Source organism: Candidatus Mycalebacterium sp., assembly GCF_977828045.1.
Genome location: NZ_CDWCUL010000011.1, coordinates 1 through 115,343, shown reverse-complemented (window position 1 = coordinate 115,343; position 115,343 = coordinate 1). Strand labels below are relative to the sequence as shown.

Genomic DNA, 115,343 nt, shown 5'->3' with positions numbered 1-115,343 from the left:
TCCCGCCGTGAAAGGCGAGGGCGCTTCGGTTGCTTGCGGCGAGGGCGAAGATTCAGATTTTGAGACAGTTGAGAAGATTTTCGGTTCCGTAGGCATGGTTGAGTTTGTGCCCGAAGAGATGATTGATGCTTTCACGGCGCTGTCGGGGAGCGGTCCGGGTTTTGTTGCCGCATTTGCGGAATCTCTCATATCGGGCGCGGAAAAACTCGGCATACCGCCGGACACTGCTGAAAAATTCGCAATTCAAACGCTTTTCGGCGCGGCGAAAATTATGCGCGAAGGAGTGTCTCCGAAGGATTTGCGGGAGGCAGTTTCGTCTCCGGCGGGGACGACCGTTGCGGGCCTTGAAGAGTTTGAAAAATCGGGCTTTTCGTCCGTTGTTGAAAACGCTCTTGCCGCGGCGCAAAAACGCTCAAAGGAACTTGCCCGCAACGGCGGCGCGAAAGGGGGAAAGAAATAATGCTTGCTCAAAGCACAGTTATTGCAATCGCTGAGGTGGTCAATTTGATTTTGACCGTCTATACATGGCTCATCGTGGCACGGGCGGTGATTTCGTGGGTTGATCCCAACCCCTACAACCCCATAGTCGGTTTTCTGTATTCAGCAACCGAGCCCGTGTTGGAGCGCGTCCGGCGCGTGATTCCGTTCATCGGCGGAATGGATTTCTCACCCATCGCAGTACTGCTTCTGCTGATATTCCTTCGGCGCATTATCGTGGGAACCCTTTCCGGATTTGCCCAGGGGTTGTAGCGGATATGGCGGATTTTGTTGTTGACGTTCACGTTGTTCCCGGCGCGGCGCGCGATGAGTTTGTCGGGCTTCACGGAGGCAAACTCAAAATCAAGGTCGCCGCGCGCCCGATAAAAGGGCAGTCAAACGCGCGTCTTATTAAAATCCTTTCCGCCCGTCTGGGTGTTCCGAAAAGCGCAATGGAGATACTCAAAGGCAGCGCCTCACGCGGCAAGCGGATAAAAATACAGGGGATAACCGAAAGCGATTTCAAAAACTGTTTCGCGGAGTTTTACGGCGGGGCGGACTGAAATGGCTCAAATACAATTTCGCGGAAACGTTGTGAACTATGAAACGGCGGGTGCGGAGCCGCTTGAGCGCACCGTTGTTATGCTTCACGGGGCGGGGCAGAGCGCGGCTTGCTGGGAAAACCAGATTGCGGCGCTTGCCGGCTACACGCGTTTTCCCGCTATTGCGCTTGATTTGCCCGGGCACGGCGGCTCAAGCGGCGAAGCGATGGCTTCAATGGACGAGTGCGCCGGTTTTGTCTCCGATTTCTGTCTCCAAACCGGCATTACGCGCCCGATTCTTATCGGTCATTCAATGGGCGGAAGAATCGCGCAGATTCTCGCGCTCAGCGGCGAAGTGAAGCCGCTCGCGTGCATACTTGTCGCCACGGGGGTGCGCATAAGGGTTTCGCGCTGGTCTTTGAAAACTGTTCAAAATGACTATGAAAGTTTCTGCGCGACCGCGGCGCAAAACGCTTTTGCTTCGGGCGCGAACGGGCAAACAAGGGAGATTTTTCTCAGGCGGCTTCTCTCCCAGCCGAAACAGTCTGTCTATAACGACCTTCTTGCGTGCGACAATTTTGATGTTTCCGATTCGGTCGGACGGATAGAAATTCCAACCGTGATTGTGGCGGGAAGCGATGACGTTCTCACTCCCGCCAGGCACACAGACCTTCTGCACTCAAAAATCAAGGGCTCAAAACTTTTTGTTGTTGAGGGCGCGGGGCATTTTATGATGATGGAAAAACCGGACAAGTTTAACAAAACCATTGTTGATTTTCTGAACTTGCTTTGACCGCGCTTTTTATTTGGTAAAATAGGGGCTTTATATTCATTTGAGAGTATGAGGAGGACTAAACGATGAAAATTTCTCTTTTGGGAGGCACGGGGGACATAGCCGAAGGGCTTGTTCTGCGGTGGTCAAAGGCCGGCCACGAAATTTTTGTGGGCTCAAGAAGTCAGGAAAAAGCCGACACCATTACGGCGGAATACATTGAAAAAATCAAAGCGCTTGGCGTTGAGCCGAATGTTGTCGGCATGGAAAACGCGCAAGCCGCGGCGAGTTCCGAGGTAATTGTCATAAGTATTCCGCCCGAATATGCGGCGGACACAATCGCCGGTTTGGCGGACAGCATAACAGACCAGATTGTCATCACGCCCGTTGTGCCGATGGTCAAAGAGGGCAAATCGTTTCTTTTCGCTCCGCCGTCTCACGGCTCAAGCGCGCTTGAAATCAAAGAAAAACTTCCGCCGTCCGCGCGTCTTGTGAGCGCGTATCACAACCTTCCGGCGAAGGGGCTCAGCGATGTGAATAAAGACCTTAACGCGGATGTTGTTATCTGTGGTGATGACGAAGAGGCAAAGGCGGTTGTGACGAAACTCACCGAAGACCTTTCGGGGCTTAGAACGCTTGATGCGGGGCCTCTTGAAGTTTCACCGATGATAGAGGCGATTACTCCGCTGATTGTCAATCTCAATGTGCGCCACAAAAAACACTTTTCAGTGAAGTTTGTGGACTGATCAGCCGGTTGTCCGGACGATTATTTCGCGCTCTCTGGGGCGGTTGTCAAAATCCACGAGAACGATTTGCTGCCATGTTCCAAGCAGAGGGCGCGAGTCCGCGAACGGTGCGGAAAATGACGCTCCGAGCAGCGCCGCTCTCACATGAGAGTGTCCGTTGCCGTCTCCCCATCGTGCGTTGTGCGCGTATTCAATATCTTCGGGCGCAATGCGCTCAAATGCGGCTTTGAAGTCCGCTACGGCGCCGCTTTCAAACTCTATTGTGGTGATTCCCGCCGTTGAGCCGGGCGCGAACACGGTTGCTGTTCCTTCGGAAAACGGGCACGCCGCCACAATTTCCACCACTTGCGCGGTGATGTCTATGATGTCCGTGTTGCCGCGCGTGTTGACCGCAAACAATTTTGTTTCAGATGCCATTTTGGTCTTTGTTCCTCCGGTGATTGGGTAATATCTACAATTCTACTCTGAAACGGGGGAACAGTTATGGCGTCAGCAAAAGAGATTAAAGACACCGAAGCCCTGCTTGCCGAACTTACCGAAACTGACGGCGTTGCGGGTTATGAGCGCGAGATTTCCGCCGTTATCAAACGTCGTTTTGACAAACTGGGGCGTGTTTCAAAAGACAGAATGGGGAGTCTGATTTGCGAGGCGCCCGGAAAATCCGCCGGCCCTAAAATCATGCTCGCCGGGCATATGGATGAAATCGGGTTTATGATTCGCGCCGTTACGCCGGACGGGTTTTTGAAGTTCACGCCGCTCGGCGGCTGGTGGGATCAGGTGCTTCTCGCCCAGCGCGTAAAAATCAAAACTTCAAAAGGCGAGGTTATGGGTGTGATTGGCGCAAAACCGCCGCATCTGATTCCGCAGGACGAGCGCAACAAAACGGTTCAGAGGAAGAATATGTATATAGACATCGGCGCGTCATCGGAAAAGGATGTTGAGAAAATCGGAGTCAGAGCCGGCGACCCCGTTGTTCCGGTGAGCGAGTTCACGAAACTCGCCAAAGAAGGCGTTTATATGGCGAAGGCGTTTGATGACAGAATAGGGTGCGCGGTTGTGATTTCGGCGCTTTCAGCGCTTGGCAAGTCGCAGCCGGGCACGGTTTACGGCGTGGCGACTGTTCAGGAGGAGGTTGGTGTTCGCGGAGCCACAACAAGTGTGGAAGCGGTTGACCCGGATGCGGCGATTATTCTTGAATCCGACATTTCCGGCGATGTGCCGGGCATAAGCAACGATGAATCTTCCACAAAACTTGGCGGCGGGCCGTCGCTTCTGCTTTACGACGCGAGAATGATACCGAACCTGAAACTGCGCGACCTTGTAATAGAGACGGCGAAAAAGGCGAAAATTCCGCTCCAATTCGCCACAATGGAAGGCGGCGCAACAGACGGCGCGGCGATACATCTGCACAAGCACGGCGTTCCAACCGTGGTTCTGGGCGTCCCCACGCGGCACATACACAGCCACAACTCAATCATTCAGAGAAAGGATTTTGAAAACGCGGTGAAATTGCTCGTGGCGGTTGTAAGGAAATTGGATAAAAAGACGGTTGAAGGGTTGGCGTGAGTGATGGGTGTTATATTCTACAAGTAAATGCAATATACTTTTCCCGAGGAAGCCAGATGACTTTTGATTATTGGTTGCTTTTGCAGATAGCGGTTCCTGTTGTAACTTTGTTTATAGGAGGTTGGATTAACAGAAAATTTGAAAAAAAGTCCAATCTAGTTACTTACTTAGGGCATGTCGCCGCTCATATTGATACAAAGCCCGGGTCGACGCCTCTCGAAATACATACTCACGAAATCGTCGTAGCGAATACGGGACGCAAAAGTGCAAAGAATGTACGCATTTTTCATCATTATCTTCCCAGTTTCAATTTGTATCCAGAAATAGAATACTCCGTTAAAAAACTACAAACAGGACAGGAGATAGTTATTCCAACACTTGTTCCAGGCGAACAAGTTAGAATTTCTTATCTTTATTTTCCTCCGATAATTTACAAGGAAATTAATTCAGGAGTTAAGTGTGATGATGGAATAGCCAATTTTATTGAGATGGTACCAATGAAAAGATATCCCACTTGGTTTAATGTTCTGGTCTCAATTTTTGTTGTTTTAGGGGTTATTTCTCTTCTCTATATCATTATTCGTCTTTTGCTCTAATTAATAAAATGAAAATATACAAAGAAAAAATAATGCTTGGAGATTGTGAGCAACAACTCAAAAAAATCCAGAGTAATTCCATTGATTTGATTGTCACTTCCCCTCCTTATGCCGACCAAAGAAAAAACAGTTGTGGCGGTGTTTCTCCAAGCAAATATGTTGAGTGGTTTGTTCCAATCTCCGAAGAACTTTTAAGGGTTTTGAAACCTACGGGAACCTTCATTCTCAACATAAAAGAAAGGGTTGCGAACGGGGAGCGACATACTTACGTAATTGAACTTATAATGGCGATGCGTGAGCAGGGGTGGCTTTGGACGGAAGAGTTTATGTGGCACAAAAAAAATTGTTATCCGGGCAAATGGCCCAATCGGTTCAGGGATTCGTGGGAACGGCTTCTGCAGTTTAACAAAAGCAAGCAGTTCACCATGTATCAGGAATCTGTAATGGTTCCAACGGGTGAGTGGGCGAAAAAACGCCTCAACAAATTGAGTGAGACTGACAAAAAGAGAGATGAGTCAAAAGTTGGCAGTGGTTTCGGAAAAAACATTTCCAATTGGATAGGCAGAGAAAAGGCATATCCTACCAATGTTTTGCATATGGCAACAGAGTGTGGGAACAAAGGTCATAGCGCGACTTTTCCGCAAGATCTTCCCAAATGGTTTATCAATCTGTTTACAAAAGAAGGTGATACGGTTCTTGACCCGTTTGCCGGTTCAGGAACGACGCTGGAAGTAGCGAGGCAAATGAACAGAAACTCAATCGGCATTGAAATCAAAAGAGATTTTTATGAAATGATGAAAAGAGATTCAAAAGAATTTTCCAAACAAAAACGCCTTCTTGATAAAAAAGGAAAGAAGTATGCCTCAAAAGATTACGGTTGAAGATTTACAAACTTATGTGAGGGGAAACATAGGAAGTTTTCACAATGCCAAACTAAACGGGTTGCAAGATTTAAAGCTTGATAATGTTTTAAAGAGAAAAAATCTTTATCTGTTTAAAGCCAAAAGTCTAAATACTGCCCCCGATATTGTTAAAAGTATTCTTGATGCACATATTTCATCACAGGAAGAAACTTTGTTTGGTAAGTTTCTTGAAGGTCTTGCCATATTTGTAAATAACAAGGTGTATGGTGGTTGGAAGTCATCTTCGGAAGGGATAGATCTTGAATTTACAAAAGATGATGTGAGATACATAGTTTCGATAAAATCAGGACCAAATTGGGGAAATAGTTCTCAGATTGCGAGGATGAAAGATAACTTCACGAAAGCTCAGAAAATTTTGAGACAAGAAGATACAAGTATGAATATACGGTCTATAAACGGTTGTTGTTATGGAAGAAACAGAAAACCAGATAAAGGAACATACTTCAAATATTGCGGACAGGAATTTTGGACATTTATTTCAGGCAACGAAAATTTATACAAAGAAATCATTGAGCCGTTAGGTTATGAAGCAAAGCAAAAAAATGAAGAATTTATGAAAAACTATTCCGTATCTATTAATCAATTCACCTCTTCTTTTCTTCAACGTTTTTGTAAAAAGGGTGAAATTCAATGGGAAGATTTGATTCAGTTGAATTCTGGCGAGTACGAACCCAAACAGAAGAAATCTTGACTTCCAATTCGGGCCCGCTATGGTCCCGCCTCTAACTACAAGGAGGCGTTAAAATGAAAACTTACAAGGTTAGTTTGACCCGTATTTATGTGGTTGATGTTGAGGCGGAAACTGAGGAAAAAGCTTGCCATTATGCGGAGTATTTCACCGGAAATCCTTCCGATGATTCTAATGAAAAAGATAGAAAGGAAGGCAATTTTTCAATAGGCAACGAGATGAAAATGGTCTGGAATGAAGCAACGCTTGCGTAGATTGCCTGCTCTTCAGGTTTTATTTCAAATTGGAATAATCGACTTCTTCAAGTCCTCCATAAACAAGCCTTTGTTCTTTTATAACCGCCACGCAGTCACCGCGCTGTGCGTGTTTGGTTAGTTCTTCGTCATTCTCGCAGATATAAACATTTCTTTTGCACTCACCGCAAAAGCGGATTTTCTCATCCTCCGTTTCAGAGAGACTTTCCCACAACAAGGGGCATTTGAACGCAAATTCACAATTTTCAATCAGTGTTTTGCTCATTTTTTCTTTCCTCCAAACGGGTCTTTTTTGTCGTTGTGCCACAGTTTGAAATGGTTTTTGTGCAAATCCGTGTATGCGCCCGGCGGGTAGAACTTGTCATAAAAACCCAAATCAAGATGGTGCGCCTGAACCATAAAACGCAGGAACATCGGGTCTGAAAACGCGGGGAAGCGTCCGTATGTTTCGTAAATGTAGTTGCAGATGTCTTTTACAACCGCGATTTCCTTTTTGCCCGGACGCGGGGTTTGCTCATAAACACCCTGCGGGTTTGTGTAGGGCATATTTTTCTTTTCCCAGTTGCTCCATTTCATATCGTTGAACGCCTCAACCGCTTCGCCCATGTCTTTGTAATACGGCGGGCAGAAGCCGTGAAAAAGACCGTCTTTGCCGACCGCCACCGGATTGGGGTTTGCCGTTTCGCCCTTTGGTTCGGGGGTTGCGAAGGTGAAGCCCAGCCCCTCAAAATCGTCCGACATTCCGAGAACAAACGGGCTCGCGAACCCGCTGAAAAGCCATCCGCCGAGTCCGAGCGTTTGCAGAGTCAAAACCATGTTCTGCCCCATAAACGCCTGCTCGGCGATAAAGCCGTTGGCGAAACGCAGTTCGGCTTCTATGAGCGGCATCATTTTGTCTTTGTCTATGAAGCCGTTTTTTATCCATTTTTCGGTTCCGGGCGGCTTCATTCCGCGCAGTTCATCGGCGAAATTGAACCTGTGCCCCTCGCGCATATAGAAGAAATACAGGTTGATTATGCATGAAGTCAGGTCGGTTACGGGCATAAAGACCGTTGTTCCGGGTTTGTTCACATTCCACAGATTGTGAACGGCAAGCCCCGGAGGTCTGTCGGGAATATCGGCTCTGCCGTCTCCGATTTTGACTTTTGATTCCCTGAACAGACGGACAATTTCATCAACCCTCTTTTCAAGCGGCATGGCTTCCAGCCCCCTGAAATCTTCGGGTTTTTTGTCGTGCATCTTTATCATGTATGAGCCGTCATCGTTTGTGTAAAACAGCTCCGTCCTGTGCACGTCTCCGAGCGCGGGAATGGTTTTGCTTGTGAACTGGACTTCAAGATCAAGCCCCATATGCGGCGGAAAATCGGACAGGTTGATGTTTTTTATTCCAAGCCCCGTCCAGACGATTATGGCTTCCTCAAGCTCCGAAAGCGGCTCCGGTTTATGCCCGGATTTATACTCAAGCGGCCCCTCGGGGATTTCCATTCCAAGCCCGAACCGCCGCGAGCGTCTTTCAAACACGGTGTCAAAAAAGCCGTGCTTTATCGCTTTTTTCAAACCGTCGGGATACTTGCCCATCGTGCCTCAAAGTGTATAGGAAAAACCCGCAATCAAAAAACACCCGGGCGCCCGTGATAGATTATTTTCCGTGCCGCAGATACCGATATTGAAAAATATGGAGCGCCACGGCGAAAAAACCGCGCTCACGGATTCAGAGGGCGGCCATTCCCACTCCGAACTCCTTGGTATGTCCGCGTGCGCGGCGGGAGCGCTCTTGCGGCTTTGCAACGCAGGCGAACTGAATGAGCGCCGCGTGGCGTTTATGCTTCCAAAAACCGCCGGGTACGCCGCCCTCAAACTTGGAATATGGCGTGTGGGCGGGGTTTGCGTTCCTCTCTGCGTCTCTCATTCGCCATCGGAGATTGCGTATGTGATTGATGACGCCGCTCCGTCCGTGGTCGTTTGCCATCCCGATTTCAGGGAGAAAATTGAGCCAATCTGCTCTGAAAAAGGCGTTGTTTTAGCCCTGAGCGATGAGGTTTTTCAATCCTCTCCCGCGCGTGCATTCCCCGATTTTCCTCTGTCGCGCCGCGCCATGATGATATACACAAGCGGAACAACGAGCCGCCCAAAGGGCGTTGTAACGACCCACTCAAACATTGACGCTCAAATAAACGCGATGCTCCGGGCGTGGGAATGGACAGACGCTGACAGAGTTTTGAATGTTCTGCCGCTTCACCACCTTCACGGCATACTGAATTTGTTGCTGTGTCCGCTCAGCGCCGGAGCGGTGTGTGAAATGGCGGATTTTGACCCGCGCGCGGTCTGGGAGCGGTTTAGGCGCGGGGGGATAACGGTTTTTTATGGCGGTACCGACTGTTTACGCTAAATTGGCGCAGTTCTGGGAAAACGCGCCTGCGGAAGACCAAAAAGAGATGACCCGTGCGTGCGCGGCGATGAGGCTTATGATTTGCGGCTCCGCGGCGCTCACGGTCAAACTTTCCCTCAATTGGCGCGACATCAGTGGGCACACGCTTCTTGAGCGCTACGGCATGACCGAAACGGGAATGATTCTCTCAAACCCTCTCAAAGGGAAAAGAAAACCGGGCTTTGTTGGCAAACCCATGCCCGGCGTGCGTGCGGAGATTTTTACCGCAAACGGGGTCCCCGCGCGCGCCGGAGAAGAGGGCGAGATACGGGTAAAGGGCGCGGGGCGTTTTTCTTGAGTATTGGAACAATCCCCAAGTGACCCGGCGGGCGTTTTCAGACGGTTGGTTCAAAACGGGCGACATCGCCACGCTTGATTCCGAAGGCGATTTTCAAATACTTGGCAGAGAGTCCGTGGACATAATCAAATCGGGCGGCTACAAGATTTCCGCATTGGAGGTGGAGAGGGAAATTCTTGAAAAAGACGGGGTTGCCGCCTGCGCGGTTGTCGGGGTCGAAGACAAGGTCTGGGGGCAGAGAGTCGCCGCCGTGGTTGTGCTTGAGAGGGGCAAGTCCCTGCGTTTAAGCGAGTTGAAGCGGTGGCTTGAGCCGCGCCTTGCGTCTTATAAGATTCCCTCTCTGCTTGAAAAGGTTGACGAACTTCCCGTGAACGCACTGGGCAAGGTTCAAAAGACCGAATTTGTGAAAATCTGGGAGGCGGGCACTTGAGCACGATAGACCCCGCGAGCCATTTTGACCGTGAGCGCGCGGAGGGCTATGACCACAGGGTGCGCTACCTGATTCCCGGCTACTCCGTTATTCACGAATTGTCCAAATCGCTTCTTGAGAGTTGTCTGTCCGCGCGCGCGAAAATTCTTGTCGCCGGCGCGGGCACGGGAAACGAGGCGATTTTCCTCGCCGGGGACAATCCCGATTGGAAAATCACCGGATTTGACCCCGCTCCGGAAATGATAAAAATCGCCAGGTCAAAGGTTGATGAAAAAGGGCTCGGCGGACGGATTTCTCTGGTTGAGGGATTTGTGCCGAGTGTGAAAAAGAAACCGCTTTTTGACGCGGCGACCGCGATACTGGTTATGCATTTTTTGCCTGATGACGGTTCAAAAGACCGGTTCGCGCACGAGATATCAAAGCGGCTCAAACCCGGAGCGAAGTTTATTCTCGCCGACCTTGAAGGTGATACGAAGAGCGAAAACTTCCGGATGCTTGTGTCCGCGTGGAAACGGCATCTGCTTTCCGTTGTTGAGGATTCCAAAAAGGTTGAGGAAACCTTTGAAAACATCATGAAAAACGTGAAGTTCCGTCCCGAAAGCAGAATCAGGAAAATACTTAAAAACGCGGGATTTGAGAAGACGGACAAGTTTTTTCAGGGCTATCTCACGAGCGGTTATATTGCGGTTAAATCCGCGGATTGAGTATGATTTTTACATGAGTACTCCCGAACAAAAACTCAAAACAATGGGCATTGCATTGCCGCCCGCGCCCAAACCGGCGGGCTCGTATGTTCCGGGCGTGCGTTCGGGCAATCTCATCTTTGTTTCCGGGCAGTTGCCGCTCAAAGATGGAAAACTGCTGTTTGAGGGGAAGGTCGGCGGCGGCGTTTCGCTTGAGCAGGCAAAGGAGTGCGCGCGCGTTTCCGCACTAAACGCTCTGGCGGTTTTGAGCGTGAGCGGTGGACTCGGCGCGGTGGAACGGATAGTCAAAGTTACCGGATATGTCGCTTCGGCGGACGGATTTACGGGGCAGGCGGATGTTGTAAACGGCGCTTCTGATTTTTTCAGCGAGGTTTTTGGCGACAGGGGCGCACATTCAAGGTCGGCGGTCGGGGTCTGCGAACTTCCTCTCGGTGCGCCCGTTGAGATTGAAGTCATAGCCGAGGTCTCCGCCCCCGCGTCTTCGGAATGAAAAGAAAAATTTCCCTCTGGACTGACTGCCTCGCCGCTTCGGTTGACCCCGCGCAGATTGAGGATTTCCTGAGCGGATTCGGTTTTGAGACACGGATGCGCGGCGAATTGTTAGAGCAGCTTTCCGAAGACCGCCGGAGGGAGTTCGCCTCCTTTCTCACGTCCATACGGATAAAAGATTTTGAAACACCGCTTGAGAGTCCGGCCATTTACCCGGGTGATGAGAGCGAACGCAAGTTTTCAAAACCGCGACCGCGCGAGACCGATTCCGATTGCGCCTATGACGGTTTGTGGTTTCAGAGAAAACTTCACTCTGAAATTGCCCGTTTGCATTCTCCGGACGCCGTGGCGAACCTTGTTTTTACGGGGCGGCTTTTGTGCACATGGGGAGAAAGGCGTTACCACGCGCGGGTGGTTTTAATGGGCGCGGACGCGGGCTCCGCTCAAATTGTTTCGTCCGCGGGCGTTGTTGAGGGTCCCGCAAAACCGCCTGATTACCACTGGGCGAAAGGGCGTCTTTTTCAGCAGGGGCTCGCTCAAGAAAGGGAAAATGAGATGCTTGCAGTTCTTGATGAAACATTTGAGGGCAGGTTCATCAAGCCCTCCGACCCGCAGATGGGAAAATTGGTCGCCGCTTACGGGTTACAGCCGCTTATGTATGTTGTTGCGGGGAAACGGTTTTGTGAAAATCCCGATTGCTGCCTTTTTAATTCACACAGGCAGTCCGAAGTTCTGAACGCTCAAAAAAAAGGCGGGGTTTGCCCGGAGTGCGCCGCAGCGCTCGCGCCTTAGCGGTTGTCAGGATTCCATTTCTTTTAGTTTTTCAATCGCCACCCGTGCGGCTTTCTTTCCGGAAAGGAGCATGCCGCCGAAAGTGGGTCCCATTCTCGGCAGTCCGTATGTAGTGTTAACCGACATTCCGCACGCTATCAGCCCCGGGTGGACTTCGCCCGTGTATTCAACGAGCGCGTCTTCGGCTTTTTCAACCCACATTGACCCGTGTCCGGGAAGTTTTTTGTAAAGACCCTGTTGGGAGAGGCGCGAAACGGCATATGCGTCATGCCCGGTCGCATCTATGACGAGTTTTGACTCTATCGCTATGGGGTCAAGACAGGTGATTTCCTTTGGCACATTGACTATCGGAGTCCAGTTGATGACGATTCCCGCGACCCGGCCGTTCTCTCTGAGAACGAGGTCGTCAAACATCGTCATGTTTCTAATCGTGGCTCCGGCTTCGCATGTCATTGAAATGAGTTTTGAGCAGGCATAAGGGGCGTCCACGATGTAATGCCCTTCGGAAATCTCTTCGTAGGGAACCTCAATTTCGTCCAGAACAGTCTGCCCCGGCGCGCGCACACTCGCTTTGTTCATCAGGTATCCGCCTATCCAGAATCCGCCGCCGAGCGAGTTCAGACGCTCAACGAGCAGAACCTTGTATTTGGCAAGCGCGATGTCTTTCGCCGCCACGAGACCGCTGGGCCCCGCGCCGATGACAATCACATCGCTCTGGATGTGCTCAAGAAACTCGCGGGCGAACCCTTCAACAATTCCTCGTGTAACCTCTTTCTCTCCAACCGGAGCGAATTTCACTTTTTCATTTTCGCCGTTCTCACCCATTTTACGCCTCCTCTTTGCTTTCTTCTTCATCGGCGGAAGGTATTTCCTCCGTCTCCGCCTCAGTTTGTTCCTCAACCGTTTCCGCTTCTTTGCCCTGCGGCTCTTCACTTTGCTCTTCTTCACTTTGTGCTTCCGAGGCCTGCCCGGTTTCGGTCTGCTCGGTTTCGGTCTGCTCAGTTTCAGTCTGCTCAGTTTCGGTCTGCCCGGTTTCAGTCTGCTCGGTTTCGGTCTGCATGGCGTTTTGCTCTTCGGTATTTTGCATCTCCGCGAGAGATTCTTCGTCTTCCTCAGCCGTAATTTGCACAATTACGGACGCTTTTATGTGTGCCTTGATTCTGACAGGCACTTCAAATCTGCCGATGGATTTTATGTTTTTTTCAAGCAGTATGTTTCGTTTCTCAATATCAAGACCGTGCCGTTCTTTCAGGACTTCGGCGATGGTATGAACGCTTACCGAGCCGAACATTTTTTCGCCGTCACTGAGTTTTGTCTCTATTTCTATGATGGTTCCGTCAATTTTGTCCGCAACCGTTTGCGCATCCGCAATGGTTTTTTCGCGCTTCTCTTTCAGCACTTCAAGTTTCTTGCGCCAGTCGCGCAGGTTTGTTTCAGTTGCCTCTATGGCGAGTTTGCTGGGAATGAGGTAGTTCCTTGCAAGACCATTTTTGACGGTTTTAACCTCTCCCGCGAGGCCGATGTCGTCAATGTCCGATGTAAGTATGATTTTCATTTCCCGCGCTCCTACTTGTGAAGTGTGGTGTATGGAATAAGAGCCATAAATCGCGCCCGTTTAATCGCAGTTGCCACTCTTCTCTGCTCCTTGGCGTTCAAACCGGTTCCCCGTCTGGAGATAATTTTTTTCCTTTCCGTGATGAACTGCAAAAGAAGTTCCGTGTCTTTGTAGTCAATCCTTTTGCCCTCTTTGGCGAGATTGCGGACTTTCTTTCCTCTTTTTCTGTTATGCCTTCTCTGCTGGTTCCTCATTGTTTTTTCTCTCCTTCATCGCTTGCGGGCTCCGCTTTGGTTTCCGGCAATTGGGTTTGTTCGGTTTTTTCATCACGCGCGGCCGAATCCGGCGCCTTGAACTTTTGCGATCCTGATTCGGAACCCGCGCCGCTCGCGTGCCGTTGCCGTCCTTCGTGCTGTTCGCTGCGGGGAGTTTCTTTTTTCGGCTCTTCTGCGGGCGGTTTTTCCGGCTGTTTGCCGTGCGCCTGGTCCTCATCCACCGAGACCGTAATAAATCTCATCACTTCGCTTTTGTGAAAACCCAGATGCTTCTCAATCGCCGAGACAACGCCGGGAAGCGCTTTGTATGTGAGGATATGGTATGTGCCGCGCCTGTAGCCATGTATTTCATAGGCAAGATCGCGCTCGTCCCATTTTTCGTCTCTGATGGTTTCCCCTTTGTTGTCGTTCAACGCGCCGGAGAGTTTTTCCTGAATCGTTGATAACTCCGCGCCGTCCAAATCCGGACGCACCACATAAAAGGTTTCGTAAAAATTAAATCTGTCGGTCAACTTCTTCCTCCTGCTTCGGTCTTGCGCCCGCGCCGCTCACCATTCCGCACGGGAACAGGCAAGAAAGTGTCTTGGCTCGTATTATAACACACAAACTGTTTGTTCAAAATTTCCGGCGCCCCCATCAAAGCATCAGGGGAGCAACGACAAGGGAAACTATGGACATAAGCTTGATGAGAATGTTCATCGCCGGTCCGGAAGTGTCTTTGAACGGGTCTCCGATTGTGTCTCCCACAACGGCGGCTTTATGCGCTTCAGAGCCCTTGCCCCCGAGGTTTCCTTCCTCTATGTATTTTTTTGCGTTGTCCCACGCGCCACCCGAATTAGCCATAAGCAGGGCGAGCATAACGCCCGTTACAACCGCGCCCGCGAGAAATCCGCCGAGCGCCTCCTTGCCGAGCAACAGCCCTATCGCGATTGGCGCGACAACGGCGACTATACTTGGTGCAATCATTTCGCGCAGGGAAGCGTCCGTGCTGATACTCACGCAGGTTGAGTAATCCGGCTTCGTTTCGCCCTCAAGGATTCCCTTTATTTCCCTGAACTGTCTTCTCACTTCCTCAACCATCTTCTGCGCCGACCTTCCGACCGCGCCCATCGTGAGAGCGCCAATTAGAAATGGTATCGTTCCGCCAATCAGCATTCCCATCACGACTTTGGGCTGTGAGATGTCTATGGATGACAGCCCGACCGCGTTCACGTAAGCCGCAAAAAGCGCGAGAGCGGAAAGTGCCGCCGACCCGATTGCGAAACCTTTGCCAATCGCGGCGGTTGTATTTCCGAGAGAATCAAGTTTGTCCGTGATTTTTCTCACATTCTCACCGAGACTGCTCATTTCCGCGATTCCGCCCGCGTTGTCCGCGACCGGTCCGTAGGCGTCAACGGACATCGTCATTCCGATTGTGGCAAGCATGCTGACCGCCGCTATGCCGATTCCGTAAAGCCCCGCGCAGTAATAAGAGGCTCCTATGGCAATCGCTATTGTAGCGACCGGAGCCGCCACGCTGTACATTCCGACCGCGAGCCCCTCAATGATGTTTGTTGCCACCCCTGTTTCGGACGCTTCGGCGATTCTTCTCACCGGGTCCGCAGAGGTGTAGTACTCCGTTTATGCGCCCTATTAAAACGCCTGAAAACAGACCCATAACGGCAGCGAGGAAAATCCCAATCGCGCTGATTGACACAACCGCGCCCGCGTCGCCGAGACCGTAAAAACCGCTCATGTCCAAAGAGGTGCCGTTCGCAAGAAACAGCAGAGCCGCGAAAGACAGCCCTATATACACAACGCCCGCTATGATGGTTGACCACCGTAGCACAAGTTGCGGCTCATAGTTTTTCAGCCACCCGACCGATTGCGCCCCGACGAGCGATGACAGACTTCCGAGAAGTATCAAACCGAGCGGAATAGCCATAAAAATCGAAGTGCCAACCGCCGCGCCGTTTAGAGATACAAAATTCGTGGATGCCGCGATGACCACGGTCGCTATTACCGCGCCGACATAGGATTCAAACAGGTCGGCTCCCATTCCCGCAACATCTCCCACATTGTCTCCAACATTGTCCGCGATTGTCGCCGGATTTCTGGGGTCGTCTTCGGGAATGCCCGCTTCAACTTTTCCAACGAGGTCGGCTCCCACGTCCGCCGCTTTTGTATAGATTCCGCCGCCGATTCTGGCAAAAAGCGCGACCGTGCTGGCGCCCATGGCGAAACCGCCGATGACTTCAGCAAAAACGCGGTTTTCCTTCGCCGGAAAGAACGATGAAAGTGACTGCGAGCCCCAGAAGACCGAGCCCCGCGACCGAAAGCCCCATAACATTTCCGCCTTTGAAAGCGGCTTCAAGAGCTTTACCCTGACCGCTGCTTGCCGCCGCCTGCGCGGTTCTCACATTGGCTTTTGTGGCGGACTTCATTCCGAAAAATCCGGCAAGCACCGAGCATGCCGCTCCGCCGACATACGCCACACCCGTCTGCCAGCCTATCGCGTAGGTTACAAAAGCGAAAACTGCGACCACGAATATGAAAATAATTCTGTATTCCCTTTTAAGGAAAACCATCGCCCCGTCGTGAATGGCTTCGGATATTTCCTTCATTTTGTCGCTTCCGACGGGCATCGCTTTCAGATCCCTGTAAACAACATATGCGTAGAGCAGAACAAGCACTCCGACAACTGCTCCGGCAATTCCCGCCGTGTTGACATCAAACATTTCCCTTCCTCCGTTGATTTGGTGTTTTTTTCAAAGTTTTTTTCAGGTCCGGTTGTATTTGTTCATCGCGCTTTCCGCGCCTTCAGATGCTATTTCGCAAGCCGCGTCCGCCGCTTTTTCTATTGAATCCTTAATTGCGCCGGACTCCTCTTCGCTGAAATTTTCAAGAACGTGGTCTGCGGTTTCCCTGCCGATTGCTGATTTCCCAACTCCTATTCTGAGCCTTGCAAACTCGCTTCCAACGCTTTCAATCACCGATTTTATTCCGTTATGCCCCGCGCTGCCGCCACCCCATTTTACTTGAATGTGTCCGACGGGCAAGTCAACCTCGTCATGCACGACCACCAGGTTTGTTTTCTCAATGCCGTGAAAATTCATTATCCGTCTGACCGGGTCTCCGCTGTTGTTCATGTAGGTTTCGGGCTTGAACATAATCAGTTTTAGATCTCCGTGAAAACCACTTCCGTAACTTCCTCCGAAATCCTTTTTTGAAATCTCAATTCCGATTTTTTCCGCGACCTTGTCAACCGCCATAAAACCGACATTGTGTCTGTTGCGGTTGTAGCGCAATCCGGGATTGCCAAGACCAACGATGATAAAAGCCACCGTGCGCGTCTCCGCTTATTCCTTTTCACCACCTTCTTCGGGTGTCTCCTCGGTTCCCTCCGCGCCCTCTTCGGTCGCCTCCTCTTCTCCCTCGGCTCCTTCCTCATCCTCGGCGGTTGTCGCCGCCGCTTCGGAGATTGCGGCTCTGGGGGCGATTACCATAACAACGGGGTCATCAGGATTGTTCAGAACCTCAAGGCCTTCGGCGAAGTCCAGATCTCCCACGCGCAGAGAGCCTCCTATTTCCAGCTCTGTGATGTCCACTTCAATCCTGCTCGGTATGTTTTCAGGCAGGCATTTGATTTTGAAAAACCTTTGAAGCGGCTCAAGAATTCCGCCGTCCTTCATTCCCTGCGATTTGCCGACAAAATCCATTGAAACATCAACCCTGATGGTTCTGTTCGGGTCTATGGACTGAAAATCAAGATGTTTGGGTTTGCCCGTCATCGGGTCTTTCTGCACGTCTTTGAGGATTGACAGAGCGGGGCGGACGTCCGAGTTTTCAATGTTGATTTCAAGAAGTGTGTTTCTCTCAAAGTCGGTTGCGAGCGCTTTTTTCAAATCCTCGGGCGCGACCTCAATGTTGACCGAGTCAATTCCGCTTCCGTAAATAACCGCCGGAATCATTTTGTCTTTTCTGACTTTTGAGACCCCGATTTTTCCGGTTCGCTCTCTTTTTTTGACTGTTAAACTGCTTTTTTCCATTCTCTTTTTCCTCTGAAGTGAAGTTTTGCGCGGAATGTAATCAATTGAAAAGGGGGCTTATGGACTCTCCTTTTGCCACTCTCCGAATTGATTCCCCTATCAACTCAGCCATGCACAAGACGGTCAGTCTATCACACTTTTTCACTTTTTCCTCCTGCGCGATTGTATTTGTTATCACAACTTCTTCAAAGCGCGAGGAGTTGATTCTTTCAATTGCCGGACCCGAAAGAATGCCGTGCGTGCAGCACAACGAAACACTGCTTGCGCCCTCTTTCATAAGAATTTCGGCGGCTTGAGTGGCCGTTCCGGCGGTGTCAACCATGTCGTCAATGATTATCGCGTGCCTGTCTTTGACGTCTCCTATTATGTAATCAACGTCCGCCACGTTCGGGGCGGTTCTTTTTTTTTGTGGTCATCGCGATTTCAAGGCCCATTTTGTCGGCGTAGAACCGCGCACGCTCCATTCCTCCGGCGTCCGGTGAAACTACAATGGCGTTCTGCCCGTCGTATTTTTTGTTCAGGTAGTTAATTATCAAAGGAGCCGCGTAGAGGTGATCAACCGGAACATCAAAAAAGCCCTGTATCTGCCCCGCGTGCAGGTCAATCGTCATCACGCGCTTCACACCGGCGTTGACAACCGTGTCGGCAATCAGTTTTGCTGAAATAGGCCCGCGCGGTTTGACTTTTCTGTCCTGCCGCGAGTAGCCGTAATAGGGCATCACGGCAGTGATTGAAGCGGCGGACGCGCGTTTGAGGGCGTCTATAATTATCAGGAGTTCCATCAGGTTTTCATTGACGGGCGGGCAGGTGGACTGAATCACAAACACATTCGCCCCGCGCACGCTTTCCACAATCTCGGCGTAGATTTCACCGTCGCTGAATCTGTGCAGATTTATCTGCCCCGGTTTGACGCCGATTTTTTCGCACACCGACTCAAAAAGCGGAACATTGGAACTCCCGCTGAACACCTTGACAGTTTCGTCTAAATCGGACACTTGAACCCTCTTAAAGCCACAAAAAACCCGCCGAAAAGGCAGGGTGCGTAATTATAGACGGAAGAGGGGATTATGCAAGAGGGTTGGAGGTTGATTAGGCAAGTTTCTACTGCTAAAATGAATATCGATTTCCGTTTTTCCATACAACCCGCAAAGTCGGGTCTCTGTTCAATACAAGACCCTCGCGGGAAATAAAACAGACCTCTAATTGTATGGTTAGACGGAAATCAAGGCCCGGCGCCTTGATTATGACCCCCAACTTCAAAAACCGCACGATGTGGACGGCGGACAATATTGATATTCTGCGCGGATTCAATGACGAGTGCATTGACCTGATTTATCTTGATCCGCCGTTCAATAAAAACAGGATTTTCGGCGCGGCTATTGGCAGCAAAGCGGCGGGCGCAAAATTCAAAGACACCTGGACGATGGATGATATTAAAAACGAACAAATCGGAGAGATTTCAGAGAAATGTTCCGCGCTTGCCCTTTTAATCAACACCGCAGGAGATATTAGCGGAAAGGCATACAAGTCATATCTGATTGTTATGGCTGTCCGTTTGCTTGAAATGAAAAGAGTTTTGAAGCGGACGGGAAGTGTTTATCTGCATTGCGACTCTACGATGAGCCATTGGCTGAAACTGTCAATGGACGCAGTTTTTGGAAAAGATAACTTCAAAAATGAGATTGTTTGGAGGCGCACCCACGCCCATAATGACCCGAAAAGGTTTGGCAGAAACACCGATGTGGTTTTGTTTTATTCAAAAAGCGAAGAGTTTTATTTCAATCCGGTTTACGTTCCATACATGGAAGAATATGTGAGAGAATTTTTCAAAAAAGAAGACGAAAAAGGAAAGTATCAGTCGGTAGTTTTGACAGGGCAGTCCGTATCAGGTGGCGAATCTGATGCTGAATGGAAAGGATATAGACCTTCGCAAAGTGGGCGGCATTGGTCAGTTCCGAAACGGATTGTTAATGCTCTGGTTGGCGAGGAAAAAGCCAAAACAATGTCAATTACTGAAAGGCTGGATTTGCTCTATGAAAACAACTACATCGAGATAAGCAGAAAAGGCATTCCTCGTTTCAAGCAATATCTTAACGAAATGCCTGGAATGTCCGTTCAAACATTGTGGACGGATATTAATTTGTCAGCTCAGGCAAAACAGCGGGTCGGTTATCCCACACAAAAACCGCTTGCTCTGCTTGAACGCATAATTAAAGCGTCAAGCAAAGAAGGCGACTTTGTTCTTGACCCGTTTTGCGGTTGTGCTACGGCTTGTGTGGCAGCGGAGATTTTGGGTCGCAAATGGGTTGGCATTGATATTTCGCCGAAAGCGTTTGATCTTGTAAATCAAAGAATGACGGACGAGGTTCTCGGCACTTTGAAATTTGGCAATGAATCTCTAATCGGCAAACTGATAAACCGCACCGAACCGCCGACACGAACGGACAAGGGAAAACTCCACGATTACAAAACAATGAAGCACATTCTTTACGGTCAGCAGGAAGGCAAATGTGGTATATGCAAGCGCTGGTTTGAATACCGCAACTTTGAAGTTGATCACGTCTATCCGAAGTCAAAAGGTGGTGGCGATGAAATAGAAAACCGCCAACTTCTTTGCGGAGGTTGCAACAAACTGAAAAGCGATTTGCCGCAAGCGCAAGCAATGGCAAAAGCGCGTGAAGCGGGGCTTATTTACGAGGGGGTTGAGTAGGTCTCATTTCCTGAACTTACCAAAACTGACTCAGTTTTTCCAATAATATTCGAAACATTTCTGCATATTTCACTTTTTGCCCTGCAGAAATCTGTAAGATTTTGCTCTGGGTAGCAAGTTGAATTTCTCTTTGAACTCTCTAATACTCATTATCTCGGCCCAAGAGAGATTTATCTTGATTTCCGTAAAGTTCTCCTCAATTTCCACGGATTGTAAATCATCCAACTTAGTTAAGTCTCTTATGAATGCCTCGATAGGTTTTTTCAAACCTCTATAGTATTGTCGCATTTCCACCCACAGGTTTTCTGGATTTACTTTGTTTTTTTCAAGAAGATAATTCAGGATGGACATTTGCCGTTCGGCAATCACACGCTTTCTTGGACTTTCAAGTTTACCGAACAACTCATTCATACGTTCTCGGAAAAGCGATTTGCGAATGTGTAAAAGAACTTCTTCCTCAGCCCGTTTGCAGAGAGTGTTTATTCCTTTCAATCCAAACTTCAGAAAACTAGTTATATCTGCATCTTTCTTTGCCGTTTCACTCAAAACCCTCAAATACTCGGCATTATTTTCGTAATAGAAATTGGAAATAGGTATGAAAATTTCTTCTTGTAATCCCGCTTTGCGTAGCATAAATGCTTCTGTTGCCCTTGCCGTTCTGCCGTTTCCATCTACGAAAGGGTGGATTGCGGCAAGATGGTAGTGGACAGCGAGAGATTGAACCAACGGGTCGTGTTCGCGGAATTTCCCCGATACGGCCTCGGCAAGATTCTTGATAGATTTTTCACAATTTTCTCCACCTTCGGCTCCTCTATGGCTTGGTTGGCCAAAAATAACATTGCGATCTTTTCTGCGGAAAACTCCGGGCTCGCAATGGTCATCATCACAGTTTTTGACAATATGGCGATGAATCTCCTTTACTAAACCGATAAAAGGAGTGCCCAGTTCCAAATCGGCAAGGTGTCTGTAAGTTTGCTCTGCTGCTCTTGCTTGCTGTTGAGAGTGAGTCAGTCCATTGTCTGGCACAGTTTCACTAAGTGCTCTATCAAGTTCATCTTCAGTGAATTCTGCGCCTTCAATTCTTGAAGTGCCCGCAGCTTCACGTCTCAACTGCTCGGCTTTCCATTGTTCCGTGTAATCTCGTGTGCGGGGAAGGCTTTTTAATCTTTCAATCGCCGCTTTTGTTTCAGCAAGAGGAGTGGCGATTTCGTTTAAATCGTATTTAACCCAGTCCGTTGGTTGGTTGTATTTTATGACGCTCATAATGCGGTCATAAAATAGTTTGTTGTCAGTTCGTTGTCAACTCATTAAAAAAATTCTTGTGTATTATCAGTAAGTTAAACAATATAGATACAGTTTCATTATCAACTCATTATCGGTTCATTATCAACTCATTATCAGTTTGTTGCTACTTCCTGAATTTCCCGAAATTCACATCGCGTTTTTCCACAAAGGCGTTAACGCCTTCTTTTGACTCTTCGGTCAGGTGGAAAAGTTCAAGCGAGCTCAGTCCCATGCGTGAGATGCCGAAAATGCTGTCCGTGTCGGCGTTGAAAGAGTATTTTGCCACTTTGATGGCGGTGGGGCTTTTATCAAGAATTTCATCGCACCATTTGTTCACTTCGGCGTTCAGTTTTGCTGTCGGCACAACCGCGTTCACAAGCCCCATTTCAAGCGCCTCTTGCGCGGTGTATTTACGGCACAGATACCACATTTCGCGCGCCTTTTTTTCGCCGACAATCCGTGACAAATACGCCGTTCCAAATCCGGCGTCCACACTTCCGACCTTTGGACCCACCTGCCCGAACACGGCGTTTTCCGCCGCGATTGTCAAATCGCACACAACTTGAAGCACATTTCCGCCGCCAATGGCATAACCTTTGACCGCCGCGATAACGGGCTTGGGAATGTTCCGTATGAGATAGTGAAGTTTTGCCACATACGCGCCGACTCCGAGAAGATTTTCGCTTTTAGCCGTTTTTGTTTTTTTCACCTTCTGGTCTCCGCCCGTGGAAAACGCTTTGTCTCCCGCTCCGGTAATAACCACCACGCCAACCGTGTTGTCCTTCCATGCGTCTGTAAGCGCGTCTATCATCTCGCGCAGCGTTTTCGCCCGAAAAGCGTTCAGAACGCGCGGGCGGTTAATCGTGATGACCGCGCGACCTTTTGATTTTGAATATTTTATATCCTCAAACTTTGCCATCATTATCCTTTATACCATTTCGGCGCCGCGCCGCCCGTCCGGATGTTGACGGTTTTTGTTTCAAGGTAGTTTTCAAGCCCCTCGGCTCCGAGTTCTTTTCCGAATCCGCTTTGTTTGATTCCACCGTAAGGGGTTTGCGGAACGATTCCGCCGTAGGTGTTCACCCACAGATAACCGGCTTTGATTTCGCGCACACACCGGTTTGCTCTGTTTGTGTCGCTTGTCCACACGCCTCCGGCAAGTCCGTATTCCGTGTCGTTTGCAATTCGCACCGCTTCGGTTTCAGTTTTAAACCTCATCGCCGCGACCACGGGACCGAAAATTTCCGTCTGTGCCGCGATGTTTTTCGGGCTGACTTTTTCAAGAACGGTTGGCTCAAAAAACCAACCCTTTCCGCGCCGCCTGCCTCCGCCGCAGGCGACCCGCGCTCCCTGTTGCACGGCTTGGTCCACGCAACCTTTGACCTTTTCAAGATGCTCGCGCGAAATGAGCGCGCCCATTTCCATATCGGGCTTTTCGGGGTTGCCTATTTTGATTTTCGCGATTCTTTTCAAATACGCGCTCATAAACTTGCCGTAGATTTTTTCATGTAGAAGCAGTTTTGTAACCGCCGTGCAGTTCTGTCCCTGATTGAAGAAACCGCCCCGCAGGCACGCCTCAACCGCCGCGCCGATGTCGGCGTCATCAAATACAACGCATGATGCCTTGCCGCCCAGTTCAAGAGAGATCGGTTTTACATCGTCCGCAGCGTTTTTCATAACGGTTTTGCCCGTCTGCGTTGATCCCGTGAAAGCGATTTTCGCCACCCCCGTGTGCCGTGAAAGAGCGTCTCCCGCCTGTGCGCCCGAGCCCGTTACAACGTTGAAAACTCCGGCGGGCAGACCCGCTTTGCGGACGCAGAGTTTCGCGATTTTTGTTAAGGCGACCGATGTGAGTTCGCTTGGCTTCACCACAACCGCGCACCCCGCCGCGAGTGCGGCGGAAATTTTCCAGAACGCCAGAAGAACAGGAAAGTTCCACGGCACAATTTGAGCCGCCACGCCGATCGGCTCTTTTATCGTGAAAGATGTCTGATCTGCCGAAACGTCAATGGTTTCGCCGCCGATTTTGACGGCGAGCCCCGCGAAGTATTCAAGGGTTTTTACCGAACCGCCAATCTCCACGAGTTTGCTTTCCCTGACCGGTTTTCCGGTCTCGCGTGTGTTGATAAGGGCGAGTTCGTCCGCGTGTTTTTCAAGGGTTTCGGCGATTTTCCGCAAGATTTTTCCTCTTTCGGCGGCAGGCGTGTTTTTCCATTTTTCAAAAGCCCGGCTTGCCGATTTTACCGCCGCATCAACTTCTGTTTTTCCGCAAAGCGCAACCTCGGCAAAAGGTTTTTCCGTGGCGGGATTTTCGCGCGCGAGATATTTCGCCGCACGCGGCTTTGTTTCGCGTCCGTCTATGAACGGGTTGCATTTGATTGCCGGAGGCATTGTTTTTCCCTTCAAGCGGGTATTTTATAGTAGTAAGTGTTGATGTAAAACCATAATGCGGAGGAACGGTTATGCCTGATACGGTTAAAGCGGAAGGGAAATGTCTTTGCGGGGCGGTGAGTTTTACGACAAGCGAGGCAAGCCCGATGGTCGGCGCGTGCCACTGCGAGATGTGCAGAAGGTGGGGCGGCGGTCCGTTTATGGGAATTAACTGCGGCTCCGATGTGTCTTTTAAGGGCGCGGAAAATGTGGCGGTTTTCAACTCGTCCGACTGGGCGGAGCGCGGTTTTTGCGCCAAGTGCGGAAGCCACCTGTTTTACAGAATAAAGCGTAACGGTATGCACGTGATGCCGGTGGGACTTTTCGGCGACGGGATTCCGTTCAGTTTCAGCCACGAAGTCTTTGTTGACGAAAAACCCGACTTTTACGATTTCTCAAACGAAACCGAAAAAATGACCGGCGAAGAATGCTTCGCGAAGTTCGCGGAAAAGGAGTGAATGAAGTATCTGTTTTGTTGGATTCGGCAATATTTCAGCAGAAAAAAATAAAACTATCTGAGCGAATTAAACCGCAACAGGGCGCGCTTCTTTAAGCACATCCGATTTTGACAACACGCCATCTTTTCCTGTAAATTAACCCCTGTTTCTTTGACGGAGGAACTGAAATCACTCTCATAGACAACATCTATAAAAAAGTTATTGAGCGCGGCGAGCAGGTAGATTTTGAAGAGGCGCTTGCGCTTACCGAAATTCCCTCATCGGCGATAGGCGAGCTTATGTGCGTTGCGCGTGATGTTACGAAAAAACACCATGGGGACGGCGTTTTCCTGCGCTCAATCATCTCCGCGCAGACCGGAAACTGCCCTGAAGACTGCGCGTTCTGTTCGCAGTCCGCCCATTATGACACCGACGTTGAAGCCCATCCGCTTATGGCGGACGAGAAAATCCTCCAGGCCGCGAAGCAGGCGGAAACAATGGGCGCGATGGATTTTTGCATAGTCATAAGCGCCAAAGGTCCCACGCCGCGCATTTTCAAGCGCGTTCTCGGAGCGGTTGACCTGCTCAAGCGCGAAACCAACCTCAAAATCGGCTGCTCGCTTGGCGAACTTACCGAAGAGCAGGCGATTCTGCTTAAAGAGCACGGCGTTTGGAGATACAACCACAATCTGGAAACCTGCCGCAGTCATTTTCCAAGCATCGTTACCACACACTCCTACGATGACAGAGTGCAAACGGCGGAAATCGTTAAAAAAGTCGGCATGAATCTGTGTTCGGGCGGGATACTCGGAATGGGCGAAAGCACGCGCCAACGGGTTGAATTCGCCTTTGAAATACGCGATCTTGACCCGAGCTGGGTTCCCATCAACTTTCTCAACCCGCGTCCCGGAACGCCGTTTTCAAGCTTTGAGCCGATTCAGCCTCTTGAAGCGGTAAGAATGATTTCCATCTGGCGGCTTGTTCTTCCCGATAAAATTCTGATGATTTCCGGCGGCAGAGAGGTAACGCTCAGAGACCTGCAATCAATGGGTGTTTTCGCGGGCGCGAACGCGATGATAATTGGCAACTACCTCACAACACCCGGAAGGTCTCCCGAAGAAGACCTCAAAATGCTTGAAGACCTTCAAATGCCCGTTCGTACCGATATAGCGAACTAAAACTCCCGCCGGGGGGCGTCTTCACACCATGTCCACAAGACGCAACAACATTTGGCACCCTTTCACGCAGATGAAAGAGCATGAGGATTCTCCTCCGCTTATGATAGAGAAGGGCGAGGGCTCGTACCTGATAGATTCCGAAGGCAACCGTTACATAGACGGCGTTTCATCGCTGTGGGTGAATATTCACGGGCACGGCGTTTCGGAAATAGAGGATGCGGTCAAAAACCAGCTGGACAGCATAGGCCATAGCACTCTTCTGGGGCTTTCAAACTCCGCCGCCGAAGACCTTGCTGAAAAACTCGTTCGTGCCACCCCGTCCGAACTCACAAAGGTTTTCTTCTCCGGGGACGGGGCGTCAGCCGTTGAAGTGGCGATTAAAATGGCGTTTCAGTATTGGAAAAACAAGGGGGAGACGCGCACGAAGTTTGTTTTCCTTGAAAACGGCTATCACGGAGACACGCTCGGAGCGGTGTCGGTCGGCGGGATAGACATGTTTCACTCCGCTTTCAAGCCTCTTTTGTCGGAAAATTTCAAAGCGCCTTCGTATTATTGCTATCGCTGTCCGCTTTCAAAAACCTATCCGTCGTGCGGGGTTGCCTGCGCCGATGAGATTGACCGCATTTGCGCCGAACATCCCGGTGAAATTGCGGCGATAATCATTGAGCCGTATGTTCAGGCGGCGGGCGGAATGATTGTGTCGCCTCCGGGATACCTTAAAAAAGTCAGAGAGATTGCCGACAAGCGTGATGTTTTGCTGATAGCGGACGAAGTCGCCACGGGTTTCGGCAGAACCGGCAAGATGTTCGCGTGCGGGCACGAAGATGTCTGCCCCGATATGATGGTTCTCGGCAAAGGGCTTACGGGGGGATACATGGCTTTGTCCGCCACGCTTACGACCGAGCGCGTGTACGAGGCGTTTCTCGGCGATTACGAGGAGTTCAAAACCTTTTTTCACGGGCACAGTTATTCGGGCAATCCGCTTGCGTGCGCGGCGGGAGTGGGGAACTTCACGGCTTTTGAAAACAGAAAAACACTTGAGAAACTGCCTGAAAAGATTGAATTTTTTGAGAACGAACTCAAAGAATTCAACTCAATCAAGAATGTTGGCGATGTCAGAAACAAGGGTCTTATGGCGGGGATTGAGATTGTAAAAGACAAGCGCACAAAGGAAAAATATCCCGCGGTTGAGCAAATTGGCCGGAAGATCGCGGAAAAGGCGATGGACTACGGCGTTTTACTGCGTCCGCTCGGTGATATTGTGGTTTTGATGCCTCCGGTGGGGATTGAGATGGACGATTTGAAAAAACTTATGAAGGCGACTTACAGGGCTGTCAGGGAAATTGCCGAAGACGCGTAACCATCGGGAAAATGCATAACCGCCGTTTTTATGTATACTGCTTGGCGGTTCATTTCCGTTTTGGCGAGGCAGTTTTCCGTATTTTTCAAGGGGCGGCACAGAGGTGATAAGAGCGGCAAAAAAACTCAGAAACGGTCTTTCAGAGCATAGAAAACTCAAAGGTAGAATTCGCCGTATAGAAACCCCGTACGAGAAAATCTCACCCGCTAAATATCCAAACGAAAAACGCCGTCTTCAATACGAACTTCTAAAAATTCAGCAGGACGTTGTGAAGAACAAACGGCGTCTCGCGATTGTGTTTGAAGGCAGGGATGCGGCGGGCAAGGGCGCCACAATCAAGCGGTTTGTGGAGCATATGATGCCCCGCCATTACAGAATAGTTGAGATGGGCGTTCCAACTCCCGTGGAATCAAAAAACTGGTTCCGCCGCTATACGGCTCACATGCCGGGCATGGGAGAGATAGTGTTTTTTGACCGTTCGTGGTATACGCGCGCCCTTGTGCATTCCACAATGGGGTATTGCACAAAATCGCAATACAGGTATTTCATGAACAAGGTTCTCAAATGGGAGGAGAATCTTTTGGGACAGGGAATTGAGATAGTGAAGTTCTACCTTTCGGTGGACATAGAAACCCAGCTTGTACGTTTCAATGAAAGAATGAAAGACCCGTTGAAATTCTGGAAACTGTCTTCCCACGACCTCAAGGCGCGGAAAAAGTGGGAGCATTTTTCAGAATACAAAGAACAGATGTTTTCGCGCACTTCTTCGGAAAATCTTCCGTGGGTTGTCATCAACTCCAATTCAAAGCGCGAGGCGGCTCTCACTTGCATGCTTTATCTGGTGCGCCTCAACAGGGCGAACTTCGTTCCTCTTACGGACGAATTGATGGACACTGAATACGGAATTGAGTTCAAAGGAGTGAGTTTCAAAGGACTGAGCGCCAAACAATATGCCATACTCGCGGGATTGATTGATCAGGAGAAATACACTAATGAATGAGGAGATGTTTATGGAAGCCGCGGGGCTTGTGCAGATTGAATCCGCCGGCGGGTTGGTTGTTAATGGTTCGGGTGAGGTGCTGTTCATTACGAAAGGCGGAAAATGGGATCTCCCGAAAGGGCGCCTTGAGAAGTCTGACGGGCGCGAAGAAACCGCGATGCGAGAGGTTGTTGAGGAAACCTCAATTGAGCGGAATTTGTTGACGATAATCAGTCCTCTGTGCCAGACATGGCATCTGGCTTCCTACAAGCCCGGCGATTGCATAAAGAGAACCACGTGGTTTGTCATGGAATACACCGGAAACGGCCTGGGTCTTTCACCTCAGTTGGAAGAAGATATAACCGAATGCAAATGGATTCATCCGGACAGTTTTAAATCATACAGGAACGCGATGCGCCCCCGCATAGACTATGTGTCCTCGTTGTGGAAAAAAGTTTTTTTTGAGAGGGGAGTGCACAAATTCCTTTCAGGCACTTCGAAAGCGTCGGGCTGATTTCTTATGAACCCGCTTTACCGTCTTGATTCCGAAATTTCCGCCATACGTGAAAAAGGGCTTTTTCGTGAATTGACCGAGCTGCAGAGTGGGCAGACTCCCGAAGTTTTAATCGGCGGCAAAAAATACATTCTTCTCGGTTCAAACGGATATCTGGGACTTGCCACGCATCACGAAGTGAAAAAGGCGGCAGCTGAAGCGCTTGAAAAATACGGCGCGGGAAGCGGCGGTTCGCGGCTTGTCAGCGGAACGACCGACCTTCACCACGAGTTAGAGAAGAAGATCGCGGATTTCAAAAAAACCGAGGCGGCGATTGTTTTCAGTTCGGGCTATCTGGCGAACATCGGAACAATTGCGGCAATCGCGGGTAAGGGTGATGTGGTTTTCAGCGATGAGCTCAATCATGCTTCAATAATAGACGGTTGCTCGCTTTCGGGCGCGAAAGTCAGAATTTACCGTCATTTAGATTTCGGGCATTTGGAGGATTTAATCGCCGCGGAGAAATCCGGCGGTGTGAAATTGATAGTTACTGACACGGTTTTCAGCATGGACGGAGATCTCGCCAATTTGTCCGCGCTTTGCGAAATCGCCGAAAGACACGATTGCGCGCTTATGGTTGACGAGGCGCACGCGACCGGGGTTTTAGGGGAGCGCGGCAGCGGCGCGACTGAGCATTTCGGCGTTGAAAGCAGGGTGGACGTTACAATGGGAACGCTTTCAAAAGCGGTCGGCTCAATCGGCGGATACATAGCCGGAAGCAAAAAACTTATTGAGTTCATACGCAACAGGGCGAGGAGTTTTATTTTTGATACTTCGCCACCCGCGTCCGCGCTTGCGGCGTCGCTCGCGGCAATAGAAATTATAGAGCGCGACGCGGCGATGCGAGCCCACCTCCGGAAGATGGTTGAGATGTTTAAAGCGGGTCTTAAAAAGACCGGTCTTGAAGTTCTGCCTTCGCAGTCCGCTATTGTTCCCGTTCTTATAGGAGAACCCGATGATACGATGAAATTCGCATCCGTTTTGCGCGAAAACGGCATTTACACTCCCGCCGTCCGCCCGCCGTCCGTTCCGCCCGGAAGATGCAGAATAAGGGCGTCAATTATGGCAACACACGAAAAAACGCATATTGAAAAAGCAATTAAAGCGTTTGAAAAAGCAAAAGCGGTGTTGGGTTAAACGGGTCAATTGTCATTATTTTACCAATTCCGTTTTTTCTTCATAAATCCGCAGAGCGGTGTCCAGAATTTTATGTCCGAGCGCGTCTTTGGTCATAAGCGGCAGGGTTTCCGGTTTGCCGTTCGTTCGCAGGAAGACGGCTTGATTTGTGTCCGTGCCAAAGCCCGAACCTTCGGCTGAAACGTCGTTGGCGACAATCATGTCGGCGTTTTTCTTTTTCAGTTTCTTTTGAGAGTTTTTAATGATTGACTGCGTTTCGGCGGAAAACCCGATGACAACGGATTTTTTTCCGAGTTTTTTGCCGACCTCTTCCAGAATGTCGGGCGTTTTTTCAAGTTGCAGACACATTATTTTAGAGGTTTTTTTGATTTTTTCCTTCTTCTCTTTCCTGGGCGCGTAGTCTCCCACGGCCGCCGCTTTTATAACAAAATCCGCGTCCCCGACATTTTCCATCACCGCATCAAACATCTCCTGAACGGATTTTGCCTCCACACGCCGCATTCCGGGCAAATCAATGCCCGCGCCCGCGCCTGACACAAGAACAACCTCGGCTCCCCGCAACCAACCCGCGCGCGCTATGGCGCATCCCATCTTGCCGGTTGACGGATTGGATATGAAACGCACGGGGTCTATGTGTTCGCGGGACGCGCCTGCGGTAACCAGCAGTTTTTTTCCTTTGAAGTCATCAGGGGTTACAGCTCTTTCTATTTCAACGATAATTTCTTCCGTTTCGCTCAACCGTCCCCTTCCTTCCCATCCGCAAGCGAGGTCTCCCTCCGCCGGTCCCACGATTACAACACCCGCGTTGATGAGTTTTTCAAGATTGCCGCGCACAAGCGGGTTTGAATACATATTGACGTTCATTGCGGGGCACACAATCACCGGGGCTTTTGTGGCGAGAATTACGGCTCCGAGCAGGGTGTCTGCGATTGCGCCCGCCATTTTGCCGATGAACGAAGCGGTCGCCGGCGCAACAACAACCGCGTCCGCGCCGTCCGCGAGCGAGATGTGTCCTATCTCCGATTCCCATTCAAGGTCAAACGGGTCTGAAACCGCCTTCCTGCCCGAAAGCGTTTGAAGCGTAAGCGGCGTTATGAACTTTTCGGCGTTTTTTGTCATAACAACCTGAACCTGCGCGCCGCGCCGCATCAACTCTCTTGTGATTTCACACGACTTGTAGGCGGCGATGCTTCCGGTTACGCCGAGCACTATTTTTTTGTCTTTAAGAACGCTCATATTGTAAAAAATATAGAGAAACGGTGCGATAAGGGCAAGTTTCAGGCATCCGCCAGATCCGTTACCGCGCCCTCCGAAGCCGAAGACACAAGCCGCGCGTATTTGGCGAGCGTTCCGGTTTTTTCTTTCGGAGGGGGCTTTTGCCAGCGCGCATCTCTGCGTTTCAATTCCGCCTTTGAAACCGCGATGTTTATTTCCCGTTTCTTCGCGTCTATGGTGATTTTGTCTCCCGTTTTTACAAGTGCCAGCGGGCCGCCGACCGCCGCTTCGGGCGTTACATGTCCCACAACAAACCCGTGGCTACCACCGGAAAACCTGCCGTCCGTTATAAGCGCGACATCGCCTCCCAGACCCCTGCCGACCATCGCCGCGGTCGGTCCGAGCATCTCCCTCATTCCGGGCCCGCCCCTGGGACCCTCGTAGCGAATGACAATTACGTTTCCTTTTTTAATTTTTCCGGCGAGTATCGCTTTCATGCTTTCCTCTTCGGAATCAAACACAATCGCAGGACCGCTAAAAGAGTTTCCCTCTTTGCCCGTTATTTTTGCCACCGCGCCTTCGGGAGCCAGATTTCCGCGCAGTATTACCAGATGCCCCTCTTTTTTGAGCGGTTTTTTGAGCGGGGAAACAATTTTCTGGCTCGCGGGATATTTTTTTGCCCCGCGCAGATTTTCCCTGAGAGTTTTTCCCGTTACGGTCAGACAGTCTCCATGCAGAAGCCCGTTTTTAAGCATTATTTTCATAAGGGGAACCAGCCCGCCGATTTTGCAGAAATCCGCCATCATATGCGTTCCACTCGGTTTCAGGTCGGCGAGAACGGGTGTGCGTTTGCCTATTTTGGAGAAATCGTCAATTGACAGTTTCACGTTTGCCGCTCTTGCCATCGCGAGAAGATGAAGCACGCTGTTTGTTGAGCCACCGAGTGCCGTTACGACTGCGATAGCGTTTTCAAACGCTTTTTTTGTCATTATGTTGCTCGGCTTAATTCCCTTTTTCATCATATTTACAACCGCTTTTCCGGCTTCCACGCAGTCGGTGTTTTTCTCGCGCGAGATCGCAACCTGAGCCGATGAGCCCGGCAAACTCATTCCCATCGCCTCAATCGCGGATGCCATTGTGTTGGCGGTATACATTCCACCGCACGAGCCGGGTCCCGGTATCGCGGCGGATTCTATTTTTTTTAGTTTGCCCGCGCTTATTTCACCGCTCGCGTGAGAGCCGACCGCTTCAAAAACCGACACTATGTCCACATCTTTTCCGTCATGACAACCGGGCAGTATTGTTCCGCCGTAAACGAAAACCGCCGGGCGGTTCAGGCGCGCGATTGCCATCATGCAACCGGGCATATTTTTGTCGCAACCACCAATCGCGACAAGTCCGTCAAAACCCTCCGCCGCCGTGACCGTTTCTATTGAGTCCGCGATTATCTCTCTTGAAACAAGGGAATATCTCATTCCCGGGGTTCCCATTGAAATGCCGTCCGAGACCGTAATTGTGTTGAAAATAACGGCTTTTCCGCCCGCGCGGTTTGCTCCGTTTCCGGCACGGATTGCGAGTTTATCAATGTGCATATTACACGGAGTTACCATGCTCCACGTTGAGGCAATTCCCACAACGGGACGGGAAAAATCTTTGTCTTTGAATCCGACCGCCCTCAGCATCGCACGGCTGGGAGCGCGGTCGGGACCTTCAACGTAAATTGAAGAGAACTGTCTGGGGTTTTTATTTTTTGCCATTATCACTCCCGGTCCACAGAGTTTTAAAGCATATACGCCCGCATATTTCAGTCAATTACACGGGTTTTCGGAGTTTGATGTTACGGCTATTACCGCGAAATTGGAAATGGTTATTTTTTTCCAGTAGTCGCGGTTTTTGCTCTCAATGCAGAATGATTTGTTGCCTGAGGTTCCTACGGGGGTAAAAATTATTTTTCTAATTTCGATTTTTCCGCTTTTTTGAAAAACCCTGTATGGAATTGCGCTTTCAATAACCTCAGCCGCCGTGCCGGCGGGGTCGCAATTTTCGCCGCCTTTGACCGTTAAAAATCTCCACCTGTTTCCCCGGGTCTTTTTTCCGAGTGGAACGCAGATTGCGTACGGCTCATGACTTGTTATGGCAAGCATTTTTGTCCGCCTTATGTGGGTCTCCACCTTTTGCACCGCGCTTTCAAAACGGGATTTTTCCGCATATTGGACAAGAAACGGAAGAGATAACCCGACTACCACCGCCGCTATCGCGAGAACAAAAATTAACTCAACAAGTGAATATCCGCCGTTTTTCATTGCGGTTTCCGCTCTAATTTCCGCCACCACGAATTCATCATCATATTTCCGTTTCGCGCGGAATAAACCGCTTGTATTTCAGTTGAAAAATTGCCCGAACGCCCGAACGCGGTAAGTATAAAAGTTTCATTCACGCCCGGATTTTCCGCATTCGCGCCCGCCACTTCGTCAGCGACTTCAGAAACGCATTCTTCAATACCGTTCTCCTCAATACCGTTTTCCGTGAGGCATTGTTCCATGCTGATTTCCGCTTCGACAAGAACCCTTTCGGCGTCTCGCAGGGCTTTGGCGCTCGCGATGCGGTTAAAAGATATTTTTAAGTCCGCGACTGAAACGAAAAACCCCGCTGTGGCAACCGCAGACATTGTCGCCAAAATAAGGAGTGCGATTATGATGGCAAAACCGTTTTTCTTCATCGTATGTTTCTCGGATTTGCCACGACCGAATAGGTTTTAATTTCATACGGATTTTCGGGATTTTGAAGTGCGGCGGGCGACTTCAGCGTAAGCGTTACCTTTACGGCTTCAAGAGTTTCGCCTTCGGGAACGGAGTTTTGAAAACCATCGCCCGAATTTGTGAAAAAACCGATTTGAAAATCCTCAACCAGCAAATTCTCCTTTTTCGGCGTTAGAGACTGATTTCTTGAATTGTCGCTGCTGCGGGTTCTCAAAAGTTTCCTTTCAACAAAAAAACTTTTTTTTACCGCAATTTCCCCGTCGTATGAAAAACTCTCAAAAGTAATGCAGTCCGGGCCTCCTTCTTTTGAGACGAACGGGTCGCATTCCCGGCTGTCCTTGTTTATTTTTCTCCCGCCGTCAACAAAACGTATGGGCGGCAACCCGTTTCCGTGTGAGCCCGAATTTTTTATTTCATCGGAAATTATTGAGAGAATTGAATGGGCAACATGGTCCATTTTGCTTGTGTTTTTCAAAAATATTTGAGTTTTTGACTGTTTTGAAACCGCCGAAAGCCCGACCACGGTTAAAACCGCGAGCAATGCGGCGGAGAAAAGAAATTCCAGCAGAGTAAAACCGCGCTCTTTATTTACGCGAAACACGGATGAACTGCTCTCCTTTGAACGATTTTTCTCCAACGCAGGCGATGTATTTTATTTTTACCGCGCCTTCCGTAGTTTCGGGCGCGCGGCAGACCATGCCGGATTTTTCCGCGATTTTCTCACAGTCCAGTCGCGACAGATTTTTACACGAAAGTTCCGAAGCCTGAATGTGGCTGAAAATCTCTTCAATCGGATTTGCCGAGCCGGATTTTATGAGGGTTCCGAGCCGTCCTCTGTCAATTTCCATCAGAGATTCAATTCCAGTCTCCGCGACCAGTGCGATGCGGCCAAAAGCGCGGTTTTTTAGCGTTGCCGAATGAATTTCAAGCGCCGCCGCCACTCCCACCGAGACGATAAGCATGGCGAACAGCGATTCCAGAAGTGTAAATCCTTTCTTACCGCGCCACATCTTCAATTCTGTTGAAAAGGTTGCCGCCTTTTTTGACTTTGGCTCCCGCGGCAAAAACTCCCCACCCGGTTGAAAGATATTTTTCGGGGGAGTTTTCGAGTGTTTGTTCAAAGCCCAGCTTTTTCCACAGTTTTTCCGCCGTTTCGGGCATAAACGGATATGTGTAAACGGCAATAATTCTCAACGATTCGCAAAGTGTCCACAAAACCACCGCAAGTTTTTCTGTGTCGCCTTTTTTATGAATTTCCCACGGCTTTGAGTCCTCAACAAATTTGTCCGCCTCGGCGATGAATTCCCACAGAAGGGAAAGCGCTTTGCCGGGCTGGATTGCGTCCATCGCGGCGGGAATACCGGAAGCGCAATTTTCCGCGCATTCTTTTACGGCGGAATTGCGGCATTCCGCACCGCCCGCGTCCGGAACCACACCTTCAAAATACCGTTCAACCATTCCAAGCGACCGGCTCGCAAGGTTTCCGAGCCCGTTTGCGAGGTCGGAATTAATTCGCGAAACCAAAGACTTGCGTGAAAAATCGCCGTCTTTTCCGAATGGAATTTCCCTCATCATAAAATATCTGAATGCATCAACACCGAACTCGTCCGCAATTTCAACCGGATTTACCGAATTGCCCAGAGATTTTGACATCTTTTCCCCTTCAACCGTCCACCACCCGTGGGCAAAAACCCGGAGCGGCGGCTCAATTCCGGCGGACATAAGAAAAGCGGGCCAGTAAACCGCGTGAAACCTGATGATGTCTTTGCCGACCAGATGAAGGTTCGCGGGCCAGGTTTTTTTGAATTTTTCCGTGTCCGATTCAAATCCCGCCGCGGTCAGATAGTTGGACAGCGCGTCAAACCAGACATACATAACGTGCTGTGGATTTTCCGGAACTCTCACACCCCACGAGAATGTCGTGCGACTTATGCTCAAGTCTTTCAGCCCGGATTTCACGAAGTTGCGGACTTCGTTCATTCGCTCTTTCGGCATCACAAAATCGGGGTTTTTGTCGTAATATTCAAGCAGGGGTTTCTCATACGCGGAAAGTTTGAAGAAAAAACACGGCTCCTTGATTTTTTCAATGTTCGGGCGTTTCTCCGGAGGCATTTTATTGATTTCCTCCATCTGTGTTTCCGTGATGAAACTTTCCTCACGCACGTCATACCAACCTTCGTATTCGCCGAGATAGATGTCTCCCGCGTCAAGCGCGGCTTTGAACAGTTTTTGAGCGCATTTGCCGTGTCTTTCTTCGGTGGTTCTTATGAAATCGTCATTTTCAATGTTCAGTGTTTGCCACAGCGAATGGAACCTTTCCACGACCCTGTCGGCGAGCTGTTTTGGTGTTTCCCCCGTTTGCTCGGCGGTTTGCTCAATTTTTCTGCCGTGCTCGTCCGTTCCGGTCAGAAAAAAAACCGGTTCGCCGCGCAGCCGCCGCCAGCGCGCCAGCGCGTCCGCCGCCACAGTTGTGTAAGCGTGACCTATGTGCGGCAGGTCGTTTACGTAATAGATAGGGGTTGTGATGTAATACGCTTTCATTCGGTGTCAGAAGCGGACCTGAAACTGCGCCGAGCCTGTATAAGAGCGCATATCCTCTCTAAATTCAACCTCATAGCCGATTTTCAGGGAGAGGTGATTGTTGTCTGACATTATAACTTTTCCCCCGGCGGAATAGCGGAGTTTGTCTTCCGTTCCGTTGCGGAAAATAGTGTAATCGGTGTTGAAAACGCTCGCACGCACGGGCTCGTTATCCGCCGAAAAATCGTAGTGAATTCCGCCTTCTATTTCCGGCTGTACGGTTGTTCTGAGAACGGTTTTCAGCGGGTTGAAGGCGATGTTGACTTTCAGCCCCGCTTCGGTGGAAGTTGTTTCTCTTTTTTGAAGGGAAATGCCAAGCCCTCCGGTTTCCCGGTAGGCGTCAATTGACGATCTTCCAAACATAAAAGACGCTTCGGGTTTTATTCTCACCGGCAGATTTTTCAACAGTTCCAACCCCGCGGACACTTTTGCTCCGTAAACAAAAATGTCGCTTTTTCCGTTGATTCTGCCCGCAGCCGCCGCGCGTCTTTCCGATTCATAGTCATGTGTGCCCGCGGAAAAAATTCCCGTCGCGGAGACCGTTCCGTGGTCGTATCTTGTGTAGATTGCTCCGTGAAAACCTTCGGTTTTTTCCGTTACGCGCTCGCCTCTTGTTTCTATAAAAGAAGCGGCTCCGGCTATTCCCACACCCATTCTTTCGTTGAATAACAGCCTGTGAACTCCTGCGGAAAATCCGCGTGCGCCAATTTCATACAAATCCCCCGAAGAGGTCTTTTCAAAACCGCCGCCGAAAATTCTGTAAGTCGGAGTTGGCTGCTGAGTTTCCCACAGCATAAGCTTGACCGCCTCAACCACCCGCTCTTCAATAGAGCCAAAGAATTTTCTCTGAAGGTCTATGATTTCGTAGTCAACGCCGCCGTGCTCGCTTGGAATCAGCTCCCTTACCCCCGCTTCCGAGGTAAGGCCGCTGTCAATATCTTCAACTATTCTTGATGAACCTTCGTCAACCCTGCCTGCGACCAGCGAAGTGTGAATGGTTGCCGCGAGTTCGCGCGGGTTTGCGCCGTTAAACGCCGCCGCTATTTCCTGACGCGCGCCTTCGGATGAATCAAAAGCCACGCGTAGTCCGTTGTCTTCGCGCACAATGTCGGTGAAAAGACCGGGGTCTGTAATTTCGGTGTTGTCATCTATGTTTGACGTGTCGCCTTCAAAAATGGAGATGGACATATTTGCGGTTCGCGAAAGGTCATACGCGCTCAAACCCCGCACCCCGATTGAGGAGTTGGCGGTTGTGTGGATGCTGCCGGAGATTATTTTCCCTGAATTCGCGGCGGTCGCGTCTCCGCTTACCGGTATTTCAATCACTATGTTAAACGAGACATTTCCCTGTTCAACGGACAGATTGCCCGCCATTCCCAAATCAACCGTTCTTTCTATGGAGAGAATTCCCTCTCCCGTTTTTCTGAGAGATTCAAAGTTTCTGTAAAGATTGCCCGCGCCGACATCGTCTCCATTCAAAGTCCGGGTTGTGCCGGCGGCCGCATTCACGTTGATTGTGTCCGAGCCGCCGAGAGCGTCAACGTATTCAAGGTCGCCGTCATTCGCGCCGACAGTCCATGTGTTGTCTTCGTCCGACAGGGTTGCTCTCTCAAAATTCCTGAATCTTGACAGTACCTCTCCGTCATGGTTTCCGTCTCCGAACGCGATTGTGTCGTTTCCGGCGAGCGCGTCAACGAGAGAAAGTTCGCGATCGTTTTCCGTAACCGTCCAAATGTTGTCATTATCGGACAGGGTTACTTGCTCAAAGTTTCTGTAAAGCCCGTCTGAGGAGTTGATGTTCATCGCGCTGTGGTTTCCGTCTCCAAACGCGAGCGTGTCCGTGCCGTCGAGTCCGTTTATCCACTGCCACCCTGAGGTTGTGTCATTTACCGAAACAACCCATGTATCGTCGTTGTCGCTCGTTGAGACCGCGACCTGTTCAAAATTCAAATAGTTTCCGTAGGCGGGCGTGCTCAAATCGCTCATGGAGAATGAAGAGTCCGCCGCGTTGAAGGAATTGTCGTTGTTAGTGTCTTCGAGGGTTTCTTCAAGCGTGTCCGTGCCGCCAAGCGCGTCAATGCTCTCAAGAGAGTTGTCGTCTTCCGTAACCGTCCAAATGTTGTCATTATCGGACAGGGTTACGCGCTCAAAATTTCTGTAAATCCCGTCTGAGGAGTTGATGTTCATCGCGCTGTGGTTTCCGTCTCCAAACGCGAGCGTGTCCGTGCCGCCCATCGCGTCAACTCTCGTGAGATCCCGGTTGTCGTCCGTAACCGTCCACGTGTTGTCATTATCGGACAGGGTTACTTGCTCAAAGTTTCTGTAAAGCCCGTTCGCGCTTATGTTTGCCCCGCTACGGTCTTCGAGAGCCAGAGTGTCCGTGCCGCCGAGCGCGTCAATGTAATCAAGGTTGTAATCGCCGTCCGTTGCCGTCCACATGTTGTCCGCATTGGATAAGACCGCCTGCTCAAAGTTTCTGTAAAGCCCGTCTGCGCGTACGTTCGCCGATGAGTGGTTTCCGTCTCCAAACACAAGCGTGTCCGAGCCGTTGCCGTTCATCGCGTCAATGTATTCAAGGTCGCCGTCATTCGCGCCGACAAACCATGTGTTGTCTTCGTCCGACAGGGTTGCTCTCTCAAAATTCCTGAATCTTGACAGTATCTCTCCGTTATGGCTTCCGTTGCCGAACGCGATTGTGTCGGTTCCGCCAAACGCGTCAATGCTTTCAAGGTTGCGGTCGCCTGCGCTAAAAGTCCAGATATTGTCTTCTTCGGACAGGGTTACCCGTTCAAAGTTTCTGTAACGCCCGCCTGCGCTTACGTTCGCCGACGAGTGGTCTCCGTTTCCGAGCGCAAGCGTGTCCGTGCCGCCGCGCGCATTTATCCAACCCCAGTCCGTTGTAAAATCGGCGTTTGAGTTAGCGACCCATGTGTCGTCTCCGTCCGTAATGCCAATGGCGATTCTCTCAAAATCCACATAGTTTCCGTAAGCCGGGGAAGCCAGCAGGTCCGCCGAAGGCGGAACATCGCTCGCGTTGTAGGAGCTGTCCCCTTGTGTGTCTTTAAGCATAATTTCCAGAATGTCCGTGCCGCCGAGCGCATTGATGCTCTCAAGGTTGAGGTCGTTGTCCGTTTCCGTCCAGATATCGTTTCCGTCCGATAGAATTGCGCGCTCAAAGTTTCTATAGCGTCCGCCCGAACGGATCTCTTCCGCGCTGTGGCTCCCCTCACCGAACGTAAGCGTGTCGGTTTCGCCGAGCGCGTCAATAAATTCAAGTTCAAGGTCGTTGTCCGTAACCGACCAGGAGTCGATTGCATTGGAAAGCGTTACGCGCTCAAAGTTTCTGTAAAATCCGTCCGAATGGATCTCTTCCGCGCTGTGGCTTCCCTCACCGAGCGCAAGAGTGTCTGTGCCGCCGGCTGCGTTAACCCACTGCCAGCGGGACGATTCTGTTGAAGCGACCCACATATCGTCCCCGTCCGTTGTTGAAACCGCTAACTGCTCAAAGTTTGCGTATTTTGCGAAATCCGGGTCGGTCGCCAGTGAGTTCACTGAAAGTGCGGAGTCCGCGATGCTGAAAAATCCGTCTCCGGTTGAGTCCGTTATAGAGGTTTCCAGAGTGTCCGTGCCGCCGAGCGCATCAATGCTCTCAAGGTTGAGGTCGTTGTCCGTAACCGTCCAGAAGTCGTTGTTGTCTGAAAGGGAGGCGCGCTCAAAATTTCTGTAGCCGCCGCTTGAGTGCAGTTGGGCGGAGGTTTGGACTGTGCTTCCCAGTATGATTGTGTCGGTTCCGCCGAGCGCATCAACATATTCAAGGTCTGAATCATTTGAGCCGACAGTCCAAATGTTGTTTCCCCCGGAAAGCGTTGCGCGGCGGAAGTTCACATATTTTGTCAAAGCATCGCCGCTGTGGTTTCCGTCTCCGAATACAACCGTGTCCGCCGTTCCGGCAAGCGCGTCAATGAGAGAAAGTTCACGATCGTTTTCCGTGATAGTCCAAATGTTGTCATTGTCGGACAGGGTTACGCGCTCAAAGTTTCTGTAAAACCCGTCTGAGGAGTTGATGCTCATCGCGTTGTGGTTTCCGTCTCCAAACGCAACCGTGTCCCCCGTGCCGCCGAGCCCGTTTATCCACTGCCACCCCGAGGTTGTGTCATTTGCCGAAACAACCCATGTATCGTCGTTGTCGCTCGTTGAGACCGCGACCTGTTCAAAACCCGAATAGTTTCCGTAGGCGGGCATGCTCAAACTGCTCACGGAGAATGAAGAGTCCGCCGCATTGAAGGAATTGTCGTTGCCAGTGTCTCCGAGGGTTTTTTCAAGCGTGTCAGTTCCTCCGAGCGCGTCAATGTTCTCAAGAGAGCTGTCGTTGCCCGTAATAGCCCAAACGTTGTTATCATCGGACAGGGTTACGCGCTCAAAGTTTCTGTAGCGTCTGCCGGCGCCAATGCCGCCCGAGTTGCGAATCAGGTTTCCGACCGAAAGTGTGTCCGTGCCGTCGCGCGCGTCAATGAATTCAAGCCGCGCGTCGTTGTCGCCCACAGACCAGAAGTCACTGCCGTTCTCCGACAGATACACACGCTCAAAGTTTCTGAATACCCCGTTTGGATGAATTTCCACCGCAGAGAAGTTACCGCCCGCGCCCGTAACAGTGATGGAGTCCGCTCCGCTTCCGAAGTCCGCAAACGAACCGTTTGTGAAAAAATCCGTACTCAAAGAGGGGAGATTGAGGTTGTCGTCATCGCCTCCTTCAACAATGCTCATATTGACAGTCTCGCCGTCCGCTATGGTTCTGACGACTGCTTCCGCCGCCGGATTATGGCAGAAAAAAACAAGCGCGGTAATCAGCAGAAAAGCCGGATTTTTAATAATTTTTGCCCTCATCGGTACTCTGGAAACGCTTCTGAAATATGAAGTGTTGTAGGTGGCAAGTCTATATGTTTGCCATTTTTAACACAAGATTTTCAAGGGCTAAACGGCAGTTGAGATTGCGTGCTCTGATGCCCGCCATCGCGTTTTCAAATTCAAGCGCTTTCTCAACTATTTCAGTTGGTTTCCGCCGTCCGGCGAAGTCAACGGAAACATCGCTCAAAGCGCCGTATGTGAATTCGTTCACTCCCGCGCTTGCACGCAGTAAATCCCGAATCCACAACGCCGCGGATTCGGCGAAGTTTTCAGCTTGAACCCGCTGTTCGGCGTTTCCTTTCGCTTTGCCGAGCAGGTTTTCCACGAAAGCGAAAACCTCGGACGGTTTGCGCGCGTCAATTCCGGCAAGAATTTTGATAGTTTTCACGATTTTCCCCGTCTCTTCAGAGGTGATTTTTAACGCCTTGCCGGGGCTGCCGTCCGCGATTTTTACCGCAAGTTCAATTTCTTCGGCGGAAAGTTCACCGTTTTTTACGAGTTTTTCGCGCGCGACTCTTCCATCAAGTTTTCCGAACCCGACCGTGTGGCATCTTGAACGTATGGTTGGCAAAATCATCAAAGGCAGGTCGGTTATGAGGATTATGACCGAGTAGGGCGGCGGCTCTTCAAGTGTTTTTAGAAATGCGTTCTGTGCGCTTGAGTTCATTCTTTGCGCGCCGTCAACGATGAAGATTTTGTATTGAGATTCAAAGGGCTTGAGAAAAATTCCTCTCTCAATTTCATTGCGCACATTGTCAACCGTGATGGCGTTTTTGTCTTTGTATTCAAACAGTGAAACATCGGGATGGATTCTGCCGTCAATCCTCTCGCAGACGGAGCAATCGCAGTGAGCGCTCTCCGCCTGCCTGCGCTTTTCGGGGCATATCAACTCTTTTGCGAATGAGATGGCGGTGAGTTTTTTTCCAACGCCTTCGGGACCGGAAAACAGGTAGGCGTGAGCCGTCCGTTCGCCCGAAACCGCCCGTTGAAGGGTTTTCTTCGCGAGCATGTGTCCGTCTATTTCTTCAAACACCTTCTAAATACCGATTTTCCCTTCAACCGCCGCACAGACCGCTTTGTGAGTGTCCGCAATTTCCCCGGTTGCGTCAATGACTTTGATTCTCCCGGGCGACTTTTCCGCTTCGGACAAAAATCCCGAACGCAGGCGGTTGTAAAAGTTTTCCGTTTCCCGGTCCATTCTGTCAGCGCCTTTGCCGGTTTTATTCCTGTTTTGGAGCCGTCGCATGCACGTCTCAATGGGTGCGTCAAGAAAGAGCGTGATGTCCGGCACGACTCCGAGCGCAGATTTTTCCGCCGCCGATATTACAAATTCAAGGTCAATATCCCTTCCGTAGCCCTGATAGACGACCGTTGAGTCAAAAAATCTGTCTGAAATGACGGTTTCCCCTTTGTCCAGAGCGGGTTTTACCACTTTTTGAACATGGTGGACTCTGTCGGCGCAAAACAGAAAAACCTCCGCGAGAGGGTCAATTCTTCTCATCTTTTCCATCAGGATTGTGTTTCTTATGCTTTGCCCTATTTCCCCGCCGTCTCCGGGCTCGTGTGTGAGCGCTGTTTTTTCGCCATTCGCTTCAAGGTGGTTGCGCAACAACGCGGCTTGCGTTGATTTTCCGCAACCGTCAATTCCTTCAAAAGTGATAAACATAGGACAGTTTTTCCCGCATCCGGCGTATGATACTTGACCCGCTCTTCGATTAACATTCTTGAAATGGCGCGCCGTATGTGTAAATATAACTGCTCAAATACGCCGGTGAGGATACGGTAATAGTGATATGGGGTTTGGGTGTTCTGAAAATGAGATTTTTGACCGCTCGCGTCTGGAGTTGATGGCGCGTGTCGGGGGGCTTAGTGCTTCGGGGGTTTCCGCCCCCGACCCGCAAGTAATGCGGATTTGCGAAGAGGCCGCCGGCGGAGACGGTATTTCCCCGGATGACGCCTTGTTTCTCACCGGAATTGCAGATTCTCAAATCCCCGCTCTTTTGAGCGCCGCGTCTTTTCTCGCCGTCCGCTCTCACGGCAAAGAACTTACATACTCAAAAAATGTGTTCGTTCCCCTCACGCGGCTTTGTAGAAACCACTGCGGATACTGCACTTTCAAGATAGAGCCCGGAGACGCGGAGTTGTTAATACCTCCCGACGAGGTTGATGAAATAGCCCGCAAGGGCGCGGAACTCGGTTGCACGGAGTTGCTTTTTGTTCTCGGAGACAAGCCCGAAGCCGTTTACGGCGAATACAGGGAAAAACTTAACGGGCTTGGATGCTCAACAACCGCCGAGTATCTCGCCGAGGTGTGCGAGTCTGCCATCGGGCGCGGGATTTTCCCCCATTCAAACCTCGGTCTTGCGACCACGGGAGAACTTTCGCGCCTCAAACAGAGCAATCCGAGCATGGGGCTTATGCTTGAAAACATCAGCCCCCGTCTTCTCAAACCCGGGCACGCGCACCACCGTTGCGCGGACAAAGTGCCGAAACTTAGAATGGAAACGATGGAGCGCGCGGGGAATTTAAGAATTCCCTGGACGAGCGGAATACTTGTCGGCATAGGTGAAACACGCGCGGAAAGGGTTGATTCACTTTTCGCTCTCAAAGAGTTGTCAGACCGGCGGGGGCATATTCAGGAGATTATAATTCAGAACTTCAGCCCGAAAGACGGCATTGCGATGGAGAGTTTTCCGCCGCCGGATTTTGCCGACATGCTCAAAACGGTCGCGGTAGCGCGTCTTGTGTTCGGGGGCGGGATGAACATTCAGATTCCCCCCAACCTCAACGGCGAAACCTACGCGAATTTCATTCCCGCCGGAATAAACGACCTCGGCGGAGTGTCGCCGCTCACGATTGACTATGTAAATCCCGAAGCTCCGTGGCCCTTGCTTGAAGAGATGCGCGCGCAGGTGTCGGCTTTGGGCTTTGAACTGAGGGAGCGGCTTCCGGTCTATCCCGAATACATAAGCGGCAAGTTTCTTGAGCCGCAGATGCTTGAAATGGTAAAAGCCCGCGTTGATGAGCGGGGGCTTGTTCCGGAGGTGAACTGAAAAGAGATGTCCTCTCAGTTAGAAGATTTGAGGGATTTGATAGACGACCGCCGCGCTTCGGGGCTTGAGGCGTGTCTTGCGCGCGTGGATTCCAGTCTCGCGGGCATCATAAGCAAGCCGTTTGAGTCAAAAGAGGTTTCGGTTTCCGATGCGGACGCACTCTTCGCGATTGCCAAGCCCGATGAGATTGCCGCCCTTGTAATTGCCGCGGACAACTTAAGAAAAGAGGATGTGGGCGATGTTGTTACATATGTCGTCAATAGAAACATAAATTTCACAAATATCTGCGATGTTTATTGCGGTTTTTGCAATTTTATGGCGCCCGAAGGGGACGAAAAAGCGTATTTCCTCTCAATGGAGGAGATAGCGGCAAAAACAAAAGAGGCGTGGGAAATAGGCGCAACCGAGGTGTGTATGCAGGGTGGAATGCACCCGAAGATTGACGGCAACTACTATGTGGACTTGATAAAAAACGTCAAAAAAGCGGTTCCGGAAATGCACACTCATGCGTTTTCACCTTACGAAGTCTGGTATGGGGCGCACACGCTCGGCATTGAGGAAACTGATTTTATCAACATGCTGAAAGATGTGGGACACAACACTTTTCCCGGCACCGCCGCCGAGGTGCTTGTTGAAGAAGTAAGAAAGAAAATCGCTCCACGCAAAATTCCGACCGAAGTATGGATTCGGGTCGTTGAAAAAATCCACAAAGCCGGAATGAGAACCACTTCAACAATAATGTACGGACATCTTGACGAGCCGCGTCACTGGTCTGTTCACCTCGGCGTTCTGCGCGACATACAGAAACGCACGGGAGGGTTCACCGAGTTTGTTCCCCTGCGTTTTATTCCGTGGGAGACGCGCATTTTTCAAAACTCAAAAGGCAAGGTTCACGAGGGTCCCACAGACTTGCACCAACTTAAAATGTATGCCGTGTCGCGCCTTTTTCTACGCGGCTGGATAGACAATATTCAGGTGTCCTGGGTGAAGCAGGGACCGGAGTTTGCGCAGTTTTCGCTCACCGCCGGAGCCAACGATTTCGGTGGAACGCTTATGGAAGAGCAGATTTCACGCAAAGCGGGCGCGAGTTACGGGCAGTATTTTCCACCTGAGCAGTTCCGCCGCCTTACGCGCGAAATAGGGCGTATTCCGGCTGAAAGAAACACGGTTTACGGCATTTTGAAAAAGTTTGACGCAAAGTCGGAAGACGCAAGTGCGAATATATAAGGAGGATTTCTAAAATGGCGACCAGAAAGTCCATTAACATCAAAGATTTTATGCACGGAGTTGAGCGGCGCAATCCGTCCGAGCATGAGTTTCACCAAGCCGTAAGGGAGGTTTCGGAATCCCTTGTTCCGTTCATAACGAAAAACCCGATTTATATGCAAAAACAGATATTAGAGCGGCTGACCGAGCCGGACAGAATTATATCTTTCAGGATCTGTTGGGAGGACGACGAGGGCAACATCCGCACAAACCGCGGATACAGGGTGCAGTTCAGCGGCGTTATCGGTCCATACAAGGGCGGCTTGCGTTTTCATCCGTCCGTCAGCCTCAGTGTGATGAAGTTTCTGGGGTTTGAGCAAATTTTTAAAAACAGTTTGACGGGCTTGCCGATGGGCGGCGGAAAGGGCGGAAGCGATTTCAATCCGCGCGGCAAATCAGACGGCGAGGTTATGCGTTTCTGTCAGGCATTTATGACCGAGCTTGCGAGGCACGTGGGCGAAAATATTGACGTTCCCGCCGGAGACATAGGGGTCGGCGGACGCGAAATCGGCTACATGTTTGGTCAGCACAGGCGTATTTCGGGCGCGTTCACGGGCGTTTTGACGGGCAAAGGCATATCTTTCGGAGGCAGTTTGATTCGCCCCGAAGCGACCGGCTACGGAAGCGTGTTTTTTGTGAGCGAAATCCTCAAAGCCGCAGGCGACGATTTGGACGGCAAAATCTGCGTTGTTTCGGGTTCGGGCAATGTGGCGCAATACACCGTTGAGAAACTGACCCAGCTCGGCGGCAAGGCGGTTACGATGTCCGATTCAGACGGGTTCATTCACGACCCGAAGGGGATTACTCCCGAAAAACTTGCGTGGATAATGGATTTGAAAAACAACAAGCGCGGGCGCATAAGCGAATACGCGAAAAAGTTCAAATGCAAATTTCACAAGGGCAAAAAGCCGTGGGGTGTGAAATGCGATGTGGCGTTTCCGTCCGCGACTCAGAATGAACTTATGGGCGCGGACGCGAAGGTTCTAATCAAAAACGGCGTTCAAGTTGTGGGCGAGGGAGCCAATATGCCGTGCGACCTTGACGCGGTTCACACTTTTCAGAAAGCGGGCGTTATGCTTGCCCCCGCAAAGGCGTGCAATGCCGGCGGCGTTGCGGTTTCAGGATTGGAGATGACGCAGAACAGCATGAAACTTTTCTGGAGCCGCGAAGAGGTTGAGGAGAAACTCAAAGACATTATGGTCGGCATCCACGAACGCTGTCTTGAATTCGGCAAAAAAGGCAAAAAAGTTGACTACGTTGCCGGAGCCAACATCGCGGGCTTCAAAAAAATCGCGGACGCAATGGTGGCGCAAGGGGTTGGTTAGGTTTCGTTGCCAATGAAAATATTGAGGAATATCTGCGCGAATACGAATACAACCGATAGGAGGGTGTTATGAAAGAAAGATTTACAGAGTGGCTTATAGAAAAGGGGTTTTCACCTGGAACTGCAAGCGGTAGTTACAGGGTAGGAATAAACCGTTTATCAAAAGATTTAGGGGAAGATATTTTTCAAATAACGGATTTGGAGAGAGTGAGCGAAATCAGAAAAACTTACGACAGGGGAGGGGCAAAGCAGGAAGTGGGGTATCTTTCGGCAGGTTCGCCAAGGGCTGCGATAATTCAATACGAGCAATTTGTCAGGGAACTGTCAGATGGGGGAGGAGTGTCTGATATTGAAGGGTCTTCAGATAGTGTTTCCAATTCCGCTCCCAGAAAATTGTCCCTTGAGCGCGATTTGCACAATGCGATTGAGAGTCAAATTTCCGAACTTTTTTCTGGTTATAAACTTGTCAGTTCCGAATATACGATTAAAAATGTCCGACTGGACTTGTTGCTCAAAAAAGGCAGTGATTTCTTGGTTGTTGAATTAAAATCCGGTGCCGCTACGCATGCGGCATTTGGTCAGATTTCAATGTATATGGGGCATGTCGCGGCGAAGTTTCCAAAATCTTCCGTTAAGGGTCTGATAATTGCCGCTGATATAGATCCGGGGCTGATTGCCGCCTGCTCCACAAACAAAAATATTTCCTGCAAAAAATACAAAATGAAACTGCGGCTGGAAAACGTCTGAACAGTCCCGCTCCTTTGTCGGTTAAACTCTGACTGACAATGCCTCTTGCAACCGACCTCGCAAAAACCCTCCAGTCCCGCACTTCCGCCGAAGTTCGTTTTCGCAAAATAGACCGCATTATTTACTCGACTGACGCAAGCAACTACCGCATTGAGCCGCTTGGCGTTGTTATTCCGCGCACGGCGGAGGATGTTGCCGAAACAGTAAAAATCGCCGGTGAATTCGGCGTTTCAATCCTTCCGCGAGGCGGCGGAACGGGGCTCGCGGGGCAGTGCCTCGGAGACGGAATCACCGTTGATATGTCCAAATATATGGACGGGATTTTGGAGATTGACGCGGAAAACAAAACCGCGACCGTTCAGCCGGGAATATGCCTTGGACGGTTAAATGACGTAGTTGCCGAAAAAGGGCTTATGTTCGGTCCCGACCCGGCATCTGCGAGAATCGCCACTGTCGGCGGCGTTGTGGCAAGCAACGGAACGGGCGCGCACTCAATTCTCTACGGAATGGCGGGCGACAACGTTGTTTCGCTCCGCTCCGTTCTTCACACAGGCGATCAAATTTCCTTCTCCGCTTCGGGTTGCCCGGACGCGGCGCTTTCCCGCGCTCTTGAAAACTTCAAAAATGCAAACCGGGCGCTTGTCGCGGAAAAATTCCCAAAACACTGGCGCAGGGCTTCGGGGTATTCGCTTAACTACCTGCTTGATGATGAATTCAATCCCGCAAAACTTTTCGCTTCGGCTGAGGGCACTTTCGGAATCACAACCGAACTGACGTTGAAACTGGTGGAAAAACCCGCTTATAAATGCCTCGCCGTGTTGCAGTTTGACAACCTTTTGCGCGCGATTGAGACCACTCCGCTCATATTGGAGCGCGACCCCGCCGCGATTGAACTTGTGGATGGAATGCTCATCGGGCTCACGCGAAAACACGGCGGTTTTTCGCATCTTCTGTCGTTTGTGAAAGGCAAACCGGAGGCGGTTCTTGCCGTTGAGTTCTTCGGAGAGAGTGAAAATGAGTGCCGCCTGAAAGCCGAAGGGTTTATCGCTTTTTTGAACGAAAAAGGTGTCGCGTGCGAAAAAGACCTCGCGCTTTCCGAACAGGATCAGGCAAAGGTGTGGGGCGTGCGGACGGCGGGGCTTGGTCTTTTGATGAGTTCGCGTTCCCCCGCTAAACCGATTCCGTGCATTGAAGATGTGTCGGTGCCGGTCGCTTCGCTCGCCGCATACGCGCGCGACATATCGCAAGTGTTTTCCTCTCTCGGTCTCAAAGCCGGTTTTTACGCCCACGCGAGCGCGGGCTGTTTGCACATCCGCCCGCTTATTGACCTTTCAACGCGCGAAGGGGCTCAGATGATGGAAGAGGTGTCCGAAGCCGCGCTTGGTCTCGCGCTGAAATACGCCGGAGTGATGAGCGGCGAGCACGGGGACGGATTGCAGAAAAGCCATGTGAACCGGCGGCTTTTCGGCGATGAAATTTACTCGGCGATGACAGATTTGAAAGGGATTTTTGACCCGCAAAACAGGTTCAATCCCGGCAAGGTTGTGAACCCCGCCCACAACGCGGCGGACAACCTCAGAAGTTTGAAAAAAAGCGAAACGCCATTGCCCGCGCTTCTTGACTGGACGGAGCAAGGCGGTTTTGAGTCCGCCGTTTATTCATGCAACGGGCAGGGGGTTTGCAGAAAAACCTCCGAGGGCGCGATGTGCCCGTCTTTTATGGCGACCCGCGATGAGATTGACACCACAAGAGCGCGCGCGAACCTTTTGCGGAGCGTGTTGAGCGGCGATGCCGGAGAGGATTTTCTTTTGAGCGATGAGGCGGAGGAGGTTTTCAGTTTCTGCGTCGGGTGCAAGGCGTGCAAAAGCGAATGTCCGTCATCGGTGGATGTGGCGAAAATGAAAACCGAGTTTCTCGCGCGCAGAGCGGAAAAACTGGGATTTTCCCTTGCGGACAGATTTTTCTCGGATGTTCACATAATTTCATCCGCGCTGTCGCGGGTTCCGGCGGCGAACCGCGTGGCAAATTCCGCGATTTCAAAAAATCTGCTTGCGCTCGCGGGTGTGGACCCGCGCAGACCGCTGCCGCGGTTTGCCGCGCGGCGTTTCAGCGATTGGTTCTCAGGTCGCAATCCGGTTTCAAAACAGAAAAAGGCGGTTTATTTTCACGACACATGGGCGGAGTTTTACAATCCCGGCGCGGGCGCGGGCGCGGTGAAAATCCTTGAAGCGCTCGGCTACGAAGTTGTGATTGAAAAAAAACGGGTGTGTTGCGGCAGGCCCATGCTCAGCCGCGGAATGATTGACAAAGCGCGCGCCGCCGCCGAAATCAATATCGGCGTTCTCCACCCCTACGCGGACAAAGGGATTGCGATAATTGGAACCGAGCCCAGTTGCGTTTCAATGTTCAAGGACGACTACGCAGACCTCCTGCCCGCGAGCGAAAAACGCGAAGCGGTCGCGCGGATGTTTTTCACGCTTGAGGAATTTGTGAAACCGCGCGCCGCGGAACTTGCCGCGAAAATTGAGCCGCCTCCGGAGACCTTTCTCGCCCACACCCATTGCCACTCTAAAGCGGCCGAGCCGGATTCGGGGCTTGAACCCGTTTTGAGAGCGCTTGGTTTTAATGCGGTTGATTCGGGCGCCGGATGTTGCGGAATGGCGGGTGGATTCGGTTACGAAAAGAAAAATTACGAGGTTTCAAAGAAAATTGCCGAAGACCGGCTTGTTCCGGCGATTGAGGGGCTTGGACAGTCCGCGCGGGTATGCGTTACGGGAATATCGTGCATGGAGCAGATACGGTATTTTTCCGGCGGAACGCCGGAGCATTTTGCCGAAATTGTGTCGGCAAGCATCAGGGATTAGAGGGTTTTTCAGTCAGTGGCAAAAGCGAAAATTACACTTAAAACCACGAACACAACAAAGATGCCCATCATGTAAAACGGGTATTTGGGGTTGTACCCCTTTTTGATGTTCGGCACGCGAAGCTGCCCGAACACCACCCCTGCTTTGCTTTTAGTGGTTTCGCCGTCCGGAGTTTTCCGGGTTTTTTCTTCAGACATTTTTTCCTCCACTGTTTCAGTCTTCTCCCGAAGGGTGCGGACCGAATGCGTATTGTTGTGTTATTTCAAGCATATCTTTCAGAGTTTCAAGCATTTTGTCCTGCATATCTTTCTGTGACAGAACGCCGTAGTAGTTTCCGTTTTTGTCTTCAACGACAAGGTGTGAGATGTTGTGCTGTCCGAAGATTTCAAGACATTCGGAAAATGTGTTGCGCAGATTTACTTTGATGACATCGGGCGTCATAACATCTTTTACTTTGGTGGCGTTGGGGTCTTTGCCTTCCGTAACGACTTTTGTTGAAACATCGTAGTGGCTGAAAACTCCGACAAGTTTTTCGTCTTTGAGAACACCCGTTGCGCGGATTTTGAGCCGTTTGAGTGTGGAAGCGGCTTCTTTTACCGTATCGTCCATGGAGACGGAGTAGAAAACCTCGCGGTTTTTCACCATGTCCTTGACGGTAATCTGACTCAAATTTTTACCGGATATCACCATTTTTCCTGTTAACTATTCTATTATATGAGCGCGGCGCGCGCAATTGACAATGGGCTTGAGGTGTGGTTATTATCTCCCGATTAAGAGGAAAAGTCGCGCGGGAGGCACATAAAGTGGCTGAATACAAACATCCTGAAGTTCTCGTCTCAACCCAGTGGGTTGAAGACCATAAAAACGATCCCGACGTTGTAATTGTTGAGTCCGATGAGGACATTCTTCTCTACGAAATAGGGCACATTCCCGGCGCAATTAAACTTGACTGGCAGGTTGAACTGCAAGATCAGACCATCAGAGATTACCTCGCGGTTGAGAGTTTTGAGAAACTTATGTCTGAAAAGGGCATATCAAACGACTCAAAAGTTGTCTTCTACGGAGACAAAAGCAACTGGTGGGCGTGCTACGCTTTCTGGACTTTCAAGGTTTTGGGGCATGAAAACTGTCTGATAATGGACGGCGGAAGGCAGAAATGGATTGACGAAAAAAGGGATTTAACGCGGGACATTCCAAAACTCCCGAAGACCAAATACAAGGTTGGAAAGGTTGATGAATCCATAAGGGCTTTCCGCGATGATGTTCTGAAGCACATGAAATCGCAAGGCGCGCTTGTGGATGTGCGCTCGCCTCAGGAGTTCACCGGCGAGTTGCTTCACATGGAGGCGTATCCTCAGGAAGGGTGCCTCAGAGGCGGGCATATCCCCGGCGCGAACAACGTTCCGTGGGCGAAGGCGGCAAATGAGGACGGCACTTTTAAATCGGCTGACGAACTTGAACGGATATACGGCAAAGAGCAGGAACTCAAACCCGGCGAAAAAGTTATCGTTTATTGCAGAATAGGTGAAAGATCTTCTCACACATGGTTTGTTCTGACCTATCTTTTGGGCTACGAAAGCGTAAGAAACTATGACGGCTCATGGACGGAATGGGGAAACATGGTGCGCGCTCCAATAGAGAGGTGAAATGGGTCTCGCCGAAATTGTTGAGCAATTCAGAGATTCCGATTTCCAAACCACAATTGATATGCTGGTTGACTATTCAGACGACCTCCCGCAGATTCCTGAAAAATACATTCCGCTTCTTGAAAAATCAGAAAACAGGGTTCCCGAATGCGAAACGCCCGTTTTCATCTGGGTTGAAGTGAACGGTGGAAAGGTCGCAATTCACGCTCATGCGCCCGAAGAGTCGCCCACGGTTCGGGGTTTTGTGTCAATTCTTGTTGACGCTTTCACCGGAGCGTCTCCCGAAGAGGTGGCGGATGCGCCGGTGAACCTTCTGAACCGGCTTGGTCTTGACAAAAAACTCGGAACAAGGCGCATGTACGGGCTCGGAGCCGTTTACGCAAGAATAAAAAAAGAGGTGGGCGAAAAAGCCCGGAACTGAACCGTGATTCACCACGAGTTAATGGACACCCTGATGGATCACTATGAGAATCCCAGAAATTTCGGGGCTCTGGACGGCGCGGATTTCGTGCGGAGCGGCGGCAATTCCGGTTGCGGAGACACCATAACGGTCTATCTCAAAATGGACGGCGACGTTGTCAGAGATATTGGTTTTGAGGGCAAGGGGTGCATGGTAAGTCAGGCGGCGGCTTCCCTTATTTCGCTCAAAGTCAAAGGAATGAAAGCCGAAGAAATTTCCGCAATGGGCAGGGAAAACATGATTGAGATTCTAGGCAAAGAGATTGTAGTGCGCCGCCCCAGATGTTCAACACTTGTTCTTGACACCCTGAAAGGTGCGCTCATGGAAAGTCAGAGCGGGAAAAACCGCGTCTGAAAGAAAACCAGAATCAGCGCGGCGAGCGCGACCCTGTAAATCACAAAAGGCGCGTAACTCCGGTTCCGGACAAAGCGCAAAAGAAACCTTATGGAGACAACGCCCGTGAGAGCCGCGGCGATTGTTCCCGCGAGAAACTCACTTTCATTGGGAATCACGAATCCGTTCTTCCAGACCGTCCGTGCAATGGCGGCTCCAATCACGGGAACTCCCATCATAAAGGCGAATTTCGCCGCATCCTCCCTTGTGTATCCGAGGAACATTCCTCCGGCTATTGAGACACCCGATCTTGAAACGCCCGGCACCAGAGCGAATGACTGCGCCACTCCGAAAAACACGCAGTCTTTGATTGAGAGGCTTGCGAGCCGTTTTGTTTTTCCTTTTTTTCTGTCGGCGGCAAACAGCACGGCGCTTCCGACAAGCAGTGCGCCCGCGACCACGGCAGGATGCCTGAGAGCGCCCGCGACCGCCGCCTCAAAAACAAATCCGACCGCCGCCGCCGGCAGGATAGTAATCGCGAGCCCCACGCCCATTTTTGCATCCGCACTTTCAAACGAGCCGCTCCGCGCCGAGCGCAACAACGCGCCCGCAATCGCCGCCCACTCCTTTCTGAAACAGAACAAAATTGAGATAAGAGTTCCAAAATGGAGCCAGACCGCGAGGTCAAGCCCGCCGTCCCGCCATGACAACAACCATGAAAAAATCATAAGGTGCGCCGTGCTGCTTACGGGAAGAACCTCTGTTATTCCCTGCACGACACCGAGAATAGCGGTATGGCGGTTTTCCAATCAGTTTCTCCTTTTTTTGTCAAGCGCCTTTTTGAGATATTTCCCCGTCAGAGATTTTGCCGACCGTGCCAACTCTTCCGGGCTGCCCTCGGCCACTATTTTTCCGCCGTTTTTTCCGCCTCCGGGACCCATGTCTATCACATAGTCCGCGCTTTTTATTATTTCCATATTGTGCTCTATCACTATCATCGTGTTGCCTTTTTTAATCAATTTTTCAAGCGCCGCGAGCAGTTTTTTGACATCGTTGAAATGCAAACCGGTTGACGGCTCGTCAAGCACATAGAGTGTTTTTCCCGTTTCTTTCTGCGAAAGTTCTTTGGCGATTTTAATCCTCTGCGCCTCGCCGCCCGAAAGAGTGTTTGCTTCCTGTCCGAGCTTGACGTATCCGAGCCCGACTTGTTCAACAATGTCCAGTTTACGGTTTATCCGCGGGTGTTTTGAGAAAAATTCCACCGCTTCGGAAACCGTCATTTGCAGAACGTCCGAGATGTTTTTGTCCCGATATGTTATCTCAAGCGTTTCGCTCTCAAAACGTTTTCCTCCGCACCGCTCACAAGTGGCGTAAACATCGGGCAGGAAGTGCATTTCCACCTTAACGCTTCCCTTCCCGCCGCATAAACCGCAACTGCCTTCCCGGACATTGAAACTGAAACGCCCCGTTCCGTAGCCTCTCAATTTCGCTTCGGGAGTCATCGCAAACAGTTCACGTATGGGAGAGAAAATTCCCGTGTAGGTTGCCGGATTTGACCTTGGGGTTCTGCCTATGGGCACCTGGTCTATTTTGACAATCTTGTCCGCGTGGCGCGTTCCGCAGATGGCCTTGAAACCATCTCCCGCCGCTTTTCCCCGCCGCGCTGATTCAATTGCGGGGCACAGAATTTCGTGAAGAAGAGTGCTTTTGCCCGATCCCGAAACCCCCGTGATGCATGTAAAAACCCCGACGGGGAAAGACACGTCCAGCCCGGCAAGGTTGTTCTTTGCCGCGCCTTTGAGAGTGATGAATTCTTCCGGCTTTCTTCTTTTCAGAGGAACCTCTATCGCCTCCCTGCCGGACAGGTATCTGCCCGTTAGCGATCCCTTGCAGGAAATCAGTTCCCGCACCGTTCCGCATCCCGTAATCTCTCCGCCGCGCCGTCCGGCTTCGGGTCCCATATCCAGCACAAAGTCGCTGTTTCGTATCATGTCCTCATCGTGCTCAACCACCACTATCGTGTTACCGTTGTCCCTCATTGTTTTCAGGGTGCGTATCAGTTTGTCATTGTCTGACGGATGCAGTCCGATTGACGGCTCGTCGAGCACGTATGTAACGCCTGTCATTTTAGAGCCAAGTTGTGTTGCGAGCCGGATTCTCTGCGCCTCGCCACTTGAAAGTGTTGCCGCGGAGCGGTCAAGCGCGATGTAACCGAGCCCGATGTCTTTGAGAAAACCTATCCGTGATTTGATTTCCTCCACGATTCCTCCGCCGATTTCCGTTTCGTATTTTCCGAGTTTGAGGTCGGCGAAAAACCGCAGAGCGTCTTCCACTTCAAGGCGCGATATGTCGTAAATGGTTTTTTGATTTACAAAAACCGACAGACTTTCCCTGCGCAGTCTCGCTCCGCCGCAGGACGGGCAATCGCCCTTTTTCATATACTCCGCGAGCCCGGACTCAACTTCGGAGGACGAGGTTTCCGTCCGCCATTTTGCCAAAGCGCCGATGACGCCCGAAGAATCGTCTCCGTGCCCGTTGCCGTAGAGAACCGCGCGCCGCGCTTTTGCGGGAAGTTTTCCGAATGGCACGTCCGTGCTGAAACCATGGTATTCCGCCGTTTGCTCCATAAGCCGTTTGTGATACCGCGAATTCTTCCACGGCTTTATCGCGCCGTTCCGTATTGACAGCAACGGGTTCACAATCAGTTCGGGGTCAAAATCGGTTTTCACGCCGAGCCCCGAGCACTCGCCGCACATTCCATAGGGGCTGTTGAACGAGAAAATTCGCGGCGATATTTCGCCGTATGTCTCGCCGCACGAAGGGCAGGAAAAGGTTTCGCTGAAATTTACGGTTTTGTTTCCGAATGTGCACACGGCATTGCCTCCGGACTTTTTGAGCGCGAGCGTAAGCGAATCTTCAAGCCTTTTTCGCGCCCCCGCCCCCAAAGTTCCGACCGTGTCCACAACCACTTCAATGTCGTGCGTTTTATTTCTGTCCAGAACAATTTCCTCATCAAGGTCCCTTTCCTCTCCGTCTATGAACGCGCGCACAAACCCCTCTTTTTTCAGGTCTTCAATCTCCTTGCGGTAAAGGCCCTTTCTGCCACGCACAATCTGTGACATCACGGTAACCTCCTCTCCGCGCGCGGAGGACAAAATCCTCTTCGCCATCGCCTGTGCGGTTTGCGGGCTGATCTCCTCTCCGCAACGGTGGCACATCGGTTTGCCCGCACGCGCGAAAAGCAGCCGCATGAAATCGTAAATTTCCGTTATTGTTCCGACCGTTGAGCGCGGATTGCGGTAAAAGGTTTTCTGGTCAAGCGATATTGACGGCGAAAGCCCGTCCATGAAATCCACATCCGGTTTTTCAAGTTGCTCGACAAACTGTCTTGCGTATGCCGAAAGTGACTGCATAAACCTGCGCTGCCCCTCGGCAAACAGCGTGTCAAAGGCAAGAGATGATTTACCCGAGCCGCTCACGCCCGTGATTGTTACAAGTTTTCCGCGCGGAATTTTCGCGCTTATGTTTTTAAGGTTATGGCTTCTCGCGCCTTTTATGTTTATGAAGCTCAAAGCGCGGTTAATTTAACACCCATTCACCCGACCGGAGTCATTGCCCGAAGGCGGGCTATGCGCTCTTCGGTTGGCGGGTGGGTGCTGAACAGTTTTGCGAAAACCCCTCCAATCATCGGGCTGACAATCATCATGTGCGATGTGCTTTCCGCCGTCTGCTCGCTCACGTTCAAAGGGATCTGCTTCGCGTAACTGTCCATTTTCCTCAGCGCTTCCGCGAGAAACATGGGGTTTGAGCATATTTTCGCGCCTTCCCTGTCGGCTCCGAATTCCCTTGTGCGCGATATGGCAAGGCGCACTATGGTTGCCGCGAGCGGAGCCACAATCGCCATTGCCAGAAGGACAAAAATGTTGTTTCTGCCCCGTCCGCCGCCGAAAATCGCCGCCCACTGCGCCATCCACGCGATGTAACTGATTGCCGCCGCGATGGTTGCCGCGACCGAGCCGATGAGGATATCGCGGTTTTTGATGTGGGCGAGTTCATGCGCGAGAACACCTTTGAGTTCGTGCCTGTCAAGGATTTTCATAATTCCCTGCGTTACCGCGACCGCTGAATGGGACGGGCTTCTTCCGGTTGCAAAAGCGTTTGGCGACTGCTCGGGAACAATGTAAACCTTCGGCATTGGAAGCCCCGAGTTGCCCGCGAGTTCGCGCACGTCAGAGTAGAGTTCGGGTTCGGATGTTTCGTCCACTTCCTGAGCCTTATACATTTTCAGCACAATTTTGTCGCTCCACCAGAAACTGGCGAAGTTCATAACTCCCGCGAAAACAAGCGCGATAACCGCTCCCTGCCGCCCGCCAAACGCTCCACCGCACCACACAAGAATCGCCGACATAACGGCGAGCAAAACAACGCTTTTCAAAGTATTCATATTTTATTCCTCCGGGCGTCCGCGCCCGTAAGAAACATTATAATCACACAGGTTCGCGGTTCAATGTTTTTGAATCCCTGATTTTCCGCCACCTGGGTATATGGGTGGTGAAAAGGCTTTTGACCTCTTCCCTTATTTTATTTACACTTTCCGCCGTTTCCGGGGCGGATATATGAGCGGAGAAAAATCCCACAACGTTATTGTCATAGGCGGCGGGCACGCCGGTTGTGAAGCCGCGCTTGCGGCGGCGCGCATGGGGCGCAAAACGCTTCTGCTTACTGCCAACATTGAAACAATCGGCGTTATGTCGTGCAATCCGTCCATCGGCGGGGTGGGCAAAGGGCATATAGTCAGGGAGATAGACGCGCTTGGCGGAGAAATGGCAAAAGCCGCTGACGCGAGCGCGATTCAATACAGAACACTCAATACACGCAAGGGCGCGGCGGTGCGCGCAACGCGCTCGCAGGCGGACAGGCAGGTTTACAGGGCTTACATGCGCCGGACGCTTGAAGAGTGCGAAAATCTTGACATAAAACAGAGAATGATTGACGGCTTTTTTGTGTCATCCGGCACGGTGCGCGGAGTGAAAACAAGCCTCGGAGAAAGTTTTTTCGCGGATTCTGTGGTGGTAACCCCCGGAACTTTTCCCAACGGACTCATACACGTTGGAGATGAGCGTTTTTCCTCCGGGCGCGCCGGAGAGGGAGCGGCGATGGAGATTTCAAAGTCATTTCAGGATTTGGGGCTTGAAGTGGGAAGGCTCAAAACCGGAACCCCTCCGCGCTTTGACGGAAGAACAATCCGCTGGGAGGCGCTCCAGGAGCAGAAAGGGGACGAAAATCCCCGCCCGTTTTCTTTCTCAAACGAGCGCGCGAACATCAGCCAGATGTCGTGCTTTATCACTCACACTAACGAGAAAACGCACGAAGTTATAAGAAAAAACCTTTCGCGCTCGCCGCTTTATTCAGGCGTCATAACAGGGGTGGGACCGCGCTACTGCCCGTCCGTTGAAGACAAAATCGTGAAGTTTCCCGACAAAACACAACATCAGATTTTCCTTGAGCCGGAAGGGCGGAACACCTATGAGATTTATCCCAACGGCATATCAACCAGTTTGCCCCTTGATGTTCAGACCGAGATGGCGAGAACGATTGAGGGGCTTGAAAATGTGGAGATAATGCGTCCGGGATATGCGGTTGAATACGATTTTATCAACCCGACTCAGTTGAATTCATCGCTTGAGTGCAAATACGCAAGCGGACTGTTTTTCGCGGGGCAGGTGAACGGGACAACGGGCTATGAGGAAGCCGCCGGGCAGGGGATTGTCGCCGGAATAAATGCCGCGCTTTACTCCGGCGGAGACAAACCCCTTGTTCTTGACCGTTCGGATGCCTATATAGGCATCATGATAGATGACCTTGTTACGAAAGGGGTTGATGAACCGTACAGGATGTTCACTTCGCGTGCGGAATACCGCCTGGTCTTGCGCGAAGACAACGCGGATTTACGCCTTATGGAAAAAGGGCGCGCGGCGCGGCTCATAAATGATGAGCGTTACGAAAAACTTCTTTTGAAAAAAGAGGCGCTTGACAGGGAGTTTGAGCGGCTTGAAGCGACGAAAGAGGTTCCCGGCGGGCGTGCGGATGCCGCGCTCAAAAGTTTGAATTCACCCGCACTTAAAAAACCGCACTCGCTTGCCGAGATTCTCAGAAGACCCGGAATCACATACTCCGAACTCGCTCTTTTTGACCCCCGGTGCGCCGAGATTGCCGGCTCGGACATAGCCGCGCAGGCGGAAATGAGAGTGAAATATTCCGGCTATGTAAAAATGCAGACCGAGCAGCTAAAGCGGTTTAAGCGGTTTGAGAGCATGTCAATTCCCGCCGCTTTTGACTACTCAAAAGTTTCCGGTCTTTCCATAGAAATTGTCCAGAAACTGTCAAGCGCCAAACCTGACTCTCTCGGTCAGGCGGGAAGAGTTTCGGGTGTAACGCCCGCCGCCGTTTCGGTTCTTATGCTGTACTTGAGAAAAGGAATGAACCGGGAAGGTCAGGTGATTTCCGCACCGTCTTCTTCCTCGTAGAGTTCCTCTTCCGGCTCGCCGAGCTCCATGTCGTAGAGTTCCATTTCGTCAAGATCACCGGTTTCCGCCAAAGATTGCTCTTCGGGGTCCTCAATCAAACTGACGAGGTCTTTTATTCTTTCATCTTTTGAAAAAGCCACCTGAATTCCCTCCCCCATTAATCGGGTAACCAACCCGTTTTGACCCATAATGATTGCCGGCGGAGTAAAAATCAACCCTTTTTTTCGGTTTTTAAGTGTCCGCCAATAAATTCGGACGCCTCAACCGGCAGCCCGCAAGCGCCGTTTTCGCACACATATACGGCCGCTTTTCCGTTCACGGGTTTGCAGTTTGCGGCAAACGGCGCAATTTTGTCAATCTCTTTGTCGTCCGTTTTTTTGAGCACAACCGTTCTGTTGGGGGCGTAGATTGTCTCAATCTTTCCGGCAACCGCCTTTGTTTCGTCTTCATTGTCGCACGCGATAACAATTTCGGTCGCCGCACCCGCTTCAAACTCCATCGCGCAGAGCAGCATAGTGTGGGAAGACGGAATTTTTTCAATTGAGAGTGAGAGTGAGCTAATGGTTTCAAGGGCCGCTTGTGCAAATTCAGAGTCGCCCGTAATTCGGGAGATTTTTACAAGATTCATCGCCGCAACCGAATTTCCGCACGGGATAGCGCCGTCATGAAACTCTTTTTTTTCTGACAATTAACTCTTCGGAGTTTTCGGGAGCGAAGAAAAAACCGCCCTTTTTCAGGTCTGAAAACAGTGTCATCATTTTTTCATTTAGCATGAGGGCGGTTTTGAGCCGTCCGGTTTCAAACTCCGCCTCATACAACTCCAAAAGTCCCCATACCGCGAATGCGTAGTCATCCAGATTGGCGCGTATCGCCGCCTCTCCATCCCTGAATCTGTGAACAAGCCCGTCCGCTCCGAGCATTTTGTTTTCAATGAAGTCTGCGGCTTTGCGCGCGGCGTCCGTGTATCGCGGCTCCGCGAAAGCCCGTCCGGCTTTGGCAAAAGCGGCTATCATCAATCCGTTCCAGTCGGTGAGGATTTTGTCGTCCTTGTGAGGGCGCGGGCGTTTTTCCCTTTCTGCGAAAAGTTTTTTTCGTGCCGATTCCAAAGCTTGCGCCGCCTGTTCCCCGGACATTTTGAACTGCGCCGCAAGTTCGGAAACCTCGCGCGTTAAGTGAGCAATGTTTGTGCCGGGCATTGTTCCGGCCGCTTCGTCCGTAAAGTTGCCGCCGTCCTTTATGTTCAACGTTTCGGATACAAAAACGGCTTGTTCGCCGGCAATCCGTTTGAATTCCTCAGATTCCCACACATAGAATTTCCCCTCTTCCCCTTCGCTGTCGGCATCTTCGGCACAGAAAAACGCCCCGTCGGGGGAGGTCATATCACGCATTACGTATTCAAGGATTTTTTTAGCGCCGTCCGCATAAACGCTCTTGTTTGTGGCAAGCGCAAGTTCTGTCAGCGCGAGGGACACAAGCGCTTGGTCGTAAAGCATCTTTTCAAAATGCGGAACGAGCCAACGGCGGTCGGTTGAATAGCGGTGAATCCCGAACCCGATGTGGTCGTTTATTCCGCCTTTAAGCATCGCCGCAAGGGTTTTTTCCGCCATTTCAAGCGCTTTTTCCTCTCCGGTTCGTTTCCAGTGCCGTATGAGAAAAATCAGATTATGCGGCGAGGGAAATTTGGGAGCGTTTCCGAAGCCGCCGAAAACGGGGTCGAAATTCGCGGCGAGTTGGGCGAAGCCGTTTTTCAGCATTTCCTCCGTGTCCATTTTCCCTTCCGACTGCATCAGATTTTGTGCGTCTTTAATCGCACGCGATATTTCGGCGGCTGATTTCTCAATCTCTTCGCGCCTTGAGAGCCACACTTCGCTTATTCGCGGTATGAGTTCAATCATTCCCGCCCGCCCGTATTTGTTGTGTTTCGGAATGTATGTCGCGGCGAAAAACGGCTTTTTATCAGGCGTCATCACAACATTGAGGGGCCACCCGCAGTTGCCCTGTGAAATCATCTGGCACACACTCATAAGCACGCCGTCTATGTCCGGTCTTTCCTCACGGTCAACCTTGATTGACACAAAACCCTCATTCATAAGCGTCGCGACTTCGGTGTCTTCAAAAGACTCTTTTTCCATCACATGGCACCAGTGGCAGGTTGAATACCCGACCGATACAAAAACCGGCCTGGCTTCCCGCGCCGCTTTTTCAAACGCCTCGTCGCCCCACGGATACCAGTCCACCGGATTGCCCGCGTGCTGAAGAAGATAGGGGCTTTTTTCTTTTGAGAGTTTGTTCATGAGTTTTTTGAGTCCGTGCTTATGGTAACATTAAACCGTTTTGTGAGATATGAGCGCTGAATCAGGAAAGGTTTACCGCAAGGCGGGTGTGGTTGTTCGCCGGAGCGGGGAGAGCGGTGAGGATGAAATTCTTCTGGTGAGCGCGCGCAGGCATGCGGGCTCGTGGGTTTTTCCCGCAGGAACGGTTGAGGACGGCGAAGAGCCCGCTCAAGCCGCCGTGCGGGAATGCGCGGAGGAAAGTGGATACATAGTTAAAACCGGAGACGAAATCGGCACGGTTACGGTTTCCGAAGGGGAATGGACAAAGAGTTTTACCTTTTTCTCCGCGACCGTTACGGCGGAAGCGGAAAGCAAAGAACAGGACAGGCAGGTCAGGTGGGTTGGTGTTTCCGGCCTTGAAAGCGAGATTGCCGAAGTGTTTGTGCCCATCGCCCGGAATGTAAAGCGGTAGTGTTTCGCTTTAAGGGCGGCTCTCTGTTAGAATTGCCCCCGAAGTCTGCAAACAGATATGGGAAATTACTCTAAAAAACTTGCGAGCAGGTACAGAACCCTGCGAATGACGGACAAAGAACCCGTTGATTTCGTGCTTAAAAATCTTTCGGCGTCCGGCGTTATTCAAGCCGCCGATATGGGTTGCGGAGCCGGACGATACGCGAAACTGATTTTGGAAGGGTTCGGCGAAAAGATTTTTCTCAACTGCTTTGACACAAACGAATATATGCTTGACCAACTTCAAACCTATCTCGCGGGCGAGGGGCTTGCTAACTTTTCCGCGAAGGTCGCGGACGCGAGAGAGGTTCCTCTTGAAAACAACTCGCTTGATGCAGTTTTCTGTTTCAACTCTGTTCATCATATAGGGATTGTCGGTTTCCTCCGGGAGATTTCAAGAACGCTCAAACCCGGCGGACGGGTTTTTATCTACACAAGGTCAAGAGCCCAGAACGACCGCACGGTCTGGGGTCGGCATTTTCCGCTTTTTCGGCGCAAGGAGTCGCGCCTTTACGAGCCGGAGGAGTTTGAGTTCAAAGTGGAAAAGTTTCCCGAATTTGAGATTGAACTGACAAAAACCTTCACTTACGAACGCACCAACTCGCTCAAAGACCTTGCCGAAAAAGCGTCCGAGAAGGCGTATTCCGCTTTTCTTTTCTACGGGCCGGAGGAATTTGACAGGGCGTTTGAAAAATTCCGTACAAACCTGAAACAGAATTTTGACGGCGATATTGAATGGGAGGACGAAAAGATAATGTACGTCCTCACAAAAATCCCCTGAAAGAAATAACGAAGATTTCCCCTTTTCCGGATTTTTCCGCCAGTCTGTTGAAACCTGAAATGTTATGTTATAACATTAACACCCGTGGTGACCCAGGGTGAAATATGAAAAGCGGTTGCGGAAATCATGACAAATGCGTAAGGGAGATTGCCGAGTCCGCCGAGCGGATATGTTCGGTGAGAGGGGTCTGGCTTACGCCTCTGAGAAGGCGCGTTCTTAAAATAATTTCGGGCAGCCACCTTCCCATGAAGGCGTATAAAATTCTTGCGCGGCTTTCCAAATCCGCCAAGCCGCCGACTGTTTACCGCGCGCTTGATTTCCTGATTGAGAACGGGCTTGTTCACCGGCTTTCAAGTGTGTCGGCGTATTCCGCCTGTTTTCATCCCTCAAGCGGGCATTCGGAGTGTTTTTTTCTCATCTGCTCGGACTGTGGCGAAGCCAGAGAGTTTTGCGGCTCCGAACTTTCAAAAGCCGTTGATAAAGCGGTCTCCCGCGAGGGGTTCAGCAAGGCGGGAGCGGTTCTGGAAGTGTGCGGAATTTGTGACGGGTGTGCGGCAAAATGAGTTCGGATACTCTTATAAAAACTTCGGGCGTTTCAATCGCGCGCGGCGGGGTTCAAATCCTCACCGATATTAATTTTGAGGTTTTTCGCGGCGATTTTGTGTCTATTGTCGGTCCCAACGGGGCGGGCAAGACAACTTTTGTGAAGATTCTCACGGGCATCATGACTCCCGATTCCGGTGTTTGCGAGCGCAAGTCGGGCCTCAAAATCGGCTATGTGCCCCAAAGCATGGAGACGATGAGCCAAATCCCTCTGAGCGTCGGGCGTTTTATTCGCCTGCGCAATGAGCGGGACCGCGCGGGATTTGAAGAGGTGTGCGGCGAGACCGGAATCGGAAACATTCTCAACACGGAGATGGCGCACCTTTCGAGCGGCGAGGTTCAGCGCGTTCTGCTCGCGCGGGCTCTTATGAACAAACCCGATCTTCTTGTTCTGGACGAGCCCGCGCAAAACCTTGACGTGACGGGGCAACTGGATTTTTACAAACTGATTGAGACCATTCACCGCGAGCGGGGCGCGGCGATTTTGATGGTGTCGCACGATCTCCATATGGTTATGTCTTCAACGAAAAAAGTGGTTTGTCTTTACAGGCATATCTGCTGTGCGGGTGAGCCAAAAGCGGTTGCCAAAGATCCCGAATTTATTTCAATGTTCGGTGAGGATATGGCGCGGCTTATGTCGGTTTACTCGCATTCTCACACGCACACGCACGGCGGCTTTGAAAGCAAAACGGAGGAGCGCGATGATTGAGCCGTCTGTCATTTACGCCGTCATTGCCGGAGTCGGAGTCGCGCTCGCGGCGGGTGTGCTCGGATGCTTTGTCGTGTGGAGGAGAATGGCTTATTTCGGCGATTCTCTCTCCCATGCGGCGCTCGCGGGAATTCCGCTCGGCATTATCGTCGGCATGGGTGCGGAATACGGCGCGCTTGTGGTCGCCATAGTGTTCGCGTTTATTCTTTCGCGGATTTACGGGCGTGTCCGCCTCACCACAGACACGGTTCTGGGCATAGTCTCCCACAGCTTTCTCGGGGTTGGGCTTGTGGCGGTTTCTCTGATTGGTTTGCCTGAGTCGGATCATCTGGAGTTGATCCTTTTCGGCGATATTTTGACCGTCGGTTCGGGCGGCATAATCGGCATATATGTTTGCTCTGCGGTAGTTTTCCTCGTGCTCGCATTCAGGTGGAAACACCTTGTGCTTATGTCAATCAATCCTGATTTGGCGGAGTCCGAAGGTATAAACACATTTCGCCTCAATTTTATTCTGATGTTTCTTATGGCTCTCGTGGTGGCGGCGTGTTTCCGCGCGGTCGGCGTTTTGCTTGTTGCCTCATTGCTCATAATTCCACCCGCCACCGGGCGTATATTCGCGCGCTCACCGGAAATGATGGCCGTTTTGTCCTGCGCGGTCGGCGTGGCATCCGTTCTGGCGGGCATTTACGGCTCTCTGCTCTACGACACACCTTCGGGCCCGTCAATCGTTACGGCGTCCACGGTGTTTTTTGTCATGTTTTTTATCGGCTCAATCCTGTTTGAGCGGATGTTCAAAAGAGGGAAAATTTTAAGATAACCGCCGCGTGAAAAACAGTTTTGACACGCTTTGTTTTATTGTACGCTTTTGTCAACAGGGTCTTTTGCGGGGTTGTGCGCGCCCGAGAGGATTTGAACCTCTGACCCTTGGCTCCGGAGGCCAATGCTCTATCCGGACTGAGCTACGGGCGCGTTTTCAAGTTTTTTCCAACTCCGCCATAACCGTCTTCATATCTTCCCACATGGGGCGCTTGAACCCCGGATTCCTGAGAAGCGCGGCAGGGTGGTATGTTACCATAAGTTTTGTTTTGCCGTATCTGTGAAACACTCCCCGCAGTGAACCGAGAGACGGACTTCCCTGAAGTTTCAAAACCGCCTTTGCCGCCACAAGACCGAGGCAAACTATCACGCGGGGCGAAATGCAGCTTATCTGTTTGATTAAAAACGGCTCGCAACTCGCGACTTCGTCCGCTTCGGGGTTGCGGTTTTCGGGCGGACGGCATTTGACCACATTGCAGATATAGACATCTTCGCGCTTTGTTCCCATCGCTTCTATAATCTTGTCCAGCAGTTTTCCCGCGCGCCCCACAAAGGGTCTGCCCTGTTCATCTTCGTCTTTTCCCGGTCCCTCACCCACAAAAACCACCTTCGCTTTCGGGTTTCCTTCGCCGAAGACAATGTTTTTTCTTCCCTTGTGGAGTTTACACCTTTCGCACTCGCCCATTTCCGTCCTGATTTCTTCAAGACTGTTCGCGCCGCCGGTTTCAAGCAAATTTCCTTCAAGAGGGATTGAAATAACGGGCGTTTTTTTGTTTGTTTTGGAAGGTCCGGATGCGGGGCCGCGCTCAGGCGGGGCATCTCTCCGCTCCGCGCGGATTTTCCCGTTTCCTATGCGTCCCTGAAACTCAAGATAGCCCTTCAGGTCTGTTATCAACTTTTTTGCTTCACCGTTTTCTGTCATAAGCTGATTTGAAAGCCAATCCCCGTTAATTTACAATACACACTTTTACGGGCGGCGATGAAGTTTTCCGCCGCTAATGTCCCGATGGAAAAAACCTACAATCCCGCAACAGTCGAAAGGAAATGGCGCGAGATATGGGAGCAAAACGGCTCTCACACGACTGCCGGGAATTCCGGAAAGCCGAAATACTATGTGCTTGAAATGTTTCCGTATCCGTCCGGGCGCATACACATGGGGCATGTGCGCAACTACACAATAGGAGATGTCATCGCGCGTTACAAACGGGCACGCGGCTTTGATGTTCTTCATCCCATTGGCTGGGACGCTTTCGGACTTCCCGCGGAAAACGCCGCAATTCAGAATGCCGTAAGCCCGGCCGAGTGGACAAAAACAAACATTGACCAGATGCGCGTCCAACTCAAACGGCTCGGATTTTCCTACGACTGGTCGCGCGAGATTGAGACCTGTGCCCCCTCATACTACAGGTGGGAGCAGTGGCTTTTTACAAAGATGCTTGAAAAGGGTCTTGCGTATCGTAAAAAAACCTTCGTGAACTGGGATCCCGAAGATAAAACCGTTCTTGCCAACGAGCAAGTTATTGACGGAAAGGGCTGGCGCTCCGGCGCGGTTGTTGAGCGCAGAGAGGTGGAGCAGTGGTTTTTCCGCATAAGCGACTATTCCGATGAACTGCTGGAAGGTCTCGGCAAACTCGCCGACTGGCCTGATTCGGTCAAAACCATGCAGACAAACTGGATAGGGCGCTCCGAAGGGGTTGAAATGGAGTTTCATTCGGAAAAACTTGGCTATGCCATTGAGGTTTTTACCACAAGGGCCGACACCGTTATGGGGTCCACTTATCTTGCGGTTGCGCCGGAGCATCCGGCGGCGCTCAAGGCGGCGGAAAGCAACGCGAAAATCGCGGATTTCATAAAAGAGGCAAAAAACCTGCCCGTTTCCGAAGCAAAAATGGAGACGCTTGAGAAAAAAGGCCTGCCGCTTGGAATTTCCGCTGTGAATCCGGTTTCGGGCGAAGAAATTCCCGTCTGGACGGCGAATTTTGTTCTTATGAGTTATGGAACCGGAGCGATAATGTCCGTTCCCGCTCATGACAGGCGTGATTTTGATTTTGCCGAAAAATACAATCTGCCCGTAAAACAAGTTGTTTTTCCGAAAGACGGGGATTTTGACATTTCAGAGGGTGCGTTCACGGAAAAGGGTGTTCTTCAAAATTCCGGCGATTTTGACGGGCTTGATTCCGATGAAGCGTCCCGTGCGATTGCGGATTTTCTTAAAAAACAGAAAAAAGGCGGGAGTGTTATCCAATACCGCCTCAGAGACTGGGGAATTTCGCGCCAACGTTACTGGGGAGCGCCGGTTCCGGTTATCCATTGCGAAAAATGCGGCGCGGTTCCCGTTCCCGAAAAGGATTTGCCCGTGGAGTTGCCTGAAGATGTGGATTTTTCAGGCGGCGATATTCCCTCCCTCGCGAATTCAGAATCGTTTATTTCAGTCTCGTGTCCCGAATGCGGCGCAGACTCAAAACGGGACACGGACACAATGGACACATTTGTGGAGTCTTCGTGGTATTTCCTGCGCTACGCGTCTCCGGATTTTGAGAAAGGAATGTTTGACAAAAAAGCAGTGGAAAAGTGGCTTCCCGTTGACCAATACATCGGCGGTGTGGAACATGCGATACTACACCTGCTTTATTCAAGATTTTTTATCCGGGTTCTCAGAGATTTGAATTTGTGCGATTTTGACGAGCCCTTCGACGCGCTGCTTACACAGGGAATGGTCATAAAAGACGGCGCGAAAATGTCAAAATCCACCGGCAACACCGTTGACCCCGATGAGATGATAGAGAAATACGGCGCGGATGCGGTTCGGCTTTTTATTCTTTTCGCCGCGCCCGCGGAAAAAGCGCTGGACTGGAATGAAAAAGGCATTGAGGGAATGAGCCGGTTTTTGAGGCGGCTGTGGAATTTGTCCGTTGAGATTTCTGAAAATACTTACGATGAAGAGTCTGATATAAATTCTTCTTCATATATCAATGATGAAAATTCTTCTTCATATATCAACTCCGCTGTAGAGCAAAGAAAACTTAACCGCGAGATTCAGAAGACCATAAAAAAAGTGACAGAAGATATAGACCGTTTTCATTTCAATACTGCAATTGCGGCTCTAATGGAGTTTTTGAATTTGTTTCCGAAAATAAAAGACGGAAACATGGCCAATTCTTTGAAGGGGCTTGTTGAGAATGTTGCTGTTCTTCTTTCGCCAATGGCGCCGCATTTTTCCGAAGAAATATGGAAAATTCTCGGCAATGAAAAATCGGTTTTTCTTGAAGATTGGCCCGGGTGGGATGAAGCTCGCATTGAGTCCGACATGGTTAAGATTATTTTTCAGGTTAACGGGAAATTGCGTTCCCAAGCGTATATGCCCGTGGGTGAGGGAGAAGCGGAGATGAAATCCGCCGCTCTTGCCGATGGAAAAATTAAAAGTTTTACCGAAGGTAAAAAAATCAAAAAAATAATTGTCGTGCCGGGAAAACTTGTGAATATTGTGGTTTGAAACAAGGAGATTTGCGAAATTGAGAAAAAAACTTTTAGATAAAAAAGTAAAAGCGGTTGAAGTAAAAAAAGGCAGAAGTGTTTCGGATTTAATTTCCGCGATGTCAAAAACCGGATTTCAGGGCAGGAGTCTCTCACGCACAGTTGAGGTTTTTCAAAAAATAGTTGCCGATCCCGAAGTTGTAGTTTTTTTAGGTTATGCCGGCTCCCTTTCCACCACGGGACAATGGAAAATAATAAATTGGCTGATTGAAAACCGTTTTATTGATGTGCTTGTTCCCACGGGCGCAAACATATCCGAAGACATAATAGATGCGATGGGGTATGGCTATTTTCAGGGCTCGCACAGAGCCGATGACGAAAAACTGTTTTCCGAAGGAATAAACCGCTATTACGATATTTATGGAAAGGAGACGGACTATCTTAAAATGACGGAAATGATAGCGGATTTTATTTTGACTCTGGATGAAAAAAATAACTATTCATCGCGCGAATTTTTGAAACTGTTCGGGCGGCATCTGGGCAAAAAGAAAATAAATTCCATTGTTGCGGCGGCGGCAAAAAACGGCGTTCCGGTTTTCTGTCCCGCGATTGCGGACAGCCCCTACGGGGATGCGGCTCTTATAGCCGAAAGCAAAGGGTTTCATCTCACAATAGACGCGATGAAAGACTATGTGGAGTTTATGAAAATGGGTGAAAAAGTGAAGCAGACCGCCGTGATTTACATTGGCGGCGGGGTTCCGAAGGATTTTATTCAATTGTTTGCCGTAACGGGCGATTTGCTTTACGAAGACCGGTCGATTCCCGGAAGAAAGAACGGAATGAACAGAAAAGGGACGGGCCCCGGGGAAACCTATTATCCGCATAAATACGCGATTCAGATTACGACCGACTCTCCGCAGTGGGGCGGGCTCAGCGGGTGCACTTTTGAGGAGGCGGTTTCGTGGGGCAAGGAAGACCCCGAAGGCGGTCTTGTGCAGTGTTATTGCGATGCGACTATCGCGCTGCCGATAATTTCTCAGGCTCTTGCCGAGAGAATTAAAAAACCGCGAAAAAGAATAAAATTTAATTTTTAATCCAACGGGAGGAATTAAAATGAGACTGAAAGGAAAAACCGCTTTAATTACCGGAGGAAGCGAGGGGATTGGAAGGGCAACCGCGCTGCTTTTTCACAAAGAGGGCGCGAAAGTCGGAATTATGTCCAGAACCGCGAAAAATCTGCGCAAGGTTGTTGCCGAGGCAAAAGGACGCCGGAAAATAAAGGCATGGACGGGCGATGTTTCAAATGAAAAAGACGTAAAAAGAGTTGTGAATGCGTTTTACAGAAAGTTCGGCAAAATTGACATTCTTTTCAACAATGCGGGAATTCTTGAGGGCGGAACGGTTGTTACGACCACAAACGCGGCTTGGAACAGAACGATGGATATAAATGTAAAAGGGGTTTTTCTTATGAGCAAATATGTTGTTCCGCTGATGGCGAAACACGGCGGCGGCTCAATAATAAACAATTCAAGCGTTCTCGGAATTGTCGGAATGGAGGACTGCATGGCGTACAATGCCTCAAAGGGCGCGGTCAGGCAGATTACGCGCAGCATGGCGCTTGATCACGCGAAGGAGAACATAAGGGTTAATTCCGTCTGTCCGGGCTACATAAAAACAAAAATGGATGTTGAATTTATGGGCAATCCGCCCGATGCCGAAGAAAAACTTGACGAAATAGCGGCGGGAATGATTCCGATGGTCAGAAGAGCCGAAGCGGATGAGGTTGCACAGTCTGTTCTTTTTCTCGCCGGCGAAGAATCAAGCTATATGACGGGGTCAGATCTTGTAATTGACGGCGGATGGACGGTTTTGTAGAGCAAATGAAGGATATTGAAACAAGAGAAGATGTGGAACTTCTTGTAGATAGTTTCTACGACAAAATGCTCGCCGACCCCATTCTCGGTTTTATTTTTACAGATATTGCCAAAATTGATGTTGAAGAACACAAGCCAATTGTTTGCGATTTCTGGGAAAGTATTCTGTTTGACAAAGCGGTCTATAAACGCGGTCCCGAAGTGATGAATACGCACAAAAGACTTAATGAAAAAATCCCTTTGAAAAAAGGGCATTTTGTTCGTTGGCTTTTTCTATTCTCAAAAACCGTTGATGAACTGTTTGAAGGCGAACGCGCAAGTTTTGCAAAAGAAAGAGCGAATTCAATAGCGGTTGTTATGCAGAAAAGAGTGGGGATTGGTGACGGGACGGTTTTGTGAGATCATTTATTCAAATCAATATCTTTTATTCTGTGTTGACAACCAACATTTCACAGATAATGCGTCATCCTCTCAATCAATTTCCGTGTTGCCTGTTCCGAGTTTCCTTCTCCAAAAATCGCCGTAATTACGGCAATTCCGTCAACGCCGGTTTTTAGGACATCTGAAACATTTTCGGGTGTGATTCCGCCAATCGCGAATACGGGGATTTTCAGTTTGGATTTTGCTTCGCGCAAAACTTCAAACGGTGTTGGTTCTCTGTCCGGTTTTGTCGGTGTGAAATACGGCGTTCCAAAAGCGCAGTAATTCGCACCCGCTTTTTCGGCGGCAATTCCTCTTTCAATTTCCCCGTAGCATGAAACGCCGATAATGGCGTTTTCGCCGAGCAGTTTCCTTGCGTCTTTTACCGCGCAGTTCTCTCCGCCGAGGTGAACGCCGTCCGCTCCGGTTTTTTTAGCGATTTCGGGGCTGTCGTTAATTATGAGCGGGATTTTATATTTCCGCGTAATTTCCGCGAGTATTTTTCCTTTTCGGATAATTTCCGTTTCTTCCGCATTTTTTTCGCGCAGTTGAATAATTTTCGCCCCGCCTTTTATGGCGGCTTCAACTGTTTCGGCGAAACGGTCTTGCGCAATTAATTTGGCGTCTGTTATGGCATAAAGTCCGCGCAGTTCAAAGGCGGGCATCAGGATTCAATCCGGCTGAAAATTGCATCACGCACGGCGCCGTAATTATTCGGCAGTTCAATGGGGGCGTTGCGCAGTTTCTTGTTTGAGCCGGGGATTTTGCCTTCGTGGTATCCGATTTTAAATTCAACAAATTTCAGTCCGTGCGCGGTGGAAATAATTACCACTTTGTCTTTCTTTTTGAAGGTTTTTTTCGCCTGAAGTTTCAGAAAAACCGCGAGCGCCACGCCCGTGTGCGGGCAGTTGAAAGTTCCGGTTCTGTCCGCCATCGCGGCGGCGTCCGACAGTTCTTTTTCAGACGCCTGCTCAACAATTCCATTAAATTCTTTAAGGGTTTTTATCGCCTTGTTCACACTTACCGGATTTCCGATTTGAATCGCGTTGGCGAGCGTTGTTTTCGCCTTTACGGGTTTGAATTCCTTAAAGCCTTTTTTGTAACTCAAATAAAGCGGGTTGGCGTTTTTTGACTGCGCGCAAACAATTCGCGGCAGTTTTTTTATCAGTCCCAGATCGCGCATTAAAAGAAAACCTTTTCCAAGCGCGGACACATTGCCGAGATTGCCGCCCGGAATTATTATCCAATCGGGCACGCTCCATTTGAATTGCTGGCACAGTTCAATGCTTATGGTTTTCTGCCCCTCAATGCGGAGCGAGTTTATGGAATTTGCCAGATAGATATTATTTTCTTCGGTGATTTTCTGAACCATTTTCATACAACCATCAAAATCGGTGTCAAGCGAAAGAACAATCGCCCCGTTTGAAATCGGCTGAACAAGTTGAGCGAGGGAAACTTTTCCTTTTGGCAGAAAAACAATTGCCGGAATGTCCGCCGCCGCGCAGTAGGCGGCAAGCGCCGCCGAGGTGTCTCCGGTGGAGGCGCAGGCGACCGCCGGAATGTCGCGTTTTTTTCTGCGCATATGCTGCACCACCGACACAAGAACCGTCATTCCGAGATCTTTGAAAGAGCCCGTGTGGCTGTTACCGCACATTTTTATCCAGATGTCATTCATTCCGACCTGTTTTCCAAAACGTTCCGCCCAGAAAAGATTTGTTGATCCCTCATACATTGAGACGATGTCTTCGTCTCTCACAACCGGACAAACCCATTCCTTTTTTCCCCAGACTGAACTGCCGTGAGGCCATGACTGGTTTTTGTAGCGTTCATCAAACAGGGTTTTCCACTCACGCGGCGACCGTTGCGCGAGCATTTTGCGGTCGTGCGTAACTTCAAGCAGTTCGTTGCACTCGCGGCAACGGTAAATTACTTCGTCAATTTTGTAGGTTTGCCCGCATTCGGGGTTGATGCAACTGAGCCATGCGCGGTATTCGGGTATGTTTTTGCCGCCGCGCGCCGATTTTGAAGTGGTTTTTGGCATAACGAAAAATACCGCACGGCAAGGGCGGGTGTCAATGTTTGCGGCTTGACACAAAAACGCTTTTGAAAGACAATAGAGCCGCTTTTATTACCGAGCGCGTAGCTCAGCGGGAGAGCACTTGCCCGACACGCAAGGGGTCGCTGGTTCAATCCCAGCCGCGCTCACGGATTACTTTGACTTTTAACCCAAATACCAAACAATATATGCGTTTCAGGCCCCGTAGCTCAGGGGGAGAGCGTTCGCCTCACACGCGAAAGGTCGTTGGTTCAATTCCAACCGGGGCCATAGTTTAAATGGAGGAATAGAAATGCCTGTTTATTACGCTTTGACAAATCCTGCATATCGGACAAAAGGTGAGAATAAAGACATTAAACTAGTCAAGTTTGGTAAGACAAAAGACGTGTCCAGTCTTCCCAAAAGGATGCATGATTTGCAGACAACAGGGGTTCCAGACCCTTTCACCTGTATTTGTGCGATTCAAGTTCCCGATAAAGATCCTAAAAACTATGAGAATCTGATACATAGAGCATTGAAAAGGCACAGACAATCTGGCAGAGAGTTTTTTACCATTGGTCATGAAGGAGCCATTGCTTTGATGAAAATGATGCCGGGCAAAGATGTTACATCTAAGGTAAAACCAAATGGAAAACCGAAGAGTCTGGAAACGAAAAAAGTAGAGAAGACAGTTTTAAACAAACTGCCAGCATTTACATTCAGTAGTGCCAAAGTGCCGATGGGGGCTATTCTCAAGTTCAAAGGCAGCCCATCTTTAACTGCCAAAGTTGTTGGTGACAAGGAAATACAATTTCGTGGAAAAAAGATGAGTTTGAGTAGATCTGCGGGTCTGGTAATGAAAGAAAAAGGGCTTAGTCCTAGTGTTGCTGGGACGGCATACTGGGAATACAAGGGTGAAACTTTGGACGAAAGACGCCGCAAAGTGGAGACTTTGGGGAAGTCTTCAGCAAGAAGGTCTGCTTTTACATTCGGTGGCGTTGGTCTAACAAAAGGCGCAATTTTGAAATTCCAGTCTAATCCTTCAATAACTGCCAAAGTAGATGGTGATAAAACTATAGAGTTTAGAGGCAAAAAGACCTCTTTAAGCGCAGCAGCAAAGGAACTTTTAAAACGGAGCACAGACGTTCAAGGCACACTTCATTGGACGGTAAAAGGCGAAACTTTGGATGAGAGACGCCGTAGACTTGAAGGCAAGAAAAAATAGTCAATGCCCGCCATCAACATCACACACAAAGACAAATCCGCTGAGATTGAATCCGGCGCGACTGTTGCCGAAGCGCTTGCCGCACTTGGCGCGGACAAGGGCGCAATCGGGGCTACTGCGGATGGCGCGCTTGTGGATTTGACTCAAAACCTCAGAGCAGACGCGAATTTGGAGCCCGTAAAACAAAACTCCGCCGAAGGGCTTGCTCTTGTGCGCCACACCGCCGCGCATGTTATGGCGGAAGCGGTTCAGGGGCTTTTTCAGAATGTGAAGGTTACAATCGGGCCCGTGATTGAAGACGGGTTTTATTACGATTTTGACACGCCCGAGCCGTTCACTCCCGAAGATTTGGAAAAGATTGAAAAGCGCATGGAAGAGATTGTTTCCGAAGACCGTCCGCTTACGCGCAAAACGGTTTCGCGCACCGAAGCCGTTAAAACTTTCTCGGACATGGGCGAGACATACAAAGTGGAAATAATCAACGATTTGCCCTCTGATGCGGAAATAACGATTTACAACCAGGGAAAATGGTTTGATTTGTGCAGAGGTCCCCACGCGCCTTCAACCGGCGCGGTCAAAGCGTTCAAACTTACATCTTCGGGCGGCGCGTATTGGCGCGGCGTTGAGACCAACCCGATGTTACAGCGCATATACGGAACGGCGTTTTCGGACAAAAAAGATTTGAGAATACACCTCGCGATGCTTGAAGAGGCGAAAAAGCGCGACCACAGAAAACTCGGGCGTGAACTGGGGCTTTTCACGCTCACCGATGAAGTGGGTCCGGGACTTGTTCTGTGGCATCCCAAAGGCGCGAGGGTGCGCGGAATCATTGAGGATTTCTGGCGCGCGGAACACAGAAAGGCGGGCTATGACATTCTTTACACCCCGCATATTGCGCGGCTTGACCTCTGGAAAACAAGCGGACACACCGATTTTTACACCGAAAGTATGTTCTCGCCCTCGCAGATTGACAACTCGGACTATCAAATCAAGCCGATGAACTGCCCGTTTCATATTCTGATTTACAAATCCGACATCAGAAGCTACCGCGACCTGCCTTTGCGGTGGGCGGAGATTGGCACGGTTTACAGATATGAGCGCAGTGGCGTGCTTCACGGGCTTCTCAGGGCAAGGGGTTTTTCTCAGGATGACGCGCATATATTCTGCCGTCCCGACCAGATAGGCGATGAAGTGGGCGGCGTTTTGGATTTGACGCTTTTATTCTTGAAAAAATTCGGTTTTGACAATTTTGAAGTTTTTCTCTCAACCCGCCCGGACAAGTTTGTCGGAAGCGAAGAGGACTGGGAAGCCTCAACCGAAGCGATGAAGTCCGCTCTTGCCGCGAAAGGGCTTGAATACTCCATAGACGAAAAAGGAGGCGCTTTTTACGGGCCCAAGATAGATATCAAAATCAAGGACGTTCTCGGAAGGTCTTGGCAGTGTTCCACGGTTCAGTTAGACTTCAATCTCCCGAAAAGGTTTGACATGACCTTTGTGGGCGAGGATAATTCCCGCCACGTTCCGATAATGATTCATCGAGCGATATTTGGTTCGCTTGAGAGGTTTTTCGGGATTTTGGTGGAACATTACGGCGGAGCGTTTCCTCTGTGGATTAGTCCGACGCAGGTGAGAGTTGCCACGGTGACGGATAAGCACATTGATTACGCGAAATCAGTCGTTGAGGTTTTGAAGGAGAAAGGAATAAGGGTTGAAGAGGATTTTAGAAACGAAAAACTTGGTTACAAAGTCAGAGAAGCTCAGGTTATGAAAATACCGTATCTGCTTGTAATCGGAGAAAAGGAAGCCGCGGACGCGGTTGTGGCGCCGAGAAAATATGGAAGTGAAAGTTTGAACCCGATGGGGATTGGCGAGTTTATTGAGATATTAGGCTCCGAAAGTGGCGGGGAGATGTTGTTATAAGGGGTCCCAGAAGAAAACCCGACAAACGCGCTCCCGCAACTCGTGTAAACCGTAGGATAAGGGCTCCTAAGGTGAGGATGATTGACGATGAGGGAAATCAACTCGGTGTTTTGACTATAGAGGATGCTCTTGCCATAGCCGCGGAGAAGGAACTTGATTTGGTTGAGATTTCTCCCGATTCAAAACCGCCGGTTTGCAGGCTTGTTGATTATGGAAAATACAAATACTTACAGAAAAAGAACACGCGCAAGCAAAAGCCCAGCCCTATCAAGGAGATTAAGTTGAGGCCGCACATAGGACAGCATGATTTGGCGGTGAAAATGGGACGGCTCAAAGGATTTCTTCAGGACGGTTGCAAAGCGAAACTCAGGGTTATGTTCAGGGGAAGGGAGTTTGTACATCAGGGCAACGGATTTGAACTTATTTCCTCAATAGTGCAGGAGGTTGCGGATTTGGGTAAAATTGATTCTCCCGCGAAGCTTGAAGGCAGGAACATTGTGGCGGTTTTGTCGCCCGTGAAATCTCCGTCTTCGGGCGGGCGCTCAGATAGCCGTGAGGTTAACAATGAAGACCGTGGCGGTGGCAAGAAGCCGGAGGAAAACATCAGAGAGGGTGGTGCGCAGTTGTGAAAAACAAGATGAAAACAAACAGAAGCGCGGCGAAGCGGTTTTCTTTCACCGCGAGCGGAAAAGTGAGGATGTCAAGAGGGGGCAGATCCCATCTCAATGTCAAAAAGAACGCCAAGAGAATGAGGCGGCTGGGTTCGGATCTCCATTTTGACGGGGCGGCGGCGAAAAGAATTGCGTCTTATGTTCCGAACAAATAGTTTCGGGAGTTTAAAAAATGAGAGTAACACCTTCAGTGGCGTCCAGAAACAGGCGCAAAAAGATTATCAAGCAGGCCAAGGGCTATTGGGGACGCAGGAAAAACAACCTCAGAAAAGCCAAAGAAACCCTTTTGCGCGCCATGGCGTATTCCTACCGCGACAGGCGGAACAGAAAAAGGGATTTCAGAGCGCTTTGGATAACAAGGATAAACGCGGCCGTCAGGCCATACGGGCTTTCATACAGCCGTTTCATTGCTGAACTTAAAAAATCCGGCATTGAGCTGGACAGAAAATCCCTTTCCGAACTCGCCATCAGAGACCCGCAGGCGTTTGAACGGATTGTAAAAACCGCAAGCGGAGAACGGGTCGCCGCAAACTAAAAAATCTCTTCCGTGAACATTTACGGCCGCGTCTCGCCTGAATGCGTGAGGTCGCCTTTGAGCGGACAGTTTTCGCAGTCCGGCTTTTTTTTATGACAAAACTGCTTCGCGGTTCGCACAATCAGGGCGTGATATTCGTTAAACAGCGCCGTTTCGCGCGGCAGATTTGCGGCAAACAACTCCTGCGCTTCGCCGTATGAAGTGCTTTCCGGCGTGAGTCCATGCCTTGAAGCGATTCTCTTTGTATAAGCGTCAATGACAAAAACGGGTTTTTCCGCGGCGTAGAGAATAATGCTGTCCGCCGTTTCGGGACCGATTCCTTCAAGCGCCAGAAGGATTTTTCTGAGCTTGCCCGTTTCTTCGGCGAGCAGCTCGCCGATGTTTCCGCCGTAGTCGCCCGCAACAAAACGGGTGAAAATTTTCAGCCTCCTCGCCTTCTGGTTGAAGTAGCCGGACGGCTTTATGAGCCGCGCCAGTTTCGCCACGGGCATTTTGTCAATTTCCCCGGGAGTAATCTCCGTTTCACTTTTCAGCCGTGCGATGGCTTTTTCAACATTTGTCCATGCCGTGTTTTGGGTCAGAACGGCTCCGACCACGCACTCAAAAGCGGTTTGCGAGGGCCACCAGTTCTGTGCGCCGTAACGCTCAAACATTGCGCCGTATATGTTCAGGAGTCTCCGCCGGATTTTGCTCACGGCGGCAATAATACACTGAAAGCGACCCGTTTTATTGACAACTTCACTCTGTAATGTTTAATCATATGCTTTCCGATGAACAGCACGGCCCTCCATACGAACCACACCGAAAGTGGCGCCACAATGGTTGAATTTGCCGGTTGGCAGATGCCGCTTTTTTATTCCTCCATAATTGACGAACACCGCGCCGTGCGCTCCGAATGCGGAGTTTTTGACGCGAGCCACATGGGAGAGATAGAGATAACCGGGCCGGACGCACAAGCCCTTTGCCAGCGGCTTGTTACAAATGACATAGCCCGAATGGGTGAAATGCGCGCTCAATACAATCTGTTTTGCAATGAGGATGGCGGAATTCTTGACGACCTGATGGTTTACCGGTTTTCGCCCGAAAGGTTTATTCTTTGCGTCAACGCCTCCAACACTCAAAGTGACTTTGAGTGGATAGCCGCGCACGCGCGCGGATTTTCCACCGAAGTGAACGATATAAGTGCGCGGGTTGCGCTTGTGTCCGTTCAGGGACCGAAATCCGTCGAAGTTGTAAGCCGCGTTCTGGGCTCCGGAGTTGAGATACCCGCAAGGTTTTCTTTCACGGTTTACGGACAGACGGACTCGTTTGTTTCACGAACCGGCTATACCGGCGAAGACGGCTTTGAGATTTTTCTTCCTCCGCAAAACGCGCCGGAGCTTTGGAGCGACATTATTTCAGACGCCGGTGTAACAATGTGCGGTCTCGGGTGCAGAGACACTCTGCGCCTTGAGATGGGATATTCGCTTTACGGGAACGAAATCTCGCAAAGCGTAACCCCGTTTGAAGCCAATCTCGGAAAATATGTAAAAATGGACAAGGGGGATTTCTGCGGCAGAGAGTCGCTTGAACAAGCGCTCTCCGATGGCGCGCGCCGCGCCCTGTGCGGTCTTGAAATGGTTGAGCCGGGAATCCCGCGCCACTCATACAAGGTGTTTTGCGGGAATACGGAAGTGGGAGAGGTAACGAGCGGAACGATGTCTCCGAGTCTGGAAAAACCAATCGGACTTGCGCTGATTGACTGTTCCGTGCTCCGGACCGCCCGGCGTAGCGGCGTTGAAATCCAGATTAGAAACGCCCGCAAAAAAGCCGTTCTCACAAATCCGCCGTTTTACAGAAAAAATACACAGGAGGAGCAACGATGAGCGTGCCGGATAATTTAAGATACACCGAAGAACACGAATGGGCCCTGCTTGAAGGGGATGTTGTAACGGTTGGCCTGACGGACTACGCGCAACAGTCTCTGGGCGAAATAGTTTTTGTGGAAGCCCCTCTTGAAGGAGCCGGTTTCGGCGAAGGCGATGTGCTGGGAGCCGTTGAGTCCACAAAGGCGGTATCGGACATTTTCTGCCCCGTTGCGGGCAAGGTGGTTGAGGTGAACGAAACCCTTATTGACTCTCCCAACACAATCAACAACTCTCCCTACGGGGACGGCTGGCTGGTTAAAATTGCTCCTGACGGCCCTTTTTCGCTTGAAGATTTGATGGATTCCGAAGCGTATAAAAAGTTTCTGGAGACCTCCGCGTAATCCCCGCCCTCAAAGGTTGTTGATGAGTAAAACCTACCATTTAGACGGTTTTGAGTTCAGGCACATCGGGTCTGCCGGCGCGGACTCCGAACAGATGCTCGGCGCCATCGGTGTCAAATCGCTTGATGAACTCATAGAGCAGGCGGTTCCCCGCGACATTCTGAATGACAAACCCCTTTCCCTGCCGCCCGCTGAGGACGAACACTCTTTCGCCGCACGCATGAGGGAGGTTGCTTCACTCAACAAGCAGTTCAAATCTTTCATCGGGCTCGGCTACTACGGTTGTAAGACGCCGGAGGTGATTAAAAGAAACGTTCTGGAAAACCCCGGTTGGTATACGCAATACACCCCCTATCAGGCGGAAATTGCGCAAGGGCGGCTGGAAGCGCTTCTCAATTTTCAAACCGTTGTATGCGATTTGACCGCGATGGATATTGCCAACGCTTCTCTGCTTGACGAATCAACGGCGGCGTGCGAGGCGATGGCGATGTTTCACAGAATCGCTTCCGGAAAATCGCGCGCGCGAGCGCCAAACAGGTTTTTTGTTGATTCCGGCTGCTTTCCGCAGACGATTGAGGTTTTGAAGTCTCGAACCGAGCCGCTCGGAATAGAGATGGTTGTTGGTGATTTTGAGAGTTTTGACCCTGAGGGCGGTTTTTTCGGCGCGTTGCTTCAGTTTCCGGACAGATACGGGCGAGCGCGCGATTACTCCGCTTTCATTGAGAAAGCCCACAAAGAGGGGGTTCTCGTGGCAGTCGCGGCGGATATTTTGTCTCTCGCGATTTTCACTCCTCCCGGAGAGATTGGAGCGGACGCTGTTGTAGGCTCAACCCAGCGGTTCGGCGTTCCGATGGGTTGCGGGGGACCCCACGCGGCTTATTTCGCGACCCGAAGCGATTTTCAGCGTCAGGTTCCGGGCAGGATTATCGGTGTTTCGGTTGACCGCGACGGCTTGCGCGCTTACAGAATGTCGCTTCAGACGCGTGAGCAGCACATAAGAAGGGAAAAGGCGACTTCCAACATCTGCACCGCGCAATCTCTGCCCGCGATTATGGCGGCGATGTATTGCGTGTATCACGGCGCCGAAGTGCTTGAAAAAATGGCGCGGAAAATTCATTCCTCGGCGGTCGTTCTTTCACGCGAACTTGAGAAACTCGGATTTTCGTGCGATGGCGAGTGTTTTTTTGACACCCTTTCGTTTGATCTTTCGCAAATGCCCGAAGGAACCGCAGAGAGGATCAGGGAAATTTCGCTCAAAAACGGCGCGAACTTTCTTCACGACCGGAACAGGGTCGGCATTTCGCTTGACGAGACGACCGAAACGGCGGAATTGAAACTGATTTTACGGATATTCTCAGAAGCGGTTTCAGCCGCCGCGCCCGAAATACCGCAAGGCGCGGTTTCGGAGGAAAAAGACATGCGCGGCGCGCTCGCGAGAAAAACCGGTTTTCTGTCCCATCAGGTTTTTAACACGCACCATTCGGAAACCGGGATGGTCAGATACTTAAAACGGCTTGAAAATAAAGACCTTTCCCTTACCCACTCCATGATACCTCTGGGTTCATGCACGATGAAACTCAATTCCGCTTCGGAACTTGCTCCCGTAAGTTTGAGCGGTTTTGCGAACATTCACCCGTTCGCCCCGCGCGACCAGTTGAAGGGGTATGAGCGGCTCATAACCGAACTCGGCGCGAGTCTTTGTGAAATAACCGGATTTTCCGCCGCGTCCCTGCAACCGAACTCCGGCGCTCAGGGGGAATTCGCCGGACTTATGGTCATAAGGGCTTACCACAGGAGCAACGGGGATGAGGGCAGGAACGTGGTTCTTGTGCCGTCTTCGGCTCACGGAACAAATCCCGCGAGCGCGGCGGCGGCGGGAATGAAGGTTGTTATAACCGGCTGCACGCAGGGCGGCTCAATAGACATCAAGGATCTTGAGAAAAAATGCTCCGAGCACTCCGCTTCTCTCGCCGCGATAATGATTACCTATCCCTCCACGCACGGGGTTTTTGAGAAAGACATAAAACGGGTCTGCTCAATTGTTCACGAACACGGCGGGCAGGTCTATATGGACGGCGCAAACCTCAACGCGCAGGTCGGAATCACAAACCCCGCATTCATAGGGGCGGATTTGTGCCATGTTAATCTGCACAAAACTTTCAGCATACCGCACGGCGGCGGCGGGCCCGGAATGGGCCCCATTTGCGTCGCGGAGCATCTGGCCGCATTTCTGCCCGGGCATCCGTTTGAGGACTCCGGACCGGGCGGAACCGCTCCGGTCTCTTCGGCTCCGTGGGGAAGCGCGAGCATATCCATCGTTTCCTATGCATATATAAAACTGCTCGGCTCGCAAGGCTCGCGGCGCGCTACCATGCACGCCATACTCAACGCCAATTACATGAAACAGCGGCTCGCGCGGACTTACAAGGTTCTGTATGAGGGCGATAGGCGAAGAGTTGCCCACGAGTTCATTCTGGATTTGAGAGAGTTCAAGAAGACCGCCGATATTGAAGTTGAGGATTTTGCCAAAAGACTTATGGACTATGGGTTTCACGCGCCGACCGTTTCATGGCCGGTTGCGGGCACGATAATGATAGAGCCGACTGAGAGCGAATCAAAAGCCGAGATTGACCGTTTCTGCGAGGCGCTTGAAAAAATCCGCGCTGAAATCGCCGAGATAGAGTCCGGCTCGGAAGACAGGGTTGTCAATGTGCTGAAAAACAGCCCGCACACGGCAAAAAATGTTACATCTGAAAAGTGGGACTTGCCGTATTCGCGGCAAAAAGCGTGCTTCCCGGCTGATTTTGTCGCTGAAAATAAGTTCTGGCCCGCGGTCTCGCGCATAGACAACGCCTACGGAGACAGAAACCTATTCTGCACCTGCCCGCCGCCGGATGCGTATGAAGAGGATTAATTCGCCTGCGGGATTCTTACGTCTATGTGGGAACTTTCAACCCCCTCCTCTATGAGGGAGGCTATTATGCGTTCGGACTCAATCGTGGCGATTTTATCAATCAGAGAGAGTCTCATTTCAGGCGGAACAAGAGTTCCGCCTTCCTTGATGGCTATCACTTTAACTATATGAAATCCGGCTTTTGACTCAACGGGTCCGTTGATGTCGCCCGCCTGCGCTCCGTCCACGGCTTCGCGCAAGGGTTTAATGAGTTCGCCGTAGGTGAAATATCCGAGGTCTCCGCCCTTGCTCGCGGTTCGGACATCCGTTGAGTGCCGCAACGAGAGCGCGGCGAAATCCGCTCCTTCGGCTTTTGCCCTGTCCGCGATTGCGCGCGCGTTTTCAAGCGCGCGCGAGCCGTTTTTGGGCAAAAGAATGTGCGCTATTCTCACCTGAGAGTCTCTGCTTGCGTCCGGATTGATGCGCAGATAGAACTCCTCAATTTTTTTCTCGTCCATCGAAAACCCCAGACGCTCCACCTCATGCCGGACAAGTTTTGAGGTTAAAAGTTGAATCTTTATCTCGCTGAAAAACTCATTCAGCGTGGTTTGTTTTTTCGCGAGAAAATTGACGAGTCCCTCGTCGTTGAGTTCCTGGGACTGTTTGAATATTTTAACTGCGGCGGCGAGTTCGTCCTTTGAGACGCTCAAGTTTTTTCCCTCCGCTGTCTGCGTGAGGATCATTTCCTGCACAACGGCGTTTACTATCTCTTTGCGGTTTGCCTGCGGAAACCGGCTTTTTATCTCTCTTTCTTTTTTCCCGTATTCGGAAAGAGTGACAACAGAGTCATTGACTACAATCGCTATGCCGTCAACGGGTTCGGCGGCCGACAGTCCCGGAAAAACGAACACAACCGCGAGCGCAAGCGTTAAGATTATTTTGGAGCGATTCACGAGCGCTATTGTACACCCTAAACCTGTTTTATAGAAGAAAGCAGCCGCGCCGCGCTTCTGGCCGCCGGTTCGGGAAGCCCTCCGAGAGAGCGTATTTTCCATCCGTCCCGGGTTTTAGAAAAAAGCGCTTTCGTGTCCGTGCCGTCTTTTGTTGCGTAAGCGCCCGCGTTTTCAGCGTCTATTTCCATAAAACCGACCGAGTGTTTTTTAAGCACTGTTTTGAGTTCGGTGAGCGCAAGCAGGTTGGCGAGGCAGCGCGGAACGGGACCGAAGCGGTCTGTGAGTTCCCTTTTAATCTCTTTGACCTCGCTCATCGCGGACGCCAATGAGATTCTTTTGTAAAACACAAGCCTCTCGCCGCCGTTTTTCACATAGTCTTCGGGAATGCGCGCCTCAATTTTCGTTCTGATTTCCGGCTCAACCTTGCGGCGCGGCTTGCCGGTTTTCAGTTTCTCCACCGCCTCGCGCAGCATATCAAGATAGAACTCAACCCCGACAGCGGCGACATGCCCGGACTGCGCAACACCGAACAGATTTCCCACCCCTCTCATGCGCATATCAGAGAAAGCGAGTTCGTATCCGGAGCCGAAGTCCCACAGTTCCGCAAACCTCTCAAGTCGTTTCCACGCGGTTTCAGTGAGCGAATGTTTGTTGCTCACCAACAGGCAGGCGTGCGCCTGTTCCCTGCCTCTGCCCACGCGCCCTTTGAGTTGATAAAGGTCCGCGATGCCGAAGGTGTGCGCGTCATTGATGATTATTGTATTAGCCCTTGTGATGTCCAGTCCGGACTCCACTATTGAGGTTGTTATCAGCATGTCCGTGTCTCCGCGCGCGAACTTTTCAATCCTCGTTTCAAGGTCTTTTTTGCCCATTCTTCCGTGAGTAACCCCGGTTGAAACCTGCGGGACTATCTCTTTGAGGCGGTTTGCCACCGCAGCGATGGTTTCAATCCTGTTATGGATGAAAAATACGCCGCCGCCGCGCGCAATTTCCCGCTCAACAAGGTCGCGTATCAGGGGCGCGTCCCATTTCCTAATCTGTATTTTCACGGGAAGCCGCCCGTGTGGAGGGGAATGAATCGTGCTTATGTCCCTTATTCCCGTGAGCGACAGTTGAAGCGTTCGCGGGATTGGAGTTGCCGACAGCGAAAGCACATCAAGGTTCGCTTTGAGCGTTTTCAGTTTTTCCTTGTGCCTGACACCGAATTTGTGCTCTTCATCTATTATCATAAGACCAAGATTTTTGAATTTGACCTTGTTGCCGAGAAGTTTGTGCGTTCCGATTACGATGTCCGCCGTTCCGCGCTCCATGCCCTCAAGAACGGCTTTTTCCTCACTCGGAGAGTTGAATCTTGAAAACGCGACCGCATTCACGGGGAACTTTTCAAGACGGCCCCGCGCGGTTTTAAGATGCTGCACCACAAGCAGTGTGGTGGGCGCTATGAAGGCGACCTGGAAGCCGTCCATCACGGCTTTTACAGCCGCCCGTAAAGCCACTTCGGTTTTGCCGAAACCGGTGTCGCCGCAAATCAGCCGATCCATCGGGCGCGGCGATTCCATGTCTTCCATAACGTCTTCAATGGCTTTTTTCTGGTCGGGCGTTTCTTCAAACATAAAACCTATTTCAAACTCGCGAAACTCCACATCCGGCTTGGAAAAACTGTGCCCGTCGTCGGACTTTCTGCTTGCGTAAAGCTCAAGCAATTCTCTGGCGACCGTTTCAGTTGCCTGTTTTGCGCCCCGCACGGTTTTGACCCATGCGGCGGAGCCCAGTTTGTCAATTTTCGGCATTTCGTCTTCGTTTCCAACATATCTGTGCAGAAATTTGAACTTTAATACGGGCACGTAAACGCTATCGCCGCCGTGATATTCACACTCTATAAAATCGGCTTTCTCCCCCCGTATGGTCAGATTTTTCAAACCCCGGAATATCCCGATTCCAAATTCGCGGTGGACGATGAGATCACCGTCTTTTATATCTCCGAAATTCGCTTCAAACCCGGACACCGGAAATTTCCCTTTCGCGCTGCGGGGTTTTACGGCGGGTATTTTTTCGGCGAAATCACGTTCGTCTATAAAAGCCGTTCCGATGTCGGGAAAAACAAAACCCCCGCCCGATGTTCCCTCAAAAAAATCCGCGGTATCGACACCCTGTTCGGCGAAAATTTCCCGTATTTTTTCAATTTCGTTTTTGCTCTCAAGAAAAAGTTTCAGTTCGTAGCCGCTCTCGCGCAGGCGTTTTGCCGCGCCGAGCATTTTGCCCGAAGTGGTCGTTCCGGTGTCCGCGCGCGCGGTTTTTGAGGTTTGGAAATCAATTTCGCCCGCGCCGAATGCCGGAACTTCCACCGTTTTGCGTTGTTCAATCTCCTCTGTGATTTCACGGACACTCAAAATGTTTTCCCTGTTTTCAGGAGCGAGGTCTTTGAGAGTCTGCTCAACGCCGCCCTGCGAAGTTTCAATAAAAACGACCGTGTTTTTTCCGCAGCAGTCAAAAATTGATGACAAAGCCGCGCCGTTGTCCGCGCTTGCGGCGGGCAGAATCCGCTCTTTTTCCGTTCGCGTTTCGGATATTTGTGTTTGCGGGTCAAAAGTCCTCATTGACCTTATTTTGTCACCCGCAAACTCAACGCGCAGGGGAGGCTGCTTTCCTGCGCGTGCGATGTCAACAATGGCTCCTCTTACACTCATTTCGCCTTCAAGGCGCGCGAACTCTTTTTTTTCATAGCCGGCTTCGGAAACCCGCCGTATAAAATTGTCGCGCTCAATTTCGTCTCCGGTTTTTACCGGAATTGACGCCGATTGCAGAAAAGACGGAGACACAATTTTTTCAAAGATTGTTTCAATATCCGCGCACACAATCGGGGCTACTTGAGCCCGCACGGCGAAAGAGGTTTCGCGCGGGTTTAAGACCGGAGGTTCTTCGCCCGTGAAAGTTTCCACAGCTTTACTCGCACGGCGGAGGTTTTCCTTTGAGCCCGCAATATAAAGAACACGGGTTTTCAGGAATTTTTGTGTGAGAACGGCAGTGAGGAATACCGCGCCTCCGGTGAGTCCGGAAACCTGTATTTTTTCGCGGCCGCGCCGCAAAAGGGCGGTGAGTTCCCCGATTTTGTTTCCGGTGTCGGACGCAAAATGGCTGAATTTATCCGCGATGGTCTTTGCGGATTCTTGCTCTACGCGCCGCGCAGTTTGCCCGCTATTATTTCTCCCATTTTGCGGCATCCGACTTTCTTTTTTCCTTTTTCGTAAATGTCAGGCGTTCTGAAATCTTCATCAAGCGCACTTTCCACCGCGCAGTCTATTTGTTCAGCGGTTTCGTCCATCGCGAAAGAGTATTTGAGCATCATCGCGACGGAAAGTATGGCGGCGATGGGGTTGGCGATGTCTTTGCCCGCGATGTCCGGTGCGCTTCCGTGAACCGGCTCATATATTGCCCCGCCGTCCCCTATGCTCGCCGAAGGAAGCATGCCCAGCGAGCCGGTCAATTGCGCCGCCTCATCGCTTATTATGTCCCCGAACAGATTGCCCGCGAGAATCACATCAAAACTTCCGGGCCTTCTTATGAGCTGCATCGCCGCGTTGTCCACATACAGGTGGTCAAGTTTAACATCGGGAAATTCATCGCACCCGATTTTTGAAACCGTGTCGCGCCACAGAACCATTGACTCAAGAACGTTGGATTTGTCAACGGAGGTCAAAATCCCTTTTCGTGACCGTGCCGCCGAAAAAGCGCGCCGCGCCACCCGCTCTATTTCGCCCGTTGAATAGCGCAGAGTGTTTATTCCCTCAAGTTCACCGCCGGGCTTGTTTTTAATTCCCCTCGGTTCGCCGAAATAGATGCCTCCCGTGAGTTCGCGCACAACGAGAATGTCCGTTCCGGCAACAACATTTTTTTTGAGCGTTGAGGCGTCCGCGAGCGCCGGATAGACCTTTGCGGGACGCAGATTCGCGTAGGTTTTAAGTTGTTTTCTGAGAGTTAAAAGTCCCGTTTCCGGCTTGATTGAGTGTTCAACATTTTCCCACTTTTCCCCTCCGACCGCTCCGAGAAGCACTGCGTCTGTGGCTTGCGCCTTGGCGAGAACCTCATCCGTTACGGGAACGCCGTGTTTGTCTATTGAGCAACCGCCGAACAGTTCGGTTTCTTTTTCAAACGAAACGCCGGATATTTTTTCGGCTTCCGAGAGAACGCCGAGAGCCGCAGAAATTACTTCGGAACCGATTCCGTCTCCGGGAATTACAAGAATTTTCGGCATTTGAGGGGTCAGTATATCACTTTTCCTTGTGGCGTTGATTTGGTCGCCCATTTCGGCATATTTTCAAACGTGCCGGGCATTATACTCAACATTGTCAAGAAAAAGCCCCTGCGGTGGAGCGGCGATGACATCGCGGGTTTTTTCGCCGGTTTTTAGAATTTCCCCGAAACCTTTGACGGTTAGGGTTTCCTTGCCCACACGCACAAGCGTTCCGACAATAAGCCGCACCATGCGTTTGAGAAATCCGTCCGCGGAAATTGTGAAAATTATAAAGTCCCCGTCCCGTTTTATATTTGCGGAAAAAACCGTTCTCACGGTTGTTTTTACCTTCGCGTCCGCGTTCGCGAACACGGCAAAATCATGTTTTCCCGCGAGGCACGCGCATGCGGCGTTCATTGAATTCACATCCAGTTTTTGCGGTATATACCAGCATGTTTTTCTGTCCAGAGCGGGTGGCGCGGCGCGGTTGAGTATTTTGTAAAAATATGTTTTTTTCTTTGAGCAAACGCGCGAATGAAAACCTGCGGGGGCTTCCTCAAGCGATTTTACCGTTATGTCGCGCGGCAAAACCGAATTAAGCGCCTTGCAGAGTTTTTCCTCGCTCATTTTTGACGAAGTGAGAAAATTTGCGACCTGGCCGATTGCGTGAACGCCCGCATCCGTTCTGCCCGAGCCCGCAACCGATATTTTTTCATTTGTAATTTTCAGCAGGGCGTTTTCTATTTTTTCCTGAATTGTTTCGCCGGAGTTTTTCTGTCTCTGCCAGCCGCTGTAATCGGTGCCTTCGTATTCAACTGTTATTTTAATGTTTCTCAACTCTTTTTTCTTATATAAAAGGTGCGGACGCTTTTGAGATTGCCGGAGTCTTTTGCGGTTATTTTCAGTTCGTTCACGCCGTCTTCAAGGGGAAGGTTGAATTTAAAATTCTGATTTTTACCCTCCGAATTTATAATGTGTATTTTGTCGCCATTGTTGAAAAAGGAGATGTTGACCACGGGGTCAGAGTCGCTCACTGAACCATTTATTTCTATCTCTTTTTTGTCCGTCAGCAACACTTGAGAACCAAGCCGTATTGCCGGGGGGCTTTTAAGTGCATAAATAAAATCGGGCTTTGCTTTGCCTTGTGAGGGCGAAGTTATGTCGGTTTTTATCCAACCGCTTCTTTTTTTGTCGAGCCGCACCTTTGACCACTCGCCGACCCGTCCCTCAGATATGTAGGAAGACCCCTCCTTGGCGACCGAAACCTCCTGCGCGTCTTCAAAACTGCCGCCGAGTATAACGGCGTCCGCGGTTGTTTGAACGATTTCCTTCTTGCGGGAAAAACCCGCCGGTTCGTGCGCCGGAATGGTTATTTCGTATTTTGAGAAAAATCCGATTTGAAAGTCGTTCGCGATAAGATCAAATTCTGCCATGTCGGGGTATTCTTCTTTTCCCCATTCGCCCTTAACGCTGAATTTCATCACCACGTCCTTTGATTCGCCGGGTTTTATTTCCCCCATTTGCTCTATGGCTTTTTCAAGAAAAAGTTTTTTGCCCGACCGGTTTTTCAAATAAATTCCCAGTTCTTCGGCTTCACTTTTGCCGGTGTTTTTTATTCTGAAAAGCAGAGAGATTGTTTCTTTTTTATCTATTCTTCCGTCACCGTTGCCTTTTGAGCCGAACCTGCCATCATCAATTATTTCGTAGTTGTAACTGATGGAGGGGCTGACTTTTCCCTCAACCGCGGCAGTGAAGGTTTGAGAAAAAACCTCTTTTTTGGAGGAGTCAAAAAACCTGATAACGCATTCATCATTGCGTGTTGAGGCGTTGTCGGGAATTTTCAGTTCGGTTTTCCATGATGATTTTTTGCCGGGGTCGATTTTTCCGAAAATAAACTCTTTGTTGTCCAGAAGAGGATTTCCCGAATCAGTAACGGCGGTGAGCCTGTAAATCGGTTCACTTCCGAGATTTGTAACTTCAATATTTATTTCGGATTTTTCTCCGGCTTTGAATATTCCGTTGGCCGGAGTGATTTTTGAGCGAATTTGCGGTTTTTTTTCAGTTGTTTCCCCGTTCAACGACCAGTCCACTTTGAATTTCGCGAGTTTTTCCCTTATGCGCCCATCTTCTTCGCCGATGCTTTCAAGAACCTTTCCGGCCGTTTTGAGCATGTCGCTTCTGTAAGCTCCGTCAGCCATGTTTATTATCCGGCGTGCCGCCGTGATTAGCGGGTCTTTTTCCTTTTCTTTCATTTTTTCCTTTTTTGACACATTCTTGCGTTTCTTGTTTTCGTCGTCATCGGAAAGGAGCGATTCGTTGAGAATTTTGAACGCATAGAAAGGCGGGTTGGGCTCACGCCAGTCTTTTTCGTTCTTGTTTTCCTCTCTGTATTTTTCAAGCAGGAAAGAGAATTCGGGAGTTTTGTAAATTGTTCTTTTTTCTGAGAAATCAACCTGTTCAATAAATATGTCGGGCATTATGCCGACTTTGTGAATAGAGATATTTCCGGGAATAAGATAGCCGCCTATCGTGAGTTTCAGTGCCGAGCCGTCTTCAAGTTCAAAAATGTCCTGAATTGAGCCTTTGCCGAAAGTTTTTGTTCCCATTGTGAGCGCTCTGTCGTTCTCTTTGAGGGCTCCGGTTACAATTTCAGACGCACTCGCAGTGCCGGAATTAATTAAAACAACTGTTTTTTCCCGCAGTTCAAAAATATCTCTTGCATTGGCGGGACGCTCTCTGATGTCGTCGCCGGTTTTAACGCTGAAGACGGTGCCGTATTTCAGGAAAAGGTCGGAAATAAGGCCCGCTTGAGACAAAAGTCCGCCGGGATTGTCTCTTAAATCAAGAATTATTCCCGTAATCTTGCGCTCTTTTTTTCTTTTTTTCAGGGCTTCAACCGCGCTTTCGGTAGTGTTTCTCTGAAAATTTTTAATTTTCATGTAGAGGATTCCGTCCGAAAAAACGTAATCCTCAACGCTTTCTATTTTTATTATGTCTCTCACTATCGTGAGGGGTTCGGGTTTTTCCATTGAGTCTCTGAGTATTCTTATGTTTAAGGGCTCGCCCTTTGGTCCCCTGAGCCTGTGCACGGCCTCAACCAGAGACATATTCACGGTTGACTCATTTTCTATCTGGACAATTTTATCACCGGCTTTAATTCCCGCCCTGTAAGCGGGAGTGTCTTCAATCGGGGAAATGACGGTTATCCACCCCTTGCGCGTGCTGATGACAATTCCGAGCCCCGAAAAACTGCCTTCGGTCTCAATTATGAAATCTTTATAGTCTCTCGGGGGAATAATGCGCGAATGGCGGTCTATGGCTGCGAGCATTCCGTTGACCATTGTGTACTCTATTTTTTCGTTTTCTTTTTCCCATTCATGCGCGCTTAAACTCACAAAAGAAAACACCTCGCTTGATATTTTTTCAAGATCGCTCCACGAGCGCAGTTTTGCGCTGCGGAAACTTTTTCTCCTCTCCCCCACCACAAGTTCAAACGATTTTTCGTTTTTATTCCACTTAACAAGAACCTCGTCTATGCTGATTTCAAGGTTGTTAAGCCCCTCTTTGAGCATTTCCTCAAAATCAATCTCGGATTTGCTCACAAATTTCTCACTTAAAATCTCAAAAACCTCTCCGATAATTTGAGGGGACTGATGTTCCTGAGAAACGGCGGGAATTGAGATGTTTGCAACGGCATACACACACAGGGCGCAAATGCCCGTCAATATATGTTTTTTCAATTTTCCCAAAGTTCGGTGTTCCGCGCTCGAGATAAGGTGGTGTATAATACACAATCCGGATGGAAGTTCTTGTTCACTACGGGGATTTGACGCTCAAGGGGAAGAACCGGAGCGATTTCACCGCCGCTCTTGTGCGCAACGCCGAGGTCATAACCGGCGGGCGGTTTGAGGCACACAGAGAGCGCGTTGTTATGCGTGAAGGAAATCCCGAAAATCTCGGAAAAGTTTTCGGGATTTCATGGTATGCGCGTTGCCACACATGCCCGAAAAATCTTGATGAAATTGTGAAACTCACTCTGCGAGAAGTGGGGGAAATTCTTTCCTCATGCGGCGGCGGGAAAAAAACCTTCGCTGTTTTCGTCAAACGCTCTGATAAGCGGTTTCCGATGAAATCATCCGAAATCGCGTCCAAAGTTGGTGAGGAAATACGCTTGCGTTTCGGGCTCAAAGTCAACATCTCCGCGCCCGACCTGCCGGTCTATATCCGCATTGACTCTGACACCGCGCGCCTGCATTTTGAAAAAAAGCCCGGTCTCGGCGGGCTTCCGGTCGGCACTTCAGCCCCTCTTTTGTGCCTTCTTTCAGGCGGCATTGACTCTCCGGTCGCCGCTCTTTGCGCGATGAAGCGCGGTTGCAATGTTGATTTTCTCCATTTCCATGTTTTCCCCGATTTCTCCGGCGTGCTTGACACCAAAATAACGGATATTTTCGGCGTTCTACGCCGTTACGCTCCCGCTTCCAGGCTGTTTTTTGCGCCTTACAAATTTTTTCAGAGCCGCGCGCTCACGGATTTCCCGGACACGGGCTCATTCAGGGGCTACGAACTTGTTCTTTTCAGAAGATTTATGCTCAAAACCGCAAGTGCGTTTGCCGCGGAGCACGGTTACGGGGGCATCGTTACCGGAGATTGCATAGGGCAGGTCGCTTCGCAGACCATTGAAAACATCGGCAGCGCCTACATCGGGCTTGACCATCTTGTGCTGAGCCCGCTTTTTGGCTGGGATAAAAACGAAATAGTTGAAAAAGCGCGCCGCGCCGGAACCTACGAACACAGCATCAAGCCGTATAACGAATGTTGCTCGCTTGTTTCGCCGTCTCCGAGAACGAAGTGCCGGATTTCAGTTCTCAGGCGTCTTGAAGAAAAGGTTTCAATGGACGAAATAGCCGCCGCCACGCTCGGTGATGTTGAGCAGTACAGTCCCGCAGGAGGGCATGAATGAGCATCGTGCGGGTGGCTCTGTGCCAGATTAACTGCCGCGTGGGCGACATCAGCGGCAATGTTTCAAAGATTAAACGCGAAATTAAAAAAGCGCTCGCCTCCCGTGCGGACATCATTTGTTTTCCCGAACTCGCCGTTTGCGGATATCCGCCTGAAGACCTGCTTCTCAAACCCGGATTCATAGACAAAAATCTCAAAGGGCTTGAGCAAATAGTGAAGTGCGCCTATCCCCTCACGGTTGTCGCGGGTTTTGCGGAGAGGCGCGGAACAAAACAATCACCCGTTTTTTACAACTCCGCGGCGGTAATATCGGGTGGAAAAATCGCCGGAATTCACAGGAAAAATCTGCTTCCCAACTACGGTGTTTTTGATGAAAACCGCTATTTCGCGCCCGGAGACGGCGCGGCGCTTTTTGAGGGCGGGGGGTTCGCAATGGGCGTGAGCATCTGCGAAGACATCTGGTTTGAAGACGGTCCCGCGTTTGAGCAGGCGCGGCGCGGCGCGGATTTGATAATCAACATATCGGCTTCGCCGTATTCAATCGGCAAACCCGCCACGAGGGAGAAGATGCTTCGCGCACGGGCGAAAAAAGCCGGCACGGCGCTCGCTTTCTGCAACATGACGGGCGGACAGGACGAACTTGTTTTTGACGGACACAGCGCTTTTTTTGACAAAAAAGGAGCCGTAACCGCGAGGGCTCCGGGTTTTTGTGAAGATATGATTTTTGCCGATTTTGATGTCTCCACGCCCGGGAGAAAACGCCGCGCCGAGTACAAAATCAAATTTCCCGCCGCGAAGACACGCCTTACAAAAAAGCGCGCCGCCCCTCTCCCGCAAATAACGCCTTTTGCCGCCCGAAACGATGAAATCCTCTCCGCCCTTGTTCTCGGCACGCGCGACTATGTTGAAAAAAACAGCTTTGAGACTGTTGTAATAGGCCTTTCGGGAGGTATTGATTCCGCTCTTGTCAGTGCGGTCGCGGTTGAGGCGCTGGGTCCTGAAAGGGTTGTCGCAGTGAACATGCCGTCCATTTTCAGTTCAAAATCCGGCATAAAAGACTCGCAAACCCTCGCCGCGAATCTGGGAATTGAGCTTCGCTCTATTCCAATTGAGGGGATTATTTCTTCCTACAAAAAACACGCGCCGGAGCCGTTCAAACTCCGTGCGGGCGAAAAATCAAGCATCGCGCTTGAAAACATACAGGCACGCGTGCGCGGCAACATTCTCATGGCCTTTTCAAACCGTTTCGGCCGGCTTGTTCTCACGACCGGAAACAAAAGCGAACTCAGCGTCGGGTATTCCACGCTCTACGGCGACACCGCGGGCGGCTTCGCCGTCATAAAGGACGTGAAGAAAACCCTTGTTTACGAACTCGCGCGCCACTACAACAAAAAGCGCGGTTTTGAAGCCATTCCGAAGGCGGTTATTGAAAAGCCCCCGTCCGCCGAACTCAAGGCAAACCAGCGCGATTCAGACAACTTGCCGCCGTATAACGTTCTGGACGGGATTTTGAAACACTATGTTGAAGATGACAGAAGCGTTGCCGAAGTGATTTCCCTTTCCGGCGCGTCCGCCGGGGCCGTGCGGAAAATCGTTGACCTTGTTGACCGCAATGAATACAAAAGGCGACAGACCCCTCCGGGCGTAAAACTGACACGCAAGGCGTTCGGCAAAGACCGGCGTATGCCCATCACGAACTTTTACCACAACTGATTTGTCTCCCGTTCCGCGCCTTTGAAAAGGGCGTTTTTTCTGTTACCCTTCAAATTAGGGTTACAGCCGTGATTTTTATCCGGTTCGCGCGGCGGAGCTGCGTTGGTTTTCCCCTCAAAAAAAGGGTGTTTGATGGGTTTTTCTCTTGAAAAGCAAGGTCTTTACGACCCCACTTTTGAGCACGATGCGTGCGGAGTGGGATTTGTTGTGAACATAAAGGGCGTGAAGTCGCACTTGATAGTGGCGGATGCGCTCACCGTTTTACGCAACCTTGAACACAGGGGGGCGTGCGGATGCGAGCCCGAAACGGGGGACGGCGCGGGAATACTTTTTCAAATTCCGCACGGGTTTTTCAGCGTGGTGTGCGCGGAGCAAGGCGTTGAACTTCCCGCTCCGGGCGATTACGGGATCTGCATGATGTTCGCCCCCAAAGACGAAAAACAGCGTGCCGGGGTTCTCAAACAGTTTGAAAAAATCGTCAAAGACCGGGGGCGGAAGTTTCTCTGCTCACGCGCCGTGCCGACTGACAACTCTTTGCTCGGCAACACTTCACGGGGTTGTGAGCCGTTTGTGTGTCAGGCGTTCATAGGGCGCGGCGCCGCGGAGGCGGGCACGGATTTTGAGAGAGAGCTTTTTGTCATAAGAAAACAGGCGGAAAAACTTATTTCCGCGGACGGATTTTACATCTCAAGCATTTCGTCAAAAACCATTGTTTACAAAGGAATGCTGACCACCGGGCAGATCTCCTCATACTACCCCGACCTGAATGATGAACGGGTTGAAAGCGCCATCGCGCTTGTCCATTCGCGTTTCAGCACAAACACGACGCCGAGCTGGGACAGGGCGCACCCCTACCGCTACATAATCCATAACGGCGAAATCAACACCCTGCGCGGAAACACCAACTGGATGCGCTCGCGGCAACCCATGCTCGGCGGCTCAGGCGGCGCTTTCAGTGAACAGCCCGATGAGATTTTCCCCTTCATTGAGCCCTGTCAGAGTGACAGCGCGGCTTTTGATAACTGCCTTGAACTTCTTGTGCTTTCGGGGTTCCCGATTGAGCGCGCCGTTATGATGATGGTGCCCGAGCCGTGGCTCAAACACAAAGACATGGATGCGGCGAAAAAGGCGTTTTACCGTTACCACGGCTGTTTGATGGAGCCGTGGGACGGCCCCGCGTCCATCTGCTTCACGGACGGCGAAAAAGTTGGCGCGGTGCTGGACAGAAACGGCTTGCGCCCCAGCAGATACTACGTTACAACCGATGACACGGTTGTTCTTTCCTCCGAGGTCGGTGTTCTTCCGCTTGCGCCTGAAAAGGTTGTTTACAAAGGGCGTCTTGAGCCCGGAAGGATGCTGCTTGTGGACACACGGCAGGGCAAAATTATTGGCGATGAGGAGATTAAGTCCGCCCTTTCAAACGCCGCCCCGTATACGGACTGGACTGAAAAGCACATGAAGCGTCTGTCTGATTTTAAGGACGCTCCCGTGCACGGCGGTTTTTCCGGCGACGAAATTACGGTTCAGCAAAAGATGTTCGGATACACGTTTGAGGAGATACGGATTTTGCTTGAGCCGATGGCGGCAAGCGGTGTTGAGACGGTCGGCGCAATGGGGCGCGATGTTCCGCTTGCCGTTCTTTCGCAGAAGCCCAAACTTCTCTACAACTACTTCAATCAGATGTTCGCGCAGGTAACCAACCCGCCCATAGACTCAATCAGAGAGGAGATAGTAACCGCCTCAAATATGAATCTCGGCGCAATGGGAAACATATTTTCTCCCGCGCCCGACAGTTGCAAAGTGATCCAGCTTGACAGCCCCGTTCTTTCAAACGGTGATATGGCGAAGATTAAAAAAATCACAACCGGAGGTTTCAAGTCCGCAGTTCTTGAAAGTCTTTTTGACCCCGAAAGCGGCGGCAAAGGGCTTGAATCCGCGCTTGAAAAGATGTTTGTAAAAGCGGAAGAGGCGATAAAAAAAGGCGCAAACATTCTCGTTATTTCAGACCGCGGCGCGGGCGCGGGCAAGTGCCCCATACCGGCGCTTCTTGCGGTTGGGGGGCTTCATCACCATCTCATACGCAACGGTAACCGGATGAAGGCGAGCATCGTACTTGAATCGGGCGAGCCGCGCGAGATTCACCATTTCGCGCTTCTCATCGGCTACGGCGCGAGCGCGGTAAATCCGTATCTGGCTTTTGAAACCATAGAGGCGAGCATATGCGAGGGCAGGATTGAAACCGATGCGGAAACCGCCTTTGCAAACTACATCACCGGGCTCACAAAAGGTGTTGTCAAAATTATGTCCAAGATGGGCATATCCACGATTCAGAGTTATCACGGCGCGCAGATTTTTGAGGCGCTGGGGCTTTCAGAGCCGTTTGTGGAAAAATATTTCGCGCGCACGCAGTCGCGCATCGGCGGAATAGGCATTGGAGTTGTCGCCGAAGAGGCGGCGCGGCGTTACCGGGACGCTTTTCCTCAAAGGGGCGAACGGGACGCGCCTCTTGACGAGGGCGGCGTTTATCAGTGGCGCAGGGACGGTGAGGCGCACATGTATTCCCCGCAGACCGTTCACGCGCTCCAGAGCGCTTGCCGTACGGGCAATTTTGAATATTTTGAGCGTTTTTCGAAAATGATAGGAGAGGAAGAGCGCAGCATGTTCACGCTCAGGGGAATGCTTGACTTCAAATTCGCGAAAAAACCGGTTCCGCTTGACGAGGTTGAGCCGGAGGAGGAAATCCTCAAAAGGTTCAAAACGGGCGCGATGTCATACGGTTCAATAAGCGCCGAAACGCACGAAAGCCTCGCCGTGGCGATGAACAGAATAGGCGGGAAAAGCAACACGGGCGAGGGCGGCGAGGACAAGCGCAGATGGATTCCCGATGAAAACGGCGATTTGAGAAGAAGCGCGATTAAGCAGGTTGCGTCCGGCAGGTTCGGGGTAACGGGGGAGTATCTTGCCAACTCCGATGAGATTCAAATCAAAATGGCACAGGGCGCAAAGCCCGGAGAGGGCGGGCAGCTTCCGGGCAAGAAGGTGTATCCGTGGATAGCGAAAGTACGGCTTTCCACCCCCGGAGTGGGGCTCATATCGCCTCCGCCGCACCATGATATCTACTCAATTGAGGATCTTGCCGAATTGATATACGACCTCAAAAACTCAAACCCCGGCGCGCGGATAAACGTCAAACTGGTTTCCGAAGCCGGCGTTGGCACGATTGCGGCGGGGGTGGCGAAAGGGCATGCGGACGTAATTCTCATAAGCGGAAATGACGGCGGGACAGGCGCGTCTCCGCAGAACAGCATCCAATACGCCGGTTTGCCGTGGGAACTCGGCATAAGTGAAACCCACCAGACTCTACTGCTGAACAACCTCAGAAGCAGGGTCGTTCTTGAAACGGACGGGCAGATGAAAACCGGCAGAGACGTTGTCATAGCCGCGCTTCTGGGGGCGGAGGAATACGGATTTTCAACCGCTCCGCTAATCGCGCTCGGCTGTGTGATGATGAGGGTCTGCCATCTGGACACCTGTCCGGTCGGCGTGGCGACTCAAAACCCCGAACTGCGCAAAAAATTTACCGGCGACCCCGCGCATGCGGTCAATTTTATGCGTTTTGTCGCGCGGCAGACGCGGCGGATTATGGCGGAACTCGGCTTCCGCACCGTCAATGAGATGATAGGCAGAACGGACAAACTCCACAGCGTCGGACTCAAAAACCACTGGAAGGCGTCCGGCGTGAATCTTGACGCCGTTCTGTATTCGCCCGATGTTCCCGACCACTACGGAACCTACCGCAGTGTGGAGCAGGACCACGGCATAGCGGACTCTCTGGACATGACAAAACTGCTCGCCATTTGCGCTCCGGCGATAGAAAACCGCGAAAAAGTGGAAGCGGACATTGAAATCAAAAACACTGACCGCACGGTCGGCACGATTGTGGGCAACAAAATTTCCGCCGCCTACGGCTCTTCAGTTCTTGAAGACGACACTGTTACTTTGCGTTTTCGCGGTTCGGCGGGGCAGAGTTTCTCGGCTTTTGTTCCGCGCGGAATGACTATGCTGCTTGAAGGCGATTCAAACGATTACATCGGCAAAGGGCTTTCAGGCGGAAAAATCGCGGTGTTCCCGCCGCGGGAGTCAACCTTTGTCGCCGAAGATAACATCATAGTCGGCAATGTCGCCTTTTACGGCGCCACTGCGGGTGAGGCGTATATTCGCGGAATCGCCGGAGAGAGATTCTGCGTCAGAAACAGCGGTGTGAACGCGGTTGTTGAGGGCGTGGGAGACCACGCTTGCGAATACATGACCGGAGGGCGCGTAACGGTTCTGGGGTGCACGGGAAGAAATTTTGCGGCGGGCATGTCGGGCGGAGTTGCCTATGTGTTTGACGAGCGGGGCGATTTTGAAAAGAAAAACTGCAACACTCAGGGCGTTAGCGTTGAGGGGCTTGGTTCCGATGACGAGCGGGAACTCAAAACGATGATTATGCGCCATTTCCAGTACACTTCCAGCGCGGTTGCGGAAGGGATTTTGAGCGATTGGGACGGCGCTCTCGCGAAATTCGTCAAGGTTATGCCCAGGGATTACAAGCGTATGCTTGAGTCCATAAGCAGGGTTGAGGCGCGCGGGATAAGCGGCGATGAGGCGCTTATGACGGCGTTTGAAGAGAACATCAAGGACGCGGCGCGCGTAGGCGGAAATTAGCGGAGATTATATGGGCAACCCAACCGGATTTATGCGCCACGACAGGCGGCTCGGCAAAGACCGCGACCCGTCAAAAAGAGTCGCGGACTGGAAAGAGTTTCACGGGCATCTCCCCGAAAAAGACCTCGGCGTTCAGGGCGCGAGATGCATGGACTGCGGAGTTCCGTTCTGCCAGACGGGCGACATGCTCGCCGGAATGGCCACCGGATGCCCGGTTCACAACCTTATTCCCGAATGGAACGATCTTATTTACAGAAACCGCTGGCGCGAAGCGCTTGACCGGTTGCACAAAACCAACAACTTTCCCGAATTCACCGGAAGGATTTGCCCCGCGCCGTGCGAGGGCTCGTGCGTTCTGGGCATAAACGAGCCGCCCGTAACAATTAAATCCATAGAGTGCGCCATTGTGGACAAGGGGTTTGAAAAGGGCTGGATAGTTCCCGTTCCGCCCGAAAAGAGAACCGGCAAAAAGGTTGCCGTTGTGGGTTCCGGTCCCGCGGGGCTTGCGTGCGCGGCACAGCTCAACCGCGCGGGGCACACTGTTGTCGTCCATGAGAGGGACGACCGGATTGGCGGGCTTTTGATGTATGGCATTCCAAATCCGCATCTTGACAAAGCGGTTGTTGAGAGAAGGGTTGAGATTTTAAGACGGGAGGGCATTGAGTTTGTCGTGAACTCCGAGGTCGGAAAGGACATCGCTCCCGATAAACTTTTGAAATCAAACGATGCGGTTGTTCTGTGTTGCGGAGCGACTCAGGCACGCGACCTTGAGGTTCCCGGCAGGGACGCGCAAGGAGTCCATTTCGCCATGGAGTTCCTGCGTGAGAACACGAAAAAACTGCTTGATTCAAACTTCAAAAAAACGGGCGCGATTTCGGCGAAGGATACTGATGTGATTGTTCTCGGCGGCGGAGACACGGGAACGGACTGCGTGGCAACGGTCATGAGGCACGGGTGCAAAAGTCTTTTACAGTTTGAAATTCTTCCCAAGCCGCCCGAAGGCAGAGAGAACAGCAATCCGTGGCCCCAGTGGCCCCGCGTTTACAAACTTGATTACGGTCAGGAGGAGGCGATGGCGGTTTTCGGTGAAGACCCGCGCAAATACCGGGTTCTCACCAAAAGCATTGAGAAAGACGAAAACGGAAAAGTGAAGGGGCTTACCACCGTGCGGATTGAGTGGAAAAACAATGACGGCAATATGTCCATTGAGGAGCAACCCGGCACGGAGCAGTTCTGGCCCGCGCAACTTGTTTTTCTGGCTTTGGGATTTCTGGGTCCCGAACAGCACATTATTGATAAGATGGGGCTTGCCGCGGACGAGCGTTCAAACATAAAAGCCGAATACGGCGACTACCGCACAAACGTTGAAAAGGTTTTTGCCGCCGGAGACGCGAGAAGGGGGCAGAGCCTTGTGGTCTGGGCGATAAACGAAGGGCGCGAAGCCGCCAGAGAGTGCGACCGTTTTCTTATGGGTTCAACGGAACTTCCCTGATATGAAAGACCCTAAACAGCAACTGGAGATTATCAAAAAGGGAGCGGACGGGCTTGTTTCGGACTCCGAACTTCTTGAAAAATTGAAAAAGGGAAAACCGCTTCGCGTTAAAGCCGGTTTTGACCCGACCGCGCCCGACCTGCATCTGGGGCACTGTGTTCTGTTGCGCAAACTGCGCGATTTTCAGGATTTGGGGCACACGGTTATTTTCCTCATTGGCGATTTTACGGCGCAAATCGGCGACCCGAGCGGAAGAGCGGACGAACGCCCGTTGCTTTCCCCTGCGGAGATAAAGAAAAACGCCAAAACATACGAAGGGCAGGTTTTTCCAATTCTGGATAAAAAGCGCACCGAAGTGCGTTTTAATTCCCAATGGCACGCGAAAATGAATTCTGCGGACATTTTGCGTCTCGCGGCGATGGCGAATGTCGCCAATCTGCTTGAAAGGGACGATTTCAAAACCCGCTACAAATCGGGCGCGCCGATTTCGGTAAAAGAGTTCCTGTATCCGCTCATTCAGGCATACGATTCGGTCGCGCTCTCCGCCGATGTGGAAATAGGCGGAACCGACCAGACTTTCAACCTGTTGCTCGGCAGAGAGGTTCAAAAGCGTTCCGGACAGCCACAGCAGGCGACTTTGTTTCTTCCCATTCTTGAAGGGCTTGACGGCGTTCAAAAGATGTCAAAATCGCTCGGCAACTACATAGCCGTGAAAGACACGCCCGAAGATGTTTTCGCCAAAGTTATGTCGGTTTCCGACAATTTAATGTGGAGATATTACGAACTGCTGAGCGCGAAAACCCCGGCGGAGATTAAAAAACTCAAAAAAGCGCACCCGATGGACGCGAAAAAAGCGCTCGCGTTTGAAATAACCGCATGGCTGGGCGATGAAAAGAAAGCGAAAAAAGCAATGAACACGTTTGCCGGAAAGTTTTCAAAAAGGGAGTTTCCGGCGGATGCAAAGAAAAAAACGGTTTCGCGCAAGGAAGTAAAGACTGTTCTTGATTTTGCCGTTGAGGTTTCAAATTCGCTCAAAAGCAGAGCGGAAGCGAAACGGCTTATTACACAAGGCGGACTTACAATAAATGGGGAGAAATATACGGATGTAGGGGCGGAATTGCCGGAAGGGAAGGATTTTGAGGTTAAGATTGGGAAGAGGGAGTTTTTTAGGGTTAGGGTGGGGTAATTAACCGCCCATCTTTTTCAAAGGAATTTTTTAGCTTTGTCTATTGCTTTTGCAACCATGCTTGCCAAGTTTTTCTCTAACTCCCCCGCTTTTGTGTAGTCATTGATTGCTCCCTGGTAATCTTTTAATGAATCCTTTGTATCTCCACGACTGTAGTATGCCTTGGCATCTTGCGGGTTGATTTCTATTGCTTTGTCATAATCCAGAATCGCTCCCGGGTGATTGCCTAATGCAACCTTTACACTTCCACGATTATTGTATGCCTCGGCAAATTGAGGGTTGATTTCTATTGCTTTGTCATAATCCTGAATCGCTTCCGAGTACTTGCCTAATGCAACCTTTGCACTTCCACGATTATTGTATGCCTCGGCAAATTGAGGGTTGATTTCTATTGCTTTGTCATAATCCTGAATCGCTCCATGGTAATCTTTTAATGCAAACTTTGCATTTCCACGATTATAGTATGCCTTGGCATATTGAGGGTTGATTTCTATTGCTTTGTCATAATCCAGAATTGCTTCTCGGTGATTGCCTAATGCAACCTTTGCATTTCCACGATTATAGTATGTCGGAGTAAATTGCGGGTTAATTTCTATTGCTTTGTCATAATCCAGAATCGCTTTCCGGTGATTGCTTAATTCTGACTTTGCACTTCCACGATTATTGTATGCCGGAGCATCTTGCGGGTTGATTTCTATTGCTTTGTCATAATCCAGAATCGCTCCCGGGTGATCGCCTAATGCAGACTTTGAATTTCCACGATTGTTGTATGCCGGAGCAAATTGCGGGTTAATTTCTATTGCTTTGCTATAATCCAGAGTTGCTCCCGGGTGATTGCCTGATGCAAACTTTGCGTTGCCCTGATAAAATAGCCCCATCGCTGTATCGTAGTTGGCTTCGTTTTGTATAAAACCTATTAAGTCGTTATAAACGGTATCATGGCTGATATTATTGAATTTTTTAATATGATTCAAAATATCATCTTTCAAATCGTGAGGAATTTTCTTAGATTGAAATTCTTTTATATATTCGTCCTCGGTATAGGCAAATACGCTTTTTTGTGCTACAACCCTTGTTTTGCTTGCTTGTGTTTGGGCGGGTTCTATTATTCCCACTTTGCCGTTTAATTTTGCGCTCAATTTCTTATAATTGATTTCCGTTAACTGTTCAAGGGTGTTTGTATTTAAAGCGATTATCTCTCCATCTTTGTCAAACTTGTCGCCGGTACAGGCGAAAAAGAGCGCAATATGTAAATCGCGGGTGAAGTCAATCAAATTGACCTTGCCACCATAATGTCTTATGTCGGTTAAAATCTCTATGTTGCTAGTTTTGTCGGGAAAGAGTCTTTTTGCTTTTTTTACTATCTCCTCTTCTATCGCCGGTGGTTTGTGGTATTTATTGATTGCTTTTTTCTTTTTTACCCATCTACAAAGCGATGAATTGATGTGATCATCGTTTTCACTAAAAATTTCTGAATTGCCCCTGAATATAAAATTGCCTTCGCTAAATTCTTCGTAAAGACCAACTATAAAATCTTGAGCGTTTTGTGGTATTTTTATTTTCCCGATTTTGTTCTGTTGTCTTCTTTGCATAACATTTGGCAATTTTCTGGTGTTGTTTTTCCGCCTTCGTGCCAGGGTGTTATGTGATCTGCTTCCATTTCATTTAATTCAAAATGTTCTCCGCATTTTGCACAAATTCCTTTTTGCCTTTCGTATGCTTCTCTCTTTTGGTTATCGTTAAAAGTACGGATATTTAGATGTTTCTCTTTACGGGTTAAAACATATTCGTATATCCCTTTTTTGTTTGTTACATCTTCATCTTGCATTAGTGTTAAAATCTCATTTTCAAACTTGACCGAATCAAACTTTTGACTTTGAAATTCATTGTGTAAAAAGCCCCATTCTACACCCTTCATTTCTTTGCGATAGTTTGGGAAAACTGCTTTTACCCAGTTAATCACACTTTGAAAGTATTTCCACAACTCAACTGCATCTTTGTCGTGCTGGTGAGTTCCCATATATTCCTCTATATCATCCTTGCTTATCCATTTTATGGCAGTTTCCAAATATTCCTGACGGATTGCTACACCTTTCAAATAATCGCTACCAAGTCCATAAGCAGCGCAACCATTTTTGCTAAAATATCTCTTGGCATCTGAAACCCACGAACCAGAATAGACGGCGTTTCGCAGTTCTTGATTGGTGAGTTCTTCGCCGGCAATATTTATTGTTTTGAACCATTCCAGTTTTTCACTGTCTGTTCCGCTACATAGATAGACCATCAGTTTGTAGTCGCGGATTTGCTGTTGTTTATCGTCTTGTAAGTTGTCGAAATATAGTCCTTCATAGGAAAAAACGCCCTTTACATATTGGCAAATGGATATTGTCCTTTGTTGTCCATCAATGATTTCAAAATCCCCATCTTTACGGACTGCCCAATACATTACATTGAGCGGGAAATCTTTTGTTATGGTGTCAATAACCGCATCTCGTTGTTTGTCCTTATAAATAAACTCTCGCTGGTAAGGCGGGCGAATATCCAGTTTACCACCATAACCGACAACGCCATCTTCGGCGTTATCTTGATAGCCTTCTGACAATTCACGGATAGTGATTTCTGTGAGTTCTATTTTCATATGCTTAATTTCCCTTTTTCTGTATTAAAATTCTAAAATATGGACATTTTCCGTTTATTGATAAATCTTTATCATCATCACCTTTTCTAAATTTTACTATCTCAAACTGGTCTGGATTGTATTTATCCATAAAGGTAATTGGCACCCCTATAACACCTTCATAATCCATAGGAATATTTGCTACTCTATCAACATTGATAGCATCGTAGTTGTCATATTTAGGATATTCGTCTGGGTTATACCTCTTGTATAGTATCAAATCTTCGTGCCGTTCATCATAATCTAAATTTGTATACCAGCGAACCCCTTTAACTCTAATATATTTTTTTCCTTTATCATCAATTCTATAACCCGCAGCTTTTAGTGGATAATCATCAGGAACTCCAAACTCTCTATCTCCACTATGAATACTGTGTCCAAGCCATATCTTGTTTTCTTTGATTAATTTGAAAATTTCTTTATAAGTGATTGCATTTAGATTGCCAATGATCACAAATTTTTTCCCTTGTTCCACGATCTGTGCAACATACTCCCTAAACAAAGAAAAGGGCGGATTGGTAACAACAACATCAGATTGTTTCAAAAGATCTATACTTTCTTTGCTTCTGAAATCCCCATCGCCTTTTAAAGGTTTGATTCCAATTTCTTCGGGGTCTGGAATCTTGTTTCCGTTTTTATCTCCTTGATATTCCAGGTAAATAGCTTTTTCGGAATCGTTTTGACTGAATAAATTTGCGTTTTGATTTTTATAGCAGGTAGTAATTAGTTTCTTAAGACCCATCTTTTCAAAGTTGTAAGAAAGATAATGAAAGAAATTACTGACGCGGGGATCGTCGCAATTACAATAAACAACCTTATTCTTCAAATGTCCTTCGTAGTGGTTTAGCTCTCTTTCTATGTCAGGAAGTTGCGTATAAAACTCATCTTTTTTTGCTCTGTTTGCCTTATGTAAGTTGCTGTTGCTAGTGTTTTTCATTTCTGTTTTCTCAGCTATTCCATTAATCCTAAATCAAAAACTCCTTCCCGTCCACATCCCCGCAAAACAAGCAATCAAGCACAAGGAAACGGACAAAACAATATTCAACCCCGCTTTGCCTAAACTCCCGTTCTGTATGAGTCTGAGCGTTTCAAGCGAAAACGCGGAAAAGGTTGTAAATCCGCCGAGCAGTCCGGTCAATTTCAATGTTTCCGATTTACCCCCTTTCTTCCTTTACCCTTTTGAACTCTATGCTCATACCCGTCCCCAATCTTCCAGACGCCCTTTTCGCGGAAAGCCGGAATGGTTTGACGGCGGGCGGCATTTGTAATCGCCGGTCCCGACAGTTTGTTTTTCTTTATGTAATCAGACAAGCGGACTATTTTCTCTCCCCTTAAATGAGTTATCCGCTTGTGCAGCGATTCAACCAAAGCAAGAAACAAAATGCTTTCCATGGTTTTTGTTTTTTTGTTTTCACGGATATTCATCAAATGCGCGGTAATATTTCTGCTTTTCCTTATTGCGAATTATTATTCGCGGAAATCCCAACTCCAATAACTGAAAATTGATAATTACCCGACCGATGCGTCCGTTGCCGTCACAAAACGGATGAACGGTTTCAAAATCCAAATGAAATTTCGCTATCTTGTCCAAAAAATAACCGTCCATGTCGTTTGAGTGAGAAAACAGAATTTCGCCTGTCATCTCTTTAATGTGTTCGGGTCCCGGCGCTATGTGATAGCCGACCCGCACAAACTCGCCTTTTTGCCGGAAACGACCCGCTATGGAATCGTCAATTCCGCTCATTAGCATATTGTGCATAAAAAGTATTAATTCTTCGCTCAAAGGAGTTTTTGAAACTTTTTCGCGCTTATACGCAATTACACGCTCCAGATTTTTCGCCTCAAAAATCTCACGCGCCGAAACATTGCGGGAAATCTCCATTCCCAACAAAATCTTCTCCGTTTCGCCAAGCGTCAAAGTGGAGTTCTCTATCGCGTTTGAGTTGTAGATGTTCTCAGGTGTTTCCGCCTCGTCAATAAGAGTTAAAAGAGACTCCCCGCCGGGTTTCAGGGAAATGTATTCATCGCGTAATGACTGGATTTTGTCTCTGAAAGATTTTGGTGTTGCCACATCTCTATTATACAAATTCACGCTAAAATGTCAAAAAAGCGTGAATTGCCCCTCTCAACGGGTTGTATTCACGCTAAAATGTCAAAAAAGTGTGAATTATAAAATCTCCGCTCCGTCCGCTTCCACAATCTCCAAATACGGATTTTCCGTTCCTTTGCCCTCAATGAAGATTAAATCCGCGTCTTTTCCGGTTTCAATGCTCCCGACTCTGTCTTCAAGAAAAAGCGCTTCGGCTCCGCCGAGTGTGGCGATGCGAACGGCTTTTTCGGCGGCGGTTTTTTCTCCGAGCGGAAGCAGGAGTTGGTAAAGCGCTTTTATTTCGTCAAAAAAATTCAACGTTGTGTTGCTTGAAAGCCCGTCCGTGCCGAGACCGACTCTTTTCATTTCCGCGTATTCCAAAACCGGCGCCGTTCCCGTGCCGAGAAACTCGTTGCTTCTCGGACACAGAACAACGCCCATGTCCATTTCGCGTATTTGTTTTATTTCGTTTTTTTTAATATGCGCCATGTGAATCCCCGTAATTTTCGCGCCGCCGCTTTGGATTGCGCGCAAATATTGAAACGGCGTTTTTGCTTTGTGCCGCTTCATCGGCGTTTTTCCGATGAGGGGATATATTTTTTCTTCCAATCCGTTTTTTTCGCCTTTTACAAAAGCGGTTTCTTCGGGGCTTTCCGCAAGATGAATTCCGGTTGGCGTGCCGCTTTGCGCCGATATTTTGAAAACTTTTTCAATCAGTTCGGGCGAGCACGAATACGGCGCGTGAGGGAAAAACCGCTCCTCAAATCTCGCGGACTGTTCCGGCTGTCCGCCCGTGTCCGGTCTGCCGTCCATGATCTCACGAAAAAGAACCGTTCTTAGCGGGCTGTTTTTTAATATGTTCCTGTCGTTTCCGTAGGATGATATTTCACCGACCGTTGTTACGCCGCTTTTTATTAGAGATTTAATGCCGTCTTTTACGGAACGCTCTATTTGTTCCGCGCCCGCCCCGGACGATTTTCCGTCAATTATGTGTTTGAGCCATGCGGTGAAACTTTTGAATTTTTTTTCGGGCTTGAGCCAGCCCAGTTCAAGATGCGTATGGCAGTTTATAAATCCGGGGAGAACAATGCCGCGTCCGAGATCGCGGACGGAGAAATCCGGAAAACTTTTTTTTATTTCCTCCGCGCCGCCCACCGCTTTTATTTTTTCGCCGCTTACCGCGACCGCGCCGTTTTTTACCGGTTCATGCGAAACGGGGACAATCTTTGAGCAGACGAAGATTGTGCCGTTCATTTCATTCCGCTTGCCGCGCGGAGAGTTTGCGCAAAATACCGGCGCTTAAACTGCCGGATGCCACCTCTTCGGCGGGTCCGGTCATCCGTATTTCAAAATCAGCCCCGACCTCAATTTTAAGCGTTCCGCCGGGCATTGAAACCGTGAGAGAGTTTTCGCAAAGTCCGTTTTTCACCGCCGCCGCCGCCGCCGCGCATGAACTTGAACCGGATGCGAGAGTGTATCCCGCGCCGCGCTCCCATATAAAAATCTCAAGGCGGTTTTTTTCCGCCGCGCGCGCGAATTGCACATTTGTTCTGTTCGGAAAAAATTCATGGTTTTCAAGCGCGGGACCGAACTCTTTGGTTTCCGTTTCCGAGGGGTTTGGAGTGAAAATAACGCAGTGCGGATTTCCGACCGACACCGCGGTGAATTCAAACCGTTTTCCGCCCGCTTCTATTTTTTCACCAACAACCTCTCCAGAAAAACCGCCGCCCACGGGAATTTTTCCGGCGTCAAAAACGGCTTTCCCCATATCCACCGTGATAAAAGAAACCGCGCCGTTTTCCGATTGAATTTCCACCCTGACAATTCCGCCCGGAGTTTCCACGGAAAAACTGTCGGAATTTGTGTGTTCGTAATCGCGGAGGAATTTCGCGAATATGCGCAAGCCGTTTCCACTTTTTTCGGCTTCGCCGCCGTCGGGGTTGAAAATCTTTAATCCGAAATCGGATTTTTCGGACTCAACAAGAAGCAAAATTCCGTCCGAGCCGATTCCGAGATTTCGGTCGCACAAAAGACGCGCGGCTTCGGGCGTGAGTTTAAAGGAGAGGGATTTTTCCTCTAAAACTATGTAGTCATTTCCGAGCCCGTGAGATTTTACAAAATTGTTCATAATGCCGGAGCCTTTTTCCGGCGATTATTCTTTTGCGTCTTCCAGCATAAACGTTATTATGATGTGAACCCGGTATTCGGCTATTCTGCCTTTTTCAATTCGGGCGTTTTGTTTAACGACTTCAATTCCTATTAAACCCCTCAGGCTTTTGTTGGCTCTTTCAAGGGCGGACTGAATCGCGTCGTCCCACGAAATATTTGAAGAACCGATGACTTCAGTTTTTCTTGCCACCGCTCTGGGATTTCCTCTTTCCTGTGACATAATTGTTTCTCCTTGGCTCAAAAATAAGCCGGTAAAAAATATACAATAAATTCCCGCGCTTTCAATTTTGACGGAATTAACAGGGGTTCCGATTTGACAAAATCGTATCCGTAAATAGATTATTGCCTTCGCCAACTACAAAGGTGAGGAGGGATAAAAACATGCTTGAAAAAATGCACGACCTTAAAGGTCAGGTCGCCGTTGTTACGGGCGGCTCAAGAGGAATAGGAAAAGCGATATCGCTTGCTCTTGCGGAAGCCGGAGCGGACATACTGCTTAACTATGCAAGAAACGACAAAGCCGCGGACGCGGTTAAAAAAGAAATTGAATCGCTCGGAAGAAAATGCGTAACCGTGCGCGCCGATGTGGGCAATTACGATCAGGCTCAGATGATCGGCAAAGCGGCCGTCAACCATTTCGGCAAAGTTAACATTCTGATTAACAACGCCGGAGTCAACAGAGACAGAATGCTCAAAAGAATGACGGTTGAGCAGTGGAACGAGGTTATTCAGACAAACCTTTCAAGCGTTTTCAACTGCACAAAATCCGTGCTTGACCCGATTCTCGCGAACGAGGACGGCGGCTCAATAGTTTCCATCTCTTCAATAATCGGGGAAATGGGAAACATCGGGCAGGCGAACTACGCGTCAACAAAAGCCGGAATAACCGGTTTTACAAAAAGCATGGCGCGCGAACTTTCCAGAAATAAAGTCAGAGTAAACGCCGTGGCTCCCGGTTTTATTGAAACCGACATGCTCATGAGCGTTCCCGAAGACATAAGAAAGACAATTCTCAAAGACATACCGCTTGGCAGATTCGGTTCCGCCGAGGAAGTGGCTCTCGCAGTTGTCTATCTGTGTTCGGAGTCCGGAAACTGGATTACGGGGACGACCCTGCGCATCAACGGCGGACACTACATATAGAGGGGGTTTTCCTCCGGAAAAAAACCAAAAAGGCGCGGAGATTTTCCCGCGCCTTTTTTTTGAGCCGTTTGTTTTGCCTGTTTTTCAGCCGAAGGTATGCGAGCCGGGGATAATGTAATAGCTCGCAAAAAATACCGCGATGACCGCGATAAATCCCGCTATCGCGCCAAAAGACGATTTTCTTCCCTTCCACCCGTAGGCAAATCTGCCGTTTATAAGAACGGCGTATATGAGCCATGTTACAATCGAAAGAGTCTCTTTTTTGCCCCATGACCAGTCCGCGCCCATCTGACTTGCCGAGAAAAATCCCACCGCAAGGCCGAGTGTCGCGAGCGGAAAACCGTAAATCAGGCTTATGTGTTGAACCCTGTCCAGCCCCGTTATGGGCAGAAATGAGCCGTCGTTATTCGGGGAGAGGGAGCCTCTTTTTATGCGTCTTTCCCTGAACAGATACAAAACCGCCGCAACAAACGCGACAAAGAAAAACGCCTGTCCGAGAAAAATAAGCGCGATGTGGGTTTGAATAACCGGCTGCGTAACAAGCGGGCTCGGCGCGTCCAATCCGGCGGGTGGAAGAACTGAAGGAGTGGTTGTTATGAAAGCGAGAGTGAAGACAAATGCTCCGAGCGCCGAAGCGCGTATTTTGGACTCCAATGACAAAAACAAAAATGCCATCACCGCGAACCATGAAAACAGAAACAGAGATTTTCCAAGCCCTCCCGCGAGCGGCGCGCCCGAAAAAAACAGGTGAACGACCAGAGCGGTCTGCACGGCAAAGCCCGCAATTCCCGCCGTGAGCCCCGCCGTGCGCGCCCGTGCGCCCGCAATAAATGCGACAAGAAGCGCGGATGAAACGAAATAAAGCGCGGTTATTATAATTTGAGGGGTTATGTTTTCCATTTCAGTGTCCTGTGTTTCCCGTTGCGGCATCGCTGTTTTTCAAAACGGAAATAATTTTTTCAATGCCGCCGTTCATAACCACGTCTATATTTGAAAGCGTTAAGCCTATTCTGTGGTCGGTTACCCTTGACTGCGGAAAGTTGTAGGTTCTGATTTTTTCGCTTCTCTCGCCGCCGCCGACCTGTTTTTTCCTCATGCCCGCCCGCTCATTTTTCTGTTTTTCGGTTTCCAGTTCATACAGTTTCGCCCTCAGCATTCTCATGGTTTGCGCGCGGTTTTTGTGTTGCGACCTTTCGCTCTGGCACTGAACCACTATGCCGGTCGGCAGATGGGTTATGCGCACCGCGGAATCGGTTTTGTTTACGTGCTGCCCTCCGGGACCGGACGCCTTGTAGGTGTCAATTTTGAGATCTTTTTCGTCAATCTCCACATCCACGTCTTCCGGCTCGGCGAGAACCGCAACAGTTGCCGTTGAAGTGTGGATTCTCCCGCCCGTTTCGGTGGTTGGCACGCGCTGGACCCTGTGAACACCGCTCTCATGCTTGAGATTTTCAAAAACATTTTTCCCTTCAACAGTCGCGATAGCTTCTTTGGTTCCGCCTATTTCCGTTTCGCTCAAAGATATTAAAGTGAGAGTCCAGCCGTTTTTTTCGCAGAATTTTGAATACATTTCCAGCAAATCAGACGCGAAAAGCGCCGCCTCATCACCGCCGGTTCCGGGGCGGATTTCAAGAATGATGTTTTTTTCGTCATTGGGGTCTTTCGGGGTGAGCAACTCCATTATTCTGCTTTCGCACTCACCGCTTTCGCGCTCAAGATGTTCTATTTCCGTCTGTGCGAGTTCGGCGAACTCGGAGTTTTCAAGCAACGGCGTGTTTTCCTCAATCTGCGTCCGAATGTCCTTATACCTCCTGTAAAGCGCCACCGTTTCCGAAATTTCCGATATCTCTTTTGAGAGTTTTACAATGTCTCCGGACGGTATTTCGGGCTCGGAAAGCCGTTTTTCGTTCCGTTCATGCCTCTGTTCCGTTTTATCAAGTGTTTGAAGGGTTTCGGGGCTCAGCATTGTATGATTAGATTCCCATTAACTTGAACAAATTTCAAGAAAACATTACAATAGCCGTGTTGGCTTATGATTTCAGATCTTGAAAAGAAAATTCAGAAGTGTGTGAGTCTTGCTGATGAGTTCGTGGAAGACTACGAGAGTCTTATTTTCAGGGTCAGGGAATTGGAAAATACGGTGGAGAGGCTTGAAAAAGAAAGACGGGAATTACGGCGCAGGATAGACGGTGTTGTTGAGCGCGTTGAAGCACATATGAGTGTTAGAGGTTAGTTGTTGTGGACGATTCAGACAAACAGATTAAGGTTAAAATCGCGGCTTTTGGCACGGTATATTCTGTCAAAACTGCTCCCGAAAATGAGGAGCGCATTAAAAGAGCCGCCAATCTTCTGGAAAGCAAATCGGAAGAGATTTCAAATGTTCTGAAGAAAAAAGTCGCAACTACCGACCGCCCGCCCGAGCAGTTTTTTTACGCCGCTCTCCAAATAGCCGACGAAATGCTTATGTTGAGGGAAGACAGTGAACAAAAACTTGCCGGTATTGAGAAAGTTGTGGACGACTCTCTCATCGCCAAATTCATTAAGCTCAAAATGGCTTATGGAGCAGAGAGACAGTGAGAGAGCTGAAAAGTTTCGCAGTGCGCGACTTTCAAAAACTGAAATAAGAAGTCGCTTTGAACGTTTGAGAGCGGAAAAATCCGCTTCAGAACTTGCCGAACTCAGTTCCGCCATATCTTCGGAGATTTTCCGTAGCGACATTTTCCGGTCTGCGCGGGCGGTTGCGCTTTACAGCGCGGTGCGCGGCGAAGTCGATGTTTCTTCCATTCTGCCGGTCATGCGCGAGAGCGGGAAAAAGGTGTTTTTCCCCAGAGTTTGCGGGCAGGATTTGCGGTTTTTTGAAGTGTCGGATGCGGCGGGCGAACTGTCCGCCGGCAGTTTTTCAATTCCCGAACCCCCCGAAGACCCCGCGCGCGAAGCCGCGCCGTCCGATATTGACCTTATCGTGGTTCCGGGTCTCTGTTTTGACCGTTCCGGTTCAAGAATCGGATACGGCAAGGGGTTTTACGACCGCGCCACACGCGGTTTGAATCCCGAAAAGGTGTGCGCCGCGGCGTATTCCTTTCAGTTTGTTGATTTTGAAATACCGTCCGAGTCGCATGACGCGCGGGTCGGATTTGTAATAACCGAGCGCGGCATATCCCGCGTCCGGAAGGAAGGGTGAGAAAATGTTTGATTCTATTTATATCGTGGCTCTTGTCAGTGGAGTTATTTTCTTCGTTGCGGGGTTTGCCATACACCATTTGATTATCTCCTCAAAAGAAAAAGATAATCTTTCAAAAAAGTCGGCTCTCGCCAGGCAGATTGTTGAGAGAGCGAAAAGGGACGCGGACAAGATTGTTGAAAGCGCCAAGTCGCGGTCTTCCGAAGTAACGCGCAAGAACAGGCGCGGTTTTGAGAAGATGGAAAAAGACAAGCGCAGGGAGTTTTCGTCTCTTGAGCAGGATATTCGCAGAAAAAGCGAGTCCACCGACAAAAAACTGCAGGAAATTGCCGATAAGGAAACCGAAATGAGCCGCCGGCAGCAGAGTCTTGACTCTCTTGAGCAGTCGCTCAAAGAGAGGCACGCGGAGATTGACCGGATTAAATCGGACCTGACAAAACGTCTTGAAGAGATTTCGGGCTTATCAGCCGAGGAGATAAAGCGCGAGATGCTTGAGGCGCTTGAGACGGAGGCAAAAAAGGAGGCTTCCCTGAGGGCCAGAGAGATTCAGGAGGAGTCCGAGCGGGGAGCCGAAGAGATTGCCACGAAAGCAATCGCACTCGCGGTTCACAGATACGCCGGCAAATACACAGCCGAAAACACGTCCTCAACCGTTACGCTTCCCGACCCGAACATCAAAGGGAAAATTATCGGGCGCGAAGGCAGAAACATCAGGGCGCTGGAAGTGCGCACGGGGGTTGATTTTGTCATAGACGAATCGCCCGACACGGTTGTTCTCACAAGCCTGAACTCTTTGAGGCGTGAGATTGCCGTGGTGTCGCTCAAACGGCTTATTGATGACGGCAGGGTGCATCCGGGGAGGATAGAAGAGGTTGTCTCCGATGTTGAGCAGGAGATAAACGAAGAGATTAAGAAAGCCGGCGAGGGCGCGGTTTTTGACCTTGGAATTCATGACATGGACACCGAACTTGTGCGCCACGTGGGGATGCTGAAATACAGAAGAAGCTACGCGCAGAATATGCTGAGCCACTCAATAGAAGTGGCTTTTCTCTGCGGTATGCTCGCCGCCGAAATCGGCTACGACCAGAACCTTGCCAAACGTGCCGCGCTTCTTCACGATATCGGCAAAGCGGTTGACCATGAGGTTGAGGGCTCGCATGTGGAGATAGGGGCGGAACTCGCGCGTAAATACAAGGAAGACCCGAACGTGGTAAAAGCCATTGAGCAAAGCCACGATTCGCGCGTTACGGATGTTCTTTCAATTCTTGTTCAGGCGGCGGACACGATTTCCGCTTCACGCCCCGGAGCGAGAAAGGAGAGTTACGAGAAATACATCAAGCGCGTTGAGGAGGTTGAGGAAATCGGCAATTCGTTCACGGGCGTAAGCAAATGTTTCGCGATACAGGCGGGCAGGGAACTGCGCGTTATCGTTGAGAACAGCACTCTGGGCGAGAACGAAAGCGACGCGCTTTCAAGGGACATAGCGAAAAAAATACAGGACGAAGTTACCTATCCCGGAAAAATCAAAGTAACGGTGATAAGGGAAACCCGTTCGGTCGCGTATGCGTCTTAAGGGAGCGGTAAAATTGGTACAAAACTGAAAGTTAAGGCAGTTTGTGATTCTCAAGCGCAGTGGCATATGCCCTCAATACTTCTGCACTTTCACCGTCTCCCATTTCCCCAACTTTGTCCGCCATTTTTCTATAGAAATCCCATGTAAAACCGTCAGCCATTGTAGTAAATATTTCATCTCCGACTTTTTCACAAGCATAAGCCACCACCTTATACATTGTGGCAGAGTTTTTATCCCCTACCTTTTCATACCCTTTGGACATTGCTGTCATTTGTGTCGCAACGCTCTCCGCCGAGTTTTCGGCTTCGAGATAATTCTCATATTCGGTAGCTGCCGTGTCATAAACAGTAGCAAAATTTTTGTGTCCCCACCTATTGTACACTTCTGCTTTTGCTCTCCATGAGTTTAGTGTGGTTTTCTTGAGATTGGGGACGCCACCATCTTTGTAAGCCTCTCCTGCGCTTTTAAGCCATGTTTGTGAGTATGCTTTGTCGGCTTCTTTTATTGCATTTATTTCGTCTGCATCAATTTCCCTTTCTAATATTCGTTTTAAAAATTTCATTTGGCACCCTCCCCAGTTACGCTCATGCTTCAACCAAGCGAAGTCGTGCTGTTTTTTCGGTCGTGCGAATCCTTTGCTGTGCTATCTGATGAGGAATCAATCTTTGACAAGTCGCCGACTTTGAAAAACAGGTCTTTTACGTGCCCCAGCAGAGCGATGCGGTTTTTGCGTATGCGCTTGTCAGAGTGCATTACCATCACGCTGTCAAAAAATGCGTCAACGGGTTTGCTCAAAGACCCTATCAGTTTCAGGTGTGCTTCATAACCGCCCTTGTCGGGGGTTTTTTCAATTTTTTCAACCGCTTTCCAGAGCGTTTTTTCTTCCGCAGTTTCAAACAGTTTCGGATTGACCTTTCGGTCCGTGCCGTCTTTAAGAATGTTCACGACCCTTTTGAAAGGCGCCGCGAGCGTC

The 115,343-nt window shown here is 50.2% G+C and carries 110 protein-coding genes, 3 tRNA genes and 2 pseudogenes (1 of these 115 running past the window's edge); 61 read left to right on the top strand and 54 right to left on the bottom strand.

The features are described from left to right. The 5 genes from proC to npdG form a co-directional block, all read left to right on the top strand. Positions 1-460, top strand: the 3' portion of a protein-coding gene (gene proC / locus ACY430_RS03865; protein ID WP_462137573.1) for a pyrroline-5-carboxylate reductase. Its footprint begins 365 nt before the window's first position; only the last 460 of its 825 coding nucleotides appear in the window; its start codon lies off the left edge, out of view; its stop codon occupies positions 458-460. After that, positions 460-750 carry a YggT family protein gene (locus tag ACY430_RS03860; protein ID WP_462137572.1) on the top strand — a complete coding sequence of 97 codons (291 nt, stop codon included), beginning with the start codon at positions 460-462 and terminating at the stop codon, positions 748-750. The genes proC and ACY430_RS03860 overlap by 1 nt, the downstream gene beginning before the upstream one ends. 5 nt (positions 751-755) lie before the next feature. Further along, positions 756-1,040 carry a DUF167 domain-containing protein gene (locus tag ACY430_RS03855; protein WP_462137571.1) on the top strand — a complete coding sequence of 95 codons (285 nt, stop codon included), beginning with the start codon at positions 756-758 and terminating at the stop codon, positions 1,038-1,040. 1 nt (position 1,041) lies between these two features. Next, complete coding sequence (locus ACY430_RS03850; protein ID WP_462137570.1) at positions 1,042-1,812, top strand: alpha/beta fold hydrolase; 771 nt, start codon at positions 1,042-1,044, stop codon at positions 1,810-1,812. A 65-nt stretch (positions 1,813-1,877) separates the two neighbouring features. Then, positions 1,878-2,537, top strand: a complete 660-nt coding sequence (gene npdG / locus ACY430_RS03845; RefSeq protein ID WP_462137569.1) for an NADPH-dependent F420 reductase — start codon at positions 1,878-1,880, stop codon at positions 2,535-2,537. On the opposite strand, the gene ACY430_RS03840 is transcribed toward npdG, so the two are convergent. After that, positions 2,538-2,954, bottom strand: a complete 417-nt coding sequence (locus ACY430_RS03840; RefSeq protein ID WP_462137568.1) for a secondary thiamine-phosphate synthase enzyme YjbQ — start codon at positions 2,952-2,954, stop codon at positions 2,538-2,540. A 66-nt stretch (positions 2,955-3,020) separates the two neighbouring features. Between ACY430_RS03840 and ACY430_RS03835 the strand changes: the two genes are divergently transcribed. From ACY430_RS03835 to ACY430_RS03815, 5 genes are read left to right on the top strand one after another with little or no spacing between them, the layout of a single operon-like run. Beyond that, on the top strand, positions 3,021-4,103 hold the full coding sequence (locus tag ACY430_RS03835) for a M42 family metallopeptidase (RefSeq protein ID WP_462137567.1): 1,083 nt from the start codon (positions 3,021-3,023) through the stop codon (positions 4,101-4,103). Between the two features lie 56 nt (positions 4,104-4,159). Further along, entirely contained in the window at positions 4,160-4,699 is a 540-nt protein-coding gene (locus ACY430_RS03830) for a hypothetical protein (protein ID WP_462137566.1), read from the top strand. An 8-nt stretch (positions 4,700-4,707) separates the two neighbouring features. Next, positions 4,708-5,580, top strand: a complete 873-nt coding sequence (locus tag ACY430_RS03825) for a DNA-methyltransferase (RefSeq protein ID WP_462137565.1) — start codon at positions 4,708-4,710, stop codon at positions 5,578-5,580. Beyond that, positions 5,558-6,313: a PmeII family type II restriction endonuclease gene (locus tag ACY430_RS03820; protein WP_462137564.1), complete on the top strand. Its 756-nt coding sequence runs from the start codon at positions 5,558-5,560 to the stop codon at positions 6,311-6,313. Before ACY430_RS03825 ends, ACY430_RS03820 begins: the two co-directional genes overlap by 23 nt. A 53-nt stretch (positions 6,314-6,366) precedes the next feature. Continuing rightward, positions 6,367-6,564 carry a hypothetical protein gene (locus tag ACY430_RS03815; protein ID WP_462137563.1) on the top strand — a complete coding sequence of 66 codons (198 nt, stop codon included), beginning with the start codon at positions 6,367-6,369 and terminating at the stop codon, positions 6,562-6,564. 19 nt (positions 6,565-6,583) lie between these two features. Here the strand turns inward: ACY430_RS03815 and ACY430_RS03810 are convergent, their stop codons facing one another. After that, a complete protein-coding gene (locus ACY430_RS03810; protein WP_462137562.1) occupies positions 6,584-6,829 on the bottom strand; it encodes a hypothetical protein in 246 nt (81 codons plus the stop codon). Further along, the gene (locus tag ACY430_RS03805; protein ID WP_462137561.1) at positions 6,826-8,142 is read right to left on the bottom strand and encodes a hypothetical protein; all 1,317 of its coding nucleotides are present in this window, start codon (positions 8,140-8,142) and stop codon (positions 6,826-6,828) included. Before ACY430_RS03805 ends, ACY430_RS03810 begins: the two co-directional genes overlap by 4 nt. A gap of 97 nt (positions 8,143-8,239) precedes the next feature. On the opposite strand from ACY430_RS03805, the gene ACY430_RS03800 reads away from it, so the two are divergent. Genes ACY430_RS03800 through ACY430_RS03775 form a run of 6 tightly spaced genes read left to right on the top strand, consistent with a single transcriptional unit; the run spans position 8,240 to position 11,705 of the window. Further along, the gene (locus ACY430_RS03800) at positions 8,240-8,953 is read left to right on the top strand and encodes an AMP-binding protein (protein WP_462137588.1); all 714 of its coding nucleotides are present in this window, start codon (positions 8,240-8,242) and stop codon (positions 8,951-8,953) included. Next, positions 8,928-9,290 (top strand): AMP-binding protein, encoded by a 363-nt coding sequence (locus ACY430_RS03795; RefSeq protein WP_462137560.1) that lies wholly within the window; start codon positions 8,928-8,930, stop codon positions 9,288-9,290. Before ACY430_RS03800 ends, ACY430_RS03795 begins: the two co-directional genes overlap by 26 nt. A gap of 19 nt (positions 9,291-9,309) precedes the next feature. Continuing rightward, positions 9,310-9,720, top strand: a complete 411-nt coding sequence (locus ACY430_RS03790) for an AMP-binding enzyme (protein WP_462137559.1) — start codon at positions 9,310-9,312, stop codon at positions 9,718-9,720. Further along, positions 9,717-10,424, top strand: coding sequence for a class I SAM-dependent methyltransferase (locus ACY430_RS03785; protein ID WP_462137558.1), 708 nt, complete (start codon positions 9,717-9,719; stop codon positions 10,422-10,424). Before ACY430_RS03790 ends, ACY430_RS03785 begins: the two co-directional genes overlap by 4 nt. A 13-nt stretch (positions 10,425-10,437) precedes the next feature. Beyond that, positions 10,438-10,914 (top strand): RidA family protein, encoded by a 477-nt coding sequence (locus tag ACY430_RS03780; RefSeq protein ID WP_462137557.1) that lies wholly within the window; start codon positions 10,438-10,440, stop codon positions 10,912-10,914. Then, positions 10,911-11,705, top strand: a complete 795-nt coding sequence (locus ACY430_RS03775; RefSeq protein WP_462137556.1) for a DUF6775 family putative metallopeptidase — start codon at positions 10,911-10,913, stop codon at positions 11,703-11,705. The genes ACY430_RS03780 and ACY430_RS03775 overlap by 4 nt, the downstream gene beginning before the upstream one ends. Before the next feature lie 6 nt (positions 11,706-11,711). On the opposite strand, the gene ACY430_RS03770 is transcribed toward ACY430_RS03775, so the two are convergent. From ACY430_RS03770 to ACY430_RS03735, 8 genes and pseudogenes are all read right to left on the bottom strand, one after another. Further along, positions 11,712-12,530 (bottom strand): sulfide-dependent adenosine diphosphate thiazole synthase, encoded by an 819-nt coding sequence (locus tag ACY430_RS03770; RefSeq protein ID WP_462137555.1) that lies wholly within the window; start codon positions 12,528-12,530, stop codon positions 11,712-11,714. A 1-nt stretch (position 12,531) separates the two neighbouring features. After that, entirely contained in the window at positions 12,532-13,260 is a 729-nt protein-coding gene (rplI, locus tag ACY430_RS03765; RefSeq protein WP_462137554.1) for a 50S ribosomal protein L9, read from the bottom strand. A gap of 11 nt (positions 13,261-13,271) precedes the next feature. Beyond that, complete coding sequence (gene rpsR / locus ACY430_RS03760; protein ID WP_462137553.1) at positions 13,272-13,514, bottom strand: 30S ribosomal protein S18; 243 nt, start codon at positions 13,512-13,514, stop codon at positions 13,272-13,274. Beyond that, complete coding sequence (rpsF, locus tag ACY430_RS03755; protein WP_462137552.1) at positions 13,511-14,047, bottom strand: 30S ribosomal protein S6; 537 nt, start codon at positions 14,045-14,047, stop codon at positions 13,511-13,513. The genes rpsR and rpsF overlap by 4 nt, the downstream gene beginning before the upstream one ends. A 124-nt stretch (positions 14,048-14,171) precedes the next feature. Then, positions 14,172-16,252: pseudogene (locus ACY430_RS03750) on the bottom strand (sodium-translocating pyrophosphatase). 42 nt (positions 16,253-16,294) lie between these two features. Then, a complete protein-coding gene (gene pth, locus ACY430_RS03745; protein WP_462137551.1) occupies positions 16,295-16,858 on the bottom strand; it encodes an aminoacyl-tRNA hydrolase in 564 nt (187 codons plus the stop codon). A gap of 15 nt (positions 16,859-16,873) precedes the next feature. Next, on the bottom strand, positions 16,874-17,563 hold the full coding sequence (locus ACY430_RS03740) for a 50S ribosomal protein L25 (RefSeq protein WP_462137550.1): 690 nt from the start codon (positions 17,561-17,563) through the stop codon (positions 16,874-16,876). A gap of 40 nt (positions 17,564-17,603) precedes the next feature. Continuing rightward, a pseudogene (locus tag ACY430_RS03735) lies at positions 17,604-18,558 on the bottom strand (ribose-phosphate diphosphokinase). Positions 18,559-18,806: 248 nt separating this feature from the next. On the opposite strand from ACY430_RS03735, the gene ACY430_RS03730 reads away from it, so the two are divergent. Continuing rightward, positions 18,807-20,273: a DNA methyltransferase gene (locus ACY430_RS03730; RefSeq protein WP_462137549.1), complete on the top strand. Its 1,467-nt coding sequence runs from the start codon at positions 18,807-18,809 to the stop codon at positions 20,271-20,273. Positions 20,274-20,342: 69 nt separating this feature from the next. Here ACY430_RS03730 and ACY430_RS03725 read toward each other — a convergent pair whose 3' ends face one another. From ACY430_RS03725 to ACY430_RS03715, 3 genes are all read right to left on the bottom strand, one after another. Next, positions 20,343-21,536: a Fic family protein gene (locus ACY430_RS03725; protein ID WP_462137548.1), complete on the bottom strand. Its 1,194-nt coding sequence runs from the start codon at positions 21,534-21,536 to the stop codon at positions 20,343-20,345. Positions 21,537-21,681: 145 nt separating this feature from the next. Beyond that, positions 21,682-22,479 (bottom strand): enoyl-CoA hydratase-related protein, encoded by a 798-nt coding sequence (locus ACY430_RS03720; protein WP_462137547.1) that lies wholly within the window; start codon positions 22,477-22,479, stop codon positions 21,682-21,684. Then, positions 22,479-23,948: an aldehyde dehydrogenase family protein gene (locus ACY430_RS03715; RefSeq protein WP_462137546.1), complete on the bottom strand. Its 1,470-nt coding sequence runs from the start codon at positions 23,946-23,948 to the stop codon at positions 22,479-22,481. The genes ACY430_RS03720 and ACY430_RS03715 overlap by 1 nt, the downstream gene beginning before the upstream one ends. A 71-nt stretch (positions 23,949-24,019) precedes the next feature. Here ACY430_RS03715 and ACY430_RS03710 point away from each other — a divergent pair, with 71 nt between their 5' ends. The 6 genes from ACY430_RS03710 to bioF all read left to right on the top strand — a co-directional run bounded on the left by ACY430_RS03710 (position 24,020) and on the right by bioF (position 29,631). Further along, positions 24,020-24,445: a GFA family protein gene (locus tag ACY430_RS03710; protein WP_462137545.1), complete on the top strand. Its 426-nt coding sequence runs from the start codon at positions 24,020-24,022 to the stop codon at positions 24,443-24,445. A 134-nt stretch (positions 24,446-24,579) separates the two neighbouring features. Beyond that, positions 24,580-25,602: a biotin synthase BioB gene (gene bioB, locus ACY430_RS03705; RefSeq protein WP_462137587.1), complete on the top strand. Its 1,023-nt coding sequence runs from the start codon at positions 24,580-24,582 to the stop codon at positions 25,600-25,602. A gap of 28 nt (positions 25,603-25,630) precedes the next feature. Next, complete coding sequence (gene bioA, locus ACY430_RS03700) at positions 25,631-26,962, top strand: adenosylmethionine--8-amino-7-oxononanoate transaminase (RefSeq protein WP_462137544.1); 1,332 nt, start codon at positions 25,631-25,633, stop codon at positions 26,960-26,962. A gap of 103 nt (positions 26,963-27,065) precedes the next feature. Beyond that, positions 27,066-27,962 carry a polyphosphate kinase 2 family protein gene (locus tag ACY430_RS03695; protein WP_462137543.1) on the top strand — a complete coding sequence of 299 codons (897 nt, stop codon included), beginning with the start codon at positions 27,066-27,068 and terminating at the stop codon, positions 27,960-27,962. Beyond that, positions 27,955-28,455, top strand: a complete 501-nt coding sequence (locus ACY430_RS03690; protein ID WP_462137542.1) for an NUDIX hydrolase — start codon at positions 27,955-27,957, stop codon at positions 28,453-28,455. Before ACY430_RS03695 ends, ACY430_RS03690 begins: the two co-directional genes overlap by 8 nt. A 6-nt stretch (positions 28,456-28,461) precedes the next feature. After that, the gene (gene bioF, locus ACY430_RS03685) at positions 28,462-29,631 is read left to right on the top strand and encodes an 8-amino-7-oxononanoate synthase (protein WP_462137541.1); all 1,170 of its coding nucleotides are present in this window, start codon (positions 28,462-28,464) and stop codon (positions 29,629-29,631) included. 15 nt (positions 29,632-29,646) lie between these two features. On the opposite strand, the gene coaBC is transcribed toward bioF, so the two are convergent. From coaBC to tmk, 10 genes are read right to left on the bottom strand one after another with little or no spacing between them, the layout of a single operon-like run. Further along, positions 29,647-30,867, bottom strand: coding sequence for a bifunctional phosphopantothenoylcysteine decarboxylase/phosphopantothenate--cysteine ligase CoaBC (gene coaBC / locus ACY430_RS03680; RefSeq protein WP_462137540.1), 1,221 nt, complete (start codon positions 30,865-30,867; stop codon positions 29,647-29,649). A 41-nt stretch (positions 30,868-30,908) separates the two neighbouring features. Beyond that, the gene (gene ilvD, locus ACY430_RS03675) at positions 30,909-32,603 is read right to left on the bottom strand and encodes a dihydroxy-acid dehydratase (RefSeq protein WP_462137539.1); all 1,695 of its coding nucleotides are present in this window, start codon (positions 32,601-32,603) and stop codon (positions 30,909-30,911) included. 51 nt (positions 32,604-32,654) lie between these two features. Continuing rightward, positions 32,655-33,149, bottom strand: a complete 495-nt coding sequence (locus ACY430_RS03670) for a GspH/FimT family pseudopilin (protein WP_462137538.1) — start codon at positions 33,147-33,149, stop codon at positions 32,655-32,657. After that, on the bottom strand, positions 33,146-33,565 hold the full coding sequence (locus ACY430_RS03665; RefSeq protein WP_462137537.1) for a hypothetical protein: 420 nt from the start codon (positions 33,563-33,565) through the stop codon (positions 33,146-33,148). Before ACY430_RS03665 ends, ACY430_RS03670 begins: the two co-directional genes overlap by 4 nt. Next, complete coding sequence (locus ACY430_RS03660; RefSeq protein WP_462137536.1) at positions 33,562-34,206, bottom strand: PilW family protein; 645 nt, start codon at positions 34,204-34,206, stop codon at positions 33,562-33,564. The genes ACY430_RS03665 and ACY430_RS03660 overlap by 4 nt, the downstream gene beginning before the upstream one ends. Further along, entirely contained in the window at positions 34,190-34,615 is a 426-nt protein-coding gene (locus tag ACY430_RS03655; protein WP_462137535.1) for a type IV pilus modification PilV family protein, read from the bottom strand. Before ACY430_RS03655 ends, ACY430_RS03660 begins: the two co-directional genes overlap by 17 nt. After that, positions 34,602-36,146 carry a methionine--tRNA ligase gene (metG, locus tag ACY430_RS03650; protein ID WP_462137534.1) on the bottom strand — a complete coding sequence of 515 codons (1,545 nt, stop codon included), beginning with the start codon at positions 36,144-36,146 and terminating at the stop codon, positions 34,602-34,604. Before metG ends, ACY430_RS03655 begins: the two co-directional genes overlap by 14 nt. A 6-nt stretch (positions 36,147-36,152) precedes the next feature. Continuing rightward, a complete protein-coding gene (locus ACY430_RS03645) occupies positions 36,153-41,069 on the bottom strand; it encodes a hypothetical protein (protein ID WP_462137533.1) in 4,917 nt (1,638 codons plus the stop codon). A gap of 49 nt (positions 41,070-41,118) precedes the next feature. Continuing rightward, the gene (locus ACY430_RS03640; protein ID WP_462137532.1) at positions 41,119-42,123 is read right to left on the bottom strand and encodes a DNA polymerase III subunit; all 1,005 of its coding nucleotides are present in this window, start codon (positions 42,121-42,123) and stop codon (positions 41,119-41,121) included. Positions 42,124-42,126: 3 nt separating this feature from the next. Further along, positions 42,127-42,756: a dTMP kinase gene (gene tmk / locus ACY430_RS03635; protein WP_462137531.1), complete on the bottom strand. Its 630-nt coding sequence runs from the start codon at positions 42,754-42,756 to the stop codon at positions 42,127-42,129. Between the two features lie 127 nt (positions 42,757-42,883). Between tmk and cofG the strand changes: the two genes are divergently transcribed. The 5 genes from cofG to ACY430_RS03610 all read left to right on the top strand — a co-directional run bounded on the left by cofG (position 42,884) and on the right by ACY430_RS03610 (position 50,344). After that, positions 42,884-44,143 carry a 7,8-didemethyl-8-hydroxy-5-deazariboflavin synthase CofG gene (cofG, locus tag ACY430_RS03630; RefSeq protein WP_462137530.1) on the top strand — a complete coding sequence of 420 codons (1,260 nt, stop codon included), beginning with the start codon at positions 42,884-42,886 and terminating at the stop codon, positions 44,141-44,143. Between the two features lie 6 nt (positions 44,144-44,149). Then, positions 44,150-45,370 carry a 5-amino-6-(D-ribitylamino)uracil--L-tyrosine 4-hydroxyphenyl transferase CofH gene (gene cofH / locus ACY430_RS03625; RefSeq protein WP_462137529.1) on the top strand — a complete coding sequence of 407 codons (1,221 nt, stop codon included), beginning with the start codon at positions 44,150-44,152 and terminating at the stop codon, positions 45,368-45,370. A 14-nt stretch (positions 45,371-45,384) separates the two neighbouring features. Beyond that, a complete protein-coding gene (gdhA, locus tag ACY430_RS03620; protein WP_462137528.1) occupies positions 45,385-46,734 on the top strand; it encodes an NADP-specific glutamate dehydrogenase in 1,350 nt (449 codons plus the stop codon). Positions 46,735-46,802: 68 nt separating this feature from the next. Continuing rightward, the gene (locus tag ACY430_RS03615) at positions 46,803-47,480 is read left to right on the top strand and encodes an endonuclease NucS domain-containing protein (protein WP_462137527.1); all 678 of its coding nucleotides are present in this window, start codon (positions 46,803-46,805) and stop codon (positions 47,478-47,480) included. A gap of 38 nt (positions 47,481-47,518) precedes the next feature. Beyond that, positions 47,519-50,344 carry an FAD-binding and (Fe-S)-binding domain-containing protein gene (locus tag ACY430_RS03610; protein ID WP_462137526.1) on the top strand — a complete coding sequence of 942 codons (2,826 nt, stop codon included), beginning with the start codon at positions 47,519-47,521 and terminating at the stop codon, positions 50,342-50,344. An 8-nt stretch (positions 50,345-50,352) separates the two neighbouring features. Here the strand turns inward: ACY430_RS03610 and ACY430_RS03605 are convergent, their stop codons facing one another. Next, entirely contained in the window at positions 50,353-50,541 is a 189-nt protein-coding gene (locus ACY430_RS03605) for a hypothetical protein (protein WP_462137525.1), read from the bottom strand. A gap of 16 nt (positions 50,542-50,557) precedes the next feature. After that, complete coding sequence (locus tag ACY430_RS03600; protein ID WP_462137524.1) at positions 50,558-51,034, bottom strand: CBS domain-containing protein; 477 nt, start codon at positions 51,032-51,034, stop codon at positions 50,558-50,560. 113 nt (positions 51,035-51,147) lie between these two features. Between ACY430_RS03600 and ACY430_RS03595 the strand changes: the two genes are divergently transcribed. From ACY430_RS03595 to ACY430_RS03585, 3 genes are read left to right on the top strand one after another with little or no spacing between them, the layout of a single operon-like run. Continuing rightward, the gene (locus tag ACY430_RS03595; RefSeq protein WP_462137523.1) at positions 51,148-51,990 is read left to right on the top strand and encodes a sulfurtransferase; all 843 of its coding nucleotides are present in this window, start codon (positions 51,148-51,150) and stop codon (positions 51,988-51,990) included. Position 51,991: 1 nt separating this feature from the next. Next, on the top strand, positions 51,992-52,411 hold the full coding sequence (locus ACY430_RS03590) for a SufE family protein (RefSeq protein WP_462137522.1): 420 nt from the start codon (positions 51,992-51,994) through the stop codon (positions 52,409-52,411). Between the two features lie 3 nt (positions 52,412-52,414). Continuing rightward, positions 52,415-52,804 (top strand): iron-sulfur cluster assembly scaffold protein, encoded by a 390-nt coding sequence (locus ACY430_RS03585; RefSeq protein WP_462137521.1) that lies wholly within the window; start codon positions 52,415-52,417, stop codon positions 52,802-52,804. Here the strand turns inward: ACY430_RS03585 and ACY430_RS03580 are convergent. The 3 genes from ACY430_RS03580 to htpX are packed head-to-tail and all read right to left on the bottom strand — an operon-like array spanning position 52,780 to position 57,227. Continuing rightward, entirely contained in the window at positions 52,780-53,592 is an 813-nt protein-coding gene (locus ACY430_RS03580) for an undecaprenyl-diphosphate phosphatase (protein WP_462137520.1), read from the bottom strand. The two genes, ACY430_RS03585 and ACY430_RS03580, sit on opposite strands and share 25 nt — an antisense overlap. After that, positions 53,593-56,355 carry an excinuclease ABC subunit UvrA gene (gene uvrA, locus ACY430_RS03575; RefSeq protein ID WP_462137519.1) on the bottom strand — a complete coding sequence of 921 codons (2,763 nt, stop codon included), beginning with the start codon at positions 56,353-56,355 and terminating at the stop codon, positions 53,593-53,595. A 23-nt stretch (positions 56,356-56,378) separates the two neighbouring features. Continuing rightward, entirely contained in the window at positions 56,379-57,227 is an 849-nt protein-coding gene (gene htpX, locus ACY430_RS03570; protein ID WP_462137518.1) for a zinc metalloprotease HtpX, read from the bottom strand. Positions 57,228-57,399: 172 nt separating this feature from the next. Between htpX and mnmG the strand changes: the two genes are divergently transcribed. Further along, positions 57,400-59,310: a tRNA uridine-5-carboxymethylaminomethyl(34) synthesis enzyme MnmG gene (mnmG, locus tag ACY430_RS03565; protein ID WP_462137517.1), complete on the top strand. Its 1,911-nt coding sequence runs from the start codon at positions 57,400-57,402 to the stop codon at positions 59,308-59,310. Here the strand turns inward: mnmG and ACY430_RS03560 are convergent. From ACY430_RS03560 to ACY430_RS03550, 3 genes are all read right to left on the bottom strand, one after another. Then, positions 59,277-59,450, bottom strand: a complete 174-nt coding sequence (locus tag ACY430_RS03560; protein WP_462137516.1) for a hypothetical protein — start codon at positions 59,448-59,450, stop codon at positions 59,277-59,279. The two genes, mnmG and ACY430_RS03560, sit on opposite strands and share 34 nt — an antisense overlap. Positions 59,451-59,521: 71 nt before the next feature. After that, positions 59,522-59,998 (bottom strand): hypothetical protein, encoded by a 477-nt coding sequence (locus ACY430_RS03555; RefSeq protein ID WP_462137515.1) that lies wholly within the window; start codon positions 59,996-59,998, stop codon positions 59,522-59,524. Continuing rightward, on the bottom strand, positions 59,973-61,604 hold the full coding sequence (locus ACY430_RS03550) for a thioredoxin domain-containing protein (protein ID WP_462137514.1): 1,632 nt from the start codon (positions 61,602-61,604) through the stop codon (positions 59,973-59,975). Before ACY430_RS03550 ends, ACY430_RS03555 begins: the two co-directional genes overlap by 26 nt. A gap of 49 nt (positions 61,605-61,653) precedes the next feature. Here ACY430_RS03550 and ACY430_RS03545 point away from each other — a divergent pair, with 49 nt between their 5' ends. The 5 genes from ACY430_RS03545 to ACY430_RS03525 all read left to right on the top strand — a co-directional run bounded on the left by ACY430_RS03545 (position 61,654) and on the right by ACY430_RS03525 (position 65,003). Beyond that, a complete protein-coding gene (locus ACY430_RS03545; protein WP_462137513.1) occupies positions 61,654-62,055 on the top strand; it encodes an NUDIX domain-containing protein in 402 nt (133 codons plus the stop codon). A 57-nt stretch (positions 62,056-62,112) separates the two neighbouring features. Then, positions 62,113-62,874: a class I SAM-dependent methyltransferase gene (locus tag ACY430_RS03540; RefSeq protein ID WP_462137512.1), complete on the top strand. Its 762-nt coding sequence runs from the start codon at positions 62,113-62,115 to the stop codon at positions 62,872-62,874. Between the two features lie 104 nt (positions 62,875-62,978). Further along, positions 62,979-63,437: a transcriptional repressor gene (locus ACY430_RS03535; RefSeq protein WP_462137511.1), complete on the top strand. Its 459-nt coding sequence runs from the start codon at positions 62,979-62,981 to the stop codon at positions 63,435-63,437. Beyond that, the gene (locus tag ACY430_RS03530) at positions 63,434-64,186 is read left to right on the top strand and encodes an ATP-binding cassette domain-containing protein (protein WP_462137510.1); all 753 of its coding nucleotides are present in this window, start codon (positions 63,434-63,436) and stop codon (positions 64,184-64,186) included. Before ACY430_RS03535 ends, ACY430_RS03530 begins: the two co-directional genes overlap by 4 nt. Beyond that, positions 64,179-65,003 carry a metal ABC transporter permease gene (locus ACY430_RS03525; protein ID WP_462137509.1) on the top strand — a complete coding sequence of 275 codons (825 nt, stop codon included), beginning with the start codon at positions 64,179-64,181 and terminating at the stop codon, positions 65,001-65,003. The genes ACY430_RS03530 and ACY430_RS03525 overlap by 8 nt, the downstream gene beginning before the upstream one ends. A gap of 77 nt (positions 65,004-65,080) precedes the next feature. Here ACY430_RS03525 and ACY430_RS03520 read toward each other — a convergent pair. Both ACY430_RS03520 and ACY430_RS03515 read right to left on the bottom strand, forming a co-directional pair. Beyond that, a tRNA-Arg gene (locus tag ACY430_RS03520) sits at positions 65,081-65,155 on the bottom strand. Between the two features lie 4 nt (positions 65,156-65,159). Continuing rightward, on the bottom strand, positions 65,160-65,924 hold the full coding sequence (locus ACY430_RS03515) for a uracil-DNA glycosylase (RefSeq protein ID WP_462137508.1): 765 nt from the start codon (positions 65,922-65,924) through the stop codon (positions 65,160-65,162). A gap of 84 nt (positions 65,925-66,008) precedes the next feature. Here ACY430_RS03515 and leuS point away from each other — a divergent pair, with 84 nt between their 5' ends. Genes leuS through ACY430_RS03495 form a run of 4 tightly spaced genes read left to right on the top strand, consistent with a single transcriptional unit; the run spans position 66,009 to position 70,749 of the window. Beyond that, complete coding sequence (leuS, locus tag ACY430_RS03510) at positions 66,009-68,495, top strand: leucine--tRNA ligase (RefSeq protein WP_462137586.1); 2,487 nt, start codon at positions 66,009-66,011, stop codon at positions 68,493-68,495. Between the two features lie 19 nt (positions 68,496-68,514). Then, positions 68,515-69,570, top strand: a complete 1,056-nt coding sequence (locus tag ACY430_RS03505; RefSeq protein ID WP_462137507.1) for a deoxyhypusine synthase family protein — start codon at positions 68,515-68,517, stop codon at positions 69,568-69,570. 19 nt (positions 69,571-69,589) lie between these two features. Next, positions 69,590-70,351 carry an SDR family NAD(P)-dependent oxidoreductase gene (locus ACY430_RS03500; RefSeq protein WP_462137506.1) on the top strand — a complete coding sequence of 254 codons (762 nt, stop codon included), beginning with the start codon at positions 69,590-69,592 and terminating at the stop codon, positions 70,349-70,351. Beyond that, positions 70,336-70,749, top strand: coding sequence for a group III truncated hemoglobin (locus tag ACY430_RS03495; RefSeq protein WP_462137505.1), 414 nt, complete (start codon positions 70,336-70,338; stop codon positions 70,747-70,749). Before ACY430_RS03500 ends, ACY430_RS03495 begins: the two co-directional genes overlap by 16 nt. A 50-nt stretch (positions 70,750-70,799) precedes the next feature. On the opposite strand, the gene thiE is transcribed toward ACY430_RS03495, so the two are convergent. Next, the gene (thiE, locus tag ACY430_RS03490; RefSeq protein ID WP_462137504.1) at positions 70,800-71,435 is read right to left on the bottom strand and encodes a thiamine phosphate synthase; all 636 of its coding nucleotides are present in this window, start codon (positions 71,433-71,435) and stop codon (positions 70,800-70,802) included. Then, entirely contained in the window at positions 71,435-72,811 is a 1,377-nt protein-coding gene (gene thrC, locus ACY430_RS03485) for a threonine synthase (RefSeq protein WP_462137503.1), read from the bottom strand. Before thrC ends, thiE begins: the two co-directional genes overlap by 1 nt. Before the next feature lie 92 nt (positions 72,812-72,903). Between thrC and ACY430_RS03480 the strand changes: the two genes are divergently transcribed. The 7 genes from ACY430_RS03480 (at position 72,904) to rplT (ending at position 77,156) form a co-directional block, all read left to right on the top strand. After that, positions 72,904-72,975, top strand: a tRNA-Val gene (locus ACY430_RS03480). Between the two features lie 49 nt (positions 72,976-73,024). Further along, a tRNA-Val gene (locus ACY430_RS03475) sits at positions 73,025-73,096 on the top strand. Between the two features lie 22 nt (positions 73,097-73,118). Further along, on the top strand, positions 73,119-74,030 hold the full coding sequence (locus ACY430_RS03470; protein ID WP_462137502.1) for a GIY-YIG nuclease family protein: 912 nt from the start codon (positions 73,119-73,121) through the stop codon (positions 74,028-74,030). A 3-nt stretch (positions 74,031-74,033) separates the two neighbouring features. After that, positions 74,034-75,950 (top strand): threonine--tRNA ligase, encoded by a 1,917-nt coding sequence (gene thrS, locus ACY430_RS03465; protein ID WP_462137501.1) that lies wholly within the window; start codon positions 74,034-74,036, stop codon positions 75,948-75,950. Next, positions 75,914-76,579 carry a translation initiation factor IF-3 gene (gene infC, locus ACY430_RS03460; RefSeq protein WP_462137585.1) on the top strand — a complete coding sequence of 222 codons (666 nt, stop codon included), beginning with the start codon at positions 75,914-75,916 and terminating at the stop codon, positions 76,577-76,579. The genes thrS and infC overlap by 37 nt, the downstream gene beginning before the upstream one ends. Continuing rightward, a complete protein-coding gene (gene rpmI, locus ACY430_RS03455) occupies positions 76,576-76,776 on the top strand; it encodes a 50S ribosomal protein L35 (RefSeq protein WP_462137500.1) in 201 nt (66 codons plus the stop codon). Before infC ends, rpmI begins: the two co-directional genes overlap by 4 nt. A 17-nt stretch (positions 76,777-76,793) precedes the next feature. Next, a complete protein-coding gene (gene rplT, locus ACY430_RS03450) occupies positions 76,794-77,156 on the top strand; it encodes a 50S ribosomal protein L20 (protein WP_462137499.1) in 363 nt (120 codons plus the stop codon). 20 nt (positions 77,157-77,176) lie between these two features. On the opposite strand, the gene ACY430_RS03445 is transcribed toward rplT, so the two are convergent. Then, the gene (locus tag ACY430_RS03445; RefSeq protein WP_462137498.1) at positions 77,177-77,851 is read right to left on the bottom strand and encodes an endonuclease III domain-containing protein; all 675 of its coding nucleotides are present in this window, start codon (positions 77,849-77,851) and stop codon (positions 77,177-77,179) included. A gap of 75 nt (positions 77,852-77,926) precedes the next feature. On the opposite strand from ACY430_RS03445, the gene gcvT reads away from it, so the two are divergent. The 3 genes from gcvT to gcvP are packed head-to-tail and all read left to right on the top strand — an operon-like array spanning position 77,927 to position 82,318. Then, positions 77,927-79,021 carry a glycine cleavage system aminomethyltransferase GcvT gene (gene gcvT, locus ACY430_RS03440; RefSeq protein ID WP_462137497.1) on the top strand — a complete coding sequence of 365 codons (1,095 nt, stop codon included), beginning with the start codon at positions 77,927-77,929 and terminating at the stop codon, positions 79,019-79,021. Next, positions 79,018-79,404 (top strand): glycine cleavage system protein GcvH, encoded by a 387-nt coding sequence (gcvH, locus tag ACY430_RS03435; protein ID WP_462137496.1) that lies wholly within the window; start codon positions 79,018-79,020, stop codon positions 79,402-79,404. The genes gcvT and gcvH overlap by 4 nt, the downstream gene beginning before the upstream one ends. A gap of 22 nt (positions 79,405-79,426) precedes the next feature. After that, entirely contained in the window at positions 79,427-82,318 is a 2,892-nt protein-coding gene (gcvP, locus tag ACY430_RS03430) for an aminomethyl-transferring glycine dehydrogenase (RefSeq protein WP_462137495.1), read from the top strand. Here the strand turns inward: gcvP and ACY430_RS03425 are convergent. The 5 genes from ACY430_RS03425 to ACY430_RS03405 are packed head-to-tail and all read right to left on the bottom strand — an operon-like array spanning position 82,315 to position 91,221. Further along, positions 82,315-83,250 (bottom strand): peptidylprolyl isomerase, encoded by a 936-nt coding sequence (locus tag ACY430_RS03425; RefSeq protein WP_462137494.1) that lies wholly within the window; start codon positions 83,248-83,250, stop codon positions 82,315-82,317. The genes gcvP and ACY430_RS03425 overlap by 4 nt on opposite strands. A 17-nt stretch (positions 83,251-83,267) precedes the next feature. Continuing rightward, on the bottom strand, positions 83,268-86,471 hold the full coding sequence (gene mfd / locus ACY430_RS03420) for a transcription-repair coupling factor (protein ID WP_462137493.1): 3,204 nt from the start codon (positions 86,469-86,471) through the stop codon (positions 83,268-83,270). Beyond that, positions 86,423-87,553 carry a 3-isopropylmalate dehydrogenase gene (gene leuB, locus ACY430_RS03415; RefSeq protein WP_462137492.1) on the bottom strand — a complete coding sequence of 377 codons (1,131 nt, stop codon included), beginning with the start codon at positions 87,551-87,553 and terminating at the stop codon, positions 86,423-86,425. Before leuB ends, mfd begins: the two co-directional genes overlap by 49 nt. A gap of 12 nt (positions 87,554-87,565) precedes the next feature. Then, positions 87,566-88,318, bottom strand: coding sequence for a tRNA pseudouridine(38-40) synthase TruA (gene truA, locus ACY430_RS03410; protein WP_462137491.1), 753 nt, complete (start codon positions 88,316-88,318; stop codon positions 87,566-87,568). After that, a complete protein-coding gene (locus ACY430_RS03405) occupies positions 88,315-91,221 on the bottom strand; it encodes an MXAN_5808 family serine peptidase (RefSeq protein WP_462137490.1) in 2,907 nt (968 codons plus the stop codon). The genes truA and ACY430_RS03405 overlap by 4 nt, the downstream gene beginning before the upstream one ends. A 59-nt stretch (positions 91,222-91,280) precedes the next feature. Between ACY430_RS03405 and thiI the strand changes: the two genes are divergently transcribed. From thiI to tyrS, 5 genes are all read left to right on the top strand, one after another. Continuing rightward, a complete protein-coding gene (gene thiI, locus ACY430_RS03400; protein ID WP_462137489.1) occupies positions 91,281-92,441 on the top strand; it encodes a tRNA uracil 4-sulfurtransferase ThiI in 1,161 nt (386 codons plus the stop codon). After that, positions 92,438-94,153, top strand: a complete 1,716-nt coding sequence (locus ACY430_RS03395; RefSeq protein ID WP_462137488.1) for an NAD+ synthase — start codon at positions 92,438-92,440, stop codon at positions 94,151-94,153. Before thiI ends, ACY430_RS03395 begins: the two co-directional genes overlap by 4 nt. 132 nt (positions 94,154-94,285) lie before the next feature. Beyond that, on the top strand, positions 94,286-98,860 hold the full coding sequence (gene gltB, locus ACY430_RS03390; RefSeq protein ID WP_462137584.1) for a glutamate synthase large subunit: 4,575 nt from the start codon (positions 94,286-94,288) through the stop codon (positions 98,858-98,860). Positions 98,861-98,870: 10 nt separating this feature from the next. Further along, a complete protein-coding gene (locus tag ACY430_RS03385; protein ID WP_462137487.1) occupies positions 98,871-100,352 on the top strand; it encodes a glutamate synthase subunit beta in 1,482 nt (493 codons plus the stop codon). Between the two features lies 1 nt (position 100,353). Beyond that, positions 100,354-101,538, top strand: a complete 1,185-nt coding sequence (gene tyrS, locus ACY430_RS03380) for a tyrosine--tRNA ligase (protein ID WP_462137486.1) — start codon at positions 100,354-100,356, stop codon at positions 101,536-101,538. A 17-nt stretch (positions 101,539-101,555) separates the two neighbouring features. Here tyrS and ACY430_RS03375 read toward each other — a convergent pair whose 3' ends face one another. From ACY430_RS03375 to ACY430_RS03340, 8 genes are all read right to left on the bottom strand, one after another. Then, the gene (locus ACY430_RS03375; RefSeq protein ID WP_462137485.1) at positions 101,556-103,142 is read right to left on the bottom strand and encodes a tetratricopeptide repeat protein; all 1,587 of its coding nucleotides are present in this window, start codon (positions 103,140-103,142) and stop codon (positions 101,556-101,558) included. After that, positions 103,094-104,176, bottom strand: a complete 1,083-nt coding sequence (locus ACY430_RS03370; protein WP_462137484.1) for an HNH endonuclease family protein — start codon at positions 104,174-104,176, stop codon at positions 103,094-103,096. Before ACY430_RS03370 ends, ACY430_RS03375 begins: the two co-directional genes overlap by 49 nt. A 4-nt stretch (positions 104,177-104,180) precedes the next feature. Next, positions 104,181-105,152 (bottom strand): adenine-specific methyltransferase EcoRI family protein, encoded by a 972-nt coding sequence (locus ACY430_RS03365; RefSeq protein ID WP_462137483.1) that lies wholly within the window; start codon positions 105,150-105,152, stop codon positions 104,181-104,183. Between the two features lie 33 nt (positions 105,153-105,185). After that, entirely contained in the window at positions 105,186-105,353 is a 168-nt protein-coding gene (locus ACY430_RS03360) for a fluoride efflux transporter FluC (protein ID WP_462137583.1), read from the bottom strand. 273 nt (positions 105,354-105,626) lie between these two features. Continuing rightward, on the bottom strand, positions 105,627-106,307 hold the full coding sequence (locus ACY430_RS03355; RefSeq protein WP_462137482.1) for a Fic family protein: 681 nt from the start codon (positions 106,305-106,307) through the stop codon (positions 105,627-105,629). Between the two features lie 75 nt (positions 106,308-106,382). Then, on the bottom strand, positions 106,383-107,558 hold the full coding sequence (locus tag ACY430_RS03350) for an amidohydrolase family protein (RefSeq protein WP_462137481.1): 1,176 nt from the start codon (positions 107,556-107,558) through the stop codon (positions 106,383-106,385). A gap of 1 nt (position 107,559) precedes the next feature. Beyond that, entirely contained in the window at positions 107,560-108,432 is an 873-nt protein-coding gene (gene dapF, locus ACY430_RS03345) for a diaminopimelate epimerase (protein WP_462137480.1), read from the bottom strand. 24 nt (positions 108,433-108,456) lie between these two features. Continuing rightward, entirely contained in the window at positions 108,457-108,693 is a 237-nt protein-coding gene (locus ACY430_RS03340) for a dodecin family protein (RefSeq protein ID WP_462137479.1), read from the bottom strand. Positions 108,694-108,854: 161 nt separating this feature from the next. Between ACY430_RS03340 and fabG the strand changes: the two genes are divergently transcribed. Continuing rightward, positions 108,855-109,616 carry a 3-oxoacyl-ACP reductase FabG gene (fabG, locus tag ACY430_RS03335; protein WP_462137478.1) on the top strand — a complete coding sequence of 254 codons (762 nt, stop codon included), beginning with the start codon at positions 108,855-108,857 and terminating at the stop codon, positions 109,614-109,616. Positions 109,617-109,700: 84 nt separating this feature from the next. On the opposite strand, the gene ACY430_RS03330 is transcribed toward fabG, so the two are convergent. Together ACY430_RS03330 and prfA are read right to left on the bottom strand one after the other, a co-directional pair. Then, the gene (locus ACY430_RS03330) at positions 109,701-110,516 is read right to left on the bottom strand and encodes a cytochrome C assembly family protein (protein WP_462137477.1); all 816 of its coding nucleotides are present in this window, start codon (positions 110,514-110,516) and stop codon (positions 109,701-109,703) included. Between the two features lies 1 nt (position 110,517). Then, positions 110,518-111,582: a peptide chain release factor 1 gene (prfA, locus tag ACY430_RS03325; protein WP_462137476.1), complete on the bottom strand. Its 1,065-nt coding sequence runs from the start codon at positions 111,580-111,582 to the stop codon at positions 110,518-110,520. Between the two features lie 66 nt (positions 111,583-111,648). On the opposite strand from prfA, the gene ACY430_RS03320 reads away from it, so the two are divergent. From ACY430_RS03320 to rny, 4 genes are read left to right on the top strand one after another with little or no spacing between them, the layout of a single operon-like run. Further along, entirely contained in the window at positions 111,649-111,849 is a 201-nt protein-coding gene (locus ACY430_RS03320; protein WP_462137475.1) for a hypothetical protein, read from the top strand. Positions 111,850-111,854: 5 nt separating this feature from the next. Further along, positions 111,855-112,193, top strand: coding sequence for a cell division protein ZapA (locus ACY430_RS03315; RefSeq protein WP_462137474.1), 339 nt, complete (start codon positions 111,855-111,857; stop codon positions 112,191-112,193). Then, on the top strand, positions 112,174-112,797 hold the full coding sequence (locus tag ACY430_RS03310; protein WP_462137582.1) for a 5-formyltetrahydrofolate cyclo-ligase: 624 nt from the start codon (positions 112,174-112,176) through the stop codon (positions 112,795-112,797). Before ACY430_RS03315 ends, ACY430_RS03310 begins: the two co-directional genes overlap by 20 nt. Positions 112,798-112,801: 4 nt before the next feature. After that, positions 112,802-114,370, top strand: coding sequence for a ribonuclease Y (gene rny / locus ACY430_RS03305; protein ID WP_462137473.1), 1,569 nt, complete (start codon positions 112,802-112,804; stop codon positions 114,368-114,370). Between the two features lie 31 nt (positions 114,371-114,401). Here the strand turns inward: rny and ACY430_RS03300 are convergent, their stop codons facing one another. Together ACY430_RS03300 and ACY430_RS03295 are read right to left on the bottom strand one after the other, a co-directional pair. After that, positions 114,402-114,932, bottom strand: coding sequence for a hypothetical protein (locus tag ACY430_RS03300; RefSeq protein ID WP_462137472.1), 531 nt, complete (start codon positions 114,930-114,932; stop codon positions 114,402-114,404). Between the two features lie 29 nt (positions 114,933-114,961). After that, positions 114,962-115,343, bottom strand: a 382-nt coding sequence (locus ACY430_RS03295; RefSeq protein ID WP_462137471.1) for a DALR anticodon-binding domain-containing protein, incomplete at its 5' end; no start/stop codon positions are given.

Coding starts and splice junctions, on each gene's coding strand:
- ACY430_RS03720 (WP_462137547.1), bottom strand. CDS start 22,479: ATGATGGCAAAGTTTGAGGATATAAAATATTCAAAATCAAAAGGTCGC.
- ilvD (WP_462137539.1), bottom strand. CDS start 32,603: ATGGCAAAAAATAAAAACCCCAGACAGTTCTCTTCAATTTACGTTGAA.
- ACY430_RS03365 (WP_462137483.1), bottom strand. CDS start 105,152: ATGAAAAACACTAGCAACAGCAACTTACATAAGGCAAACAGAGCAAAA.
- ACY430_RS03645 (WP_462137533.1), bottom strand. CDS start 41,069: ATGAGGGCAAAAATTATTAAAAATCCGGCTTTTCTGCTGATTACCGCG.
- ACY430_RS03820 (WP_462137564.1), top strand. CDS start 5,558: ATGCCTCAAAAGATTACGGTTGAAGATTTACAAACTTATGTGAGGGGA.
- ACY430_RS03805 (WP_462137561.1), bottom strand. CDS start 8,142: ATGGGCAAGTATCCCGACGGTTTGAAAAAAGCGATAAAGCACGGCTTT.
- ACY430_RS03550 (WP_462137514.1), bottom strand. CDS start 61,604: ATGAACAAACTCTCAAAAGAAAAAAGCCCCTATCTTCTTCAGCACGCG.
- ACY430_RS03715 (WP_462137546.1), bottom strand. CDS start 23,948: ATGCCTCCGGCAATCAAATGCAACCCGTTCATAGACGGACGCGAAACA.
- ACY430_RS03825 (WP_462137565.1), top strand. CDS start 4,708: ATGAAAATATACAAAGAAAAAATAATGCTTGGAGATTGTGAGCAACAA.
- ACY430_RS03500 (WP_462137506.1), top strand. CDS start 69,590: ATGAGACTGAAAGGAAAAACCGCTTTAATTACCGGAGGAAGCGAGGGG.
- ACY430_RS03615 (WP_462137527.1), top strand. CDS start 46,803: ATGAAAGAAAGATTTACAGAGTGGCTTATAGAAAAGGGGTTTTCACCT.
- ACY430_RS03525 (WP_462137509.1), top strand. CDS start 64,179: ATGATTGAGCCGTCTGTCATTTACGCCGTCATTGCCGGAGTCGGAGTC.
- ACY430_RS03670 (WP_462137538.1), bottom strand. CDS start 33,149: ATGAAAAACGGCGGATATTCACTTGTTGAGTTAATTTTTGTTCTCGCG.
- ACY430_RS03780 (WP_462137557.1), top strand. CDS start 10,438: ATGAGTACTCCCGAACAAAAACTCAAAACAATGGGCATTGCATTGCCG.
- rplT (WP_462137499.1), top strand. CDS start 76,794: ATGAGAGTAACACCTTCAGTGGCGTCCAGAAACAGGCGCAAAAAGATT.
- htpX (WP_462137518.1), bottom strand. CDS start 57,227: ATGAATACTTTGAAAAGCGTTGTTTTGCTCGCCGTTATGTCGGCGATT.
- coaBC (WP_462137540.1), bottom strand. CDS start 30,867: ATGAGCGTTCTTAAAGACAAAAAAATAGTGCTCGGCGTAACCGGAAGC.
- ACY430_RS03395 (WP_462137488.1), top strand. CDS start 92,438: ATGAGCATCGTGCGGGTGGCTCTGTGCCAGATTAACTGCCGCGTGGGC.
- ACY430_RS03470 (WP_462137502.1), top strand. CDS start 73,119: ATGCCTGTTTATTACGCTTTGACAAATCCTGCATATCGGACAAAAGGT.
- ACY430_RS03350 (WP_462137481.1), bottom strand. CDS start 107,558: ATGAACGGCACAATCTTCGTCTGCTCAAAGATTGTCCCCGTTTCGCAT.
- ACY430_RS03690 (WP_462137542.1), top strand. CDS start 27,955: ATGAATGAGGAGATGTTTATGGAAGCCGCGGGGCTTGTGCAGATTGAA.
- ACY430_RS03370 (WP_462137484.1), bottom strand. CDS start 104,176: ATGAAAATAGAACTCACAGAAATCACTATCCGTGAATTGTCAGAAGGC.
- ACY430_RS03590 (WP_462137522.1), top strand. CDS start 51,992: ATGGGTCTCGCCGAAATTGTTGAGCAATTCAGAGATTCCGATTTCCAA.
- gdhA (WP_462137528.1), top strand. CDS start 45,385: ATGGCGACCAGAAAGTCCATTAACATCAAAGATTTTATGCACGGAGTT.
- ACY430_RS03605 (WP_462137525.1), bottom strand. CDS start 50,541: ATGTCTGAAGAAAAAACCCGGAAAACTCCGGACGGCGAAACCACTAAA.
- gcvT (WP_462137497.1), top strand. CDS start 77,927: ATGAACAGCACGGCCCTCCATACGAACCACACCGAAAGTGGCGCCACA.
- ACY430_RS03340 (WP_462137479.1), bottom strand. CDS start 108,693: ATGTCACAGGAAAGAGGAAATCCCAGAGCGGTGGCAAGAAAAACTGAA.
- metG (WP_462137534.1), bottom strand. CDS start 36,146: ATGAAAGCGTATTACATCACAACCCCTATCTATTACGTAAACGACCTG.
- dapF (WP_462137480.1), bottom strand. CDS start 108,432: ATGAACAATTTTGTAAAATCTCACGGGCTCGGAAATGACTACATAGTT.
- cofH (WP_462137529.1), top strand. CDS start 44,150: ATGTCCTCTCAGTTAGAAGATTTGAGGGATTTGATAGACGACCGCCGC.
- ACY430_RS03800 (WP_462137588.1), top strand. CDS start 8,240: ATGGAGCGCCACGGCGAAAAAACCGCGCTCACGGATTCAGAGGGCGGC.
- thiE (WP_462137504.1), bottom strand. CDS start 71,435: ATGCCCGCCTTTGAACTGCGCGGACTTTATGCCATAACAGACGCCAAA.
- cofG (WP_462137530.1), top strand. CDS start 42,884: ATGGGGTTTGGGTGTTCTGAAAATGAGATTTTTGACCGCTCGCGTCTG.
- fabG (WP_462137478.1), top strand. CDS start 108,855: ATGCTTGAAAAAATGCACGACCTTAAAGGTCAGGTCGCCGTTGTTACG.
- thiI (WP_462137489.1), top strand. CDS start 91,281: ATGGAAGTTCTTGTTCACTACGGGGATTTGACGCTCAAGGGGAAGAAC.
- ACY430_RS03610 (WP_462137526.1), top strand. CDS start 47,519: ATGCCTCTTGCAACCGACCTCGCAAAAACCCTCCAGTCCCGCACTTCC.
- ACY430_RS03850 (WP_462137570.1), top strand. CDS start 1,042: ATGGCTCAAATACAATTTCGCGGAAACGTTGTGAACTATGAAACGGCG.
- thrS (WP_462137501.1), top strand. CDS start 74,034: ATGCCCGCCATCAACATCACACACAAAGACAAATCCGCTGAGATTGAA.
- ACY430_RS03540 (WP_462137512.1), top strand. CDS start 62,113: ATGGGAAATTACTCTAAAAAACTTGCGAGCAGGTACAGAACCCTGCGA.
- ACY430_RS03810 (WP_462137562.1), bottom strand. CDS start 6,829: ATGAGCAAAACACTGATTGAAAATTGTGAATTTGCGTTCAAATGCCCC.
- ACY430_RS03830 (WP_462137566.1), top strand. CDS start 4,160: ATGACTTTTGATTATTGGTTGCTTTTGCAGATAGCGGTTCCTGTTGTA.
- mnmG (WP_462137517.1), top strand. CDS start 57,400: ATGAGCGGAGAAAAATCCCACAACGTTATTGTCATAGGCGGCGGGCAC.
- ACY430_RS03385 (WP_462137487.1), top strand. CDS start 98,871: ATGGGCAACCCAACCGGATTTATGCGCCACGACAGGCGGCTCGGCAAA.
- ACY430_RS03300 (WP_462137472.1), bottom strand. CDS start 114,932: ATGAAATTTTTAAAACGAATATTAGAAAGGGAAATTGATGCAGACGAA.
- rplI (WP_462137554.1), bottom strand. CDS start 13,260: ATGAAAATCATACTTACATCGGACATTGACGACATCGGCCTCGCGGGA.
- ACY430_RS03515 (WP_462137508.1), bottom strand. CDS start 65,924: ATGACAGAAAACGGTGAAGCAAAAAAGTTGATAACAGACCTGAAGGGC.
- ACY430_RS03310 (WP_462137582.1), top strand. CDS start 112,174: ATGGAGCAGAGAGACAGTGAGAGAGCTGAAAAGTTTCGCAGTGCGCGA.
- gltB (WP_462137584.1), top strand. CDS start 94,286: ATGGGTTTTTCTCTTGAAAAGCAAGGTCTTTACGACCCCACTTTTGAG.
- ACY430_RS03860 (WP_462137572.1), top strand. CDS start 460: ATGCTTGCTCAAAGCACAGTTATTGCAATCGCTGAGGTGGTCAATTTG.
- ACY430_RS03545 (WP_462137513.1), top strand. CDS start 61,654: ATGAGCGCTGAATCAGGAAAGGTTTACCGCAAGGCGGGTGTGGTTGTT.
- ACY430_RS03710 (WP_462137545.1), top strand. CDS start 24,020: ATGCCTGATACGGTTAAAGCGGAAGGGAAATGTCTTTGCGGGGCGGTG.
- npdG (WP_462137569.1), top strand. CDS start 1,878: ATGAAAATTTCTCTTTTGGGAGGCACGGGGGACATAGCCGAAGGGCTT.
- tmk (WP_462137531.1), bottom strand. CDS start 42,756: ATGTTTATCACTTTTGAAGGAATTGACGGTTGCGGAAAATCAACGCAA.
- prfA (WP_462137476.1), bottom strand. CDS start 111,582: ATGCTGAGCCCCGAAACCCTTCAAACACTTGATAAAACGGAACAGAGG.
- tyrS (WP_462137486.1), top strand. CDS start 100,354: ATGAAAGACCCTAAACAGCAACTGGAGATTATCAAAAAGGGAGCGGAC.
- bioF (WP_462137541.1), top strand. CDS start 28,462: ATGAACCCGCTTTACCGTCTTGATTCCGAAATTTCCGCCATACGTGAA.
- ACY430_RS03840 (WP_462137568.1), bottom strand. CDS start 2,954: ATGGCATCTGAAACAAAATTGTTTGCGGTCAACACGCGCGGCAACACG.
- ACY430_RS03535 (WP_462137511.1), top strand. CDS start 62,979: ATGAAAAGCGGTTGCGGAAATCATGACAAATGCGTAAGGGAGATTGCC.
- ACY430_RS03320 (WP_462137475.1), top strand. CDS start 111,649: ATGATTTCAGATCTTGAAAAGAAAATTCAGAAGTGTGTGAGTCTTGCT.
- ACY430_RS03775 (WP_462137556.1), top strand. CDS start 10,911: ATGAAAAGAAAAATTTCCCTCTGGACTGACTGCCTCGCCGCTTCGGTT.
- ACY430_RS03770 (WP_462137555.1), bottom strand. CDS start 12,530: ATGGGTGAGAACGGCGAAAATGAAAAAGTGAAATTCGCTCCGGTTGGA.
- rny (WP_462137473.1), top strand. CDS start 112,802: ATGTTTGATTCTATTTATATCGTGGCTCTTGTCAGTGGAGTTATTTTC.
- ACY430_RS03330 (WP_462137477.1), bottom strand. CDS start 110,516: ATGGAAAACATAACCCCTCAAATTATAATAACCGCGCTTTATTTCGTT.
- leuS (WP_462137586.1), top strand. CDS start 66,009: ATGGAAAAAACCTACAATCCCGCAACAGTCGAAAGGAAATGGCGCGAG.
- ACY430_RS03495 (WP_462137505.1), top strand. CDS start 70,336: ATGGACGGTTTTGTAGAGCAAATGAAGGATATTGAAACAAGAGAAGAT.
- ACY430_RS03835 (WP_462137567.1), top strand. CDS start 3,021: ATGGCGTCAGCAAAAGAGATTAAAGACACCGAAGCCCTGCTTGCCGAA.
- ACY430_RS03530 (WP_462137510.1), top strand. CDS start 63,434: ATGAGTTCGGATACTCTTATAAAAACTTCGGGCGTTTCAATCGCGCGC.
- ACY430_RS03655 (WP_462137535.1), bottom strand. CDS start 34,615: ATGTGGCGCGGTAAGAAAGGATTTACACTTCTGGAATCGCTGTTCGCC.
- ACY430_RS03730 (WP_462137549.1), top strand. CDS start 18,807: ATGACCCCCAACTTCAAAAACCGCACGATGTGGACGGCGGACAATATT.
- rpsR (WP_462137553.1), bottom strand. CDS start 13,514: ATGAGGAACCAGCAGAGAAGGCATAACAGAAAAAGAGGAAAGAAAGTC.
- leuB (WP_462137492.1), bottom strand. CDS start 87,553: ATGGGCGACCAAATCAACGCCACAAGGAAAAGTGATATACTGACCCCT.
- ACY430_RS03795 (WP_462137560.1), top strand. CDS start 8,928: ATGGCGGTACCGACTGTTTACGCTAAATTGGCGCAGTTCTGGGAAAAC.
- ACY430_RS03600 (WP_462137524.1), bottom strand. CDS start 51,034: ATGGTGATATCCGGTAAAAATTTGAGTCAGATTACCGTCAAGGACATG.
- bioA (WP_462137544.1), top strand. CDS start 25,631: ATGTCCACAAGACGCAACAACATTTGGCACCCTTTCACGCAGATGAAA.
- gcvH (WP_462137496.1), top strand. CDS start 79,018: ATGAGCGTGCCGGATAATTTAAGATACACCGAAGAACACGAATGGGCC.
- ACY430_RS03665 (WP_462137537.1), bottom strand. CDS start 33,565: ATGAAGAAAAACGGTTTTGCCATCATAATCGCACTCCTTATTTTGGCG.
- ACY430_RS03855 (WP_462137571.1), top strand. CDS start 756: ATGGCGGATTTTGTTGTTGACGTTCACGTTGTTCCCGGCGCGGCGCGC.
- mfd (WP_462137493.1), bottom strand. CDS start 86,471: ATGCCGCAAAATGGGAGAAATAATAGCGGGCAAACTGCGCGGCGCGTA.
- thrC (WP_462137503.1), bottom strand. CDS start 72,811: ATGCCAAAAACCACTTCAAAATCGGCGCGCGGCGGCAAAAACATACCC.
- ACY430_RS03815 (WP_462137563.1), top strand. CDS start 6,367: ATGAAAACTTACAAGGTTAGTTTGACCCGTATTTATGTGGTTGATGTT.
- gcvP (WP_462137495.1), top strand. CDS start 79,427: ATGAGTAAAACCTACCATTTAGACGGTTTTGAGTTCAGGCACATCGGG.
- ACY430_RS03725 (WP_462137548.1), bottom strand. CDS start 21,536: ATGAGCGTCATAAAATACAACCAACCAACGGACTGGGTTAAATACGAT.
- ACY430_RS03740 (WP_462137550.1), bottom strand. CDS start 17,563: ATGGAAAAAAGCAGTTTAACAGTCAAAAAAAGAGAGCGAACCGGAAAA.